This window comes from Franconibacter sp. IITDAS19 (assembly GCF_023079515.1).
In the GTDB taxonomy this organism is placed as follows: Bacteria; Pseudomonadota; Gammaproteobacteria; order Enterobacterales; family Enterobacteriaceae; genus Franconibacter; species Franconibacter pulveris.
In genome coordinates this window covers 168,217-283,559 of sequence record NZ_JALJCP010000002.1, presented here as the reverse complement: position 1 = coordinate 283,559, position 115,343 = coordinate 168,217, and the positions used below count along the sequence as shown (strand labels likewise).

The window sequence follows — 115,343 nt, the reverse complement described above, 5'->3', positions numbered from 1 at the left end:
CGGCAAAGGCGTGAGCCTGGACGCCAACAAAACGCCCGTCAACACCGCGAAAAACGCCGAAGCCGCGGCGCAAATCCCGCAAGGCTACCGTTTCGCCCAGCCGGGCAAGCTCACCGTGGCGGTGGCGGCGCTTAACTCGCCGCCGCTGACGGTCTTCGCCGACGACAACAAAACCCTGCTTGGCAGCGAGGTGGATATCGCCCGCCTGGTGGCCGACAGCCTGGGGCTTGAGCTGAACGTGGTGCCCACTTCCTGGGAGGACTGGCCGCTCGGCGTCGCTTCCGGCAAGTATGACGCCGCCATCAGCAACATTACCGTCACCAAAGCGCGCAAAGAGAAGTTCGACTTCGCGACCTACCGCAAGGACTCGCTGGGCTTTTACGTAAAGGACACAAGCGCCATTAAATCGCTTGAGAAAGCGGAGGATATCGCCGGGCTGCGCATTATCGTCGGCTCGGGCACTAATCAGGAGGCGATTCTGCTGGCCTGGGATAAAGCGAACCAGGCGAAGGGACTGAAGCCGTTTACGCCGGTTTACGCCAAAGATGACGCCGCGCAGACGCTGGCGTTGCAGTCGGGCCGCGCTGATGCGTACTTCGGGCCGAACGTTATCGGCGCATGGAAAGCGGCGCTGACCGGCAAAACGCGGCTGGTGGGCAGCGTGGATGGCGGCTGGCCGAAGGCCGCGCACATCGCCGTGACGCTGAAAAAAGGCAGCGGGCTGGCGCAACCGGTGCAAACCGCGCTGAACGGGGTCATTAAAAACGGCGACTACGACAAGGTGCTGAACCGCTGGGGCGAGGGCGTGGAGCGCATCCCGTCTTCTGAAATCAATCCGCCGGGCCTTGGCGACTAAGGAGGCGAGATGAGCACTGAATTCTTTCGCGACGTCTCACCGCAGGCGCCGGAGCTGGAGCCGATTATCACCGGGCTGTTTGGCGAGTATGCTGCCCGCTACGGTGATTACTTCTCTAAAGACGCCGAAGTGGAGCTGACGGAGTGGTATCTGCCGCCGCAGGGGCTGTTTATTGTGCTGGAGCGCGACGGCGAGATTATCGCAACCGGCGCCTATAAACCTTTTGACGACAACACCGCGGAGCTTAAGCGCATCTGGACGCGCAGCGACCTCAGGCGCCAGGGGCTGGCCTGGAAAGTGGTCAGCGAACTGGAGCGCCGCGCGCGGCTGGCGGGCTACAGCCAGGTCTATCTCACCACCGGCTTTCGCCAGCCGGAAGCGGTGCGCCTCTATTTAAGCCACGGGTATCAGCCGCACTTCGACCTGACCCGCGACCCGGAGGAGTACAGCCTGCCGCCTTATGACGGGCGGCTGCGCTTTACCAAATCCCTTGTCGAAAACCATGCAAAAACGGCCTGAGGAGGCTACATGACTCTTCCCGCAGAAACCCCCGCCGCTGCTGTCAACGTCGTGCCGGCACGCTATCCCTGGCGCATCGTCGGGGCGGCGGTCGCGCTCTTCTTACTCGCCGTGGTGGCGCAGTCGGTCGCCTTCAACCCGCGCTGGGAGTGGAGCGTTTTCGCCCGCTGGTTCTTCGACCCGGTGATTCTCGAAGGCGTTTTCCAGACGCTCCAGCTTACCGTGCTGGCCACCTTATTGAGCATTCTGTTCGGCGGCGTGCTGGCGATGGCGCGGCTCTCCGACTCGTGGCTGTTGAGCAGCCTTGCCTGGGGCTACATCTGGCTGTTTCGCTCGCTGCCCCTCATCGTGGTGCTGATTATTCTTTATAACTTCTCCTACCTCTACGACACGCTGTCGGTGGGCATCCCCTTTACCGACATGACCTTCGCCAGCTACCCGACCATCAACGTGCTGGGCCAGTTCGCCACGGCGGTGGTGGGGCTGACGCTGGTGCAGAGCGCTTACACGGCGGAGATTATTCGCGGCGGCTTTTTGGGCGTCGACCACGGCCAGTACGAAGCGGCGGCCGCGCTGGGGCTGCCCGCGTGGCGGCGTACGCTGCGCATTATCCTGCCGCAGGCGCTGCGCACCATCCTTCCGGCGGGCTTTAACGAAATCATCAGCCTCGCTAAAGGCACGGCGATGGTTTACGTGCTGGCGATGCCGGAGCTCTTCTACACCATTCAGATGATCTACAACCGCACCCAGGAGGTTATCCCGCTGCTGATGGTGGGCGCCGCCTGGTATCTGGTCCTGACCAGCCTGCTTTCCCTGCTGCAATACGGCGTGGAACGCTGGCTTGCGCGCAGCCAGCGCCGCTCGGCGGTGGACCGCCCGGCGCGTAAATGGGCTTTCGCCACGCCAAAAACCCAGGAGACTGTCAATGCTCAACTCCCCTAGCGCCGCAGGGCATATTGCCATCACCCGCGTCAGTAAATATTTCGGCAAACATAAAGCGCTGGATAATGTATCGCTGGAACTTAAGCCCGGCTCGGTGACGGTGATCATCGGGCCATCCGGCTCCGGCAAGTCGACGCTGCTGCGCACCATCAACCACCTCGAACGGGTAGACGAAGGTTTTATCCAGATAGACGGCGATTACATTGGCTACCGCCGGGAAGGCGACAAGCTCTATGAGCTGAAAGAGCGCGAGATCCTGCGCCAGCGCGTGAACGTGGGCTATGTCTTTCAAAACTTCAACCTGTTTCCCCACCTGACGGTGCTGGAAAACCTGATTGAAGCGCCCATCGCACACGGCGTGCCGCGGGAGCAGGCTGTCGCCCGGGCGTATGCGCTGCTGGAGGTGGTAGGGCTTCGCCATAAGGCGGAGGCCTGGTCGCGCCATCTTTCCGGCGGCCAGCAGCAGCGTATCGCTATCGCCCGCGCGCTGGCGCTGGAGCCAAAAGTCATCCTGTTCGACGAGCCCACCTCGGCGCTGGATCCGGAGCTGGTGGGCGAGGTGCTGGACGTAATTAAAAAGCTGGCGCGCTCTGGCACCACGCTCGTGGTCGTGACGCATGAAATCGGCTTTGCCCGTGAAGTGGCGGACAACGTGGTGTTTATGGTGGATGGCAGGATTGTAGAGCAGGGCAGCAGCGAGGCGGTGTTAAACCGTCCACAGCACCCGCGCACGCGCAATTTTCTTTCCCGCGTACTCTAAGGAGCAAGGATGAAAGCACTGCTGACGCTGTTGTTGTTAAGCGCAGGCCCGTTCGCCATGGCGGCGGGCATCGACCTGAAAGCGAATGAAACGCCGATTCACACGCCCGCCAACCCGGCGGCCATCGCGAAGATCCCGTCGGGCTACCGCTTTGTTGAACCGGGTACGCTGACGGTGGCTATCTCCGCGCTCAACTCGCCGCCGCTGGCGCTGCTGGCGAGCGATAATCGCACGCGCATCGGCAGCGACCCGGATATCGCGCAGCTGCTGGCCGACAGCCTCGGTCTGAAGGTGAAACTGGTGCCGACCGCCTGGGAGGACTGGCCGCTCGGCATTAGCGCCGGCAAATATGACGTGGCGCTGGTGAACATCGCCGTGACCGAACAGCGGAAAATGAAGTTTGATTTCGCCACCTACCGGGTGGATACGCTCGGCTTTTCGGTGAAATCGACCAGTGAGATCCAGTCAATCAACACGCCGCCGGACGTGGCGGGCAAAAGGGTCATTGTGGGGTCGGGCACCAATCAGGAGAAAATTCTGCTGAAGTGGGATAAAGAAAACCAGGCGAACGGGCTTAAGCCGGTGCAGCCGATTTACCTGACCGACGATGCTTCCGGCAACCTCTACCTGCAATCGGGGCGCGCGGACGCAATATTCGGCCCGCATTCGGTGGGGGCGTACAAAGCCGCGCTCACCGGGAAAACGCGGCTGGTGGGCAAAGGGCCGCTGAAGGCGTATGTCGCCACCACGACCAAAAAGGGCAACGGGTTAGTTTATGCACTGCAGGAGGGAATAAACGGCGCCATTCACAGCGGCGCTTATCAACAGGTGCTGGCCCGCTGGGGCGAGCAAGAGGAAGGGGTAGCGGCGTCGGTAGTGAACCCGCCGGGAATTGCGTATTAGGGGCGCGTGGTGCGGCGTTTTTCAACGCAAGCGCGGCGCCCGTTGCGCTCTGACCTTACCGCGCTCGCGGGTTTTCTCCCTCGCTCCTTTGGGAAAGGCCGGGGTGAGGGGAACCAGCGGATGAAAAGGCAGGTCAAACCACGCGCGCCCCGGCGGGGTGTGCCGGGAAAGCTTACGCCGCTTCCCAGGCTTCCAGGACGGGCAGCAACGAGCGGATCTGTTGTTGTTCTTGCGCGGGCAGCATTTTTAGCGGCGCAGGCAGCGGCGGTTCGTCGAGCAGGCCAGAGAATACCGCCAGCGCCGCCATCACGCGCAGGTTGCCGTGACCTCTGAAGAGCGTCCACAGCGGCTCGAGGTCTGATAAAAAGTCGGCGTCCTGCTGCCCGTCTTCTCGCGCGCCGCGAAGAAGACGCAGCGCTAAACGGGGATAAAGCCCGCCCACCACCGAATACCAGACATCGCAACCGGCGCGTAAGCCCGCCTGCGCAAACATATCGCCGCTGACGCCAAGTTTTATACGTGAAGGCAGCAGGGCGCGAAGCTTCTCCACGCGCTCGCGGCCCGCCGGTGCGGCAAGCGGTGAACCGGGAAGCTTAATGGAGCAAACCGCAGGCAGCTGCGCCAGCCGCTGGTACAGCGCATCGGTGAAGGTGAAATGGGTGGTCGCGGCGTTGTCATAAATACATAGCGGCACGTCGCAATGTTGCGCCACCGTTTGATAAAGACTGAAAACTTCATCCTCCGTCAGCGGCTGATAAGACACGGGGGCGAGCAGCAGGGCGCGAACCCCGGCGCGCTGCGCGCCTTCGGCAAGCGTCAGCACGTCACGGGTGCGAACAGCGCCCACGCTCACCATTACCGGTACGCCAGCGGCATGGTCAACCGCGATTCGAGTCATCCGCAGCCGCTCCTCCAGCGTCAGATAAGCGTAATTGCCCGTTGAGCCGAGCGCGCCGATACTCTGCACCCCGGCGTCAGCCAGCCGTTCAACCAGCCGGATAAACCTGTGTGAATCGGGGGCGTCGCCCCGCATCGGCGTTAAAGGAAAAGCGCTAAGACCTGAAAACATGCCGGCTCCCTGTCAAAAAAGGTAGTGGGTTCATCAAAAACTGTATTTTTCTGACAACCTCAATAACATAGCGGCTCGCGGAGCGTTTAAAAACAGCAAAAAGAAGGCGGAGGAGATGAAAATTAATGTGGTCGGCACCAGCGGCAGCGGCAAAAGCACCTTCGCTCGCCGTCTGGCGCAGCAGCTTAATTTGCCTTATATCCAGCTTGATGCGCTTTACTGGCGCGCCAACTGGCAAGGGACGCCGGATGAGGTGTTTATGGAAAAAATTCGGCAACAACTGGCTGCGCAGCCGCAGGGGTGGGTGCTGGACGGCAACTATAACCGAACCAGACCGGTGAAATGGCGCGAGGTGGAGTGCGTAGTCTGGCTTGATTACGGTTTTACCCGCACCTTCTGGCAGGCAGTGCGCCGCGCCGCGACCCGCGCCTGGCGTAAAACCGAACTCTGGCCCGGCACCGGCAACCGGGAGAGCTTTCGCCAGAGCTTTTTCAGCCGCGACTCCATTCTGCTCTGGACGCTGAAAACCTGGCGCAGCAACCGGGTGCGCTACCTTGCGGATATGCAGAACCCGGCCTGGTCGCATATCCGCTTTGTGCATCTGCGCTCGCCCGCTGAAAGCGAGGCGTTTTTAAAAAGCCTGACGGAACAGCGCGCCACCTCTTAATCCGGGTTAGCTGTTCGCCGGAAAGCGCGCCGTGGCGCGGCTTCCGCGCTCGGGCGCGCGGTTTTCAAGCAGGAATTCGCCCTTGTGTAGCTGAACGATGCGGCTAACGATATTCAGCCCCAGCCCGATGCCGCCGTAACGGCGGTCCATGCGCACAAAGGCTTTGCTCAGCTCGCCGACCTTGCTTTCATCCACCCCGGCGCCTTCATCTTCCACGATGAGCGAAGCCACGGGCGTCGCCGCCACGCTTACGGTAATCACGCTGCCTTGCGGACTGTAGCGATGCGCGTTTTCCACCAGGTTTCGCAGCAGCACCTGCAAGAGCGTCGTGTCGCCGCGCACGCGCGCCTGCGGCGAGAGCCGCAGACGAAGCGTCTGATCGCGCTGCGCGAGCATCGTGCGCAGCTCGCTTTCCGTCGCCAGCACCACATCTTCCGTCAGCGAGACATCCTGATAGTTGCCGGAGGTGAACGACTGCCCGGCGCGAGCCAGTTGCAGCAGCTGCACTACGCTTCGGGTCATCTGGTCGAGCCGCGCAATCAGCGGCTGCACCTGCACATGGTTGTTGCGCTCCAGCAGTTCGAGATGCAGGCGCAGCCCGGCCAGCGGCGTGCGCAGCTCATGGGCCACGTCGGCGGTGAACAGCCGCTCGCGCTCAAGGCTTGTGGTCAGACGGGAAAGCAGTTGGTTGATGGCGAGCGTGACGGCGTCTATCTCCTGCACCGAGCTGAGATACTGAATTGGCTCAAGGTTATCTTCGGTGCGGTTTTCAAGATGGTCCTGCAGTTTGCGCAGTGGCCGGGTTATCCATTTAACGGCCTGCAGGCAGAGCACCAGCGCCAGCCCGATAATCACTAAACTCGGCACCGCGAGGCTCGCTATCGCTTCGCGAATCTCGCGCTCAATATGCCGGTGGTTGTTGTCGCCGCGTACGGCGGCGTCCACCAGCAGGTGGATCTGTTCTTTGCTTTCATGCCACAGCCACAGCACGCTGATGGCCTGACAGACAAAGAGGATAAGGCCGATAGCTAACAGCAGGCGGAAGCTCAGGCTGTTGCTGTTGCGGCGAAGGCGTTCACGCAGCGTCATTCCGGAGCGCCGTCCGCTTTAACCAGGGTATAGCCAAAACCGCGAACGGTGCGAATGGCGGACTTGCCGATTTTGTCGCGCAGGTTATGAATATGCACTTCCAGCGTGTTGGTGGAGGGTTCCGATTCCCAGTTATAAATATCCTGATAAAGGATTTCCCGGTGCACCGGGTGGCCCGCCTTGAGCATCAGGCGCGAGAGAATAGCGTACTCTTTTGGCGTCAGCTCCAGCGGCTCGCCCGCCAGACGGATCTGGCGATGCGTCATATCCAGCGCCAGTTCGCCCACCTCCAGCAGGCTGTCTCCCTGGTTAACATGACGGCGGATAATGGCGCGAATGCGCGCCAGCAGCTCATCCAGCGCGAAAGGTTTAACCAGATAGTCGTCCGCGCCCGCATCAAGCCCGGCGATACGCTCGCTTACCGTATCGCGGGCGGTAAGGATGAGCACTGGCTGCATGCTTTTCTCGCGGCGCAGCCGTGTGAGTAATTGCAGCCCGTCTTCATCCGGCAGGCCAAGGTCCAGCACAATCAGGCTATAAATGCCGCAGGCCAGATGCGCCTGGGCCGCTTTCACCGACGTGACACCGTCACACACGTAACCTTCGCCCGCCAGCGCCAGCATCAGCCCTTCAAGCAGCAGGGCGTCATCTTCCACAACCAGTATCTTCATTACGCTTTGCTCCGACACGCTGCCAGAATATCATCGCCCGGCTTATATTCACGGGTCTGTGTGCCGGTCATGCCGAGCACGGTGGAAAAGAGATTATCCTGCGAAAAGGCGTTCGATGCTGCGAGATGGCTCAGACAGCTCGCCTTTACACCGAACCGCTGCTGATAATCTGGCGATAACCATAACAGCATCGGCACATGTTTTTGTTGCTCCGGGGCAATAGCATAAGGCAGTCCGTGCAGATATTCGCCGTTTTCCCCCAGCGATTCGCCATGATCGGAGAGATAAACCAGGCTGGTGGTGAAGTTATCCTGATGCGCCTTCAGCACGCCAATCGCCTTATCGACAATATAGTCCACATATAACAGTGTGTTGTCATAGGTGTTCACCAGTTGCGCCTGGCTACAGGTCTGGATCTCATTGGTATCGCAGGTCGGGGTGAAGACCTTAAAGCGCGGCGGATAACGATGGTAATAGGTCGGGCCGTGGCTGCCGATAGTGTGCAGCACGATGATCCCGTTGCCTTTGAGGTTGCGGATATAGTCATCAAGCCCGTGGAACAGCACCTCATCGTAGCATTCGCCTTCCTGGCACATGCCCGGCAGGTTCAGCGCCGTCATGTCCTGATGCGGCACCCGGTCGCAGGCGCCTTTGCAGCCGCCGTCATTTTCATTCCACAGCACCTGCAGGCCCGCCCGCTGCAGGATATCCAGCAGCCCCTCCTGATGGCTCGCCAGCCCCTCGTCATAATGCGAGCGCGGCATATTAGAGAACATGCAGGGCACGGAGACCGCCGTCGCGGTGCCGCAGGAGGTGGTATGCGGGAACCAGAAAACATCGTCCTTCGCAAGCTTCGGATTGGTCTGCCGCCCGTACCCCTCAAGCGAAAAATTGTCCGCGCGCGAGGTCTCGCCGACGATCAAAATCGTGAGGCTCGGCTTGCCGGTCTGCCGGTTAGCAAGCAGCTTCGCATCTTCGCCGATGCGCACCAGCGGCAGGTTCGCCTGGCGGTGATGCGAATAGTAAGACCAGCTCGCCGCAATGCTGCTGGAAGGGCTGAGGGTTTTCACCAGCTCGCGGTTATTGCGAAACAGCGAGGCGTAATCTTTATAGAAAAGCAGCGCCACGATGACTATCGCCGCACAGCAGCCCAGCACGCTCACGAGGCGCCACAACGCATCCTTCCAGCGCGAGGCAGCGGGACGGATGCGGATCCAGAACATCGCCGCAACCGCCGCCAGGCCGCTAAACAGCAGCGTAACGACCAGTTGCGGCGTGAGCAGAGCGAAGCTTTCTGATGCGGTGGTATCGAGGATATTCGCAATCATATTGCGATCCATGATGATCCCGTAGTTGAGCATGAAATACTGCACCGCCGCTGAAACGAGAATAAATACCGCGATAACCAGCCGGGTGAGCCAGAAGAACGAGGCGAGCGTCGCCACGATAAAAATGACGCTGAAGGCGACCACCGGCATGGAGAGGAAAACCAGCGCCTCGTGAAGCGAGGTCACGGGCATGGCTTTCAGCACCTGGCGGTAATAAGCGAGGTTCAGAAAGAGCGAAATGTAGAGCGAAAAAATCGCCAGAAACGCGAGCCGACCGAGCGTCGGTCTTTTTTCATTCAGCAGAGACATAAAGCGGGCCTGATAACCAATTAGGCGCACAGGGTGACAGAGCAAAATTAGGAAAACCTTAAGCGTATCGGGGACACGCGCATTACCCGTCCCGGCGCGCAGCTTCTACACTTATCTCAAACCCAGGAGGTGACGATGCTTACGCTCTACGGTGTGCCCGGCTGGGGGTCGGCTATCAGCGAAATCATGCTGGCAATGACCCGTGAACCTTATGATTTTATCAACGTCGAGGGCTTTGATAAGCCCGGCCCGCAACAGGAGCTGCTGATTGCGCTGAACCCGCTCTGCCAGGTGCCGACGCTGCTGCTGGACGAGGGCGGCGTGATGACTGAAAGCGCTGCCATCGCGCTGATGCTGCTCGACAAACACCCGCAGTTCGCCCCGCGCCCTGGTACGCCTGCGCGCGACAGGTTCTGGCGGCTACTGGTCTGGCTGGTGGCGAATGTCTATCCCACCTTTACCCTGGCCGACTACCCGGAACGCTGGGTCGATTCGCAGCCCGAAGTGCTCAAGGCAAGCGCGCAACGCCAGCGCAAAACGCTCTACCAGTGGCTTGAGCAGGAGATGGGCGAGGGGCCTTATGCTTTCGGCGAAGAGATAACCCTGCTTGACGCGTACTGGCCGGTGCTGCGCTGCTGGGGCCCGGGCCGCGAGTGGTTTGCCGCAAACGCGCCGAAGCTTAACGCCATGGCGGATGCCGTGTGCGGACACGTGGAGCTGACGGCGGTGCTGAAAGCCAATAAGCTCTTGTAAAGCAAGGCTGGATAACGCAGGCTGTAAGCCCATTTTGTCAGTTAAGGAGCAGACCATGCCGCATGTCGACGTCAAATTTTTCCCGCGCGGGTTATCGGAAGAGGCGCAGCAGGCGCTCGCCGCCGAACTGAGCGACGTTATCGTTAAGCATCTGCAAAGCAAAGAAAGCTCCGTTTCGGTGGCGCTGGAAGAGGTGCAGCCGGACGACTGGAAAGCGCAGGTTTGGGACAAAGAGATTGCGCCGAACCTCGATAAGCTCGCGAAAAAACCGGGCTACAGCATGTAATGCGAAAGAGGGTGTTTTAGTCATTCAGCAGGGTTATCGCTGTCCTTTTGACTATTCACCCGCCTGCCGCTGTGGCATCCTTTGTGGTCTGCCTGGCCACAAAGGAGCGCCTGAATGAGCCTGTCGGTCAACCTTCTCGCCACCATCGCCATTGCGCTGCAACGCGGCATCAGCCATCAGGATCGCTTTCAGCGGCTTATCACCACGCTTCGCCAGGTGCTGCGTTGCGACGCCTCGGCGCTGCTGCGCTACGAACAAGGGGCGTTTCGCCCGCTGGCGACGGACGGCCTTTCGCCGGATGTGCCCGGACGACGTTTCGCCATTAACGAACATCCGCGTCTCGAAGCGATAGCCCGTGCAGGCGACATCGTGCGTTTTCCGGCGGACAGCCAGCTTCCGGATCCCTATGACGGCCTGATCCCGGGCCACGAGCAGCTCAAAGTACACGCCTGCGTCGGTCTGCCCCTGTTCGCCGGGCAGACGCTTATCGGCGCGCTGACGCTTGACGGCATGGACCCTTGCCAGTTCGATAATTTCAGCGATGAAGAGCTGCGGCTGCTGGCGGTGCTGGCGGCGGGCGCGCTGAACAACGCGCTGCTGATTGAGCAGCTTGAACGCCAGAACCCGCTTGTCGCCCCGCTGCGGTCGGCCGCCGCCGACGGCCCGGCGGGCGAAATCATTGGCGAATCGCCGCCGATGCGGGAGCTTAAGCAGGCGATAGCCATTGTCGCGCCCTCCGATTTAAACGTGCTGATAAGCGGCGAAACCGGCACTGGTAAAGAGCTGGTGGCCCGCGCCATTCATGAAGGCTCGCCGCGCGCCGCGAATCCGCTGGTCTACCTCAACTGCGCTGCGCTGCCGGAGACGGTGGCCGAAAGCGAGCTGTTCGGCCATGTGAAAGGGGCGTTTACCGGCGCTATCAGCAACCGCAGCGGCAAGTTTGAAATGGCGGACAACGGCACGCTGTTTCTTGATGAGATTGGCGAGCTTTCGCTGCCGTTACAGGCAAAGCTGCTGCGCGTATTGCAGTATGGCGATATTCAGCGCGTGGGCGACGACCGCAGTCTGCGGGTCAATGTGCGGGTGCTCGCCGCCACTAACCGCGATCTCAAAGCCGAGGTGCTGGCGGGGCGTTTTCGCGCCGACTTATACCATCGTCTGAGCGTTTTTCCGCTGGTGGTGCCGCCGCTGCGCGAGCGGGGCGAAGACAGCGTGCTGCTGGCGGGCTTTTTCTGCGAACAATGTCGCGCGCGCCTGGGGCTCTCCCGCGTGGTGTTAAGCCCCGGCACGCTGGCGCCGCTGCGCGCCTACGGCTGGCCGGGCAACGTGCGCGAGCTGGAGCATGCGATTCACCGCGCCGTGATCCTCGCCCGCGCGACCCAGGCGGAGCCGGATGTGGTGCTGGAAGCGCGCCATTTCGCCCTTGCGTCCGCGCCTGACGCTGACGCGCCGCCGGTCGCCCGGCTGCCCGATGCGCCGGTAGACGCGGCAAACCTGCGCGCCGCCACCGAGGACTTCCAGCGCAAGCTGATTAGCGAAACGCTCCTGCGCCATCATCACAACTGGGCCGCCAGCGCCCGGGCGCTGGCGGTGGATGTGGCGAACCTGCACCGGCTGGCGAAGCGGCTCGGCCTCAAATAGCCCGGGCGCGGCCCTGCGTTAACCGCGCACCCCGGCGCGGCGTTGCAGCGTAAACACCGTCTCCTGCGCCTGGCGGCCCAGCGCCGCGAGGTCGAGACCCGGAATGCGGTCCTCTTCCACCGCCACGCGACCGCCCACCAGTAGCGCTTTTAAATACGCCCGGCCGCCGCAGGCCACCGGGCCGATGGCGATGTCGTGCAAGCCGAAGTAGCGCGGGTCGTCGAGCCGGTAGAGCGCGATATCCGCCGCCTGGCCGGGGGCGAGGGTGCCCGTGCCGGTTAAGCCGAGCACCTGCGCGCCGCCTGCGGTGCCCCAGCGCACCACATCCTCAATAGTCGCCGCATCGCCGCCGCCTTCAAATTCGCCGCCCTCGTAACGCGGCTTCGCCAGCATCCCTTTGCGCGCCCGCTGTAAAAGCCAGGCGGCGTGAGTTTCGCTCTGCATATCCGCCGCCTCGTTGGAGGCGGCGCCATCCACGCCAATCGACACCTTCACGCCCGCCGCCTCCAGCGCCACGAGATCGGCGATGCCGCTGCCAAGCCGCCCGTTGCTCTGCGGGCAGTGGGCGATGCCGCTGCCCGTCTCGCCAAGCAGGCGGATCTCTTCGGGCAACAGCTTCACCAGATGCGCGAACCAGACATCCTCGCCGGTCCACTCCTGCTCAGCGCAGAACTGCAGCGGAGTCATGCCGAATTTCGCCCGGGCGGCGTCCAGGTAATCCACCGTTTCGCTCAGATGGCTGTGCAGCCGAATGCCGAGGCTTCGCGCAAGCCGGGCGCTTTCGCGCAGCTCCTGCGGCGTGGTGGAGTGCAGGGTGGTGGTCGGCGCCATCACCACCTGGCGAAAGGCCTGCGTGCCCGGCTGATGGTATTTCGCCGTCAGCCGCTCGACGTCCGCCATCCAGGCGTCGAATTTTTCCGGACGCAGTGCGGTGGGCAAGTCGCTCTCCAGCCCGCGCGTCTGCGTGGCGCCGCCCCGGCACAGCACAAAGCGCATGCCGAGCGCGTCGGCCTCTTCAAAGAGCACGGCTGCGCCGTCGAACGGCATGTCCGGCCAGTAAAGGTAGTGGTGATCCGCCACCGTGCCGCAGCCGGAGCGCAGCAGCTCCACCAGCCCAATGCGCGCGGCGATGCGAAACGTCTGCTCGTCAAACGCGCCGCGAAAGCGGTAGGGCGTGGCGGCAAGCCACGCGGAAAGGCTCTGGTTCAGCCCCTGCGGCTCGCCTTTAAGCAGCGACTGGAACAGATGATGATGGGTATTCACCCATGCCGGGTAGGCCACGCAGTCGCGGGCGTCGATGACCCGCTCGTCAGCCTGCGGCGTCAGTTCGCCCATTTCCAGAATCACGCCGTCGCGGATGCGAATATCCCGCGCCGGGCTGCGGGGGGCATGGCGCGCGCCGGTCAGCATCGCCGCGCAGTTTTTGATAAGAATAGCGCTCATGGGATCTCCTTATGCCAGTGCGCTGTCGTGCCAGCGGCGTAAAAAAAGGTGGCTTAGCAACGACATCAGGCAAAAGAGCGCCAGCCCGCTGCAGGTGATGAGGAACAGGGCGGCGAACATCAGCGGCAGGTTGAGCTGAAAGCCCGCCTGCAAAATTTGCCACGCGAGGCCCGCGCCGCTGCCGCCGGTCCCGGCGACAAACTCCGCCACCACCGCGCCAATCAGCGCCAGACCGCTTGAAATACGCAGCCCGCTGAAAAAGTACGGCAGGGCGTTGGGCAGCCGCAGGCGCAGCAGGATCTGCCAGCCGGAAGCCTGGTTAATATGAAAGAGATTCAGCAGCCCCGGGTTTACGCTGCGCAGGCCGAGGGTGGTGTTAGTCAGCACCGGAAACACCGCCACCAGCATCGCGCACACCACCAGCGCAAGCGTGGTGTTGTGGATCCAGATGATCACCAGCGGGGCGATGGCCACCACCGGCGTAACCTGAAACAGAATGGCCCACGGCATCAGGCAGGACTCAATCAACCGGCTTTGCACAAAGAGAAACGCGATTAGCGTGCCAATGGCTATCGCCATTAAAAATGCGAGCACGGTGACTTTCAGCGTGGTGAGCAGGCTGCCAAACAGCGCGTCGCGCTGGCTGATAAGCGTGGAGAGAATATCGCTCGGCTTCGGCGCCAGGTAAACCGGCACCGCGAACTGGCGGAACAGCAGCTCCCAGAGCAGCAGCAGGGCAAGCGCGGATACCAGCGGCCAGACCGCACGCTGCGCCTGCGGGTAGGTCATCAGCGGTTTACGCATGGTCGCCTCCTGCGCTCGCTTTTTCGAGCAGGGTTGAAAGGGTGGCGCACTGGCGGATAAACGCATCCGAGGTGCGAAAGCCGTTATCCCGCGCCTGCGGGCCGTCGATGGCGACATCCGCCACCACACGCCCGGGACGCGCGCCCATTACAATCACCCGCGAGGAGAGATAGACCGCCTCATAGATGCTGTGGGTGACAAACACCACCGTCAGCCCGCGCTTCGCCCACAGCCTGCGGATATCGCTGTCGAGCTTGTGGCGGGTGAACTCATCCAGCGCGCCGAAGGGTTCGTCCATCAGCAGCAGGTCGGGCTCGGTCACCAGCGCCCGGGCCAGCGACACGCGCATCTGCATGCCGCCGGAGAGCTCGCGCGGCATGGCGTGAAGAAAATTCTCCAGCCCTACCGCCAGCAGCGCCTGCATCACCTGCGGCGCGCTCGCTTTTTTACTCACGCCGCGCAGGGTGAGCGGCAGGCGGACGTTTTCCTCCACGGTGGCCCAGGGCATCAGCGTCGCCTCCTGAAAGACCATCGCCATGCGGCACTCCGCCGCCATTTCCGCTTTGCCGTTCCAGCGCACCTGGCCCGCCGTCGGGCGCTCCAGCGTGGCGAACATTTTCAGCAGGGTGCTTTTGCCGCAGCCGGAGGGGCCGAGCAGCGAAACTATCTCGCCGCGCGCGATATCCAGGTTCAGCCGCTGCAGGGCCAGCGTGCCGTTGGGGTAGACTTTCTCCACGCCGCGCGCCATTAAAAAGCGCGGCTGCTGGCTTTCCTGCGCCGGGGGAACGGCGTCAAACGACAGTACAGTACTCATAGTGCGCTCCAGGATAACGGCGGCTCTTACATGGCCGCTTTAGGGTAGAACTGCGTGGTGAAGGCGGCTTTATAATCCGTGGCGGGGTTAAGCAACCCGGCGCTGACCATAAAATCACGCGTCGCTTTCCAGCGCGGGTCGGTCATCACGCCGAGCCCTTTTTGCGCCGCGTCGCCGCCGTCAATCAGGTGCAGCGCCTTAAGCTGCGCCACGCCGAAGGCGAGCACCGCGTCGCTCATCTGCGGGTTCTCCTGTTTGATGAGTTTGTTGCCCGCCGTTGGGTCAGCCAGATAGCGCTGCCAGCCCTCCATAGAGGCGTCGACAAACCGTTTCAGCACGTCCGGTTTTTCCGCCAGCAGATCGTTGCGCGTTACCAGAATGCCGCCGTAGGCGGGGTAGCCGTGCTCGGCAAAGAGGAAGAAACGGCTGTCGGGCTGCGCCTGTTTCGCTTGCTGCACTTCAGAGGTAGCGTAGGCCTGCTGCGCCGTGTTGTTGTCGGCGAGGAAAGGCTGCATGTTAAAGGTATAAGGGCGAACCTGGCTGTCGCTGAGCTGGTATTTCGCCTTCAGCCAGGGCCACCATGACGCCTGACCGCTGGCCGAGACCAGCACCGTTTTGCCTTTCAGCCCGGCGAGATCGGCGACGTTGCCGTGGGTCAATATCCCCTGCGGGTCGAACTGGAACGGTGCGGCGATGGCTTTCAGCGGAAAGTTCTGCTCAATGCCTTTCAGCACCTGCAGGTCGTAGCTCACTATTACATCCGCCCGCTTCGCCAGCAGCAGCGTCATGTTGTTAAGCTGCGGGCCGCCGGAGCGGACTTCCACATCGAGACCATATTTTTTATAGATGCCTTCTGCCACGGCCTGGTAGTAGCCGCCCTGTTCGGCCTGTGCCACCCAGGTGGTTTGCAGAATGAGTTTATCGGCGCCATGCGCGGCGCCGCAGAGCAGCAGGGTGGAGAAAAGCGCGGTAAAAGCGGTGCGAGATGCCATAAAACCCCCGGTTAAGCGTCAGTTTGGTCTGCCATCAGGGGGTGAGCGGTTCTCCCGACGCGGTGTACGGCGTCGTCCCCTGACGAGGAACAGCGTTGCGCTGTAGAGCAATGTCCCACGCGAGGCCGAAGCCAGCGCGCTAACCGCTTATACTCTGCCGTGGGTTTTGCAAAGGCTGTGCCAGCCCGCTGCTCTGTGCGTTGCTGGCCTGACGGCGTGGTCTGCCGCCCGGGCGCAGGCGTCACGACCAAATGAAACGGTGGCGCGTGATGCACAATTGTGAAGCAAATGTAAATTTTTTGCCCGAAAGCGGCACATCCCGGCGTGGCGCCGCCACTCTCTCTTCGCCGCCTGCGCTTTATTCTGCGCCATTTCTGATTCTGGTACGGTGATTGCTTAAGAGAAAGCGAGTAGAAGCGTTCAGCCATTCTTTACCGATGGCGGGTCATTGCTCATGGGACAGGCGCCTTGCGCGCCTGCGCCAGTGACGTGGCCCGCCGCTGTTGTCGGGCCACCCGTTTATCAGCAAACAAAAGGGTGAACCATGACCATCGCAAACGCAGCATTTTCCCTGCACGAACTCACGAAAGAATCCCGCATGGGCGCGACCGGCACCGAGACCAGCCGGGAGGTGCGCATCATTGATATTTCTGACTTCGCCAACCGTAAAGAGGAGATTGCCGGGGCGCTCTGGGACGCCGCGGTAGAGATCGGCTTCTTTCAGGTTTCCGGCCACGGCATCGCGCCTTCGGTGATTACGGATGCCTTCAGCCGTGCAGAACAGTTTTTCGCGCTGCCGGATGACGTTAAAGCGCAGTACCCGCTTAACCGCAACGCGGGATGGGAGAAACGTGCGCAAATCCGGCCCTCCACCGGTACGCCGGATGAAAAAGAGTCTTATCAGATAACCCGGCCGCGGATGGCGGGGCTATGGCCGCAGGAGTCGGAGCTGCCGGGCTTTCGCGATGCGATGCTGGGCTTTGAGCAGCAGTGCTGGCGGGTGGGCATGCAGATCCTCTCCTGCTTCGCCTGGAAGCTCGGCTTTGACGATGACTTTTTCACCAACGCGCACGACCCGGCGCAGCCGTCTTACCAAAGCACGCTTCGCATGCTGCACTACTTTGCGCTTAAAGGCGAAGCGCACGGGCCGTGGCGCGCAGGCGCGCATACCGATTTTGACTGTCTGACGCTGCTTTTCCAGCGCGAAGGTCAGGGCGGGTTGCAGGTTTGCCCGGGTAAAGAGATGGAGGAGCAAGAGTGGACGAGCATTGAGCCGCATGATGAACTCATCACCTGCAATATTGGCGATATGTTAATGCGCTGGAGCGACGACCAGCTTCCTTCCAACTTTCACCGCGTGCGCAGCCCACTGCCAGGGGAATGCGTGGGAGACCGTTACAGCCTCGCCTTTTTCTGTCAGGCCAATGAGGATGTGGTGATTGAGGGACCGGCCAGGAAGCACCCGCCCATCACTGCGAAGGACTACCTGCACCAGCGCATCAGCGCTAACTTTTCCGGTAAATATTAATGCAAAAAGCCCTGCCGGAAGGCAGGGCTTTTTTTCTCAGGCCGGGCTTATTTCTTGCCCGGTTTGCCCTTAGACGGGCGTTCAACCGGCGGCACTGACGCGCCCATTTCGGCGCCGGTCACCGGGTCGATATCCGGGTTAGACTGCGTGCGCTGCGCCATCGCCAGCACGGTCGCCTGCTGGTCGGACGGCAACTGAATATCCGCCAGACCGTCGCCGCCGTCCACTGCCGGTTGCGGGTCAGCCACGTACTCGAAGTTTTCGTCGCTGTTCCAGCTGCCGCGCAGGTCGTCGCCTTTCGACATGTTGTAGTAAACGTTCGCGTACTGTTCCACCGGCGGCAGTTTGCCCGGCGGGAAGTTATTACGAATGGAGTAAAGCGCTTTTTCAAAGGAGATCTGGTGCGCCACTTCGCGGGTCATCAGGAAGCCCAGCGCATCTTTTACACCCGGATCGTCAGTGACGTTAATCAGACGTTCATAAATGATTTTCGCCCGCGCTTCGGCGGCGATATTAGAACGCAGGTCAGCGGTGATTTCGCCGATGGTGTCGATATAGGCCGCGGTCCACGGCACGCCTGCGGAGTTAGTGAGCGCCGGGCCGCCGCCATAGAGCAGGGCGGTCGTGTGGCTGTCGTTGCCATGACCGGTGAGAGAACGATACAGTTCCGCTTCTTGTTCAACGCCTTCGGCGAGATCGCCTTTTGCGCCTTTATTCAGCATGCCGACCAGCGAACCGATTATTTCCAGGTGGCTTAATTCTTCGGTAGCAATATCCATCAGCATCTCTTTGCGCGCCGGATCTTCATCACCCAAACCCTGGGTGAAATAACGGCACGCGGCGGCTAATTCTCCCTGCGGACCGCCAAATTGCTCCAGCAGTAAATTCGCCAGACCCGGATTCGGTTCGGCTACGCGAACCGTATATTGCAGTTGCTTAACATGACGGAACATAAATTTCTCCTGCTCACAATTTATGAAAAGAACCTGCCATTGCTGGCAGGTTAATTGAGATTCACTTTATTTTTTAGCTTCTACGCCAGGCTCGGCGGAGCGCGTCAAATATTGCTGAGTTACGTCAGGCAGATGGTCGATACACCATTTCGCCATGGCGATCTCTTGCTCGCGGATCTGCTCGAATATTTTCGCGCCGTGCTCATCGCCAGCCGCTTTGGCTGCCGCAATCAGCGAGGTGTAGCAGGCGATTTCGAACTGCTCAAAAACGTAGCCGCTGATAGCGCCTTTCACCACTTCGTCAGAAGCGAACATGCCGCCCATTGCCTGACCCATGGCGGTGACTTTGCTCACGGTGTCTTTCAACACGGAACGAGAGATGTTGAGGTTATCGAAAACCGAGTCCAGAAGCTGTTGCTGCTGGCGGGTCTCTTCAATGTGCTGTTCGATACGCGCTTTCAGATCCGGATAGTGCTCAAGACGAGAAGCCTGGGCCTGCAGCATCTTTTCCGCCTGTTCTTCCATGGCGTGAGCGTCGCGTAGCCAGTCGTGATAATTCTCTTCGTAGGATGTCGCCATAATTTACCTCTTCCGGAATAAATAGTTATATGAGTCGGTAGTCACGTTACGATAATGTAAAAGCCATATTTGCAAATTGCTTTAGCTTTAGAAGCTTAGCAGAGAATTTCGCACAGGCCGGGTAAATATAAGATTATTCGATTTTAAGATTTGTCCTGGTTAAGCGAATCGTGAAACGTTTACCAGCAATATAAATAGGATTTCGCGGCGCAAAGATTAATTTTTCGCCATCATCATCGTGGGCGATTTTTAATTATTTGGTTGCCGTTTCGTTTGCTGGAAATAAACGCGAGTTAAACTCCGATAGTTTATTTTTTAAGTTTTAACAAGCGAGACGGGAATAAAGGCTTGTTATTTGATCATTAAAGAAAACTTCATGGCGGCTAATTCTTTTCTACAGTGACTATTGCTTTTGCAATGATTAGGGGCGTGCGGCACAATCCGACATCCGCCCTGGTGCGAAAAAGGCTATATAAAGAGGGGAAACCTCTGGAAGGAAAATGGCTATGGCTTTTACGCTTGAACACTACCTGGCTCGCATTGGTTTTAACCGCGAGGCGCGCGTTGATTTCTCGACGTTACAGTCGCTGCACCGCCGCCATATCGCGGCTATCGCTTTTGAAAATCTGGATGTGCTGCTGGGCCGTGAGATCCTGCTTGATGACGACAGCATTTTTGAAAAACTGGTGACCGCCGGGCGGGGCGGGTACTGTTTTGAGCACAATGCGCTTTTTACCCGCGCGCTGAATGAAATTGGCTTTGAAACGCAAAACCTCGCGGCGCGGGTGCTGGTGGCGAAACCCGATGAGATGCCGCCGCGCACCCACCGGCTGGTGATGGTGAAGCTTGAAGAGGCGACGTGGATAGCCGACGTCGGTTTCGGCGGCCTGACCTTAAGCGTGCCGCTTCCCCTTAAAGACGGCGCGGAGCAGGCCAGCGCGCAGGGGCTCTACCGGCTGGAAAAGAAGCAGAACGAATTTTTACTGCTGCTGCGCCAGCACGATCACTTTCAGCCGCTCTACCGGTTCGACCTGGAAAAGCAGTATCCGGCGGATTATCTGATGGCTAACCACTTCATCGCCCACTGGCCGGATTCCCATTTTCGCCATCACCTGCTGGCGGCGCTGCATCCCCTCGACACCTGTCGCCTGACGCTGGTGAACCGACGCGAAACGGCGCACGAGAAGCCACCGCGCCAGCAGGAACTGAAAGATAACGACACGCTTTACGATAGTCTGCAACAGCGGTTCAACATCCGACTCGATCACCCGCGCCACGGCGTTACGCGGGATTCGCTGAGCAAAGTGATGGAAAAGGTCATGGCGGAAGAAGGGGCAGAAAGTAAGTAGCGGCGCGTGGGCTTTATTTCTGTGGCTGGGGAAGAGGGTATGTTCGCCAGGGCGTTGTTTTTATTTTTATGGCAGGGCGGTGAAAGGTTACGTTCGCCGAAGTGTTGTTTTCATATGTCATTTCCTCTCACGCGAACGTGCCAGGGGGCTCAAAGCCAGCCCCCTGGCACGTTCGCGTGAAGGAAGGGTACAGATAAGATTCCCGCTCTGGCGAACGGAACATTTCACCGCCCGAACATATATCCCGGAACAGTAAAACTCAGCGCCTGGAACTCTCTCCCCAGCGGGGCGAGGAAGAAAACCCGCCTGCCAACATTACTTATCCTGCGCCGCGCTCACTAACGCATTAAGCAGCACATTCGCGCCGTGCTCTGACCACGTCGGCGAAATCGCTTCCTCTTCGTTGTGGCTGATGCCCTTCACGCAGGGAATAAAGATCATGCTGGTTGGCGCTACGCGGTTAACGTAACAGGCGTCATGACCCGCGCCGGAAACCATCCTGGTGTGAGAGTAGCCAAGGGCGTTTACCGCCTGCTCTACGCGGGCGATGCATCCGGCGTCGAAATGCACCGGCGCGTAATCAAAGATGCACCGCAGCTTCACCTCCAGTAGCCGCTCAGCCAGCTTTTCCACGGCGGCTTCGAGCGCCGCTTCCATCTTGACCAATGCCTCCTGCTGCGGATGGCGGAACTCCACGCTGCAAAAAACAGCGCCGGGAACGACATTGCGCGAGTTTGGCGTGACCTGCGCCATGCCGATTGTGGCGCGGCCGTCCGGCGCGAAATCGAAGCCGATTTGCTCCACCGCCAGCGCCAGCTCAGCAAAACCGCACAGCGCGTCGCGGCGGTGCGTCATCGGCGTGGTGCCGGCATGGGCGGCGAAACCCTGAATATCGACCTCATACCAGCGTTGCCCGGCGGCGGCATGCACCACGCCGATGTCGATGGCTTCGGCTTCAAGCAGCGGGCCTTGCTCGATATGCGCTTCAAAGCAGGCGTGCACCGCAAAGGCTTCAGCAGGCTTTTCGCCGCGGTAGCCAATGGACTGCAACGCCGAACCCAGCGTTACGCCGTCTTTATCTTCGCGGGAAAGGGCGAACGCCTCGCTAAAGACGCCTGTCCAGACTCCAGAGGCGAGCATCGCCGGGGCGAAACGCGCCCCTTCTTCGTTAGTCCAGTTCACCAGCAGCAGGTCGCGCTCGGTCTCGATATCAAGATCGTTCAGCGTGCGCAGCGCTTCCAGACCCGCCAGCACGCCGTAGATGCCATCATAGCGACCGCCGAGCGGTTGGGAGTCGCCATGAGAGCCGGTCATCACCGGCGCGAGCGCGCCGTTGCGCCCCGGGCGGCGAATAAACATATTGCCCAGACGGTCCACTTCGCAGTGAAAGCCCGCCTCCTGCGCCCAGCCACGCAGCCTGTCGCGGGCCAGTCGGTCCTCTTCGCTAAGCGTCAGGCGCGTGACGCCGCCGCGAGGCGTGGCGCCAAACTGCGCCATCTCTTCCAGCGTCCGCCACAGCCGTTCGCCGTTAACCTGTAACGGTTGGCTCATGGTTTATCCTGTTTTTTTACGTGGTAGCGAAAATCGCAACGCGGCGCGCCGGACATAATGGTGGTGGTGCGCTCCAGCTCCACCTCCGGCGCGTAGCCGACGATAAATTTGTCGTCGCGGGCGCAGGAGAGCAGGTGACCAATCTCGCCAAGGCCCATCTCGTGGTACATCTCGGCGTAGCGGCAACGGGTTACGTCGTAGTTATACTGCTGCTCGTCGCTGTCGATGACCTTTACATCCAGTGCGTTGTCTTTTTCCCACAGGTATTGCAGGGCGACGAAGCTTTGCAGGTTCGCCCCCTGCGGCTCCTGCGCGGCGAAGTCGCGTCCGGCCTGAATGGCGGCCTGTTCGATAGCTTCGCCGATGATAGCCTGGGCGCGCGCTTTGCCTATCTCGCGCACCATTACGTCGTAAATGGGTTTAATGATTTCCGCTTCGATGCGGCGGCGGGCCAGAATGCCCATATTGTTATTGTCACAGCTCATCACATTGCCTCACTCGGTTACTGCTTAGCGCCGCCCAGCACGGTCTGCGGCTGCCACTTGCCGTCCACCACTTTGTAGACGGTAAAGCTTGGGTTCTTCAGGTTGCCTTCTTTGTCGAAAGCGATAGTGCCGGTGACGCCGGAGTAGCTAATGGCGCGCAGTGCGGGCAGGTAGTCGCTGGCGTCGACGGAATCGGCTTTTTGCATCGCGGCGACCAGCACGCGGGTCGCGTCATAGGCGAACGGCGCATGCAGTTCAATGCCATGTCCCCAGCGCGCCTGGTAGGCCTGCTCGAAAGCCTTACCGCCCGGCATCTGCTCGACCGGCAGGCCTGGCTCCAGCGCCACCACGCCTTCGCCTTCTTTCTGCGCAAGCTTGAGGAAGGTCTGGCTGACAAAGCCGCCTGCGCCCATCAGCGTAGCGTTAATGCCAAGCTGCTTAATACGGCGGGCGAGTGGCGCCGCCTGGCTGTCCACGCCGCCAAAGAAGATAAGATCCGGATTTTTACTGCGAATGGCGGTCAGTACCGCGCTGAAATCCACCGTTTTCTCATCGACGTACTGGCGATCGATGACTTTTACGCCCTGGCTTTCCAGCGACGCGATAAATTCGTCCGCCAGCCCCTGGCCGAAGGCGGTGCGGTCATCGATAACCGCGATGCGTTTGGCTTTAAGCTGCTGCACCGCATACTGGCCCGCGTAGTTGCCGCCATCGTCATCGTGGCCCATCACACGGAAGCTGGTGTCGAAGCCCTGTTTCGTATAGGCGTGGCCGGTGGCGACGGGGGCGACCTGCGCAATGCCTGCATCGTGATAAATGCGCGCCGCCGGAATGCTGGTGCCGGTGTTCCAGTGGCCCACTACGCCCGCCACGCCGTTATCCACCAGGCGCTGCGCCACGGCGACCGCGGTGCGCGGGTCGGACTGATCGTCTTCCGATTCCAGTTTGAAGGTCACCGCTTTGCCGCCGATAGTCAGATGCTGCTTGTTCACATCATCAATAGCCAGCTGCGCGCCGTTTTCCAGATCCTTACCGATACGGGCGGACGGGCCGGTCAGCGGGCCGGCCAGGCCTATTACCACGGTTTCGCTTTCCGCGGCGAGGCTCTGCGCGCCAGCCATCAGGCCAGTGAGCAGAAGGGCGGCATGCAATGCGTTCTTTTTCATTATTTTCATCGTGTTTCCCTGGTGTTGGTTATACGGGCGCTTCGCCCAAATAGATGTGTTGTATGGCGTCGTCGGTCAGGAGTTCTGCCGACGGGCCGCTGTGAACCACATTGCCGCTGTCCATGACCCACGCGCGGTCGGTCACTTCCAGCGCCAGTCTGGCGTTTTGTTCTATCAGCAGCAGTGTTACCTGCGCTTCGCGAAGCTCCGCGATAACGCTGAAAACCTGCTCGACCATTACCGGCGCAAGGCCCATGGAAGGCTCGTCAAGAATGAGCAGGCGCGGCTTGCTGAGCAGCGCGCGGTTAAGCGCTAAAAGCTGCTGCTCGCCGCCGGAAAGCAGGCCCGCCAGCTGATTCTGGCGCTCGGCAAGACGTGGGAAACGCTGAAAAATGGCGTCGATTTCAGCGCGCACGGTGACACTGTCACGACGAAGCCAGGCGCCCATTTGCAGGTTTTCCAGCACCGTCAGGCGATGAAAAATGCCGCGACCTTCCGGCACCATAACGATGCCGTCGTGCAGCAGCGCTTCGGGGCTGCGCTTTTTGATTGAACGGCCCTGGTAGCGGATATCGCCGCCAAAAGGTTGCAGGCCGGTGATGGCCCGCACGGTGGAGCTTTTGCCCGCGCCGTTGGCGCCAATCAGCGTCGCCTGTTCGCCAGGCGCCAGCGAGAAATCAATCTGGCGTACCGCCTGGATGCCGCCGTAGTGCACGTCCAGTTTTTCAACGCAGAGTAAGGGTTCAGACATGGGCAGCGCCTCCCAGATAAGCCCGGATAACTTCGGGGTGGCGGCGCACCGTTTGCGGGTCGCCCTCAGCGAGCACGCGGCCATAGTCGAGCACCGTCAGGCGATCGCAGGCGCTCATGATGAGCTTGACGTCATGTTCGATAATCAGAATGGTTTTGCCGTCGTCGCGAATGCGCTCCAGCAGCCCCTGCAGCGCCACTTTTTCCGCCGCGTTCATGCCGGCCGCGGGCTCATCCAGCGCCAGCAGTTTCGGGTCGGTAGCCAGCGCGCGGGCGATTTCCAGCCGCCGCTGGTGGCCATAGGCCAGGTCGACGGCGCGGTAGTGGGCGAATTTAGCGATGCCGACATACTCAAGCCAGCGCCAGGCCTGGTCGCGGGTTTCCGCCTCTTCACGGCGGGCGCGGGCGTGGCGGGTAATGGCGGCCCAGACGCCGTTGCGGGTGCGCACGTGGCGGCCTACCATCACGTTTTCCAGCACGCTCATCTCGTTAAACAGACGCAGGTTCTGAAAGGTACGGGCGATGCCCGCCCGGGTGACGTTCTCTATCGCCTGCGGCGAATAGGGCAGCCCGTCGAGGCGGAACTCGCCGCTGTCGGCGCGGTAAAGCCCGGTAATCAGGTTAAAACAGGTGGTTTTACCTGCGCCATTCGGGCCAATCAGGCCGTAGATCTCCCCGGCGTTAACGGTAAGCGACACATCGTTTACCGCCAGCAGGCCGCCGAAGCGCTTGCTGAGGTGTTGCACGCTAAGCAGAGACATCACTATTTCTCCTTACGGGCAGGCCACAGGCCGCCGGGGCGATAGAGCATTACCAGCACCAGCGCGAGGCCGTAGAAAAGCTGGCGCAGCACTTCCGGGTCCACTACCACTGAACCAAACAGCGCCTGTTGAATCGGCGCAGCCTGGCTGCGTAAAAATTCGGGCAGGGCGCAGAGCAGCACCGCGCCCAGTATTACCCCCGGGATATGCCCCATGCCGCCCAGCACTACCATCGCCAGCACGACGACAGACTCCTGAAGAGTGAAGGATTCCGGCGAAACGAATCCCTGGAAAGAGGCGAACAGCGCGCCCGCCACCCCGCCAAAAGAGGCGCCGAGGGCGAAGGCCAGCAGCTTAAAGTTACGTACGTTAATGCCCATGGCCCGCGCCACGTCTTCATCTTCGCGAATGGCGTGCCAGGCGCGGCCGACGCGGGAGTCCTGCAGCCGCACGCAGAGAAAAATAATGGCGATAATGATGGCGGCGAACAGGTAGTACCAGAGATAAAGGGAGGAGAACTTCACGCCAAACCAGGTGTGCATGCCGCTGAACTTCAGGCCGAACAGCGAGAGTGTATCAACGCCGGAAATGCCTTTCGCGCCGTTGGTGATGTTCACCGGGCGGTCGAGGTTGCGCATCAGCACGCGAATGATTTCGCCAAAGCCGAGGGTGACGATAGCCAGATAGTCGCCGCGCAGCCGAAGCGTCGGCGCGCCGAGCAGAATGCCGCAAAGGGCCGCCGTCAGCGCGGCGAGGGGCAGCAGCAGGGGGATGGAAGCATGCAGCCCATCCGGGAAATAGCTAAGCAGCGCCGGAAACGCCTCCGTCAGGTGCGGCGAGGCGAGCAGCGCCGTCAGGTAGGCGCCCACCGCGTAAAAAGCGATAAAGCCCATATCCAGCAGGCCGGTAAAGCCCACCACAATGTTCAGCCCCAGCGCCAGCATGATATAGAGCAGCGCGAAGTCGAACACGCGCACCCAGTAGTTGCCGCCTACGGCGCCCGCAAGCCAGGGCGCTATCAGTAGACCGGCGATAAACAACGCCATGCCGGGCCAGACGCGCTTCACCGGCAAAGACGTTTGCAACGTTGTGTCAGTCATGATTGCTCCTTATGCCCGCTGCGCCACGCGTTCGCCCAGCAGACCCGCCGGACGGAACACCAGCACCAGAATCAGCACCATAAACGCGAAGACATCCTGATAGTTGCTGCCGAAAACGCCGCCAGTCAGCTCGCTCAGGTAACCTGCGCCGAGAGATTCGATAAGGCCGAGCAAAATGCCGCCGACCATCGCGCCGCGCAGGTTGCCGATGCCGCCCAGCACCGCGGCGGTAAACGCTTTGATGCCCGGCAAAAAGCCCATGGCGAACCCGGCGCTGCCGTAGTTGCTCGCCATCATCACCCCGGCAAGCGCGGCGAAAGCGCCGCCGATGGCGAAGGTGAGGGTGATTATCTGGTTCGGGTTAACGCCCATAAGGCGTGCTACCTGCGGGTTTTCCGCCACCGCGCGCATGCCGCGCCCGAGCCGGCTGTATTCCACCAGCAACCACAGGCCGCCCATCACCGCCAGCGCCAGCGCGACGGTGACAATGCCCGTGACGGTAATAATGGCTGGTGGGTGTTCCGCGCTGCCCGCCGTGACCGCGATAGGATCCATCGGCAGGATTTGAGGGAACATCAACGGGTTGCGCGACCAGATGAGCATGGCGACGGTTTGCAGCAGCACCGAGACGCCAATGCCGCTAATCAGCGGCGCAAGCCTTGGCGCATTACGCAACCGGCGATAGGCGAAACGCTCCACCGCCATCGCCAGCAAGGCGCAAACCGACATCGCCGCCAGCAGGGCCGCCAGCAGCTGTGCGAGAAGGGGAAGCCCGGGGAAATGGGCGCCGAGCGCGTTCAGCGCAGATAGGGTGGTCAGCGCGCCGACCATCAAAATATCGCCGTGCGCGAAGTTAATGATGCGCAGAATGCCATACACCATGGTGTAGCCGAGCGCGATCAGCGCGTAGATGCTGCCAAGCATTACGCCATTTATCAGTTGTTGCAGGAGTGTATCCACGGTGCTTTTCCAGCAGGTTACATTTCGGCACTACCATCCAACAGGCTGATATCTTTGTAAAATACTCAATATTTATTTCTTATTATCAATCCGCTGTTGACTAACTTATTGAATTGGTGTGATTTTAAAAATCATAACGTTCTAATTTTACGGCAAACAGATCAACATATGAGAAAAACAGAACAATCAGAGGCGCTGGCGGCGGGTGAAAGCAGCCTGCCGAACGATCCGCCGCTGCGGGCCGTCCGCGCTTTTGAAGCCATCGCCCGACACGGCAGCGTGACGGCGGCGGCGCAGGAGCTGGCGATTTCGCCCTCCGCCGTCAGCCATCAGTTGCGGGTGCTGGAAAGCTACCTGCAGGTGCCCCTGACCAGCCGACAGGGGCGCAGGCTGGTATTGAGTCCCGAAGGGCGCGACTACTACCGTTCTATTCGCTCGGCATTCTCCGTTTTACGGCGCGCAACCGAGCATTTGCTGGATCAGTCTCACTCCCGGCAGGTGACCATCAGCCTGATCCCGCTCTTTGGCATGGGCTGGTTTATTCCGCGGCTGCCGCGCTTTATGCGCGCCAATTCGCAAACGGAAATCAACGTGCTTTACGCGAACCACCGTAATTACCTGAGCGACGCTTCGGACATGTCGATTCGCTTCGGCAAGGGGCAGTGGACGGGTTATCAGACGGAGAAACTCATTTCCGGGCGTATGGCGCCGGTTTGCAGCCGCGCGTTTCTGCGTCTGCACGGGCACATCGACACCCCGCAGCAGCTGGCGCAGATGCCGTTGCTGCATGACGAGGAGCGCAGCACCTGGACGCAGTGGTTTGAACAGCAGGGCGTGCGCAAGCCGCTGCGTCACGGCGGGCCGATGTTTGAGGATGGGCTGCTGACGCTTGCCGCCGTGCAGGCGGGCATGGGCTGCGCGCTGATGCGCGAGCCGCTGATAGCGCCTTATCTGCAAAGCGGCGAACTGGTAAAAATCTTCAATGAAACGGTGGATGACGGCCGCGATTATTATCTCTGCGTGCGCTCGGACAGCGAAATGTCAGAAGCAGGCCGCCTGCTGCAACGCTGGCTGCGGGAAGAGGCGGCGCAAGAGGGGTAAATGCGTTACGCCGCCTCTTCCCGCAGGCGGAACTGGCCGGGCGTAACGGCGTAGCAGCTTTTAAACGCCCGCGTAAAGGCCGCCTGGGTCTGGTAGCCGCAGGCTTCCGCCACGCGGCCTACCGCCATGTCGCCGTTTGCGAGCAGACGGGCCGCCAGCGCCATGCGCACCTGCGTCAGCCAGACTTGCGGCGTGACAGCGTAACGGCTGGCGAAGTGGCGGGCAAAGGTGGCGCGGGAGAGAAAACAGCGCTCCGCCAGCCCTTCCAGCGTCCATGGCGCGGCGGGCTCGCTGAACACGGCCGCTACCGCCGGGGCGAGGCGTTTGTCCGCCAGCAGCGCCAGCATGCCGGGCGCGTTCTCGTGAAGCAGGGCGCGCAGCAGCAGCGTCAAAAAGGTGGCGGTGAGCTCGCGCACAATGGCGGCGGCGCCCGGCTTGCCGCTGAGACTCTCTTCACCCAGCATCGCCAGCAGGGCGCGCAGCGAATGGCAGTCGTCGCGCGCTGCGGTTTCCACCCGCACTACGCCGTCTGCGCCATCAAAAAGCAGCGCGCCGTTTACCCCAAAATGAAATTCGCCGCAGAGCAGTTCTAGCTCGCCGCCTTCGCCTTCGGTCATCACTTCGGTAAGCGTGCCGTTGTGCCGCCGGGTTTTTGTCGCAAGCGCGCCTTGCCGCGCCAGGCTGCTGAGTAAATGCGGCGAACCGTGGGGCAGCAGTAAGACATCGCCTGCTTTAACCCTGATGGTTTGACCCTTCGTCTCCAGTAGCGCTTCACCTGCAAGGATAGCGTGCCAGGGCATAACCCCTGCGGGCGTTTGCGGGTGGTCGGCTTCCCAGTGCCCGGCGAAGCGGCAGTGCTGGTCCACGGCGCCGTGCGGCGCAAGCAAAGCAATAAGCTGACTGAGCGTATCCATAATCCTTCCTGAGACGATAAGACAAAAAGCTAAGACGATGGGCGGCAGAAGCGCGCGGGCGGCAGCGGTACTCTACAGCCATCGCCAACAGGGCGGAAACCAACAACTTAACAGGAGCATATCATGAGCCGTTTACAATCCATCAACCCGGAACAGGCCACTGGCAAAACCGCGCAGCTTTTCGGCGCCATTAAATCCGCCATGGGCAAAGTGCCGAATGCCTATGTGACTATCGGCGCTAACTCGCCGGAAGTGCTTTCCCAGGCGTTGCAGCACAACGCCGCGCTGCGCAAAGGGGCGCTGAGCGCGAAAGAGCTGGAGGCGATTAACCTTTCGGTAAGCGAAGCTACCGGCTGTGATTATTGCCTGGCGGCGCATACCCTGATGGCGAAAAAAGCGGGCTTTACGCCTGAACAGATTAAAGCGCTGCGGGCGGCTGACTACGCTGAAGACAGCCATTTCGACGCGCTGACCCGCTTTGCCCGCACCGTCGTCACCACCCGCGGCACGCTGCCCGCCGCAGACGTGGACGCCCTGCGCGCCGAAGGGTTTACCGATCAACAGGTGGTGGAAATTATCAGCGCCATCAGCGCGATTTTGTTCACCAATATGATTAACCGCGTGAACGACACGGTGGTGGATTTCCCGAAAGCGGATTGAGTTGCCTGCAGGGTGCAGGTGAGGTGAGTGAAAGGGTACGCGGGTTTTCTCCCTCGTCCCTTTTGGGGTGAGGGGGGTAGGCGGCTCAGGCCCTGAGCCTTACTCTCTCAGGAGATATGCGCCGGCGGTAGGGTTACGTTCGCCAGAGCGTTGTCTTTATATGTCACCTCCTCTCACGCGAACGTGTTAAGGGGGCTCGCCGCCGCCCCCTTAACAATCCCGGCTCCCGGCTCGCAAAATCGCCCGCTGAAGCGGGAAACCTCATCTTTTCCCCGCTGGCTTTGGGTCGGGCATGACAGTGTTTACTCGGCCCATCAATGGGCCTCGCCCCTTCGGGGCCAACGCTTTGCGTTGTTCAAAAACGCTCCCGGCGTTTTTGTCCCTGCACCGACATGACCTCACGCCGGGTCCAGCCGGTGCGCCCCGGCTACCGTGAAAAAGCTGAGGCGATTTCGAGGCCGGACTTGTCCTCCCCTTCAGCGTTTTATTCTGTTGCAGGAATTGTTTCGCTTTAACGGCTGGGATACAGCCGTGCCGTCATTTATCCCTCACCCTAAAGGGGCGAGGGATAAAAAACAGCAAGTGGCGCTGCGCTTGCTCGCCCTCCGAACCACCAAAACGTGTCCTGCCCTACAGCAACACCACCATGATTATTTTCGTCAGCCTGTCAGCGGTGACGTTTATCCGGCCTCAAAATCGCCTTCCGGGCGGGCAGATGGCCGGGGCACGCCGAAGGGAACCGGCGTGAGGTCATGTCGGTGCAGGGATGCACCGTCAGGACCGACCCGAAGCCAGATGACAGACCGGAAGGTCTGCCCCGAAGGGGTCGATTTTGCGTGCCGGGAGCCGGGGTCGCCAGGGGGCTGGCGGCGAAGCCCCCTGGCACGTTCGCGTGAAGGAAGGGTACATATGAAAACAACATTCTGGCGAACGGAACAGTTCACCGCCCGTGCATATATCCTGAAAGAGTAAGGCCCAGCGCCTGAGCCGCCTGAGCCGCCTGCGCCCCTCAAGCCCCTCCCATTTATAAAACTGGTTCATAAGACCATGCGAAGTTATCGGCCTAATTCCGCAGGCCCGGCTTTGTTAGGGTAGAAGAGGATTTAAGCGCTTTTAAGGAGCAGAAAATGAAAATTACCCACAGCGGTTCACAACCTTCCATACGCGGACCTGAAGAATGGTTTACCGGCCAGGTGCGCATCGACTCGCCATTCCGGGTGCCCGGGCAGGCGACGCGACGCCCGAAACCGCCATGACGCATATCGCTATCGCAAAAAAGTAAACGGCAGCCCCGTAGAATGAATGGAAAAGGTCAGTGCTGAGCAGTATAAGAAATGAGCAGTACAAAAATTAATCATCGTCTCGTTTCCTGGAGGAGAAGGCCATGACTAAGAAAGTGCTCAGCTATGCTGTCCGGACTGCAAAAAGTCCGCTCGGACCGCTTGAAATCACCCGTCGCGATCCGCGCCCTGATGATGTGGTGCTGGAGATACTCTACTGCGGCGTTTGCCATTCGGATTTGCACCAGGCGCGCAACGACTGGGGATTCAGCCACTATCCCCTCGTGCCCGGACATGAAATTATCGGCCGCGTCAGAGCGGTGGGCAGCGAAGTGTCTAAGTTCAAAGTGGGTGAGTATGCCGCTATCGGCTGCATGGTCGACGCCTGCCGCGACTGCGACCCCTGCAAGAAGGGGCTTGAGCAATACTGCGTAAAGGGTTGCACTCAGACCTATAACGGTTTCGACAGGCATGATCATCAGCCGACCTATGGCGGCTACTCTCAGTGTATCGTCGCCTCTGAAGCGTTTGTGCTGAAGATCCCTCCCGGGATGAATCTGAAGTCGGCCGCGCCGCTATTATGCGCGGGCATTACCACCTGGTCGCCGCTGCGGCACTGGAACGTGGGCGAGGGCAGTAAAGTCGCGGTGATAGGGCTTGGCGGCCTGGGCCATATGGCGATAAAGCTTGCCCGCGCGCTGGGCGCGGAAGTGACGCTGTTTACCCGTTCGCCCGGGAAAGCAGATGACGCCCGCCGCCTCGGCGCGCACAACGTGGTGATTTCCACTGACCCGGGGCAGATGGAGTCGGTATGGGGAGCGTTTGAACTCATCATCGACACCGTGCCTTATGAGCATGACATCAACCCCTATATCATGACGCTGCAAGTAGACGGCACGCTGGTCTTTGTCGGTCAGTTAGGCAACATCAACCCCACCGCCAATACGGTGGCGATGATCATGGGGCGACGTGCGCTGGCGGGCTCCGCCATCGGCGGCATTGCGGAAACCCAGGAGCTGCTCGACTTCTGCGGCGAACACGGCATTACGGCGGAGGTAGAGATGATCCGCATCCAGGATATTAACGAAGCGTGGGTTCGTTTGGAGAACAGCGATGTGAAATATCGCTTCGTCATCGATATGGATACACTGAAAATCCCCTGATGAACGCCGCTTCCTTCAGGCCCTGCGTCGCGCGGGGCTTCTTGTTATTGCCTCGTCTGCGTTATATCCCTTCGCTATAAACGTCGGCTGCGCTGGCATATCTTCCTCCTGGCGTCCAGGCTTAAGGGCGTGTTCAATCACAACAGGAGAAATGTATGTCCTTACAATATGCGGAATGTATCGAAGCCTGTTACGACTGCGCCGCGGCCTGCGACTATTGCGCCGCATCCTGCCTGAAAGAAGAAGACCCGGGCATGATGCGCGACTGCATCCGTCTGGATATGCAGTGCGCCAACCTCTGCCGCCTGGCGGCGCAGTTTATGGCGATGGGAAGCACCTGGGCGAAATCAGTTTGCCAACTGTGTGCCGAGATTTGTGAAGAATGCGGCAAAACCTGCCGTCAGCACCCGATGGATCACTGCCAGAAGTGCGCCGACGCCTGCCTGCGTTGCGCCAAACTCTGTCGCGACATGGCCTGATGAGCATGCGCCCCCTGCGGGCGCGTTTTCATGCTTTCGTCGCTTTTCACGCCTTGCGCAAATCAGCCTGGGTTTAGCTTTTCTCTGTCAAATCAGCCAAATGTCTTAAAGCGCGCGCTTTGCGTTCAGTGCTTTACTTTCTCTTGCCCCTGAAAAACACAGTCGACGTGATTAACCCTCACCGAATGCGGCCGGCTGCGATTACAATGAATAAAAAAGGAAGCGAAGATGAGCCGAAGCCGAGCTGATGTCATTATTGATCGCATACATAACGCGCTGAGCGGCGACCCGCTCTACGCCACCAATTTGCTTTACCAGAGCCTGGAGTCCGCCTCTTTTGGCATGGTGAAGGTGGTGGTGTTTTTCTTTCAGGTGGCGGATAACGATCTGAGCGCGGATATGTCTGCTCGTGAAGTGCTGGCGCGGCTGCATGATGAAGGTATTTTTGTGGCGTTTCACAAGACCCGTCGCCGCGAAGGCGAGCGGCTGCTCACCGTCAGCCAGGCGCTGAATACGGAAAACTTCAACTATACCTATGGCAATTTGCAAGGGTTCACTCGCCTGTGGCTTATTAAAACCACCGAAGCGGAGAGAGCGCTGCGCGACATGAAAGCGCAACAGAAAAACGTGGTATTCAGGCACTAATTGTTATCGAACCGCGATCGGTTCACTAATCTTTTACTACGCTATTTCAGGCACCTTTGCGGTTGCGTGGCCCGGGAGGAAGCAGGCGGCGCAACGGCTCTCCTTCATTCCACTGGAGCCTGATATGGAAAGAGACGCACCGCCACGTCGTTCAGCGCTTGCGCTGACGCTCTATGAACTGCTCAACCCGCTGCCGCTCGGTTTTTTCGCCGCCGCCTGGCTATTCGACATCCTCTATATGAAAACCTTTCAGGTGTTCTGGAACCAGGGCGCCAGCTGGTTAATTCTCTTTGGGCTGCTTATCGCCATTCTTCCCCGGCTCATTAACCTGGTGCAAACCTGGTGGGGCCGCAACGGCGCTTATGTGCGCGCTTACCGCCTCGACTTCTGGCTGAATCTGCTGGCCATCCTGCTCGCTATTCTCAACGCCTTTATTCATAGCCGCGACGCGTATGCCGTGGTGCCGTTTGGCGTTATTCTCTCCACGCTGGTGGTGCTGCTAATCAGCATCGCTAATGTTCAACTGGCGCTGCGCACCCGCGCATAAGGAGCAACGATGAGAGCGTTAGCGATTGCTGTGTTGTCCGCGCTGCTTGTGGCGGGCTGTAATGATGATTCCGCCATCGACCCGGCAAAGCAAATCGGCCCGAACCCGGCGCTGCCCGAGGCGAAGAACTTTCTGATGCCGCCGATGCAGGTGCCTGAAGGGGTGCCGTGGAAGGCGGGCGAAATGCCGAAAGTCGCCGAGGGGTTGAAAATTGAAAAAATCGCCGAGGGGCTGAAACATCCGCGTCAGGTTTATGTGCTGCCAAATAATGATGTGCTGGTGGTGGAGGCCAACGCGCCGAAAGGCAAACCGGTGGGATTCCCGAAATCGCTTATCATGGGCATCGTGCAGAAGTCCTCCGGCAAAGGGGGCGAGGGCGGCGACAGCATTACGCTGCTGCGCCCGACGGCGGGCGGCTGGGAAAAACATCGCTTTCTTGAAAACCTGCATTCGCCTTTTGGCGTGCAGCTTATCGGCAACACGCTGTATGTGGCGAATGCCGACGGGCTAATGACGTTCCCTTATCAGATTGGCCAGACGCGCATTACCGCGCCCGGCGCGCTGCTGACGGAACTGCCCGGCGGGCCGATAAACCATCACTGGACGAAGTCGCTGCTGGCGAGCCCGGACGGCAGCAAGCTTTACGTGGGCGTCGGGTCGAACAGCAATATTACCGAAAACGGCATCGGCGCGGAGTACCGGCGCGCCGCGGTGCTGGAAGTGGACGCCGCCACCGGCGCAAGCCGGATTTACGCCAGCGGCCTGCGTAACCCAACCGGCCTGCAGTGGGAGCCGCAAAGCGGCAAGCTGTGGGCGATTGTCAACGAGCGTGATGAAATTGGCTCGGACCTGGTGCCCGATTACCTCACCTCCGTGCAGGAGCATGGCTTCTACGGCTGGCCGTGGAGCTATTTCGGCCAGCATGTCGACGAGCGCGTACAGCCGCCGCGTCCCGATATGGTGGCAAAAGCGATCAAGCCCGATTACGCCATCGGCTCTCACGTGGCGCCGCTGGGGCTCGCTTTTTCCGGCGCGAACGGCCTGCCGGGCTATGAAAACGGCGCTTTCATCAGCGAGCATGGCAGTTGGAACCGCAAGCCGCTTAACGGGTATCGGGTCATCTGGGTGGCGTTTCGCGACGGCATGCCGGTAGGGACGCCAAAGACGGTGGTCTCCGGTTTTCTTACCGATGACGAAAAAGAGGTGCGCGGTCTGCCGGTGGGGCTGGCGATGGACAGCCGCGGCGGGCTGCTGATTGCGGATGACGCCGGAAATATCGTCTGGCGCGTGAGCGCGGCGGGCGGCTAACCCAGGTTTCGCCGCCAACGCCTGCCATAGAATAAACTGACCGGGGGAGGGGAGGGGCGTACGGCAGTCCCACAGGAAAAAACACCTGAGCGCCCGTGGCGGGCAAGCATAACGCTGCCCGCCGATGCGCTGCTTGTTCGGCTTAACCAACCTTGGGCAGCAGGCCCGCCGCCATCAGCGCCTGGATCGCGATGATGCCCACGCCGCACGCCACGACCAGCGCCAGCAACGGCTTACCTCCCGCGACTCGCCATGGCTGGCGCGGCGTTTGCTCGCGGCTTTTCCAGACCAGCAGCGCCGGGATAATCAGCGCCAGTATGGCGAGCGCGACCCCGGCGTAGCCGAGCGCCATCACAAACCCCTGCGGATAAAAGAGCGCGAACGCGAGCGGCGGGAGAAACGTAATCAGCCCGCTTTGCAGGCGGCCGCCCACTTTACGGCTGCGCTGGAACATGTCGCTCAGGTAATCAAACAGCCCGAGCGATACGCCAAGGAAAGAGGTCGCCAGCGCGAGATCGGCAAACAGATGCACCGCCAGCTCCACGTGCGGGGAGGCCACTACCTGACGCACCGCCTGTAACAGGCCGTTAAGCCCGGCGTGGTTCGCCAGCAGGTGGTTGAAGGTCGCGGAGTCGATGGCGCCAAGCGTCGCCAGTTGCCAGAAGAGATAGGCGACGAGCGGAATGGCGCTGCCGGTAATAAAGACCAGGCGCAGCTTGCGAATATCGCCGTTCAGATAGCTGACGATGCTCGGCACGCTGCCGTGAAAGCCAAAAGAGGTAAAAATCACGGGAATAGCGGAAAAGGCGAGGCCTTGCTCAAGCGGCATCGACAGCAGATTCGCCCGGTGTACATGCGGCATCAACAGCGCCAGCATGACCAGCAGTAAAACGATCTTGGCGCTAAAAAGCAGACGGTTAAACAGGTCTACCATGGTGGTGCCGATACAGACTATTGCGCCAGCCACTACCGTGAAAAGCAGTACGCCTGTGGAAGGCGAGAGCGGAATAGCCAGCCAGTCGCTGAAGCTTGCCGCCAGCAGCTCGCCCGCGCCGCTGATATAGGCGGCGGTCAGGGCGTACATTAAAAACAGCATACTGAAGCCCGTCAGCCACTGTCCGGGCCGACCGAGATAGCGCCGCGCCAGCGAGCCAAGGCCCGTATCCGCCGGTACATGCTGATACACTTCCACCAGCAGCAGGGCGGTGTAACACATCAGCGCCCACATGCCTATCAACAACAGCAAAGTGATACCCATTCCTACCCCGGCGCTGGCAAGCGGCATTGCCAGCATACCGGCGCCAATAGTGGTGCCCGCCACGATAAAAACACTGCCAAGAGTGCGATTCTTCACGCTTCCCTCTGAAACTACGCTCACAAAAAATAATGGCGCGAAGGGTAAGGGATTCACGTCCGGGCGTCAAACCGCAGTGACAAGTATTGTCACCCCAGCTTTACACCTACAGAGGGCGAACCAGCTGGAACAGGGAAGGGGAATGCGATAATCTTTGCGGCGTTTACGCTTCGTTAAAATCACTACTTTCCCGATAAACCTACCGCTTCGTTAAATTAACCAACTTTCTCATTGGCGGGATGTCACATTTTTGCCCTCCGCATAATCCAGCGCGATCCAGCCTGTGCTTAAAGCCCGCCGACTGCGCAGGGCGGGGATCGAAAAAGATCTTATTTGCCGCTTAAGTGGTTAAAAAGTAGCCCACCGGATCTGTTAGATAACAGCCCTGACTGTGGATAAAGTGTTGGTAAAAGCGCCTGTGGATAAACTGTGTTGAAAATTTGCGCTGAGCACGCGAGAACGAGAAAGGTGCAACCCCGACGTCGCCGCCAGGGTTGTTCAGAAAACGGTACAAACCCGGGGTCGTCAGTAACGGCCTGGTGGCGTGAAAAGACGCAACGGCGAGCGTAACAATCGCCCGGGGGTTTGCGCCCGGTCATCGTTTAGCGCGCTGAGAAAGGCGTTAGCCCACCAGTGATGGTTGTAGTGGCAAACCTGCTGACGCAGCTGTTGATGGCGTCTTTTGCGTTCCGCCAGCGGCATGGAGAGCGCGGAATGCAACGCGTCGCAAAGTTCGCTGGGGTCATAGGGATTAACGAGTAACGCTCCGCTAAGCTGTTCGGCGGCCCCGGTAAAGTGCGAAAGGATAAGCACGCCGGGGTCCGCCGGGTTTTGCGCCAGAATGTACTTTTTCGCCTCAAGCGACATCCCTTCGCAAAAGGGCGTAAACAACGCGACGCAGGATTGCGCGTAGAGCGTTTCCCGCCACGCCGGCGCCAGCGGCTCGTTATGCAAATAGTTGACCGGCGACCAGTTGAAATCGCCGTAGCCGCCGTTGAGTTCGCCGCAGAGCCGTTCAAGCTGCTGGCGCAAACCTGGTGTGAAGCAGGGCGATTCCCTCGCCAGGTCGCAGACCTGAACCAGCGTAACGTCATGCAAATATTGCGGGTGCTGCTCCAGCAGCTGACGTAGCGCGGCAAGCCGCCAGGCGATGCCGCTGGCGTCGCTTATCACATCGGTGCTGACTATCCAGCGGGGTTTATGCTGGGGCGTCGGGACGGGCGGCGCTGACGAAGGCGCTACGCCGCAGGGGAAAACGCCTACCCGCAGCAGGTGGCCGTTTACGCGAAACAGCGTCTCCGTCACCTTTTCCGTGCGGTAACGGCGTGAAAGCCAGGTAATGAAATGGCTGGCGTCGTTACGGGACTGAAAACCCAACAGGTCGTAATAAAAGAGCGACTGCATCAGCCAGTCATGCTCCGGCAGGGCGCGAAAAATTTCGCCAGGGGGGAACGCATGGTGCAAAAAGAAGCCGCAGCGGTTTAAGTACCCTGCTTCCTTCAGATTTCTCGCTACCGCCATCAGATGATAGTCGTGCGCCCATACCCTATCGTCCGGGCAGAGGTGCTCCGCTATTCGTTCCGCCACCTTTTCGTTGTAGCTGCGGTAAGCCTGAAAGGCGCCGGGCTGATAAACCGCGAGATCGGGGCGGTTGTGAAATACTGGCCACAGCTGCTTATGCACATAGCCGTGATAGTAATCGCCATATTCCTGGTCTGAAAGGCGCCAGTTAACCAACTCACAGTCCGCCAGCTCGCGCTGGCTGACGGCGTTTTGCTCATCTTTGCCTGTCTCGCCATTCCAGCCCAGCCACAGCGCTTTGTGCTGTTTCGCCACGCCATAGAGCGTTTCGGTTAACGGGCGGACGGGCGCCTTGTGCAACACGTCGCAATGGTTGCTCGCCATAATAAGTCGGGACATCATTTCTCCTGATGAGGATCTCGCGCCGCGCAGGCGACGGTTCAGAGCCGCCAGGCTTTTTCCGCCTCGGTGACTTCATGTTCAAAACGCGCCAGCGCTTCCCGCTTGCTGGTCAGCCACAGGCGGGCGAAATCGTCGCCCAGCTGTTCACGCAGCCAGGGCGAGAGCGCAAAAAGCATTAACGCGTGCGGCTGGTTGGTTGGCAGCGGCGGCGGGGCGGCGTCCGCAGGTGGCAGCCCGGGCGCCTTATCAAGCCCGTAGAGCATGGCCGCAAGCAGCGTGGCGACAACCAGATACGGGTTAGCGTCCGCGCCCGCGAGGCGGTATTCAAAACGCCGGGCTTTAGGAGATGAGCAGGGGACGCGTATCGCCGTGGCGCGATTGTTATGCCCCCAGCCGGAAAAACGCGGCGTGGCGAGCATCGGGCGCAGGCGCCGCCAGGCGTTAACGTTGGGCGCGATAAGCGCCAGCGAAGCGGGCATCAGCGCCAGCACCCCGGCCATGGCGTGCAGCATGATTTCAGGTAACGCCTCCGGCGGCCCGGCGAAGAGGTTCTCACCCCGGGCGTTATTCAGGCTGATATGAAAATGCATGCCGCTGCCTGCTTTGTCGCTGTGGGGTTTGGCCATAAAAGTGGCGCTATGGTGGTGCGCTTGCGCAAGCTGGCGAATCAACCGTTTCATCGCCAGCACGTTATCGCAGGCGGCGAGGGGGTCATCGGTATGGCGAAAGTTAAGCTCATATTGCCCGCTTCCCGCCTCGGCCACGATGCCGGTCAACCCGCGGGTCTGTAACCCGGCATGACGTTCAATGTCGGCAAGCAGGGCGGCAACCGACGGCGCGCCGTCAATCTGGAAGAAAGGCCAGGCGTCTGCCGCCGTCTCTTCCGGCGTTTCGCTGAGATAAAACTCCATTTCAGGGGCGATGACCGGATAAAGCCCGCGCTGGTGAAACGTATTCAGCACCCGCTGGAGGATAACCCGCGGCTCCAGCGGGCAGGGCGCGCCATCCTGCTCGCGCATGCTCAGCTGTAACTGCGCGTAGCGTTTCGGGTCTTTCGCGCAGGGTTTTAAGGTGCCCGGCACCGGCAGACACAGGCGATCCGGCTCGATGGCGGAAAGGGCATCATCGCCGGCTTGAACAATCTGGCCGTCAATCTCCGTGGCGTAGAGCGAAAGCGGGAAGTAGCACCCCTCCTCAAGAGATAACAGCGCCTCGACGCCGATTTTTTTGCCGCGCGGTCGGCCATGACAGTCATACAGATAAATATCGATAAACTCCGTCTCAGGATGTTCGCGCAAATAGGTCATTGCCTCCTGTGCGAAAGTGACAGTGGGCGGCGCGTAGTTTTCCGCCAGCAGCCTTGAGTGAAACATCATGGAGAACATGGCGGGCTCCGGTGAAGAGAGGGTTTCGGCCGCGGCGGCAGCCGGTTTTCGAAAGCGGCCTCGCACGATTTTTGTCGTCATAGCAGGGTCTTTGAGTGATGCCTTTCGGCGGTAAAACTAGTCTGGCGTTTTCTCAGGCAGGTTGTTGTAAAAAAAGCATAAAAAGCGCGTCCTGGAATATAAACACGATATAAACGCGGCGGGGAACGGGCGAAAAAAAAGCGGGCTCGTGTCGCATGCCCGCGTTAATAAAGGGAGGTCTAACGTTGCGGCGCCTTGTCTCTTTCATCACGCATGGCGAAAGAGAGCGTCTGGGACGGCTCAAAAAGCGACAGGCTTTCAATCTGGTCGAGCAGGATAACCTTACGGAAATCCAGCGCGGTGCGCGGTTTCGAGGTCAGCGTAATATTATGACGCTCATACCAGGCGCTGTAATTATGCTCCACTCTTAAGTCCAGCGTCTGGTGGTCGCGGTAGCCGCTCAGCATCGGGATTAACACGATGTTGTTGGCGTCTTCGCGGTCAAACGTCGCGGTGTGGATCATTCCAATGTAAATGCGCTGCGATTTCATCGTCACCCACGCCAGTTCGCCTTGCTCCATACACTGATAGAGCAACCCTTCCACGCCGTTCGCCCGGGACAGGTGCTTGTAAAGCTCCCGACGCCCGGCGCTATCGAGCCTTGCGCTGCGCGCCCAGTTTGAGCGGTAAAGGCAAAACAGTATGGCGAAAGCGAGCATGATTACCACGGGCGCCTGGATGCCAAGAAAGCTCCAGTTCATAAACGTCATGTGGTAACGATGATCTTCTGGGCCGAACCATTGCGGAAACTCGTTCATCGTCATTGACGTCAGCAGCAGCAGCAGCCAGAGAATGGCGGTGGCCAGAATACCCTGAAGCACGAAAATACAGCCGTTCAGCGCCACCAGAAAGTAAACGTCCCAGCCGGACGTGCGTTTAAACTGAAACCGGGTAGAAAGATCCCGGCTGGTGTACCAGTAGCCGCACACCATCAGTACCATAAAAATTGCTGTTCCCATCTCAGGCTCGCTTTAGCGCTTCAACATGGCGGGCAAAATCATCCTGCACCGCCTGACAATGAATATTCACCGACGCGTTGCCGTCTTCATCGATAAGAATACGATCGCCGTCATCGATAGAGTCTTGTATCTCCTCATGGCTGATGACCTGCAGCAGTTTTTCCGGGCTATTAAAAAGCGATAAAAAAAGTCGTTTCATCTTTTCCTCCGACCAAAAAGTATAGAGAGCCTGCATTAAGCAAGGGAATGGCCAGTCTGCTTTTTAAGAGATATCTCCGTCCGCCGGGCTTTTTCCCGCCTGTTTTTACGCTTTAAATAGTTAATGATTATGAGTATGATTCTCATTTGATGTGAAAAGCGGTTTCACTTCCGTTTTGTAGGGCGCTAACAACAACGAACGCCGCGCTGGCGGCGAATAAGGCACGCTGTGCCGCTATTTAAAAAGGAAAAAGCTGTTATGACCATGAAACCCTGCGCGCTCGCGCTGCTGGCGGCGTTTGCCCTTGGCGGCTGCGCGGCGCAAAAAACGGCTCAACCGCAGGCTGCCGCCGTTCCCGCCGCGCAGACTGCCCAAAAAACAGATTTACTCCAGCGTGAGCTGGCCTATGGCGTTTATGAGCTGGTGGAAAACCCGCAAAACCACGCGATTTACGTGGCGACGGCGCAATCTTTCAAAGAGGTGCAGGGCGGGGTTATCTACAAGCTGGACCCGAAAACGCTTCACACCCTTGGCGAATCGCATACCGATCTGAAAAACTTTGGCGCGGCGCAGGATGCTGAAGGCAAAACCCTGTTTGTTACTAACTCGCTTGATGGCGGCATTAGCGCTATCGATACCGCTAACGGCAAGGTCAAAGGCCGGCTGCTGTTCAGCGAGCGCAACGAGAAAGGCTTCCCCTACGGCGCGCGGGAAATCCTCTGGCGCGATGGGCTGCTTTATGTGGGCGGCGTGGGTGATCCGGCCGTTATCTGGGTAGTGGATGCCGAAACGCTGAAGCTGAAAGCGCGCATTAAAAACGCCGGCAAGTGGGTGACTGGCCTGCACTTCTCGCCCACCACAAACCGCCTTTATGCGGCAAACGGCGGCGGTGAAATACTCGTGATTAACCCGCGCACCAACCGCATCGAAAAACGCTGGAAGCCGCTTGGCGAAAAAGAAGCGCTGCTGCTGAATATGGCGGAAGACCCGGCAACCGGTCGCCTCTTCGTCACCGATAATTCCAAAGCGAAAACCACGCTGGTGCTGGATATCCGCACGGGCCATCTCATTAAACAACTCGATACCGGCGACTCGCTGGCGGTGAAATTCAACGCTAAGCGTAACGAGCTTTACCTTACCCAGCGCGAATCGGGCAAGCTATTGAGCCTCGACGCCACCACTTATGCGCTGAAGCAGAGCTGGGATTTGAAGCCGAACCCCAACAGCCTGCTGGTTTCCGCCGACGGCCAGACGCTTTACGTCACCGTCAAACAGCCGTTTAACAAAGACCACTCCACCAAAGGTCTGGACCGCATCGTTCGCATTTCGCTTTAAACCGTCATTTTTTCGGCCCGGCGACGGGCCTTTTTGCGCACTTTTACAGCAAGGTAAACACCAGAAATGAAACGCACACCGTTACGTAAAACGCTGCTGGCGCTGGCTATCGGCGCGGCAACCCAGGCGGCTTACGCCGCTGCCGTTACAAATGAAGCAAATAACCAGGAAGATACGGTCGTGGTGCAGGCCGCCCCAAAAAACGATTTTAAACCGGGCGGCGATACCCCGGTGCCGGCTTATCTGGATGGGCAAGTCGCCCATGGCGGGCGTGTCGGGATGCTCGGCGAGCAGAACGCAATGGATGTGCCTTTCAACGTCATCAGCTATACCTTGAAACTGATTGAAGATCAGCAGGCGAAAACGATAGCCGACGTGGTGCGCAACGACGCCAGCGTGCAGAACGTGCAGGGCTTTGGCAACTTCCAGGAAACCTACCGCATTCGCGGTTTCCAGCTCAACGGCGATGACATCACAATTGGCGGCCTGGCGGGTGTGATTCCGCGCCAGGTGGTGGGGCTGTCGATGATCGACCGGGTGGAGGTCTTTAAAGGGGCGAACGCGCTGGTCAACGGCGCCGCGACATCCGGCGTGGGCGGCATGATCAACCTTGAGCCGAAGCATGCCGATGAGTTACCCCTGACCCGCGTTGGCGTGGATTACACCTCGTCATCGCAGGTGGGCGGCTCGCTCGACGTGGGGCGCCGCTTTGGCGATAACAACCAGTTCGGCGCGCGGGTTAATCTGGTTCACCGCGAAGGCGACACGGCCGTTCATGGCGAACATCGTCGCACCACCCAGGCGTCGCTGGGCCTGGATTACCGCGGCGACCGGTTGCGCACCTCGTTTGACGCAGGCTATCAGAAGCAGACGTTTCATGGCGGCCGGCTGGGCGTCAATGTGAGCGGCGTGAATTTTATCCCTGAGGTACCGGACGCCACCCATAATTACAGCCAGCAGTGGGCCTACAGCGATATCGAAAGCGAATTCGGCCTGGCGCGCGCGGAATATGATCTCGTCGACGGCTTGACGGCTTACGCAGGCGTTGGCGGTCAACACTCCCATGAAATCGGCCTCTACGGCGTGCCGAAAATCACTAACGCTGATGGCGACGCCACCTTCAGTCGTCTGGATACTAACCGGATCATTGATAACTTCAGCGGTATGGTGGGCGTGCGCGGCAACTTTGATACGGGGTTTGTCAGCCATAAGACGAATGTCGGTTACTCGGCGATGACGCACCGGGATAAAATCGCCTGGCGCTCTTCGAAAGTGAACCCGGCCACCAACATTTATGATACCAACCCGGTAAACGTGCCTGTTAACGCCTCTTTCGCCGGTGACTATGACGACCCGCTGACAACGGGCCGCACCCGCAGCCAGGGCTGGTTGTTGAGCGATACGCTCGGCGTGCTGGACGATACCGTTCAGCTCACCTTAGGCGCGCGTTATCAAAAAGTGGTGGTGCGCAGTTACGACAACAACACGGGCGCTGAAAAACAAGATTCGCGCTTTAACGAAGATCGCTGGATGCCGACCTACGGCATCGTGTATAAGCCCTGGCAGGAGGTTTCGCTCTACGCTAACCACACCGAGGCGCTGCAGCCTGGCAGCAGCGCTCCGCAGGGCGCCGCGAACTATGGGCAGAGCACGGGCATCATCCATTCGAAACAAAACGAAGTCGGCGTGAAGGTCGATTTCGGCCGCGTTGGCGGGTCGCTGGCGTTGTTTGAAATCAAGCAGCCTTCCGCTTTTCAGGACAGCGTCACCAAAATCTATGCGCTGGATGGCGAACAGCGTAACCGGGGCGTTGAGTTCAACCTGTTCGGCGAGCCAGTGGCGGGCCTGCGCCTTAACGGCAGCGCCACCTGGCTTGATCCAACGCTGACCAAAACCAAAGACGGCCTGAACGACGGCAACGACGCAGTGGGCGTGCCGAACTTCATCGCAGCGCTGGGTGCGGAATATGACATCCAGCCAGTAGAAGGGTTAACGGCCACCGCCAACCTCAACCATAGCGGTTCGCAATATGTGAATGCCGCCAATACCAAAAAACTCGACAGCTTCACCACGCTCGACCTCGGCATGCGCTACACCATGCGCCTGAACCAGGATCAGAACAACATGGTCTGGCGCGTGGGGCTGGATAACGTGACTAACGAGAAGTACTGGTCGAATGTCGAGACCAACGGTTTTTACATCTATCAGGGCGAGCCGCGAACGCTGAAGGTGTCGATGAGCTACGACTTCTGATAAAAAAGCTCCCGTCTGCGGACGGGAGCAAAACGGCCTTACTGGTGGAGTCAAACGTCATGACGGCGGGCCGCGCTTGCGTGTTACCTGAAAAGCGTAGCCGGCTGGTGATAGTAGGTTGTGATGCCAAGATAGCGGGTGAAGGCTTCATGCAGCACTTGCGCCGTGGAGGAGTGGTTCATGGCCACGTGATGTTCAAAACCGTTATTACAGATCCACGCCAGTAAATTCTCCAGCTGCGGCACCTGAACCACCGCGCGGCAGCCCACTGTATCAAGCTCGTCGTCCACCGATTTCCCTTCGCCCACGTAGGCGCGTATCTCACCCGTTAAGTCGTCCGTGCTCAGGCGGAAGTAGGTCATAGGTCCGCTCTTTAGGCGACCATGCACCGCGCCGCAGGTGTTTTCTTTACCCACCGTGGTGCCAATGATATCCGCTGTGCCCATCGCCGGGCTTTCCAGGCTGGCGCTCGGGAAGTTTCCGCAGTGGAACAGCACGCATTTGTCGCGCTCCTCGCCGAAGTTATTGTTCCAGTCGGCAATAGAGGCGGGGTTGAGCGAGCAGCTCGCCAGCGCGTACATGGAGAGCGCGCCCATAACATCCACTTCGCAGGCGCTCGGCATCAGCTGGCCCGACATCACGCTCATAATCGAACAGACGTTAATGCCGAGGTTCTCCTGCAGTGAGGTCCAGCACTGGATTGCGGTGGTGTCGATATCATTGGCGATAACCCATTCGCTTATCACCACGAAAAGCTTCGCCATTGTGACCACTTTTTCCGCCGGGATGGCGCTGGCGTCGGCGTTATCCAGCAGCACGCGGCGCTTTTCTTCCACGCGGATATCGTCATCGCGCAATAGCTTCACGCGGGTGAACACTTCTGACAGATCCAGGGTTTCCACCGCCACGCCCATTCTCTCCAGCAGTTTTTCGCTGTAGCGCACGGTATTAAAACCGGCAGGGCGCGCGCCGATAGCGCCGACGCGAACGCCGCGCATGGCTGTCACCACCCGGCAGAGCTGCTCAAAACGCCGTAAATCGTTTTCAAACACGTCGCTGGTCAGAGCGCAGACGTGCTGGGTGGTGAGGGTAAAAGGAATGCCGTACTGACGAAGGTTATTGCACAGCGATATTTTGCCGCAGAAGCTATCGCGGCGGGTGGCAAGGCCCATTTTATCGAGGTTGTCTTCTTGCGCTTGCACCAGCACCGGGACATTTAACCCGGAAAGGCGAATGGCTTCCGCCACCGCTTTTTCATCGCCAAAGTTAGGCAGCAGCACCACAATGCCGTGAATACTGTCGCGATGCTGGCGAAAAAGCGCGGCGCACGTTTTCGCTTCCTGCCGGGTTTCCACGCCGCCAAGCTCGGTCTGGTTTTCATCCACCATCACCGTATTGATGCCCAGACGGTCGAAAAGCGTGATGGCCTGCTGGCGGGCTTCGGCCACCAGATAGCTCGGGAAAAAGCCCCGGTTGCCGATAATAATGCCCATGGTCAGTTGTTGTGGGATACGGGTCATAACAATGCTCCAGTAAGAGGGTTAGCTTTCTACTGCCTGTTATTCTTGTTCTGCTTTGGCGCACAGCTGTTCGGCATGACGCGCAACGCTTGCGGCGTCGATTTCATGGCGCTTGCGCGTCGCCGCGCGGTCAGCGGCGATAGCATATTCGCCGTCGGGGATGCCGAGCCGGCGCAGCGGAATCGCGCAGCCGGCTTCAGCTAACACTTCCGCCACCAGGCTGCCTACACCGCCGTTGACGTTGTGCTCTTCCACGCTTATCACCGCTTTGCTGCGCTTAAGCGCAGCCAGTAGCGTTTGCGTATCGCAGGGGCGTATTGACGGTACACTGATTACCGCAGCGCTAATACCTCTGTCCGCCAGGTGTGCGGCGGCATCGACAATTTCATGCACCGTAGAGCCCATCGCCACCAGCGCAATATCTTCGCCCTCACGCAGCACATCGATATTGCCCGGGACGAAGCGATAACTTTCGTCATGCAAAAACGGCAGCGCTTTACCATCAAGCCGGATGTAGACCGGTCCCTGGTGTTCCAGGGCGTAATCAATTATCTGGCGGCATTCCACCGGGCAGGAGGGGGCGTAAATTTCAATATTGCCGAAGCCGCGCATGATGGCGATGTCATCAATACTGTGATGGGTGCTGGCGAGCGGGCCGTAGCTGGCGCCCGCGTTCAGGCCGAACAGCTTCACGTTGGTGTTGTTGTAACAAACGTCAACTTTGATCTGCTCATTGGCGCGCGAAATTAAAAAAGGCGCGGCGTTGCAAGTGACGGCGATTTTGCCGCCGATGGCGAGCCCGGCCGCGGCGCCCACCAGCGTTTGCTCAGCGATGCCGACGTTGACCAGCCTGTCGGGGAACCGCTGAATAAAGGGCGAGATTTTGGCGGTGGAGGTGGAGTCCGCCACCACCGGCACCAGATCGACGCCGCGTTCGACAGCGTCGATAAAGGCATTAACCATGACCGTTGCGAGATGTTCGCTGTTACTCATCTTTCAGTTCCTCCAGCGCCAGTTCCACTTCATCCTCTTTCGGCACGCGGTGATGCCACTCCGCGCGTCCCTGTATAAAGGAGACGCCCGCGCCCTTGGTGGTATGCGCAATAACCACGTTAGGCTTGCCGTTCGGCTTCAGGTTTTCCAGGGTATCGACAACGTCCTGCATGCTGTTGCCGTTGCATTCAGTCACCGCCAGGCCGAAGGCGCGCCATTTGGCGTCCAGCGGGTCGGTGTTCATAATCTCTTTCGTCGGGCCGGCCAGCTGCAGGCTGTTTTTGTCGTTGATGATAATCAGGTTGTCGAGCTGATAATGGGCCGCGACCAGCGCCGCTTCCCAGTTGCTGCCTTCCGCCAGTTCGCCATCGCCAGTCACCACAAAGACGCGACGCGTGCTGTTGCTGCGTTTGGCGGCAAGCGCGATGCCGACCGCGACCGGCAGGCCATGGCCGAGTGCGCCGGTGTTAAGCTCAATGCCCGGGGTTTTGTGACGCACCGGGTGGCCCGGGAGGTGAGAATCCGCGTGCTGATACGTTGAAAGCCACTCGACAGGAATAAACCCGGCCTCTGCCAGCACGCAGTAGTAGCCGCCAACCGCGTGGCCTTTGGACTGGATATAAATATCCCGCTCGTCGCTCGCCATGTTCTGCGGCGCGCAGTTCAGGATGCGAAAGTAAAGGGCGGTGAGCAGCTCGACCTGCGAGAGGTCCGCGCCGGTATGTCCGCCAGCCGGGCTTTGCGCGTTCAGCACGATGATACGGCGACGAACCGCGCGGGCTTTCTTTTCAAGCTCAGCGACCGTGAGCATAAAAGGATTCATAACGGTACCTCGGGTGAATTCCTCGTGAATTTAAAATCCACCTTGAATATATATTCAGGTGGGGTGTAAAAGCGCGACGTCGTTCAGAGCTACCTTTAGACGCTTTTACTGGGTTCTCTAAAAAGGCAGGAGCTCTGCTTGCCTGTCACTGAATATATATTCATACATGATTTTATATTCATGAGATAAAAATATGCCCCTCCGCCGTGTTTGTCCACCATCGTTAAGGCAATTTTGGGAAAAAGCGACCAGGCTCACATTCGGCTGGCGCAGCGGTAAAAGCGTGCCTTGTTATCTATTCAGTCATGAATAAAAATAACCAAAGACAAATCAAGGGGCACATTATGTCAAAGCAGGATGAGCAGCGTTTACTGGTCAAGATAGCCACGCTTTATTATATGGAGGGCAAGAAGCAGTCCGATATCGCGTCGCTGCTTCATCTCTCGCAATCTTTCGTCTCGCGCGCGCTCACTCGCTGTCAGAAAGAGGGGCTGGTCAAGATAACGGTCGTGCAGCCAGGCAATATTTTCGTTTCGCTGGAAAAGGCGCTTGAGCAGCAGTATGGCATTCGTCAGGCGATTGTGGTTGACGTGGGCGATAGCCCCAACAGCGCGCAAATCAAGCATGCTATCGGCAGTGCGGCCGCGCATTATGTGGAAACGCGCCTGCGGCCTGAAGATATTGTCGGCATCTCCTCCTGGAGCAGCACCATCCGCTGCATGGTGGATGAGATGCATCCGCAGAACATCCGCGCCCGCGGGGTCATTCAGCTGCTGGGCGGCGTAGGGCCGAACGGTAACGTTCAGGCAACTATTCTTACGCAACAGCTGGCGGCGCATCTTGATTGCCCGGCCTGGCTGCTGCCTTCCCAGAGTATCGAGCGCTCCGTGGAAGAGAAAAAACGCCTCCTTGATAGCCCGGAAGTGGCTGACGCGGTGTCGCGTTTCGCGCAGGTGGACGTGGCGATTGTAGGGATAGGGGACCTGGAGCCTTCACAACTGCTGAAAAATTCCGGTAACTATTATGACGAAGAGATGCTGAAACTGCTGGCGAAGCGCGGTGCGGTAGGGGATATCTGCCTGCATTATTACGATGCGCAGGGCAAACCGGTGCTGAGCCGGGAAGAAGATCCGGTTATCGGCATGGAGTTGCAGCAGATCCGCGATTGTAAACATGTTATCGCGCTGGCTGGCGGCGAAGAGAAGCGCAACGCCATACACGGCGCGCTGGAGGGCAACTATATCGACGTGCTGATAACGGATTACCCGACGGCAAGAAGCCTGGTAAAAAGCGAAGCGTAAAACAGGGCGGATCGCGGTCCGCCTTGTTTTATATTTACTTTAGTTACAACATACTTGTTGTTTTTAATTTAACGCATAGTTAAACCTCAGCGCTAAACATCGCCAGACAGAGAAAAAAAGCGCGGTGAAGCTACTAGTGGCGCTTCGCCTGGCATGTCGTCTGGCTTGTTAAGCGCGGCAGCAATCCGTTACGCATAGGGCGTCAAGAAAAGCGCGGTGAAAGCCGCCGTCTAACGAGCATGACCTTTTGTCTTTACCCTGGAAAGCCGTTCGCCATTCAGGCCAGGGCGGCGTCAGGTTTGACCGTTACGCACCTTCGCGACGGCCGCTTGCCATTCTTGCCAGCGTTTCTGCAATCTACCGTGGCGCTCCATATTCGGTATAAAAGCCGTATGGTGAGCGCTAAAGCGCGACAGGTCGTCATCGCCAGCAGAGTTAAGCGCTTTGCGGGCAAAAATCGCCGCGCCCATGGCGGAAAGCTCCGCTATATCGCTGCGCATAACGGTACAGCCGAGCAAATCCGCCTGATACTGCATGAGCCAGTCGTTGCGCGTAGGGCCGCCGTCCACCATCAGGGCGGAAAGTTCAAAATCAGCGTGCTGGCGCATAGCGAGCACCACATCGGCAATCTGATAAGCAATCGCTTCCAGCGCGGCGCGCACCAGGTGCGCCCGCTTGACCCCACGGCTCAGGCCGCTGATGCTGCCTCTGGCCCGGTCATCCCACCAGGGGGCGCCAAGCCCGGTTAGCGCAGGCACAAAATAAACGCCAAGCGTAGAATCAACGCTTGCGGGCAGGGTCGAAAGCGCCGCTGCAAGCGCCTCTGGCGCAAGTTCGCCAAGCCCGGTGCATTCCGTAAGCCACGCCACGGCATCGCCCGTATGCGGAATATTTCCCTCAAGGCCGTAAACCAGCTTCTCGCCGTCATGCCACGCGATGGTGGTGGCAAGCGTGGTGATCTCCGCCTGCGCCGTAGAAACCGGCGCCATTACCGAAGAGCCGGTGCCATACGTCGCCTTCACGCAGCCGGGTTTGCCGAGCGCGTGTCCAAACAACGCGGCGTGAGAATCGCCTGCCATCGCCAGAATCGGAATGCCGTCAGGGACTTGCGCAAGCCCTCGCGTATAGCCGAACAGATGGCTGGTCGGGCGCACCTGGGGAAGCGCGGCGAGGGGAATGCCGAAGAGACTGAGCAGCGCGTCATCCCAGCGCCCTTCATGAATATTAAAAAGCTGGGTGCGCGAAGCGTTTGAGTAATCACAGCAAAACGCTTCGCCCGCCGTCAGGTTCCACAGCAGCCAGCTGTCGATTGTCCCAAGACAGATTTCGCCGCGCTCCGCCAGCGCCCGTCCCTCCGGCACGCTGTCGAGCAGCCAGCGCATTTTGCTGCCGGAAAAGAGCGGGGCGACAGGCAAGCCGGTCAGTTTCTGAATATGCTCACGCTCGCCACGCTGGCGAAGCGCTTCGCAAAAGGGGGCGGTGCGGGAGCATTGCCAACTGATTGCCGGGCCTAACGTTTTCCCGCTTTGTCGGTACCAGCCAATAGCGGTTTCACGCTGGTTGCTGATGGCGAGGCCCGCGACCCGGTGCGCGCCCACCGCGCTCACGGCCTGTCTGAGCGCCTGCAGCGAGGCGTGCAGCAGCATTTCCCCCGGCTGCTCTACCCAACCTTCGCGCGGCGTTTGCACCGTAAGCGGCTGTGAGAAGCGGGCGATGATGCCCCCCTGGCTATCAAGAGCGATAGCCTTGGCGTTCGTGGTGCCTTCGTCGAGGGCGATGATGACGTCTCTGTCTGCGGCCATGATTTCTCCGGCTGAAAAGTGATTCGTTATTCCCGGCAGTCGCGGTGAGGCCGCTTATTTATGGCCTTCTATCGCCGCTTTCTGGGCCATCACGGCGGCTTTTTGCTGCATCCGGTTCTGCAATTGGTCAATGATGACAGCGACAATAATGACGATGCCTTTGATAACCATCTGCCAGAACTCGCTTACGCCCATCATCACCAGCCCGTCGGCCAGAAAACCGATGACGAAAGCGCCGATAAGCGTGCCGAGGATCGTGCCGCGTCCGCCGGCAAGCGACGTGCCGCCCAGCACCACGGCGGCGATGGCGTTCATTTCAAACGCGGTGCCGTTCGCCGGGTGGCTCGCCACCAGTTGCGCCGAAACCACAATGCCCGCAATCGCCGCGCAGAATCCGGAAAGGGTATAGACCCACACCTTCACCTGCTTTACCTTCACGCCGGAGAGCTCCGCCGCGCGTTCGTTATCGCCGATGGCGTAAACGTGACGGCCGAACGGCAGCCGGCGGGCCACATAAGCGATAGCCAGCGCCAGCACGATCATCATCCAGATAGCCCAGGGAATGCCGAACAGGGTGCCGGAGCCAATTTCATCGAAACCGGTGTTGCCAAGCTGCGGATTGCCGGAAAGGCCCGGAAAGGTTTCCCCGCCGGAGGTGAGCATGGCCGCGCCGCGCAGCACATACATGGTGCCGAGGGTGCAGATAAACGGCGCGACGTTATAGCGCGTGATGATCCAGCCATTCACCGCGCCAATAAGGCCGCCAGTCAGCAGCACCAGCGGCACAATGACCCAGACGCTCGGGAAAATGGCGATGCCGAACATCGGCAAGACAATGCCTTTGGTAATCAGCCAGCCGGCTATCATGCCGCACAGGCCGAGCGTGGCGCCAATAGAGAGATCGATGCCCGCCGTGATTATCACAAAAGTGATGCCCAGCGCCAGAAAGGCGTTGATGGCGATGTGCTTAATCATGATGACCATGCTGCCCGCCGACAAAAAGCCCGGCACCATCACCGTGAAAAAGCCGACAATCAGAAACAGCGCGATAAAGGTGCGAAGCTTCAGCAGCAGCAACAGAACGCTTTCTTTCGACCCCAGCCAGGCGGAGGGACGCGGCATGAAAGCCATGGAATCGGTCGTTTTCATATCAGAACCCCTGTGCGCTTGCCGTTACCAGCGCCGACTCTTCGGCCTGTTCACGCGCAATATCAGCCGTCAGTTTGCCGCCGGACATCACGAGGATCCGGTCTGAAACCGCCATAATTTCTTTTAAATCCGAGGTGGAGAAGACCACCGCGATACCCTGTTCGGAGAGCGTAACCATCATGCGGAAGACGTCCGCTTTCGCGCCCACATCAATGCCGCGGGTCGGCTCGTCCAGAAACAGCACTTTAGGATTGGTCAGCAACGAGCGGCCAATCACCACTTTTTGCTGATTGCCGCCGCTCAGCGCCTGAATCTCGACGTCCGGCGACGAGACTTTTATCGACAGGTTGCCGATAGTCGTCGCCACCACCGCGTCCTCTTCTTTACGGGCTATGGCGAAACCGCGTTGCAGGCGTCGCCAGAGACTGGCGATAGTCAGATTGCTGGCGACGGACGAGACGGGGAAAATGCCGGTGCGTTTGCGATCTTCCGGAACCAGGCTCATCCCCATACGGATGCGCTCGGCAGGGATCAGACGTTGCGGCACCGGTTTGCTGTCGAGCCAGATTTTGCCGAGATAGTTACGTTCAGTGCCGAGCAGGCATTCAAACAGTTCGGTGCGTCCGGCGCCCATGAGCCCATAGATACCGACAATTTCTCCGGCGTGGATGTTAAAGCTGACATCATTCACCACATTCACGCCTGCGGCGTTAACGCAGGTGATGTGTTCCGCCTCCAGCACCGGCGCGCCGAAGGTGCGGCCAGGGGCAAGGAAAGTCGAGACCGGGTCGCTGCCGAGCATCTCCCGGACGATCCAGGGCACGTCGATATCGGCAACCTTCGCCTCGGCCTGAAATTTGCCGTCGCGCAGAATGGTTATCACATCGCCAATCGCCATCAGCTCTTCGAGCCGGTGCGAGATATAGATAATGGACACGCCCTGGCGCGTGAGTTCGCGGATCACGCGAAAGAGAATATCGACCTCCGTTTTGCTGAGCGCGGAGGTCGGCTCGTCAAGGATGAGAATGTCGGCGTTCTCCGCCAGCGCTTTGGCAATCTCCACCAGCTGTTGCTGGCCCACTTTAAGGTTGCCGACCGGCTCGCGAGGCGAGATGGGCTGATCGAGCCGTTTCAGAAGCGCTACGGTGCGTTTTTCCTGTTCCGCTTCGTTGATGGGCGCCACGCCATGCTGGAGCTCGCGGCCAAGAAAAATATTCTCAGCTACGCTCAGGTTCTCAAACAGATTCAGTTCCTGGTGCACCATGCCGATGCCGTGCCGGGCGGCGTCACGCGTACTGCTGAAATGCACCGGTTCGCCGTTGAGGTGAATTTCGCCAAGGCTCGGCTGCTGGACGCCCGCCAGGATTTTCATCAGCGTGGACTTGCCTGCGCCATTCTCGCCGATAATGACATTGACCTTGCCGCGCCAGACATTGTAGTCGACGTTGTCGAGCGCAACGGTGCCCGGGAACAGCATCGAGATCCCGCGGGCGCGCAAGATAATCTCATCCTGCTGTGGGTCGCTCATTACTGCGCCTCCTGTTTGAGATCGAGCGCCGCCGCGTCCACCATCTGGCCATCTTTCAGCGTGAGGGCGGCGAGCAACGTCACCGGTTTGCCCGCCCAGCTTGCGTCGACCGGCGGCAAGTGTTTCACCGCTTCGCGGTTACAGGCGCGGGAAAGCTGGGCGAACTGCACCTGATTGGTAAAATCTTCAAACTTAAAGCCGGCGGCATCGCGAATGGCGTTGCCGCGCATCACCGGCCCGGTCTGCACGGTGAGCGGCTGGCCGTTGACGTTAAGCACCAGTTTTTTCTCGCGGGCGCTGCTGTCATCCACTTGTTCCACCTTGCCGCTCAGGCGCACAAACACGCTTTCGCTTTTGCCTGGCGGCTGGCTTTTCAGCTGCGAGGCGAGGGTCGCTGCATCCAGCGCGTGGCTCTGCGCCGCTTTTTGAACTTTCTCGTTCCAGGTTTGTTGCGCGATCTGCTGTGGCGTCTGATTCTCATAGCTCACTTTGGCGTTTGGATCGGCGGGAATGATCGGTTTGTCATTCTCATCCAAATCCACCACCCGGCAGGCCGTAAGCAACAGGGTGGCGCAACACGCTATGGCGACACCCCATTGTTTTAAGCGCATAACGCCTCCGCTTATTTGCTCAGGTTGAAGACTTTCAGCTTGCTTGCATTGGAATCGTCAATCAGTACGCAGTCCATAAGCTGTTTTTCTTCTTTTTGCGCTTTGCCGTTTTTCAGGTAGTAATCCGCCTGCTCAACCGCCATCTGCGCCTGCTGCCAGCCAGGCTGAAGCACGGTGGCCTTGATGTTGCCTTTATTGATGATGGAGTCGCGCACATAATCGCTGCCGTCGAACCCCACCACGATGACGTTGGTTTTACCCGCCGCCTTGAGCGCCGCTTCGGCGCCAAGCGCCATGGTGTCGTTTCCGGAAATCACGCCCGCGATATCGGGATTAGTCTGCAAAATCGCCTCCATCCGGTTGAACGCTTCGGTCTGGCTCCAGTTGGCGGTTTGTTGCGCCACCATCTGCATATCCGAATAGTCGTCCAGCACGTCGTGGTAGCCCTGCGAGCGCACGTGGGCGTTGGTGTCAGACTGGCGACCAAGCAGTTCCACATATTTGCCTTTGCCGTTAAGCAATTTTGCGAACTTCTCCGCGCCAAGTTGCGCGCCCTGATAGTTGTTGGAGACGATTTGCGCCACGGCCACGCCAGTTTTGTTAATTTCGCGGTCAATAAGGAAGGCCGGAACGCCAGCCGCTTTCGCTTTCTCCAGTGGGCCAACGGTCGCGTCAGCCCCGGCGTTGTCGAGGATTATCGCCTTCGCTTTGCGGGCAATAGCCGTCTCTATCAGCTGGTTTTGTTTGTTTACGTCATCATCATGAGAGGCCACCAGCGTGGTATAACCCAGCGCTTTAGCTTTCGCGGCGGCGCCATCCGCCTCCGCTTTAAAGAAAGGGTTATCGTGAGATGGGGTAATAATGGCTATCAGCCCGTTATCCGCCGCAGAAAGGGGCGCAGAGAGGGCGATAAATGAAGCAAGCAGGGCGGTTTTGCAGAGGGTCGGTCTCATTTTTAGTTCCTCATTGAATATATATTCAACATCGATTTATTATTCAATATAACCATAAGTCGCCCTTTTTTGCCTGTCTACGCCCTGGTCGGGGAAATTCTGAAAAAGAGAAAATGATCACGATCTGCGCGATAACGCCCTTTTGTGCAGCAAAATGCGCATCAACGCAGAACGTAGCTCGCCCTTGCTCGCCTGGATGGAATAGTCAAAACCCCCAAATCCTGGCAGTAGAAGGGATAAAAAGGCGACATAAGGGAAACGGGATGGCATTGTGCTTATTTATTCGCTCTGTAACGAAAAAGCGTTACATTTAGATGCTTAACATTAAGCAGTGAGAAAAAATGAACAGCGCGGTATGATCAAATTAACGCTGCGTGACAGATAAAATAGTGATGCTTAAAATGATTGCAGCCTGAGTTAAATTATTATGCGGAAGAATCCCACTCAGGGTTCAATAACCGGACGCTCTGACGTTCCGGCGCAGCGGATGTTTCGTTCGGCTCGCTGACTCATCTGGCACAGCCTGTTCCCGAACATCGCCGCACACCGTAGGCTAAAATATTAAAACAAGAACAAAATGCTTCCTTTTTTAGATTTATTTTCATTAACTTACCTTAATTATCAGCGCCATGTGAAAGCGGGTGATCTATAGATGACGCATTATGATGATTTGCAGCGTTTTAAGGATAAAACGCAAACGCAGTCTGTCGCTTTTAAAGATATGTCTGCCCAGCGCCATGCGCATGAGCAGGGAAGCTGGGCAATTTTAAACCAGCTTGCGCCCGAGGAAGAGAACGCGGCGCTTTCCGGGGCGGGCCACGTTTCCCGTAGCGTCGAGGCGGTTTCGCCGGGCGCGTTTAATGCCGCTCAGCCAGCCGCTTCGTTTTCACAAGCGTCGCCCGCTGCAGCGACCGCGCCCGCTTTGCTGCGCGACGTCGCGCAGCAATTGCCTGCAACGGCCCCGACCGTTTCTGCGCAACCTGAACCCGAACCGGTCGCGGCTATCGCCAGCGAACCCGCCTTTGCGCCAGACGCGAATGCCCTCAGCACGCCTGCGCCTGTCGTGGTGGAGAAACCCGCCGCGCTTGCCGTCGCGCAGGCCGCGCCAAAAAATGCCGACCCCGTCAATTACGCTCAGCTGTTCGCGCCAAAAGCACCGGAAGCGCCGCGCAGTGAGGATAAAAACCAGCCCCTGCAGGGTTTGTTTGAAAGGATTGCTTCATGCCGTTAATTTGTGTCTGTTCACCGAAAGGCGGGGTGGGCAAAACCACGCTGACCGCCAATCTTGCCTATGCGCTTTCCCGCGCCGGAAGCAAAGTGCTGGCCATCGATTTCGACGTACAGAATGCGCTGCGTCTGCATTTCGGCGTACCGCTGTCCGATACGCGCGGCTTTGTCGCGAAAGCCACAGAAAATGCCGACTGGAGCCCGTTTGTGCTAACGACAGGCGGCAATCTTTTCGTCTTGCCCTATGGCGAGGCGACGGAGTCGCAGCGAGTGGCTTTTGATGAACGTCTGACACAGGACGAACATTTTCTTACCCGTGGATTAAGCACGCTGCTTAATTACCCCGGCCTGGTCGTTATCGCCGATTTTCCGCCAGGCCCGTCGCCTGCGCTGAAAGCCATCTCCCGACTGGCCGACCTGCACCTGATTCCGCTGATGGCGGATACCGCTTCGCTGTCGCTGCTGCCTTATATTGAAAATCACCGACTGACGGGCGAGGAGCTTAATCAGAAAGCGGGGCACTACTTCGTGGTTAACCAGAGCGATAACCGTCGCCAGATTAGCCGCGACGTCACCGGCTTTATGGAGCAACGCCTCGGCGACCGCCTGCTTGGCGTTATTCATCGCGACGAAAGCGTGGTGGAAGCCAACGCTTCCCAGCAATCGATCTTCGACTTTAGTCCGGTTTCCGCCGCCGCCTTCGACATTGAGCTTATCAGTAAAAAAATCGCAGGCATTCTGGGTGTGAACGTGGGCGACGGGGTGGTGCATAACGACCTCCGTCCAGGTTTCTGATTCCGTCGGGGGCAATTATGAAAAAGTTTTTATTAAGCGTGCTGGCGCTGGCGCTGCTGCCGGTTGCGGCTTTAGTCATCATCACGCCGATGGACAGTCAGAAGCAGTATATTTTCGGCCTGTTGAGCATCGGCATCCTGTTCCTGATGGGGCTGAGTAAAAATCGCACCGTTTCTGTGATTATGGTCGTGATGTCGGTGCTGATGTCTACGCGTTACATGTATTTTCGCACCACGCAAACGCTGCATTTTAACTCTGAAATCGAGGCTATTCTTGGCATCGGGTTATTCATGGCGGAAGTGTACGTCTGGATAATGCTGTTGCTGAGCTATCTGCAAACCACGTTCCCGCTCAAGCGCACCATCGTTCCGCTGCCGGATGACACCTCGCTCTGGCCCACGGTGGATGTTTATATTCCGACCTATAACGAATCGCTGGATGTGGTGAGGGATACGGTGCTCGCGGCGCAGTGCATTGATTATCCGCGTGACAAGGTAAAAATTTATATTCTGGATGACGGCAAGCGCCGCGAGTTCGCTGCTTTTGCCGCCGATGTCGGCGTAGGGTATATCACCCGTAATGATAATTCGCACGCCAAGGCGGGGAACCTCAACCACGCCATGAAGATAACCCAGGGCGAGCTCATTTGTGTGTTTGACTGCGACCACGTCGCCACCCGCATTTTCCTGCAGGCCACCGTCGGCGCGTTTTTGCAGGATCCGAAGCTCGCGCTTATCCAGACGCCGCACTATTTCTATTCTCCGGACCCGTTTGAGCGCAACCTGTCGGTAGGCCGCGATATTCCCAACGAGGGGATGCTGTTTTACGGTCCGATTCAGCAGGGCAACGATAACTGGAACGCCACCTTTTTCTGCGGCTCCTGCGCCGTGATTCGCCGAAGCGCGCTGGAAGAAATTGGCGGTTTCGCAGTGGAAACTGTGACAGAAGATGCCCATACGGCGCTGAAAATGCAGCGCCGCGGCTGGAACTCGGCGTTTCTGGATATTCCTTTGGCCGCAGGGCTTGCCACCGAGCGTCTGGTTCTGCATGTCATCCAGCGTACCCGCTGGGCGCGCGGCATGACGCAGATTTTTCGTATGGATAACCCCCTGTTCGGGCGCGGCCTGACGCTGCAGCAACGCCTGTGTTACCTGAGCGCCATGCTCTATTACCAGTTTGCGTTGCCGCGCATCGCTTTTGTCACGGCGCCACTGGCGTATCTGCTGTTTAACCTCAATATCATTCACTCGTCGGCGAGCCTGATTTTCGCCTACGCGCTGCCGCATCTGTTCCTGGCGATTTACGTGAATTCCCGCCTCAACGGTCGCTACCGTTACAGCTTCTGGGGCGAAATTTACGACCTGGTGCTGGCGTTCCATATCGCGCTGCCGACTGCCGTGACGATGCTCTTTCCGAAGCGCGGCAAGTTCAACGTCACCGATAAAGGCGCGTTGCTCGATGTCGGCTATTTCGATTTTCGCGTGGTGCGCCCGCACCTGATTATCGCCATTCTGCTGGCCGCAGGGGTGGTCGCGGGGATTGTGCGTGCCTGCGCGCATGACTATTTCGGCGTCGACCCGTGGGTTATCGCCCTGAACGTGGGCTGGGGCATTTACTGCCTCATCTTCCTGCTGGGGGCGATTGCCGTTGCCAGAGAGACGCGTCAGGTGCGTAAAACCATCCGTATCGACGTGGAAATTCCGGTGTTGCTCCATTACGCCAGCGGCATCGTTTCGCGCACTACGACGCAGGATCTCTCCATGGGCGGTTGCCGCATCGCCGCGCCGGACGACCGTCACCTGAAGGATGAAATAGAAGAAGTGGAACTCTTGTTGCAATCCGAAGCCATCACTATTCCGGTGCAAACCGTAACGGCGGATGAAAACACCATCCGCCTGATGTTTGAAGAGATGCCGCTGGCGCGTCGTCGCGAACTGGTTCGCGTGGTGCTGGCGCGCGCCGACGCGTGGATTAACCCGCCGAAACCGCAGGATAACCCGTTCCGTTCACTGCTGACCATTCTGCGCAGCGTGTTCGAACTCTTCTGGCTGAGCTGGACACAGCGCCGTAAAAACCGTCGCCTGGCGGAGCAGGAGAATCGCGCAGCATGAAACGATTAACGCTTGCGATCCTCATCGGCTCCCTGTTTGTCGCGCCGCTGCGCGGCGAGGAGCCTGCAACCTCAGGAGCAGCACTGCCTTTTGACCTACCGGCGCCGACGCCCGAAGCGGCGGCGGCAGAAGCGACACCGCCTGCGCCGGATGGCGGGCAGACGACCGAACCGATGCCCGCCGCGCCGGAAGCGGTAACCGACACAGCGCCGCAAACGATGCCGGAGGCGAGCAGCTCGCCAGACGCCGCCGCCGTGTCCGCTACTTCCGCGGCGGGGGCGTTTGTGCCGTCTACCGTTTCCAGCATTACCGTAGCGCAGATGGGCCAGCCGCAGGGCGTGTCGCTGAGCGGCGGGCAATTACAGGGTGGCGTAACCTTCACGCTGCCCACCGATCAGGTCATCACTAACGCGCAGCTGGCGCTAAACCTTCGCGTGTCGCCCGCCATGGCGGCCCGTAACGCCACAATGCAGCTGATGCTGAACGGCCAGCCGCTTGGCACCGTGCCGCTGGGCGCAGCGCAGACGGATGTCTCGCACTTCCAGCTCGACGTGCCGGCGGCGCTGATGGTGTCGAACAACAACATCAGCTTTAAAATCATCGATGGCGACGCGCAGCTCTGCCAGCGGGATCTCACCGACAAATACCGCGTGACCATCCTGCCAGATTCGCGTTTCGACCTGGAAGGCCAGCAGCTTAATATCGGCGCCGATTTAAGCCATCTGCCGCGGCCTTTCTTCGACGATATGCAAATGACGCCCGCCTCGATTGAGTTCGCCTTTCCAGCGAAGCTTTCCACCGACAGCCTCAGCGCCGGCGCGCTGGCCGCCTCCTGGTTTGGCATTCAGGCGGACTACCGCGGCATTAACTTTAATGCGCTGCATGACCGTCTGCCTGAGAAAAACGGCATTCTGATAGGCCATCCCGGCGAGCAGATTGGCGGACTGAGCTTGCCGCAGGCGGACAAGCCGACGTTGCAGATTATCGATAACCCGGCGAACCCGGTTTATAAGCTGCTGTTGATTGTCGGCAAAGATGAAACCGCGCTGCGCAGCGCCGCGTGGCGGGTGACGCGCGGCGGTTTCAACCCGCAAAGCGCAAGTGACGTTGTCACACCAGGCGCCATTCCGGCGAGCCAGCCTTATGATGCGCCGCGCTGGATAACCACCGACCGCCCGGTAAAGCTTTCCGAGCTTATCCGTAAAGATCAGAGCCTGACCACCACTGGCATCTGGCATGAGCCGCTGCGCGTGGCATTTCGCGCCGCGCCCGATCTCTTCCTGTGGGATGGCGAAACCATTCCGCTGCGCATCAACTACCGTTTCCCTTCAGAGTCCTGGATTGATGAAGAGAACTCGTTTTTGAGCATGACGCTCAACAACACCTTTTTGCATAACCTGCCGGTTAACAAACAGGGGATTCTCGAACAGCTGTGGCACCGCCTGGGCGGCGACGCGCGCCAGGAGCATTACAATATGCCGCTTGAGCCGTACATGATTTACGGCGACAACCAGCTCCAGCTCTATTTCAACATCAAGCCGAAAGAGAGCGCGCCGTGCAGCGTACTGCTTAACAACAACATCAAGAGCATGATTGACGACAGCTCGACGATAGATTTAAGCCATACGCGCCACTTTGCGCTGTTGCCGAATCTTTCCTATTTCGTCGGCGCCTCGTTCCCGTTCTCCCGTCTGGCGGACTATTCCCAGACCGTACTGCTGTTGCCGGAAAACCCGTCGGAAACGCAGATAGCAACCCTGCTTGATCTCGCAGCGCGTTCCGGCAACGCCACCGGCACGTCGCTGAACCACAACCGCGTCGTGCTGGGCGTGCCGGCAGGCGGGGCGGACCTGGAGGCGCTGCGCCATCGCGATGTGTTAGTGGTCAGCGGCCTGGAGCAGACGGCCTTCAACCGCACCGTGCTGAACGGTTCGCCGTTTGAGACGCAGGCGCAAAGCTTCGGCGTGCGTACGCCGACGACCTGGCAGAAGGCGCAGCGCTGGCTGCTGGGCGACTGGAACGCCGACGGCCTTGAGGCCGACCGCTATTTCTCTTCCAACGAAGCCTGGCGCGGCTTCGTCAGCTTCCGTTCCCCATGGAATGAAGATCGCCTGGTGGTGATGGCCATCGGCAGCAATGACGACCAGCTCTCACGGCTGCATGGCGACCTGGCATCGGCGCGCATTAACGCCGCCATTCGCGGCGACGCCGCGATTATCACCAATGAAAACGGGGTACGAAGTTTTCGCGTCGGCCCGCAGTTCCCGAGCGGCCAAATGCCGCCTCATATGATGATAGTCTGGTACGCCAACCAGCACTCCGGGCTGCTGGCCGCGCTGGGACTGGGCTTTGCGATTGTGGCAGGGCTTCTGTTGACCGCCATGATGAAACGGCGCGCAAGAAAACGCCTGTATCTGGATAATAAAAAATGAAAGCGCAGACAAAATTGACACTCAAGCAAGGCCGCCGCATATCGACCCTGTGCCTGACCGGGGCTATCGCACTTGGTGCGTCTTTCGCCGCGCAGGCCGCGCCCGCCAACGACGCCGCGCTGAAGGCGCTCTTTGACCAGGCGAATTACTGGCATGACAAATCCAACGATCAGCTGGCGATGAGCTCGCTGCAAAAAGTGCTGATGGTGGATCCGGACAACACGCAAGCGCTCTACCTGATGGCGCTCTGGTCGCAGCAGAGCGGCGATTTGAAAGCCTCCGCCAGCTGGCGCGCCCGCCTGGCGCAGGTTTCACCGGGCGATGCGAAACTTCAGTCGCTGGACAACGCCAAACAGCTAACGCAGGTGCCGCAGGGGCAACTTAACCTTGCCCGTCAGCAGGCGCGCAGCGGCAATGTGCCCGGCGCGCTCGCTACCTGGCGCAGCCTGTTTAACGGCGCTACGCCGCCTGCAAGTCTCGCCCCGGAATATTATCTGACGATGGCGGGCGACAAAACGCTCTACCCGCAGGCGATAAGCGAGCTTCGCAGCTTCGTGGCGCAAAATCCGCAGGATAACGGCGCCCGTGTGGCGCTGGGCAAGGCGCTGACCTGGCGTGAGGAGACGCGTCGCGAAGGCATTGAAATGCTGGAGCCGATGGCCGCCAGCAATAAAGAGGCGGACAGCGGCCTGCGTCAGGCGCTGCTCTGGCTCGGCCCGGCGGCCGGAGATGAGCATTACTATGAAACCTGGCTGCAGCGTCATCCGCAGGATAGCGAGGTTCAGGCTTATTACCGCAAAAATATCGGCGGCGCAGCGAAAGGCGAAGGCTACACCTCACTTAACAGCGGCAATCTGGAAAATGCGCGCCGTCAGTTTGAGCAGGTGTTACAGACCAACCCGGAAGATGCCGACGCGCTCGCGGGCATGGGGTATATCGCCCAGCGCAGCGGCGATTATCAGGCGGCGGCGCAGTACCTTAACCGCGCCGCCGCGCTGGGCGGCGACGCCTCTGCCGAACGCAAAGCGCAGGCGGAAGACGCCACTTTTTACAGCCAGCTGGCCCAGGCGCAGCAGGCGCTGAAAGCGGGCAACGTCAGCCAGGCGCTGGCGCTCTCCGCGCCGCTTGCGCAGGCGAGCGGCGAACGCGGTACGGCGGCGAAGCTCTTTCGCGCCGACGTGCTGCGCCATAACAAAGATTACGCGCAGGCCGAGCAGACGCTGCGTTCGGTACTGAACGACCAGCCGGATAACGCCGCGGCGCGGGAAAATCTCTATTACGTACTGCGCGAGCAGAATAAAACCGCTGACGCGCAGGCTGTGCTGAGCACATTGCCGGCGAGCCTGCAGGCGCGTTTGCAGCCGCGAACCGTCACCGGCCTGCCGGGCGACCCGATCCGCCGTCAGGCGCAGCAGGCGGCGGCAAACGGCAATACGGCGCAGGCGATCTCTCTTCTGCGTGACGGTGTCACGCGCTTGCCGAACGACCCATGGCTGCGTCTCGATCTGGCTCGTCTGTTGCAGAAAAACGGCAATGAGAGCGAAGCGTCCGCGGTGATGGCTCCGGCGTTTCGGACCGGGGCGAGCAACAGCGAGCTTTATTCCGCCGCGCTCTTCTCTAGCGAGAACGGCGGCTGGCAGCAGGCGCAGCAGTTGCTTTCCCGTATTCCGGCCGGCAGCCAGAACCGTGAGATGCGCGAACTGGCGCAGCGGGTGAATTACAACCTGCAAATGACCACCGCCGAGCGCTATCTGGCGCAGGGCAACAGCATCGCCGCCGCCAATACCTTAAAAGCGCTGGCCGCCACGCCGCCGCAAAGCCCGGCGGACGCCGGCAAGCTTGCGCGTTTGCTGGCGCAGAGCGGCGATTTAACAGGCGCGGTCGCGGTGGTGCGTAACAACCAGCGGCTGGGAATTAAAGGCAATGCAGGCGATTACGCCGACCAGGTGGCGGTGCTCAACCAGGCGGGACTGACCAGCGAGGCGCAGACGCTGCTGGCGAACCCGGAAGTACAGGCGAGCAGCACGCCGACGCAGCTCGCGGGCTTGCGCAACGGCTATGTGATCAACGAAGCTGACCGTTTACGTGAGCAGGGCAACTACGCCGCCGCCTATGACAAGCTTATTCATGCGCTGCAAAACGATCCGCAAAACACCGACCTGATGTTCGCCATGGGCCGCCTCTATCAGAGCGGTAAAATGAACAAAGAAGCGGGCGTCGTTTATGACTACCTGATGACCCGCGACACGCCGGACCAGGCGGCGCGGGCAGGCGCTATCGACGTGGCGCTGGCGCAGGACGACGTAAACAAAGCGCGCTCGCTCGCCGCAGGCCTGCGAAACGACAATTCGCCGGAGAGATTGCTGTTGCTGGCGCGTCTTGAAGAGGCGCAGGGCAACCATCAGCAGGCGATGACCTATCTGCGCAGCGCGCGCGGCAGACTGCTTGGCTTACAGGAAGGCAGCGGCGGCACTCCGGTTGTGGGCGGCCTGCTGGCCTCCGACAACCCGTTTTTGAAAAACAGCCGCGGCGCGGAACGCACGGCCTCGCCGTCGCTCTATGGCCGCGCCATGCCGTGGCAGGTCGCGCCGACCACCGTCGATCCGGCCGGCTCGCTGCCGGGCACCTACCGTACTGATATGCCGGTGGATACGGCGCAAAACCGCACGCTGCGCCAGATTGACGAGATGATGCAAACGCTTGACGACCAGACCGGCGCCTGGCTGCAGGGCGGCGTGCAGGTGCGCGGGCGCGACGGCGAGTCGGGCCTCAGCAAACTTACCGAGGCGAAAGCGCCGCTCACCTGGTCCAGCTCGCCCTTTGGCGAGTCGCGTTTTGAGTTTACCGCCACGCCCATTACCCTTAGCGCAGGCAGCGCGGGGGGCGACGCCTGGCGTCGTTATGGCTCAAACCCGCTCTCGAACGGCGTAACAAGCCTTGCGACGACAATTGCTGGCCAGCAGAACGCCATCAAAACCGCAACGGCTACCATGACCGACGAACAGCGCGCTGCGTATTTCGCGGCGAACCCGGGAGCCTCGGAAATCGCCGCGCTTGATCTGACGAATGTCAATCTGAACGACTATAACCCCACCGGCGCCGCGGGTCTGGAAAACCTGGCCGCTTTTGCTGAAGGGTTGAGCCAGGATGCCAGAAACTACCTGATTGCCTCCGGCGTGAAGCCGAACGTCAACGATCCGGGCGATGTTTCCACCGATTCGCAGCGCGCCGACGGCGTGGAGCTCAACATGGCGCTGAGCGGCAAGGATTATAAGCTCGATATCGGCACCACGCCGCTGGGGCAGGATCTCAGCACGCTGGTCGGCGGGGTGAAATGGTCGCCGAAACTCACTGACTATTTGACGCTTATCCTTACCGGCGAGCGCCGCGCGCTCACCGACAGCCTGCTTTCTTATGTCGGGCTGAAAGACAGCTATTCCGGCAAAACCTGGGGACGCGTGACCAAAAACGGCGGCAGCGTCATGCTGAGCTATGACGACGGCGACGCGGGCTTCTATGTGAGCGGCGGCGGCTACAGTTATCTGGGCGAAAACGTCGCCAGCAACACCAGCATGAACGCCAGCGCGGGCGTATATCTGCGTCCTTATCATGACGATTACCGCGAGCTGAAAACCGGCCTGAACACCTCATGGATGGACTACTCAAAGAACCTGAGCCATTTCACTTTCGGTCAGGGCGGCTATTTCAGCCCGCAGAATTACGTCAGCGTCTCCTTGCCGGTGGATTACACGCAGAAATTTGACAACTGGAAGCTGAGCCTTGGCGGTTCGGTGGGCTATCAGTCCTACACCCAGGACGGCAGCGACTACTTCCCGACGAAGTCTGACTGGCAGTCGACGCTGGAAGATTTCGCGCAGGCAGGCTTTACCAAAGAGGCGCACTATAAGAGCAGCTCGGAAAACGGCATTGGCTATACCTTCCGTGCGGCGGCGGATTATAACGTCAATAAACAGATGACCATTGGCGGCCAGGTAGGCTATGACACCTTTGGCGATTACAACGAAAGCACGGCAGGGCTTTACTTCCGTTATATGTTAGGGAACCACTGATTATGGCACTCGATACGAGCAATTCCGTCCTGATGGCGTATTTTCAGCAGCAGCAAACGCCGCCAGGCTGGTTTGATTTGCTGACCATCATGGTAGACGGCATGGTCACCAACGTGGGGGAAACGGAAAGCCAGCCTTTTCTGAAGCAGATGGGCGAAACCATGGCGGAGCGTTTTCCGCTGCCCGTTTCGCAAACGGTGGGCGAACTGGAGGCGGCGATGAACGCGAAGCTCGCCGCTTTCGGCTGGGGCGTGGTGGATATCGCCGCGAACGACGACGGCATGCTGCTGCGCCACCAGGCGCTGCCGGTTTACCGCGACGCCGCCGGGCAAACCCGCTGGTGCAACGCCCTGTGCGCCATACTGGAAGGGCTTTACGGCCGCTGGCTCTATGCCCAGGGCGGCGAGGCGAAACTGGTGGTTAAACGCCATCGTCTCTTTTCCGTTTCGGATGTGCAGTTCCGTTATTTCAATCCACAGTGAGAACGCTCATGGTTAAACAGCTTTTCGCAGGGGCGGTGGTTATCGCCAGCCTGCTTTCCGCTCCGTTCGTCCACGCCTCCGTCGCCTGGGAGAGCTATAAAAGCCGCTTTCTGATGGCGGATGGCCGGGTGGTGGATACCGGCAATAAAAACGTCTCCCATACCGAGGGGCAGGGATACGCCATGCTGATGGCGGTGGCGAATGACGATCGCGCAAGTTTTGACAGCATGTGGCGGTGGACAGAAAAAACGTTAAAAGACAAAAAAACCGGTCTGTTTTACTGGCGCTACAACCCGGTCGCGCCCGACCCGGTGGCGGATAAGAACAACGCCTCCGACGGCGATGTGCTGATCGCCTGGGCCTTACTGAAGGCGGACCAGCGCTGGCATGACCCGCGCTACAGCGCCGCTTCCGACGCCATCGCTAACGCCATCATTGAACATAACGTTGATAACTTCGCCGGTTATGTCGTAATGATGCCAGGCGCCAGCGGCTTTAATCACAACAGCTCCATGGTGCTTAACCCCTCCTATTTTATCTTTCCGGCATGGCAGGCCTTTTCCGACCGCAGCCATCTGGTTGTCTGGCGCAACCTGATGCGGGACGGGGAGAAACTGCTGGCGAAAATGGGCTGGGGCGAGTCCCGGCTGCCGACCGACTGGGTCGCGCTTGCCGCCGATGGCTCGGTGACGCCAGCGAAAGAGTGGGCGCCGCGCTCAAGCTACGATGCGATTCGCATTCCGCTGTATGTCAGCTGGTATAACCCGCAAAGCCCGCTGCTCACGCCGTGGCGCGCCTGGTGGCAGAAGTTTGACCGCAATCAAACGCCCGCCTGGGTGAACGTGACGACCAACGAACGCGCGCCTTACAACATGCAGGGCGGCCTGCTGGCGGTGCGGGATTTAGCCACCGGCCAGCCGCAGAGCGAGCCGCAAATCACCGACCAGGATGATTACTACTCCGCCAGCCTGAAAATGCTGGTCTGGCTGGCGCAGCAGCGCTGATTCGCCTGACTAAAAGGGGCCATCCGGCCCCTTTGTTATTTCAGCGCGCGTAATCCTTCAAGCAACGCGTTATGGAACCGCACCGGGTCCTGAATTTGCGGCGCGTGGCCCATATCGTCAAACTCCACCAGCGTGGCGTGCGGAATGTGCTTCGCCGTCTCTTTGCCTAACACCGCGTAATTGCCCAGCGTTTTCTGCACGTCGGGCGGCGCAGCGTCTTTGCCGATGGCGGTATTGTCTTTTGTGCCGATGAGCAACAGCGTCGGCATCGTCAGGTTGCCAAACTCATACACCACCGGCTGGGTGTAGATCATGTCGTAGAGCAGTGCGGAGTTCCACGCCACCTGCTTTTTCCCGTCGCCGTTGTTCAGCCCGGCGAGCATGGTGACCCAGCGCTCATATTCCGGTTTCCACTGCCCGGCGTAATAGGTTTTTTGCTCATAGTTGCGGATGCTCCGGGCGCTGGTTTTCAGCTCTCGCTGATACCACTGGTCAACGCTCAGATAAGGCACGCCTTTGCTTTTCCAGTCCTCAAGACCAATTGGGTTGACCATCACCAGCTGTTCAACCTGGTCCGGATAAAGCAGGGCGTAGCGGGTGGCGAGCATGCCGCCGGTGGAGTGACCAATCAGCGTGATCTTATCAACGCCGAGCTTTTCGATTAGCGCATGCGTATTGGCGGCAAGCTGCTGAAAGCTGTACTGATAATGTTGCGGCTTGGTAGATTTGCAAAAACCTATCTGATCCGGCGCAATCACGCGGTAACCCGCGCTGCTCAGCGCCCGGATGGTCTCTTCCCAGGTGCCGGCGCAGAAGTTTTTGCCATGCATCAGCACCACCGTGCGGCCGTTGGCTTTTGCTGGCCGGACATCAATATAGGCCATCTCCAACGGCTGGTTCTGCGAGGTAAAGGTAAAACGCGCCGCGGGCCATGCATAATCAAAACCTTCAAGCTGCGGGCCATAGTTGGGTTCGGCGGCGAGCGAAGAAAACGAGAGCGCCAGCAGCGAGGCGGCGCAGGTCAGACGGCGTACAGACATAACGGTCTCCTGAGGTGAAAGCAGTCAACGTCAAACTGTAGAGCAGCGCGCCGGGCATGGAGGTAAAAGCGTGTAAAGCGGGCAGGTTTGCCCGCAGAAAGGTTCAGGAATCGATATTCAGATTCAGCGACTCGCCGGTGGCGTAAAACTGTCCGCCTGCAACGTAATGCAGGCTGCGCAACGACGCGGGCGCCTGCTCAAACCGCCAGTGGCCGTCCTGAAAGACACGGCTGTCAGCCCAGGCGGCGGTCACTTCGCCGATAAACAGATCGTACTGCTGCTGGTTGTGCGGTTCAGGGATGAGCCGACACGCCAGCCACGCGGCGCAGCCCGTCACCAGCGGCGCGTCGACGTCGGGCAGAGAGAAAAGCTCAACGCCCGCACGCTGAAGCTTATCCGGCTCTTGCGCCAGCGTATGCGTGCCAAGATAGTGGGTGAGCGCAATCTGGGCCGCTGTCGGCACCTGAATCACAAACACGCCGCTCTGTTCGATGAGCGACCGCGTTTTCGCGATTTTATCGATTACGACCGTCAGCTTCGGCGGCTGAAAATCGAGCCCGCAGACCCAGGCGGCGGACATCACGTTCTCAACGCCGTTCGCGCGGGCGGAAACCAGCGCCGTCGGCCCATGGTTAATTAAGCGGTACGCCTTTTCTAAAGGCACGCGGGTGACATACTCGTTCATCCTTATCCTCATCGTCTGACCTGAACCCGCTTATCATGGCGTGAAAGGCGCCGCCGGGGAATGGCAAGAAGAGCTTTCGCGCTCCTGAGCCACGCGCCAGCGGCGTCTCCGACAGGGTAGAAATGCATCCTCAAGCGCTTCGTTACGTTGTCACTAAACAGGGGCGCTGTTGCGCACGCTTATGCATCGAAAACGGCGAGCTGCTCATGGCTCGCCGGAAAAAGGCGCGGGCAGAGAGAGAGTAAAGACGTTCCAGCCCTGCCGGTGATGAAACGCGATTTCCCCGCCGTGGAGTGTGACAATAGCCTGCGAGATGGCGAGACCCAGCCCGGCGCCTGGCGTCTGGCGCGCGTTATCGGCCCGCCAGAAGCGGCGGAACAGCTGTTCCGGTTCGGTTATCGGCTCGCCGGGGTTCGCCACGCTGAGCGTCGCCGTTGCATCCGTACTGCGGGCCGTAATGCTGATTTGCCCATCTTCCGCCGTGTGGCGCAGCGCATTGGTCAGCAAATTGGTTAAGGTTCGCTGGAGCAGCAGCCGGTCGGCGCAGAGTTCACCCTGCGCATCAATCTCAACGCGGATGTTCTTCTCCTCGGCCAGCGGCTCCAGGAAATCAACCGTCGACTGTATAAAGGTCTGCGCGTCGAGCCGCTGTTTATCCAGCACCACGTTGCGGTGGTCGGCCCGGGAGAGAAACAGGATGTTTTCAATAAGCCGGGTCAGGCGCTCCAGCTCTTCGATATTGCCCGCCAGCAGCGCCTCATACTCCTGAGCGCTGCGCGGACGCTGAAGCATCACCTGGTTTTGTCCCAGCAGAATATTGACCGGCGTGCGCAGTTCGTGGGCGAGGTCGTCGGCAAACTGCGTAAGCCGGGTGAAATCCTCCGCCAGCCGCTGGCGCATAATGTTCAGCGAGCGCCCGAGGGGCAGTAATTCCAAGGGCAGGGTATCCAGCGGCAGCGGTTCCAGCGCCTGGCTATGGGTTTGCGCGGTCTGCCGGCTGAGTTTTTTTATCGCCCCGAGGCTTTTACGAATCAGCAGCGGGCTGATTATCACCGCCAGTACGATCGCCGTCAGGCTGATAAAGAGGCTTTTACGCCGGTACGCTTCCAGAACCTGCTCGCGTTCGGCGGCGACGCGCGCCACCATAATGATGACCGGACCCTGCGCGTCGCGCCCGGTCAGCGCCATGCCTGTCGCCGTCACGCCTTGTGGCGTTTGCCATGCGTGAAGCAGCGCATCCGACAGCGCGGCGCTGGTTGCCGAGGGGGCTATTGGCGGCACGCGAACATTCGCCTGGTTGACATCCACGATGACGCTGCCGTCCGGGCGGCTGATGCGCAGAATATCCTGACGCGTGTCCATCATCCGGTTGAAATAGAGCGGCAACGAGCGCGGCTCCGCGCCATCAAGCAGCAGCTGGCGCAGCTGGGCGCCGCGGTTGAGCAGCGTCTGGTTATCGCGCCAGATCAGTTCCCCGGAAAGGGCGCGGTAGAGCGAAACGCTGACCAGCGCGCTGCAAAGCGCAACCAGCAGCGTGAAGGCGAGGGTGAGACGCAGCGTGAGCGAAGGGCGGCGCATATCAGGCGTCTCCCGTGTTCAGGCGATAGCCCATGCCGCGCACCGTTTCCACAAGCTTAAGGGGAAACGGATCGTCAATTTTTCTGCGCAGGCGGCGGATAGCGACATCCACCACGTTGGTCTCGCTGTCGAAGTTGATGCCCCAGACTTCGCTGGCAATCAGCGTGCGCGGGAGGATCTCCCCGGCGCGGCTGGCCAGAAACCAGAGCAGCGAAAACTCCTGCGGGGTCAGGGCTATCTCCTCGCCGCCGCGCTTGACCTGATGGCGCACCGCGTCCAGCTGGAGATCCGCGACCTGCAGCAGGTTCGATGCGCTGTTATGGCGGCGCAGCTGCGCGCGAACGCGCGCCAGCAGCTCGGCAAAAGAGAAGGGTTTTATCAGGTAGTCATCCGCGCCAAGCTCCAGGCCTTTGACCCTGTCGCTCACCGCGTCGCGGGCGGTAAGGCAGAGCACCGGCGTCGCTTTGGCGGTGCGCAGCGTTCTCAACACCTGCCAGCCGTCCAGGCCCGGCAACATAATATCAAGCACGATCAGCGCATACTCTTGCTCCAGCGCCAGGTGCAGGCCATCCCGGCCATCCGCGACGGCGTCCACCACCAGACCCGCCTCCCGCAGGCCTTTCACCAGCCAGGCCTGCGTCTTTTCATTATCTTCAATCAGTAAAATTTTCATTCGGCGATTTTGACAGAATTACAGGCCAGGGTGACAGCGCAAACTGGCAACATGACAACATTGTAATCTGCCGGTCAGCTTTTTTACGCCTGCGTTGGGCGAGGATAGCGTTCATTAACCCAGAAGGAGAATACGATGAACATGAAAACTCTGACGGCGATGAGCGCCGCCCTGATCCTGACCGGCGCTTCGCAGGTTTATGCCGCCGAACCCGCCAACCTGCTGAGCGTCCACGTGCTGAATGAACAGACGGGGAAACCTGCCGCAGGCGTGGGCGTTACCCTTGAGCAAAAAACCGAGGGGAAATGGGTGCAGCTCAACCACGCCACGACGGATAACCAGGGACGAATCAAGGCGCTGTGGCCCAACAAGCCGGCGGCGAGCGGCGATTTCCGCGTCGTGTTTGAAACCGGCGCCTGGTTTGCTTCTCATCAGCAGCAAAGCTTCTTCCCGGAGATCCCGGTGATGTTCCACATCGATAACCCACAGGAGCACTACCATATTCCGCTGCTGCTGAGCCAGTACGGCTATTCTACCTATCGCGGCAGTTAAGCTATTCCCGGCAACCGGCCCTGAAGGGCGGGGCCGGTTGCCGGAGTTCGCCTCGCTTAACCTTCCCGCGTCTCGCTGCTTTCTTTGCGCGCCCCGCCAATCCTGCATCCATGGTCTATGATTGATGTTCGTATGCTGCCTGGATCCGGACAGTCGGGCACCGCTTCAACACCACTTCTCCAGGGAACCGCTTCCTTACAGGCAACCCAGGGGGCGACGCCCCGTTACGGCATCCGGATCGCACTACACGTTTACGCTACTGGAGCTCGGCATCCGCACCCGCAGATGTCGTGCATTGCTCACTTTTGGGTTAAACGAGGCACTGAATGGAGTCCAGATCATTCCTTAAGAGTTGGGGGGCCGACTACGAGGCCGACGGTGTTGTGCGCTTTCGTCTGTGGGCGCCAGGCCAGGAGCGCGTGACGCTCAGGCTCGCCGGTACCGACCACATCATGCGCAAAAGCGAAGAGGGCTGGTTCGAGGCGCGGGTGACCGACGTTGAACCGGGCACGGAATACCATTATGTGCTGGCCGACGGCATGGCGGTGCCAGACCCCGCTTCCCGGGCGCAGAAGGCGGATGTCAACGGGCCTTCGCTGGTCATCGACCCGGCCCGTTACGAATGGCAACACCGCCAGTGGAAAGGACGCCCGTGGGAAGAGACGGTCGTCTATGAAATGCATATCGGCACCTTTACCCCAGAGGGAACGTTTAAGGCCGCGATGGCGAAATTGCCTTATCTGGCGGAGCTTGGGATAACCATGATTGAAGTGCTGCCGGTTTCCCAGTTCGGCGGCGAACGCGGATGGGGATATGACGGCGTCTTGCTCTACGCGCCGCATTCCGCCTACGGCACGCCTGATGATTTTAAAGCGTTTGTCGATGCCGCCCACGGCTACGGGCTTTCCGTGGTGCTGGATATTGTGCTTAACCACTTCGGCCCGGAAGGAAACTATCTGCCGCTGCTGGCGCCGCAGTTTTTCCATGAGGAGCGGATGACCCCCTGGGGTCCCGGCATCGCCTATGACGTGGACGCCGCGCGTCGCTATATCGCCGAGGCGCCGCTCTACTGGCTGAAAGAGTACTACCTGGACGGCCTGCGCTTCGACGCCATCGACCAGATTGAAGACACGTCGGAAAAGCATGTGCTGATTGAGATTGCCGAACGCATCCGCGCGGCCGCCCCCAATCGTTACATTCACCTGACCACCGAAGATAGCCGCAACGTCACCTTCCTGCATCCGCGTGAAGAAAATGGCGCGGTGCCGCTCTTTACCGGCGAATGGAACGACGATTTCCACAATGCTATTCACGTGCTCGCCACCGGCGAGACGCAGGCCTACTACCAGGACTTCGCCGAAGCGCCGGAAAAGCTGGTGGCCCGCATTCTCACTGAAGGGTTTGCCTATCAGGGCGAAGTCTCTCCACAGACAGGTAAAAAGCGCGGCGTGAAGAGCGCCGGACAGCCGCCGGTCGCCTTTGTCGACTTTATTCAGAACCACGACCAGACGGGCAACCGCGCGCAGGGGGAGCGTCTGATTTCGCTCGCCGGTCCTGACCGCACCCGCGTACTGCTGGCCACGCTGCTGTTCACGCCGCATATCCCGCTGCTCTTTATGGGCGAGGAGTATGGCGAGACGAACCCGTTCCTCTTCTTTACCGATTTTCACGGCGAGCTCGCCAAAGCGGTGCGGGAAGGCCGCGCGAAAGAGTTTGAAGGCCATGGCGATTTTGAAGACGAAAGCGTGCCGGACCCGAACGCGCAGAGCACCTTTATGGCGTCGAAGCTCGACTGGAAAAAGCCGAACGGGGAAGGGAAAGCCTGGCTCGATTTCACCCGCCAGCTGCTGGTGTTGCGTCATCAGCATATTGTACCGCTGCTGGTCAGGGCGGGCGGTCATTCCGGCACGGTGCTGAAAACGGCGAAAGGCTTTGTGGCGGTTAGCTGGACCTTCCCGTCAGGCACACTCTCGCTGGCCATGAATATCGGCGAACAGTCGCAGCCGCTGCCCGAGATGCCTGGAGAGACGATTTTCGCCTGGCAGGCCGCGGGCAGCGAACTGCCGCCAAACGCGATTATTGTCCGCCTTGCTTCGGGAGACGCCGCATGATCCCAACTTCTACCTATCGTATTCAGTTTCGCAACGGCATGACGTTCGACCGCGCCGCAGCGCTTGTTCCGTATATTAAACGGCTCGGCATCAGCCATCTTTATGCTTCGCCGATTTTTACCGCCACCGCCGGCTCCACGCACGGCTATGACGTAACCGACGCCAATGAAATCGACCCCGCCATCGGCGGCCGCGAAGGGTTTGATCGGATGGTCAACGCGCTGAAGGCGGCGGGGCTGGGGCTGATTCTCGACATCGTGCCGAACCATATGGCCGCCTCGCTTGAAAACCCGTGGTGGCGCGACGTTATTGAAAACGGGCAGCAAAGCCGCTACGCCCGTTATTTTGACATTGACTGGACGCGGCGTCTGACGCTGCCGTTCCTTGGCGACACGTTTGAGGCGGTGCTGGAAAACGGCGAAATCAGCATTAAGCCCGACCCGCAAACCGGCAAACCCGCCTTCGCCTACTATGAAAGCTACTATCCGCTCACGCCCACCAGCTGGCAGGGGCGCGAAGAGACCGTGCTTAAGATGACGGATAAAGCGCAGCTTGCGGCGCTGCATAACCAACAGCCTTACCGGCTGATGTCCTGGCGCGACGCGCCGCGCGAGCTTTCCTACCGTCGCTTTTTTGAAATCACCGGGCTTGCCGGGGTGCGCGTTGAAGATAAAGCGGTGTTTGACGATTCGCATCGGCTGATTCTTGAGCTGGTGCGCTCCGGCGCGGTGGACGGGCTGCGGGTGGATCATGTGGATGGTCTGGCCGATCCGAAAGGTTATCTGGAGCTGCTGCGCCAGGAGGCGGGACCCGACTGCTACATCACGGTTGAGAAGATCTTAGGGGAGGGTGAACAGATCCCATCCGACTGGCCTGTCTCCGGCACCACCGGCTATGAGTTTATCGCCGCGCTCTCCGACGTGCTGGTGGATGGCGATAAGCTTGGCGACCTGCGCAAGGCTTATGAAGAGGTGGTGGGCAAGCCGGTGAATATGAAAGCGGAGCTGCGCGATGCGAAGCTGCTGATGGCGGACCGCAATTTCGAAGGGGAATTCACCACGCTGCTGAAGCTTGCGCTCGCTATCGGACAAACCGAGAGCGTCCCGCTGGAGGAGCAAGCGGTACGCGCGGCGCTGCGCGAATTGCTGGTGGCCTTCCCGGTCTACCGCACTTACGGCACGGTGAATGGCCTGCCGGCTGAAGGACATGCGCTGTTGCAGAAAGTGGTCAACAAGGTGAAGGCGAGCGAGAACGCGCCGCAGCCCGCCGCACTTGATTTCATTACCCGTATTTTCAAAGGCGAGGTGGCTGAAGCGGCGGTGAACAGCGCCGCCACGTTCCGCACCCGCTTCCAGCAGTTGACCGGCCCGCTGATGGCCAAATCGGTGGAAGATACGCTCTTCTTTCGCCAGAACATGGAGCTGGCGCTGAATGAAGTGGGCGCCGAGCCGCTGCCGCGCACCTTCTCCGTTGAGCGTTTCCATCGGGAGATGACAGCGCGGCTGACGCATCAGCCCGATGCGCTTTCCGGCACCTCGACCCACGACACTAAACGCGGCGAGGACGCGCGAGCGCGGCTCTATACGTTAACCGAAGCGCCGGAGCGCTGGGCAGACTGCGTCGCCCGCTGGCGGCAGATGAATCAAACCAAAGTGGTCTTCCTGAATGACGGCACGGCGCCGAAAGGGGTGGATACCTGGATGCTCTACCAGGCGCTGGCGGGCGTCTGGCCCGCGACGCTTGCGCCTGGCGACGAGGCGGGGCTGAAAGCGCTTGAAGAGCGGTTCCTGCAGTTTGTCGAAAAGGCGCTGCGGGAGGCAAAGCTGCGCACCGACTGGGTGGACAGCAATGACGCCTATGAAAACGTGGTGCTGGATTACGCCCGCCATCTGTTGTCGCCAGCGAATCAGGACTTTTTGCAGGATTTCGCCCGCTCGCTGCAACCATTCATTAATGCCGGGCTGGTTAACAGCCTGACCCAGACGATGATCAAGCTGACCGCGCCCGGCGTGCCGGATATCTACCAGGGAAGCGAAGGGCTCAATTTCAGCCTGGTCGACCCCGATAACCGGCGCGAGCCCGATTTCGCCGCGCTGACGCACTGGCTCGATGAAGAAGCCAGCGCCTCCTGGCTTAGCGAAGAGGCCTGGCTTAGCGGCGAGCTGAAACAACATGTCATCGCCAGAGCGCTGCGCTTACGGCAACAGAAACCCGCGCTGTTTCGTCGCGGCGACTATCTGCCGCTTTCAGCGACGGGCAATCGCGCGGAAAACGTTATCGCTTTTGCGCGCGCCAGGGAGAGTGACGCGCTGATTGTCATCGCGCCGCGCCTGGTGCTGGGCGTGCTGGAAGGCCGCCTTGCCGCGCCGCATGCGGAGCTGTGGGCGGATACCGAAATCGCCTTGCCCGCTACGCTCGCGAACCGCCGTTATCACGACATCCTCAGTGGAAAAGAGGTGGTTGTAACTGACCGGATAGATGTGCAAACCCTCAACGGTTACGCTTCTGCCATACTTATAACTGTCTAACTTTGTTGCTTTTAAAGATGTCATGTATCGCTGCTGTATATGAAAGCTCTGCACATCCATGGAGAAGAATGCATGTCACACGGTAAGCCTTTTGAAATAACGTCAGGGTATAGCCATCGTCTCGGCGCCAATTACGACGGCGAAGGGGTTAACTTCGCGCTTTTTTCAGCGCACGCGGAGCGCGTTGAGCTCTGCCTGTACGCGCCGGACGGTAAAACTGAAATTGCCCGTCTTGAGCTTCCGGAATATACCCACGAGGTGTGGCACGGCTATGTGCCGGGGCTGAAGCCCGGCGCGCTTTACGGCTATCGCGTTCACGGTCCTTTCGAACCGGAGAATGGTCATCGCTTTAACCCTAATAAACTGCTTATCGACCCATACGCACGCGAGCTGGTTGGCGATATCGAATGGAATGAAGCCCATTTCGCCTATGATTTGCTGCATGAAGATAAGGACTTAACCTTTGATACCCGCGACAGCGCGCCCTATACGCCGAAGTGCCGGGTTATCGACCCGGAGGCATTTGACTGGCAGGACGACAACCGCCCCTCCATTCACTGGCCGAACTCAGTCGTGTACGAGACCCATGTGAAAGGCTTCACGCAGCTTAACCCGGCAATTCCACCAGAGCTGCGCGGCACGTTTGAAGGAATGGGGCACAAGGCGTCCGTTGATTACATTAAAAGCCTTGGCATTACCTCCGTAGAACTGCTGCCGGTACACTGGTTCCCGGACGATCAGCATCTGCTTGATAAGGGACTGAAAAACTTCTGGGGTTATAACTCGCTCGGCTTTTTCGCGCCGGCTTCACGCTATTACGGCCCGCGAGGCATTCAGGGATTTCGCGACATGGTGCGCGCTTTCCATGATGCCGGTATCGAGGTGATCCTGGATGTGGTTTATAACCACACGGCGGAAGGCAACGAGCTTGGCCCGACGCTGTCGTTCAAGGGGATCGATAACTTCTCTTATTATCGCACCATGCCCGACATGCACCGTTATTACATTAATGACACCGGCACCGGCAACACCGTCAACACCTCGCATCCGCGAGTGCTGCAAATGGTGATGGATTCGCTGCGCTACTGGACCGAGTCGATGCATATCGACGGCTTCCGCTTTGACCTTGGCACCATCCTGGGCCGCGAGCCGGAAGGCTTTGACCAGCGCGGCGGCTTTTTCGACGCCATCACGCAGGACCCGGTGCTTTCACGCGTGAAGCTGATAGGCGAGCCCTGGGATATCGGTCCGGGCGGCTATCAGGTGGGTGGCTTCCCGCCAGGCTGGGCGGAGTGGAACGATAAATACCGCGACACGGTGCGCGAATACTGGAAGGGGGACAATGTCTCTTCCGAATTTGCCGCACGTCTGCTGGGTTCCGGCGACCTCTACGACCAGCGCGGTCGCCGCCCGTGGGCAAGCGTCAACTTTATTACCGCGCATGACGGCTTCACGCTTAACGATCTGGTCTCTTATAACGAGAAACACAACGACGATAACGGCGAGGACAATAACGACGGTCATAACAATAACCGCTCCTACAATTATGGCGCCGAAGGTCCAACGGAGGATGAAGGCATCAATGCGGTGCGCGAACGGCAAAAACGTAATTTCCTCGCCACGCTGTTCTTCTCACATGGCACGCCGATGCTGCTGGCGGGCGATGAATTCGGCCGCAGCCAGATGGGTAACAATAACGGTTATTGCCAGGACAGCGAGATTTCCTGGGTTCACTGGGAAAACCTGCCGGAGAGCGCCGAAACGCTGCGCGAATTTACCCGCCAGGTTATCAAGCTGCGTGCCGAGCAGCCGCTATTGCGGCGTGAAAACTGGCGCGATGGCATGGTCATCGAATGGTTCAACGCAGGCGGCGGCTATCAGCAGGCGGAGCAGTGGGATGAAGGCTCGACGCTCGGCGTTTATATCGGTCGGCCCGATCTGCAAAAAGAGGAGGGCATCTGGCACGATGTGCTGATGCTGATAAACCCGTATGAAGGCACCGTGCCGTTTCGCATTCCTCAGTTGGGCGAGGGCGGCTGGGTGCTGGAGCTCAGCACCTCAGATAATGCGAAACGCGGCATCGTCATTAATAAAGAGAAAGATTTTGAACTTGAAGGCCGCAGTCTGGCGCTATTCAGAAGGCCATAAGTAAACGATAAAGACAGGATGCCAGATAATGCTGAGACAGGTTATCTGGCTTTTTTTCGCCTGCTTTATCCGTAGCAAGGAAATAATAAAGCGCGTCAGGATAATATTTGCAGGCCACAACCACAAATTTATCATTATTTTTAAACGCAGAAACAGAAACGCATTCATGAAACTGGATTTCAGTCTTTTTATCTTAAAAAAACAGCTTTAAATACAATAAGTAAAATTGCAGAAAAACATCCCTTAAAAAAACAAAGCCAGCAGGTCATTTTCCCCGAATAATACGAAGCGCGGGCCATGTCTCGCTTATCATTTTATTCCTACTACTATTGAATAGGGTTGCTCTTCTTTAATAAACGAATCGCGAACGTTTTTTAACCGTACGTGAAGAAGTGGAGAGTCATTATGTTCGATAAACACACACATTCAGCCAGAGAACCAGACGGCGAATATCGGGTGGATAATTACGGCGTTCCGTTAAAGCGAATTTCCTGGAGCGCGGTTTTTGCCGGCGTGATCGTTTCCATCGTTATTTACCTGTTACTCGCTATCCTGGGTACGGCAGTGGGCACTACCACCATCGATCCGATGGAGGAACAGAATCCCGTAGAGGGCATCGGCATGGGTGCGGCGATATGGGGCGGGGTAAGCATGCTTATTTCTATCGCCGTCGGGGGCTATGTGAGCGGCAGACTGGCGCAGCGTGAAGGCGCGTTGCATGGGCTTTTAATGTTTGGCGTAAATACGCTGATTTTTACCTGGCTGTTAGTGACCATCGCCAGCAGCGCCGTGACCGGCACCATGAACGTGCTTGGCACCGGGTTACAGGCAGTCAGCAGCGGGGCGAAAGCGCTCGCGCCGCAGGCGGTTGAAATGGCGAGAGATAAGCTCGCTGAAAACAATATCAACCTGGACAACCTGCAAAACGAACTTGAAACCACGCTAAGGCAAACCGGTAAGCCGGAGCTGCAGCCGGAAGCCTTACAAAACCAGGCGCAGGGGGAAGTAAACAACGCGCAGAACCAGGCGGCGGGCGCGGCTCAACCGCAACAACAAGCGCCAGGCGCTGGCAACACCGATCTGGCGAATTTCTTTAAAGGCCTCGTGGAAAGGAATCAGGCGACATTCCAGGCTGCCGATCGCGAAGCGCTGAAAAATATCATTCAGGCGCGCACGGGTAAAACGGATGCCGAAGCGGAACAAATCGTGAATCAGACCGAGCAAAATTATCAGGCTGCTCGCGCGAAATATGAAGAGCTGAAACAGCAAGCCGAACAGAAAAGCCGTGAAATGGGTGAGAAAGCCGCCGCCGCCACAGCCAAAGCGGCGTGGTTTGCTTTCTTTATGATGATTGTCGAAGCGGTGCTGGCAGGCGTGATGGGCATGGTTGGCCGTCGCACGCAACCGCGGCCGGTCACCAGTGAGCAACGTCCGGGCAGATAAGGCGCAGTGAATGGCTACGCCGGGCTGCACGCCCGGCGTAACGATCAGCAGCGGGTGGTGTCAATCCACAGAGAGGTATAGTCAGGCATACATTGCGGGCCGCATTTGACTCCCTGAACGGAATCAGGGTAGCGCAGGGTAAAATTTTTCAGATACAGCGGCGTGATTATCTCATGACGAATAGCATGCCTTAATAACATGATAAGCAGGGCGCGATGATGGGAGACATCGCCCATCGCCGAACGTTGCAGCATCGCCCCGATGAGGCGCTGCGTTTTTACAGGCCAGAACGCTTTCACCATTCTGCTGTGCCGCCAGCGCTCTTCAACCGTGAAGACGGCCGCACGGCGGCTGCTAAGATAGCCCAGCGCTATATCCATATGTTCCCAGTTCTTTCCGGGAGCGTGCCAGTGCCCATTGTAGATGGGCGTCAGCGCCAGGCGGCAACCCCTACGGCTCAGGTTTCTGGCTAGCGCATCGGCAAACTTGTCCGTATCCGGCGTGCTTAAATAAGCCATCGAAAGAGAAGGCGGCAGAGGGGCCGGGCTAAAGCTGCTGGCGGAGGGCAGGGTAAGCCAATCTGGAACAGGCAGGATATCCGCTTCTGCTTCGATTGTGGATTGCGCGATGCTTCTGGCGATATGCAACACCAGCGCCCGCTGCGGCGGCGTCAGCGCAGCGCGCTTAAGCTGGTTGAATGTCATAAAGGAAAAGATATCGGCGGATGAGAGTGTATTAACTGGCTCAGCCCGCAGCTTAGAACGCGGCGTTTCCATATTAATGAGCCCCCAGTCGTCGGCTCTGCGCAGCTGTGTTTCTACCGTAACGGTGGCGGCCAGCGGTTTCTCACCGTACCAGAAAGCGAAACGCGCCAGCTTTACGCACTCGTCAGTATGCTCAATGACTCTGAATGGCCCCAGACCTACGGTTGGCTCTTCAGGATGCGCCAGCGAACAGGCCGGGTGAGCAAGGCGATGCAATAGCATTTCATCCGGTTGGGTTAAGTGAAAGACAATGAGTTGATCGTTGGCCGTTATACGTTCGACATAGGGGAGCAGCGGCGTTCCCGCCAGACGTTGTAACTGGCTTAGCAGTTGTGCAGCGCTTACGCTTTGCTCGTTGTGCCAGACCAGCCCCTGACGAATATAGAATCGCCAGCTCAGGCCATCGTCGGATTTTATATTGTGGTGAGCTAAAGCAGGGACAGGATCGGTACAGCCATGCGGAAAACGCATTACGCCGACATGCACCATACGCATCAGATGACGCCTGTAGTGCACGGCAAAAAACGCCGGAACAATTGCCGGGATCGGGCGAGGGGAGGAAAGCGTAAAATGATAACCTTCGGGCGCAGCGGAAAAAACCACGCTTTCACTGGCGCTGGTATGAGGAGAAGAAAACCACGGATGGAGTTTTTCTTTGAGCCCATTGTCATCCAGCATGCACTGGATCTGGCTCATTTTGCCCCTGCCTGGCAATGAGGACCAGTTGATCCAGCCTCGTTGCTTCATCTCTTTTAACAGTGTGCGCGTGTACCGTGGCGTACAGGCAAGCACCTCTGCGACGTCCTGGAGTAAAACATCGCATCGCCTGTTCTGATACTGCTTCAGTAACCTTTCATATTGCCTGGCTAAACGCGACATTTTTGCGTTAAGCGAAACGGAAGGGCATTGCCCGGTCACATAAACACCCCGTTAGGTTTTCGTTAAGATTTTACTTAGCGCGGTTAATTAATTGACTTCAAAAGAGTATAGCCTCCAGACAAATTAACACAATCGCAGATTAATAAGGTGGGCTTTTTTGGGTATATATTTTCGAAATATTTACACCTTCGATAATCAAATAGCAGTACTGTTAACACGCATTAAACATAATTATAAAAACCATACATCATCACAACATTTAAGGCTGAATTTATCTGTAAAAAAAGAGTTTAACTCTATTTAAATTAAATAAACTAGATGATAAAACCGGATATCTCTGTTCAGTTAGCACTAATGCAAGATATCTGCTTTAATAAATTCATATTTCCCTAAACAATTCAATGAGTTACCAATTAAAAATATATTATGGGTTTTATTGGCAAAACAGGATCCAGCCTTTACAATTGGCCTTCTTCAAAAATGGTTCAAAAAATACACAGGCGAAACAGTTAAAAGGAGGCAATAAGTCGCACGACTAAAAAGCCGTTTAAATGTTTCATTCATTGATTCGCTCCTGTGACAGTGTCAGGGCAGCTTTTGTCTGCTTATAATTGTGCATGACTGATGTAAATTATATGAGACCACAAAAAGAGATTTTTATTCCTTATATTTTGCTAATTATTTCATCGCTTTCTTTACTGTGCGTTTTTTATTTGAACGCCACCGAGTATGCAAGAATCAAAGATCTCCTGAGAACCTCTATCTTGCAACATCGGGAGCTCGAAAGAGAAATATCCAGCAGCATGCTTCTGCTCTGTGCGGAAGAGGCGAGTAAGCGCACTGAAGATCGGCAAATGGGCCCAACGCAGCCGCACGTTCGTCGCCAGATCTCCTGCCGTCATATGCAGGATGAATATGCACGAATATTTAAAGCCAAACACGTCAATGAAGTTAAAGTGCATGAGATAGAGGAAAGCCTACAAGCGTTGCATGGCATCAACCTGGTGTTTTTGCTGCTTTTACCGGTGACCTTCGCAGTCTGGCGCACCGTGGTCTATATCCGGCTGGTGCGCGAACGCAAAAAGCTCTATATCGATTCGCTCACCGGAGTTTATAACCGTCGGTACCTGGAGCGGACGGTCATGGAATATGAGCCTGACTATCTGGTCATGCTGGATTTGGACGATTTTAAGCAGATAAATGATACCCATGGTCACCTGGTAGGCGACGCGATTCTTATCTCGTTTACCGAGCAGTTGCGCAAGTCTTTACGGGAGACGGATATCATTATTCGATTTGGTGGCGATGAGTTTATCGTCCTGCTTTATTGCATTGAGTTTAACGATGCCAGAACGCTGGTGGAGCGGCTCCGTTATATTTCACGGCACTCGATTGTCGCTAAAAATGATCAGCGGATCGCGTTGCCGACTTTCTCGGTGGGGCTGGCGAAGTATGAAGTTTCTGTTGAGAATACCATCCAACGCGCCGATGCAAGTTTATATAAGGTAAAACAAGCGGGCAAAAATGGTTTTAGCGCCGCAAACTGACCTCATTGAAAATACGTACCAGACCTGTGCTGCCAGCAACGGCAGCACAGGCGCGTCAGAGGGAAAGTCATCAATTTGCAGGAAAGTAGAAATCAATCGTTGAAGATTACCGATTAGCGTACCCATCCTTTATGAGTGGTTTAAGAATGAACTTACATAATAAGTTTAAACTAAATACGCCTACGCTATTTAGAATGTTAGTTGCTACAACCATTCTGGTTTTGATTGCTAACTATACCATAATAAAATTCCAGGCCAGAGAGCAGATTGCTTACACAAAACAGATCCTCAGACATTCAGAATCTGTATCTACTCAGATTCATGAATCGCTCAACAGGGTGGTAGAAGCTAACATCAATAACTGTAATGATAGCAACATCAACAGGTTAAGAGAGATCCTCCTCGATTATCAGGACGTCATTGATGTTGGCATTACGCATAAAGGTAAGGTTATTTGCACGGCGGGATGGGGGCTTTTTGACAAAAGCAGAGGCTATGTGAAAGAGGAGTATTCGACTTCTGACGGCTATATCTTTGACGGTTCAGACAACAATTTTCATAATAAAAAAATCCATGTAGATGCCACAATCTATAAAACCGCCATTGCTTTTACCTCTCCGTTTGCCTTTAAGAAAATAAAAGAGATGTATCCACAATTTGATGTGGTTATCTCAACTCATAAAGGACGGCATGATTTTTTAATCTTGCCCGGAACGCATCATGGCGGCGCAGGTTTCGCTGTTAATAATGCGGTGCATGCAAAAATTTGCAGCAAAACCTTCGATCTCTGCGTATTAACCCGTAATGGGATGGTAGGGTTCTTATCACTGGATCCGCTTCATCAGGCGCTTGTCGTTTTGATTTGTCTCTTACTTGGCGTATTTTTATCGTGGTTTGCTTATTTCTACCTCAACTCCAGAAAAAGCTTCGAATATCGTTTAAAGAAAGCTGTCCAGGACGAACAACTCTATCTGGAGTATCAACCTGTCGTCAGGATGAACGATGAGAAAATCGTCGGCGTTGAAACGCTCATCCGCTGGCAGGATAAGCTGTACGGCAAAGTCTCACCGGAGCTTTTTATCGATGTGGCGGAAAAAATAGGGGTATACGGACAAATTTCTGAGTTTGTTATTAAGCGGCTCACTGAAGAATTGTCGCATTATCTCACACGTAACAGTAGCTTTACCGTCTCTATCAATATCGGTGGCTACGAGATAGAGCATTGTAATTACATAAATTATCTGTATGAGCAGTGTATTCAATACCGGATCAAGCCGTCGCAGATCAAAATTGAAATTACGGAACGAAGCACATTACCGCATGACGTTATTGCGGATTTTTCGCGGCGCGCCAGAGCGAAAGGGTTTTGCGTATCGATAGATGATTTCGGAACAGGGACAGCCAACCTTATCTGGTTAACCGAGATTGATTTTGACGAGATTAAAATTGATAAGTTTTATGTGAAAGGCTTGCAGGAGGAGTACAAGCGCAACATCCTGACATGCATTTCGGGCCTGGTCATCGGCATTGGCGCGCAAATTGTCTTTGAAGGCGTGGAAGATATTGTTGAACTCAATTATCTGAAAGGCCATAACGAGAACGCTTATGCTCAGGGATGGTTTTTTTACAAGTCCATGAACATTGATGAGCTTTGTCAGAAATTGAATGCGGCATCGCACGATTGACCGACGTCGGTGCTGGAGAGAGCCAGGGCGTTAACGGCGGCACTTACAGAAGCGGCACGATGGTTCTTTCGAACCGCGGGTAAAAGCTGCCGTTTACTCATCACTGATACAGCAGGGCAGGAGCACGCATGGCCGGGTCGGTTGATAAACTCAGAGTCCAGTCCTTAAACGCCAGGCCATGTCAGCTCGAAAAAGTAAAGGCGGCATACAGGGATAGACGGGGCGCAGCAGCATACGACGATAGAAGCATGAGACTCTGAATCCAATTTAACATAATATACATTATGCGCACAAAGGTTGCCTTCGCGTAAACTGGCGCCATTCCCGGATAACTGATACGCCTTACTTTATTCATGCTTCTGACTCTAAAACCCGTCTGAGGATTTCTTCTTCGCTGCTGTAACCAGTTATGACCTTTTGCATGACCCCGGACTTCTCCACCAGGATGCTCGGGAACGCATTTACGCCGTACGCCCTGGCCTGCCTGAACTCGTTGTAGGTTTCCAGCAACGCAGCCCTGGATTCAAAGACCTTTTTGAAATCGGCAAAGTCGATGCCGCTCTCTTCACAAATGCTCTGATAAAAGCCTGGTAATTTCGGGTCTGCGGACTCGGTGTAAAACTTCTTTTGCGTTTCGTGGAAAAAATGAAGCTTTGATTCCGGGCGGATTAACGATGCGCTAACCACCGCCCGGCAAGCAGGCTCGGTGTCATAATTAAAAAACTCAAGCTCCAGCAGCGAATAGCTGAACGGTTGTCCGGTCACAAGATTAATCTGCTGCCATTCGTGGCGAAGGAAATTGCGGAAAGCCGCATTCCATTTATCTCCGCCCCCCGCCCGAAGCCCGCCGTTCGTTAATACAAACTGAAAGCCGCGTTGCTGACATAGCTGCGCCAGCGATCTTACCGAATTGGCTATTCCCCAGCACCATGAGCACATCGGGTCTCCTACATAATGCACGGTGACCAGGCTATTTTTCTCGCGCTCAGGCAGCGCACCTTTGGTATCAGCACCAGGCGTTATCAGGCATTGGCCAGTTTCGTTATCGCAGATCATTACAGACCCTCATCCATACAATGGCTATGTTATTCATGACGTGATTTCATTCGCATCCGCTGCGTGCGAGGCTGCATTTAATCATGCTGAATTTACGATGGCCAACCCGCTAATGTCTGATTAATTATCGCTTCGAGCTTATCGCGTCCGAATCCCGCTTTTGCCTGAATGGCCATGCCGTGCAGCACGGCGCAGATAAACGCGGCCAGGGCGGCGCAGTCGACCGTCTGCGGCAAATCGCCTTCCGCTTTCGCGCGTTCGAATCGCTCACGCAGCTGCGTTTCGCCATCCTCACGCGCGGCAATCAACGCTTTTTGTATCGGCTGCGCGTCATCCGAACAGGCCAGCGCCCCGTTGATCCCAAGACAGCCGGTATGCTCCGGATAGCGGGTATGCAAATCTGCCGCGGCGCGCAGAACCGAGGCCGCGACCGCTTTCGCGGTTGGCTGCGCCAGCGCGGCGGGAAAGAAATCCAGATAATGCGTGTAATAATGATCAAGCGCGCGCAGGAACAGCGCCTCTTTGTTGCCGAAAGCGGAATACAGCGCAGGCCGCTCCACACCGGTCGCTTTGGTTAAATCAGAGTATGACGTCCCTTCATAACCCTTACTCCAGAACACGCCCAGCGCGGCGTTCAGCGCCTTTTCTACATCAAACTCGCGATTACGTCCCATCACCTGACCTCATTATTTCATAACGATCGATATTAAATCGCTTGACGACGTAAGTCTAATTCCATAACGTTCATTACGATAATGGTCATTATGAAATTCTCACTCTCCCCGGATGGGGTAACTTATTAACAGAGAGACTGTGGTTATGCAGAAATCGTTAGCAGGTAAAGTGGCGCTCGTTACAGGCGGTTCTCGCGGGCTTGGCGCTGTTATTGCTGAGCAGTTCGCAGACCAGGGCGCGGATGTGGCGATTACGTATGTGGCTTCTGGCGCAAAAGCCCAGGCCGTGGTGGAAAAACTGCAGGCTAAAGGCGTACGGGCCATCGCGATTCAAAGCGACCAGGCGGATATGACCGCCGCTAAGCCGCTCATTAATGACGTTATTTCTCACTTCGGCAAGCTCGATATTCTGGTGAATAACGCCGCCATTGCGGTTCAGGGCAAAACGGTGGACGACCCTGAACTTGATACGGTCAACCTTGACCGTCAGTGGCAGACCAACGTCATGGGGCCCGTCGCCGTGACCCGCGCCGCGGCGCAAGTTTTATCCCGGGAAGGCCGGATTATTTTCATCGGCTCGCTACTGGGCGGCCATGTGCCGTTTGCGGGCGCCGCTGATTATGCTGGCACTAAAGCGGCGATCGTCGGCTATGCAAAAGGCGTGGCGCGCGATCTTGGCGGGAAAAATATTACGGTAAACGTTATCCAGCCAGGCGTGATGCCGACGGATATGTCTCGTGAAGCATTAGGCGAATCAGTTCCAGATGCGCTGATGGACCTTCACACTATCCGCCGCATCGCCACGCTTGAGGAAGTCGCGGCGATGGCGTCGTTCCTGGCAGGCCCACAGGGCGGCTATATTACTGGCGGCGTGATTGATATCGCCGGCGGCCTGAGCATTTAACTCCCCTCCTTGGCCGGACAGCGTTCCGGCTGAGGTTATAAATCCGTGAAATGCTCGATTGTCGCCCTCACCGTTTTCAGCCCCGTTTCCAGGTTCGCCATGCTGACGGAGCCAAGCGCCAGACGAATGGCATGAGGAACAAAAGGCGAAGTACAAAACGGTTCAGCAGTGGAAACGGAAATACGCTTTTTCAGCAGCTCGCTCACTACACGCTCCGCGCGAATCTCTTCTTGCAAGGTTATCCAGCCAAAATACGCATTCGGATGCGCCTGCCAGGCCATTTTGCCGAACACCTCCCTTGCCAGCCGCTGGCGCTTATGCGCATCCTCTCTTTTTAACGCTTCGAGGCGCAAAACCGTGCCGTCGCGCAGCCAGCCGCAAACCAGCGAGGTCAGCACGGCAGGCGTGTTCCATGTCGTCGCCCGAATGGCTCTTTCTATCCTTGCGCGTTGCTTTTCCGGCGCCACGACCATGCCGACGCGTAACCCCGTAGCCACGTTTTTCGAAAAGCCGGAAACATAAACCGTATGCTCGGGGGCATAGTATCTGAGCGGTTTCGGCGGTGCAGCCTCAAGCCATGCATAGGCCGCGTCTTCAATCAGCGCTAACCCGTAGCGTTCCGCTAAAGCGGCAAGCCGGACACGCCGCGTCTTGTCCATTACCCAGCCCATCGGATTATGCAGCGTCGGCATGGTATAGACCGCTTTAACCCGGCGGGACTGACAATATTTTTCCAGCGCATCCAGATCCATCGCGCCAGAAGCCGCAGGGATAGCCAACAGCTCCAGGTGAAGCTGCTGCGCGAGGATCTTAAAGCCAGGATAAGTCAGCGCATCCACCGCCACCACATCGCCAGGCTGCAACAGGGCCATCAACGTCACGGCAAGGCCATGCTGCGCGCCGCTGACAATAATCACCTCCTCGCCGCCGCACTCGACGCCTTTGCCGGCAAGATAATGGGCGAAGGCCTCGCGCTCATGCGCTCTGCCCGCGTGTGGCTGATAGCGCAGCAGCGCGTCTATCTCCCCTGAAATCGCGAGCTGTTTCAGCCCCTCTCTCAGCAGATCGGCCTGTTCGGGCAGCGCAGGATAGTTAAAGTTGAGATCAAGCACATCGGAGGCGACGGCGAGTTGATCAACGCCGAGTCCCGGCGGCAGCGTCTGCTCCCGCACAAAGGTGCCCCGCCCTGTTTCGCCGCTGACCAGCCCCATCGCCTCCAGTTCAGCATAAACCCGCGTTGCCGTGGCAAGAGAAATACCGCGCTGCGCAGATAACTGTCGGTGCGTGGGCAAACGGCTGCCCGCAGCCTGCTTGCCGGTCCGGATCGCCTGGGCGAACTCATCCACCAGGGTTTTATAACGCGCTTTCATACTATGTATCTATGACAATAATTTGATTGTCATAAATGTGCGCCGTAAGGTTTTGCCCGTCAACGCTCATTTATAAGAGGTACGGTTCATGCAGGGATCAAACAATGCGGTTAACGGCTGGGTAAATGGTTTTCTTGGCGTTCTGATTTTTAGCGGCTCGCTGCCGGCCACCCGTGTGGCAGTGATGGATTTCGATCCGCTTTTTCTTACCGTCGCGCGCGCTTCAATAGCGGGTATGCTGGCGCTGATGCTCATTGGCTTGATGAAGAGCGCCAGACCGCATAAATCCCACCTGCTCGCGCTGGGGTTGGTCTCGTCTGGCGTGGTGATTGGCTTTCCGCTGCTGACCGCCCTCGCCCTTCGTCATATGACCTCGGCGCAGTCGATTATTTTCCTCGGCCTCTTGCCCTTAGCCACCGCGCTGTTCGGCGTGCTTCGCGCGAACGAAAAACCGCGTCCGCTGTTCTGGATCTTCTCTCTCGCTGGCAGCCTGCTGGTTGCAGGATACGCGCTTTCACAGGGAATCGATGTTTCATCCGTCGGGGGGCTTTATATGCTGGCGGCGGTGCTTGTCTGCGGACTGGGGTATGCCGAAGGCGCCCGTCTTACGCGCACGCTTGGCGGCTGGCAAACCATCAGCTGGGCGCTGATCCTCGCGTTACCGCTCATGCTAACGCTGACTTTTGTTACGCGCCCGGTGAGTTTTAGCCATATCAGTACGTCCGCATGGTGCGCCCTGGGCTACGTTGCGTTGTTCAGCATGCTGATTGGCTTTATCTTCTGGTACAGAGGTCTGGCGCAGGGCGGCATTGCAAGCGTAGGCCAGTTGCAGCTGTTACAACCCTTTTTGGGCCTGGCCATTTCCGCCACGCTGCTCGGAGAACCCGTAAGCTTTACGATGCTCGCCGTTACGCTCGCTATCCTTCTTTGCGTGGCGGGTTCCCGGCGGTTCGCTCGTTGATTAAAATCGTCCTTTGCCGTCGCGTAAGAAAGCCAGTTCCGCTTCGGTACTCTCCCGGCCAAGCGCCTCGTTGCGATGCGGGTAACGGCCAAACCGGTCGATGATGGCTTTATGCTTGCGTTCCGAATTGCTAAAAGCGGGCTCATTGAGCGTTTCAAACAGTTTTAACGCCTGCTCGTGAATACGCGACGATTCTGAATGCGTCCACGGTATCAGGCTGAAGGCTTTTTCCGTGACGTTCAGGGCGCGCCAGTCTGGCTGGCGGAGGATCTCCTGTGACAGAACCAGCGCCATGCTGTCCTGCGCATAAGCCGCGGCGCTTTCACGGTGCAGGTTGCGGGAAAACTGATCGAGCACGATTATCTCAGCAAGCCGTCCTCTGCTGCTCTCCCGCCAGGGGTAAAGCTCGCCGCGACAGGCCGCCTGCCAGGTGTCGTAAAAGGTTTCGCGGATCTGCTTATCAAGCGCGGCGTCTTGTTTAAACCACTGCGATGAGGGCGTATTTTCAAACCAGAACGCAAGCACCGTGTCGTATTCCATTCTTTCCTCACCTGTTTTCAATGGATTAAAGAGAACTCATTACTTATATGTATCGATTTTATGTCGATTGCCGTGGCGTTGTGCAATACCATAGGCAGACGTGGTGTTTCGCGTGCGGTCACAGCCCGGACAGTTGCGTGCAGGCGGTGTCAGCGCAGTAAAAAAATATAACTGAGTAAGCCAAATGGACATGAAGCAGAAAAAAAATCGCTCCCTTTATATTCCCTATGCCGGTCCGGTACTGCTGGAGTTTCCCCGCCTGAACAAGGGCAGCGCCTTTAGTATGGAAGAGCGCGCTAACTTTAACCTGATCGGTTTGCTGCCTGAAGTGGTGGAAACCATCGATGAACAGGCTGAGCGCGCCTGGCGACAATATCAGGAATTTAAAACCGATATTGATAAGCACATTTACCTGCGCAACATTCAGGACACCAACGAAACCCTCTTCTACCGGCTGGTGGAAAACCATCTCGACGAGATGATGCCGGTTATTTATACCCCCACCGTCGGCCTCGCCTGCGAACGCTTCTCTGAAATCTACCGCCGCGCGCGCGGCGTCTTTATCTCCTGGCCTAATCGCCAGTATATGGACGACATCCTGCAAAACGTGCCGAACCACAATATCAAAGTGATTGTGGTTACTGACGGCGAGCGCATTCTGGGCCTTGGCGATCAGGGCATCGGCGGCATGGGCATTCCTATCGGCAAGCTTTCGCTTTACACCGCCTGCGGCGGCATCAGCCCGGCTTACACGCTGCCGGTGGTGCTGGATGTCGGCACCAATAACCAGCAACTGCTGAACGACCCGCTCTATATGGGCTGGCGTCATCCGCGCATTACCGATGAAGAGTATTACGCTTTTGTGGATGAGTTTATTCAGGCGGTGAAACATCGCTGGCCGAACGTGCTGCTGCAGTTTGAGGACTTCGCGCAGAAGAACGCGACCCCGCTGCTCCAGCGCTACCGCAATGAAATTTGCTCCTTTAATGACGATATCCAGGGCACGGCGGCGGTAACCGTTGGCACGCTGATTGCCGCGAGCCGTGCGGCGGGCAGCCAGCTCAGCGAACAGAAAATCGTCTTTTTGGGCGCTGGCTCCGCCGGCTGCGGCATTGCCGAGCAGATAGTCGCGCAGACTCAGCGTGAAGGGCTCACCGAGGAGCAGGCGCGCCAGAAAGTCTTTATGGTCGACCGTTTCGGCCTGTTGACCGACAACATGCCGAACCTGCTGCCGTTCCAGACTAAGCTTGTGCAAAAGCGCGAAAACCTGCAGGGCTGGCAGACGGACAGCGACGCGATCTCCCTGCTGGATGTAGTGCGTAACGTCAAGCCTGACATTCTTATCGGCGTATCCGGCCAGACGGGACTCTTTACTGAAGAGATCATCCGCGAGATGCATAAACACTGCCCTCGCCCAATCGTTATGCCGCTCTCCAACCCGACATCCCGCGTGGAAGCGACGCCGCACGATATTATTCACTGGACCGATGGCAATGCGCTGGTGGCAACCGGCAGCCCGTTCCCGCCAGTGGTCTGGAAAGACAAAACCTTCCCTATAGCGCAGTGCAACAACGCTTACATCTTCCCGGGCATTGGTCTTGGGGTGATTGCGTCCGGCGCGTCGCGCATTACGGACGAAATGCTGATGGCGGCGAGCGAGACCCTGGCGCAGCATTCACCGCTGGTGAATACCGGTTACGGGCTGGTGCTGCCGCCGCTGTCGGAAATTCAGAATGTCTCTCGTGCTATCGCTTTTGCCGTCGGCAAAATGGCGCAGGCGCAGGGCGTGGCGGTAGAGGTTTCCGCCGAGGCGCTCGAGCAGGCCATTGAAGATAACTTCTGGCTGCCGGAGTACCGCAACTACCGCCGCACCTCAATCTGACAGCGGCAAACAAAAAGCCTCGCGGTTAACCCCGAGGCTTTTTTCGTTATTGGTCGCCCTTCTTGCTTCGCCAGTTGCTCCAGGGGCTTTCAGCGGGCGGCGCGTCGTCCTGCTCGTTTAACGAATCAAGGTAGAGCGCTTCCACCTCTTTTCGCGCCCAGGGCGTGCGTCGTAAAAACTTCAGGCTCGATTTCACGCTCGGGTCGGTTTTAAAACAGTTGATGTTGATGCGCCGGGCCAGCTCCTCCCAGCCATAGCGGTTAACTAACGCGGTAACCAACGCTTCCAGCGTTACGCCATGTAGCGGGTCTTTAGATGCATGCATGTGAAGGTCATCCCTCAGCCTGAAAATTTTGCCCACACCATAAGCGTTTTTTGGCTTTACGTCGCCTGTTTGCGCAGGAAAAAGAAAAGGCCCGTCTTGCGACGAGCCTTTTGCGCTGCGGAAATACTCAGTTGAGCTGGTAATCGAGCGTGATTTCCGCTTTCAGCACCTGGGAAACCGGGCAGCCCGCTTTCGCTTTCTGGATAATTTTGTCGAAAGCCGCCTCTTCGATGCCCGGCAGTTTTACCGTGCTGTTCAGGGCGATTTTCGTAATGGCGAACCCGCCTTCGACTTTATCCAGCGAAACATCGGCAGTGGTATCGATGCTTTCAGGGGTATAACCCTCTTCACCCAGCATCAGCGACAGCGCCATGGAGAAGCAGGCGGCGTGCGCCGCGCCGATAAGCTCTTCCGGGTTGGTGCCCGGCGCGCCTTCAAAGCGGGTATTAAAGCCATAAGGCTGCTGCTTAAGCGCGCCGCTCTCGGTAGAAACGGTGCCTTTGCCGCGTTTGATATCGCCTTCCCAGTGCGCCTGGCCTTTCTTATGAATGGTCATCGTTTTCTCCTCTCTGTTAACTGCAAAGTGTTCAGTATAGAAAAGAATTCAGCCCCTTACTGACGAACGGCTCAGACTGAGAATAGTCCGCGAAGGTGATGCGGCTCGCTGCGCTGGTATTGCGGCGCCACTGCAATCTTGCTGCCAAGCTTCGCCGCTGCGTGCCACGGCCAGCGAGGGTTAAAGAGAATGCCGCGCGCCAGCGCGATAAACTCCGCCTGGCCGGTAGCGATAATCGCCTCCGCCTGTTCCGGCTCGGTAATAAGCCCCACGGCGATCGTCGGAATAGACACCTGATGCTGGATCTGCTGCGCGAAAGGCACCTGGTAGTTCGGGCTGACCGGGATCTTCTGCGCAGGCGTCAGGCCGCCAGTGGAGACGTGGATATAGGCGCAGCCGCGCGATTCCAGCGCTTTTGCCAGCTGAATTGAGCCTTCAATATCCCAGCCCCCTTCCGCCCAGTCGGTAGCGGAGATGCGCACGCCCACCGGCAACGAGACCGCATTTTTTACGTCATCGAAAATCTCAAGCACCAGGCGCAGGCGGTTTTCGAGGCTGCCGCCATATTCATCGGTGCGCTGGTTGGCGAGTGGCGAAAGGAACTGGTGCAGCAAATAGCCGTGCGCGGCGTGCAGTTCGATAAGATCAAACCCCGCTTTTTGCGCGCGCCGCGCGCCGTCGACAAACGCCTGCCTGATGTGGACGATATCTTGCGCGGTCATCGCTTTCGGCGTTCTGTCCTGACCGAAGGCCAGCGCAGAGGGCGCGATAGTTTCCCAGCCGCCTTCGCTGTCGGAAAGCGATTTGCCGCCCTGCCAGGGGGCGCTGACTGACGCCTTGCGGCCAGCATGGCCTAACTGAATGCCGAGCTTGATGGGCGACCAGTGGCGAATTTTTTCCACTTCTTTTTGCAGGGCATCGCCGAGTTCGTCGTTCCAGATCCCCAAATCCCCGGGGGAGATACGCCCTTCCGGTGTGACGGAGGTCGCTTCAACAATCAGCAGCCCCGCGCCAGACTGCGCCAGTGTGCCCAGGTGAACGCTATGCCAGTCTGATGGCGCGCCGTTTGTTGCGGAATACTGGCACATCGGCGCGATAATAATGCGGTTAGTTAATGTCAGCTCACCGAGGCGGCCTTCGGAAAACAGGTGACTCATTTTTACCTCCTAAGCGTGATATCCCCAATGCGGTGAAATCTGTTGCCAAGTATAGAAAGGAACTGCCTGTTTCTGTTTGCGATTTCTGCTGCTAACGCCCCTGACGCTTGTTTTCCCGTAACTTTATGTTTCCGGTCATCGAACTACTTTTACGAATTTATAAGTGTTTGTAGAAAAAGTTGCTTGATTTTCCACCAGGCAACGGCGTTACAATTATCACCTTACTTGAAACGCCCGAGCGAGCGGCCGGGTGAGCCAGGGTCGATTATCAGATTATTTCCCCACGCAGAGCAAAAGTGGCGGAATGCACTGAATTACGGCCCTTTTTTGTTTATGACGCACCAGTACTTTCGGCTTTAGCGCCCTGAATTCTTGCCGCTTCCCGGCCCGACGAACCCATTTTGCTAGACTTAAGAGTAACGCTTTAACCAAAAGCTACTCTGGAGGTTTTTATTAGTATGCTTAATCAGACATCTCGACTCACAGTACCGGAATCAGAAGCTTACGACGAAGAAGTTCGGTATGAGCTCGATCCATGTGAGCTCAAGCTGGATGAGATGGTCGAAGCGGAACCGCTGCCCGAAACAATCGAGGGCATGCCTGCTTCCGATGCGCTGACCCCGGCCGATCGCTACCTGGAGCTTTTCGAACATGTCCAGTCGGCGCGAATTTTTCCGGACAGCAAAACCTTTCCTGACTGCGCGCCGAAAATGACGCCGCTGGCGATCCTGCTTAACTATCGCCGGGCTAAACGCTACCCGGGATTCGATTTAAAAGCCTTCGTGCACGATCACTTCTATTTGCCGAAGGATTACAGCAAAGAATATGTCGCTGACCCGAACCGTAGCCTCAAAGAGCATATCGACAGCCTCTGGCCCGTGCTGACCCGCGAGCCGCAGGAACATATTGAGTTCTCTTCACTGCTGCCGTTGCCGCAGGCGTATATTGTTCCGGGGGGACGATTTCGCGAGACCTATTATTGGGACTCTTATTACACCATGCTGGGGCTGGCCGAAAGCGGCCGCAACGATCTGCTGCGCTGCATGGCGGATAACTTCGCGTGGATGATAGAAAACTACGGTCATATCCCTAACGGCAACCGCACCTATTATCTGAGCCGCTCGCAGCCACCTGTCTTTGCGTTGATGGTGGAGCTGTTTGAAGAAGACGGCGTTCGCGGCGCACGCCGTTACCTTGATCACCTGCTGATGGAATACGCCTTCTGGATGGATGGCGCCGAGAGTCTGGATATGAACCAGGCTTACCGTCATGCGGTGAGAATGCCCGATGGCGCGCTGCTTAACCGCTACTGGGATGACCGCGACACGCCGCGTGATGAATCCTGGTATGAGGATGTGGAGACTGCCAAGCTTTCGGGCCGACCGGCAAGCGAGGTTTATCGCGACCTGCGCGCCGGCGCGGCTTCCGGCTGGGACTACTCTACCCGCTGGTTGCGTGACGCGGACCGCCTGGCGAGCATCCGCACGACGCAGTTTATCCCGGTGGATCTTAACGCGTTTCTCTATAAGCTCGAGACGGCGATTTCAAACATCGCCGGGCTGAAAAAAGATGCGGCGCTCGCGGCGCAGTTCCGGGAAAAAGCCTTCGCCCGTCGCGCAGCGATGAACCGCTACCTGTGGGACGAAACCTCCGGCACGTTCCGCGATTACGACTGGCGTCGGGAATGCCTGGCCTCTTTCTCCGCCGCTTGCGTGGTGCCACTGTATGTCGGCATGGCGACGCATGAACAGGCGCAGAAAATCGCCGTGAACGTTCGTGAACGGCTGCTCACCCCGGGCGGCATTCTGGCGACCGATGTTGAGAGCGAACAGCAGTGGGATAAACCCAACGGCTGGGCGCCCTTGCAGTGGATGGCCATTCAGGGGCTGAAAACCTATGGCGAAGATGCACTGGCCGATATCATCGCCCATAACTGGATGCGCACTGTGAAGCGCGTTTACATGGAAGAGAACAAGCTTATCGAGAAATACCACATCGCAGACTATGCGCCCAAGCCGGGCGGCGGCGGCGAGTATCCGCTGCAGGACGGTTTCGGCTGGACCAACGGCGTCACGCGCCGGTTAATCAGTCTTTATGGCGAGCCATAATTAAGCGATAACATATAAAGGGCTGGTGGCCGATGCCGCCAGCCCTTTTTTATTAAAACGAGGCGCTAATACCGAGGTTATAACGCGTCTGCTCGCCGCTGCTTAAGCCGCCCGTTTGCGAAACCGCAGCAAATGCGGAGACCTGCTCGCTCAGCGGCAGGCTGGCGCCAATTGTGGTATCCACCCAGTTGGTATCCTCTTTCGCGCCGTCGCGGCTGAAGGTTAGCGCCGTATTTTTCAGTCCGCCCTGACCCACCCAGACATTATCGCCAAACTGGTGGCGATAATTCACCTCGGCCCAGGGCTTCACTACGCCAAAGCGGCCATCGATGCGCCAGCCTGCGCTGCCTACCTGCGAATGATAATTTTGATCGCGATAGCGCATTGCCGTGCTGTCGTCGCCCTGCTCGCGATAGCCATCGACATGGCTGTAGTCCCAGGCGTATTGCAGCGTCGGCCCGGTGGTTATTTCGGGCGTCACGGGAATGTCGAATCCGGCCGTCAGCCGCGCCCCCCAGAGCGTCGCGCTGGTATCGCCTTTTTCAGTGCGCGTCAGCGGGCCAAGCTCAACCTGGCGCTGGATGTCATTATAATCTGCCGTTAAGTAATGCACGTCGGCGCTAAGCCAGGCGGGACCGTACTCCAGCGCGCTGAACAGCCCCACCTGGAAGGCGTCGGCGTCGTACTGGAAATTATCGGTCGGATAGTGCTTGTCGAGCGAGCCGGCAATCAGGCCGCCGACCAGCCAGTTCTCTGTCAGCTGATAATCAACGCCAACGGTGAGATTATTGGTATTGGCGCGCCCATCTCCGCCCGCCGCGTTATCTGAATATTTCCGGTACTGGCCGCTGTAACCGCCAAACACCCCAACGCTGCCCGCTTCTTTTGGCCCGTTGCGCAGCTGATTGTAACGGCTGTCGAGCGTGGCCCGGCTGTCCTGAACGGCGGCAAGCGTCCCTTTGTTTAAGGTGGAAACCTGCGCGGGCGCGGCAATAATCGACTGAATATAGTCGGCGATTAACGCATGGACCGCTGGCGAGGGGTGAAGGTGATCGGCAAACAGCCACGCCTGGCTTGCATTGAAACCGGGACTTTGCGACGTGCAGTCCGCGGCGGAAAGCCCGGGCGGACACGCCATTCCGGCCGTATTGGTAATGCCGAACGGCGCCGGGTTGGCGAGGATCTCATTAAAAATACCGTTAATATCCGCCCGGACGATATTGCCGCCCTGTTGCGCCAGCGACTGCTCCTCTGCCATGTTGTACAGCGTCGTTAGCTGCGAAACCTGGCCGGCCAGCGTGTCATAGGCGGTAACCAGCTGAGCACCAATCGCCTGCTGAACCGCCGGAATGGGGCTGGCGGCGGAAGCGGCGGCGTACAGCGCCTGGTGAATGGCCTGCTGGCGCGCCGCGAGACCAGGCGTTTGCACGCTGTTGAGCGACGCATACGCCGCCTGCAATGCGCTGGCAGCTACGGGCGCAAGCCCTAACACAATAACCGACTCCATCATGGTAGGCGTCGCGCTGACATCCGGCACCGTCGGGACAATAACCGTCCCGGCGCCAGCGTTAAGCAGCGTTCGCACCTGTGTAGCGGCAGCCTGGGCGCTGGTCCGCGCTACAGTGGCCGCCTGCAGCGGATTAAGCGCCGCAGCGGCTAAATCATTTCCCCCTACCCAGTGAATATAAAGCCCCTCGCCATCGGCAAGCCCATTTACCCGCGCCAGATAGCGTTGCACCTGCTCCTGCGTATTGTCCTGAGGGTTGATAGCGGGAATGGCCACAGCGCTACCCGCCGCATAGTTATTGCCGCCTGCGTCTGAAGGCGCAAGCGTTAAACCATAACGGCCAGCGAGGATTTCATCGTAAAGCGGGTTCTGGCTGCTGTTAAACGTATAGCGGCCATTGTTGCCGGTATCGCTCAGGCTGTCCCCGAAAACATAAAGATTACTGAAATCTGCGGCCTGCGCGCTCCAGGCACAGGCAATGCCCAGTGCAAAGCCAACCTGACGTGAAAGACGTGAAAGCGTAAAAGACATGCGAAGCTCCTGATGGCGAGTTTTTATTGTCGCGCTTTCAGTGTAGAGAATTTCGGCTGCCTGAAAGGGTTTTCGTTCTGTTTCTGCGACGTTGACCATGAGCCTTACACCACGGGCGCGTAGCGCTTCACTGCCTTCCAGGAGAGCGCCCCACCTGCGCCAGCCTCCGCCATTTTTGTCCTGTATGGCAATGACAACACTGACGCCGTGCTATCGTAATTATTATGCATAAAATGTATGTTGTAACTAAAGGAGTAAAGTAACAATAAAAAACCCGGCGCAAGGCCGGGCTTGGTGATACCACACACCGCCATCAGCAAAGCGGTTTGACCGCCTCGCGCATCCCTTTTTCGAGAATAGCGGTTAAATCAACGGTGACCTGCTCGACCAGACCATTCACCTGGGTTAGATCCTGCTCCCAGTGTTCAGCGTCAGCCAGTACGGTCTCAACCAGTTCACGTACGGTAATTTGCTGGTCACGCTGCTTGGCCCATAACTGCTGATAACGCTCAAGCCAGTGCGCATCATCCTGCAGCGGGTAGTTTTCACCGTTGCGCTCGCCACGATAGAAAGCAATCAGCGCTGCCAGCGCAAAGGTCAGGCGCGCTGGCAGCTTGCCGCTGGTCTCCTGCCCTGCCAGCAACTGCGGCAGAATGCGGGTGCGGAATTTGGTCATGCCATTAAGGGCGATAGAGAGCAGTTGATGTTTGATGTAAGGGTTGCGAAAGCGGCTTACCACTGCGCTGGCGAAGGACTCCAGCTCGTCACGCGGCAAATCCAGCACCGGAATTATCTCTTCATGGATCGCTTTTTCCACGAAAGCGCAAACCTGCGGGTCATCCATCGCCTCGCCCACGGTATCCAGGCCCGCCTGGAAGGCGACCGGCACCAGAGCCGTATGCGCGCCGTTCAGAATGGCCACTTTGCGCGCTTTATAAGGCTTGATGTCATCGACGATAAGCACATTCAGCGCCAGTTTATCAAGACGCAACGCCTGCGCCAGCCACTGCGGCCCCTGAATCACAAACAGATAGAAATGCTCGGCGGTATCCAGGAAAGCGTCATGATAGCCAAGCTTTGCTTCCAGCTCCGCCACTTCATCACGCGGATAGCCGGTGACGATACGGTCAACCAGCGTTGAGCAGAAGGTATTGGCGCTGTTGAGCCATGCAACGAATGCCTGCGGCAGCGCCCATTCCTGCGCATAACGCAGAACCAGCTCGCGCAGCGCGTCGCCGTTGTAGTCAATCAGCTCGCAGGGGATCAGCACCCAGCCTTTATCCTGCGCGCCGTTAAAATGGGTATAGCGTTCAAACAGCAGGCGAGTCAGCTTCGCCGGGTAGCTTACCGCCGGCGCGTCCTCAAATTTATCCCCGGCGTGGAAGCTGATGCCCGCTTCAGTGGTATTGGAAAAAACAAAGCGGATATCCGGGTTATGCGCCAGCTTCAGGAACTCATCGTATTGTGAGTAAACGCTGATTTCACGGTTGACTGAACGGATCAGCCGCGCGTCGCTCACCGCTTCCCCTTTTTCATTCAGGCCGCGAATGATAGTGGTGTACAACCCGTCCTGGGTGCTGAGCGATGGCGGGAACGTACTGTCGATGGGGCGAACCACAACCACGCCGGCGTTAAGGTCCGTATGTTCATTGAGAAGATCGATCTGCCAGTCGACAAAAGCACGCAGGAAGTTTCCTTCACCAAACTGGATGATGCGATCGGGAAAGCTGGCCCCGGGAAAATCACGACGATTCAATGTGTTCACAATAAGTTCCTTGGTGGATTTTTATCAGACAACCTGTTTTCGCACTGCCTGCTCACCGTAGCAGAAACTTTTTTTATGAAACCCCGTTTTGATCAATTTGGGCCGACTTATTAAAAAATTTTATAGTTGCTTAAAAAAGTATGTAGTAGCGCAATAATTGCCGTCCGGATTCAGCGCGTAGCGGGGGATTTCCCCTACTCTCTGCCATTCATGGCGTAGATAAAAACGCTCGGCGTCGCTGCCCGTAGCGGTATCCAGAACCAGCACGTTTTTGCCGCGTTTGCGCGCCTCGGTTTCCAGTAACGCCATCAGTTCGCGGGCTGCGCCGCCGCGACGCGCTTGTCGGTGCACCAGTAACTTCGCCACGTCAGCCCGGTGCGGCTGGTTGTCCGGCTGCGCGGTAATAAGCTGAACGGTGCCAACAATGCGCCCCGCGTCGTTTTCAGCAACGAAAACGACACGCTCTTCTCGCGCCGCGCTTTGCGCCACGCCGTGCCAAAAATCCCGCGCCTTGTCATGCGAAAACGGCAGCATAAAGCTGACCGACGCGCCGCCCTGCACGCAATCCACCAGCACCTCCGCCAGTTCATCAATGCGGTTTGCCAGCGCGGCTGCGCTCAGGAGAGAAACCCGGAAGGGAAACGTCATCTGATCTTTCCTTAAGTCGTTATTTTACGGAAAGAAATATCATGAATGTAACAAAGAAATAACACAACGCGGCGGGTCAGAGGAAAAACTGATGACCCGCCGCTGAATAATCAATGCCCTTTGGGAGGCTTGATGGCGTATGTTCGCTTATCTGCGTGCGCAATAAGCTGCGCGAGCGACCCGCGTTCCTCGTCATACTGGGCGACGCCCCAGGAGACAAAGAGTATCCAGCCCTTCTGGCGACGGCTGTTGAACTGCTCCACCAGCTCCGCCAGATACTGCATCGCTATCCATGCGCCCTTCTCATCGGTGTCGGCAAACAGGATAGCAAACTGGTTATTCTCGAGGCGCGCCAGCAGATCGCTGCCGCGAAATGCCCCCTTCAGCACGCTGGTGAGATCGCGCAGCGCACGCTCTGCCTCTTCAATGCCGAGGCTCTCGGTGATTTGCGGGTAATTATCCAGCGTAATAAAACCAAGCGTCATCGATTCGCCGCGGCGGCGATGGGCCGAAAGTGCGTAATCCGCCAGCGCATGGAAGCCGCGGGTATTCAGCAGTCCCGTCAGTTCATCGTGAGTCGCCGTATTAAGCAGCGCAAACTCATCTTCCACAATGGCGGCGAAATCGCCCAGCAGCGTCAGCTGTTCGTTGGTAAAGTCGCGCGGCTCGGTATCCATCAGGCAAAACGCCCCCGCCTGAGACCCATCGGGCAGCTTCACCGGGTAACCGACGTAAAAGCGGATGTGCGGCGCATTCACCACCAGCGGAAGCGTCTGAAACCGCATATCATCATGCGCATCGCGAATAATCAGCGGCGCGTCCTGCAATAAGGTATGGGTGCAAAAGGAGGCCGCGCGGGGCATCTCCCTTTGCGAGGCGTCCAGCCCGTCGCAGGATTTGAGCCAGAGCCGGTTTTCATCCACCAGGCTCAGTTGCGCGACCGGAACGTCAAAAAGATGTTTAGCAAGCCGCGTCAGACGATCAAAACGCTCGGCGGGGCCGGTATCCAGCAAGCCGGACGCTTTCAACGAAGCGAGGCGCTCGGTTTCATTAGGCGGGGTTTCGACTATTTTCATCACACTACCTGTATGGCAAGTCACAATTAGAGCATAGCGTAACGGAGTCCAGTTGGTAGCCCCGCCGCGCCGTCAACACGCAAAGATCCGGTTTTTCCCCTCTCGTTTTGCGTTATAGAGCGCGTCATCAGCCGCTTTCAGCCAGTCCGTTACCGAGGCCATCTGGGCGGTGGCGCAGGCGATGCCGATGCTAAGCGTACAGTTCAGCGCATTATCCGGAAAAACGCGCACCTGGGCCGCGCGATCCATAATCGTCCGGGCGATGGCGCTGGCCTCCTCTGCGGAGGTATTGGGCAGCAACACCACAAACTCGTCGCCGCCAAGCCGCGCGGGCGTGCCGTTATCGCGCGTAACGTAACGCAGGATATCGGAAACCGCCACCAGCAGCGTATCGCCCGCCTTATGCCCGAAGCGATCGTTTGCCTCTTTAAAATTATCAATATCAATAAACATCAGCGCGGAGCTATGACAGCTGCCGGTAAGCTTACTCAGCTCATTATGAATACGCAGCTCCAGCAGCCTGCGGTTAGCGATATCCAGAAAAGGATCGGTCATGGCGATGCGTTCGAGCTCGCGGGTTTTGCGGCTAAGCTGACCAGATATGGCGTTTGTCAACAAGCTCAACGCCAGAATATAGATAGCGATAAGCGGCAGCGTGGCGTAAAGGGTCGTGACGCTCACTTGCGGGCGAAACGGCATCCCCTGGGCAAGCCATGTCACCAGAAACGCCGCCATCATGGCCAGCAGCGCTTTGCGCATCAGTTTTATGCCGCCAGCGGAAAGGCGGTCGCATACCAGGATGGTGGCGATAACCACGCTTGGCAATGAACAGAGCGCAATGGTGGCTATCCAGAATCCGCCTGCGGCGGCATCCAGCACCAGATGCTGATACTCTTGCGTCTTCGGGGTAACGGCGCGGCGTGCGCGAAGAAAAGCGACCGTCGGCCAGACAAAGGCGTTGGCGCTAAGCAACAACAGCCAGACCGGCGAGCGCTGCTGTTCAAGCAAGACAGAGAGGATAGGCGAAAAGCAAAGCAAGGTGCCCAACATGCGCATTAAATACATGCGCCTGGCAAACCTGAGGCCAGTCAGAGGTTGGCTACTTTTCAGCTGCTCAGGTAAGCGTCTCATGCAGAGTTTCCGGTGATAAAACCCCGCCATCTTATAAACCACTAAAATGAGTAGCAAGGGATTTAATCAGCCTTTTTAATGAATAGCTTGCTTTATGAAAACAACGCGCTAAAACCCCCTGGAATTGGTAGTGAAACCACCTGTGACAACGTCACCTGTCGGTCTGAATAGCTTCTCCTGATTGCTCCGCTTCGCCATGCGCCCGACAGGAGGTGCGGTTGCGTCCGGCGCGTTTGGACTGGTAGAGAAAGCTATCCGCTTCACGCATCAGCATATCGAAGGTCTCCCTCATCGCCGTTACCGGTGCCTCATCAAACCCCATTCCGATACTGACCGTGAGATGTAGCTGCTGGCCCTGCCAGTGAAACGGCTCGGCGGCGAGCGTGGTGCGCAGCATTTCGGCAAAGCGCAGCCCCTCGCTAAACGCGATGCCGGAGCGGATCACCACAAACTCTTCGCCCCCCATTCTCGCCACCATGCCATTCATCCCCACCAGCGCCAGCAACCTTTCGCCAAAATTGGCCAGCGCCGCGTCGCCGCACTCATGGCCGTAGTTGTCATTAATGCTTTTGAAATAGTCGATATCAATGAGCAGAACGCAGAGCGAGGAAGGCGCGCGAGGTCTCTGGCTTAGCGCTTCATACAGCCCGGAGCGGGAATAGACGCCGGTGAGATGATCGTAATCCGCTCTACGCGAGACCTGTTGCATCACCGCGTTCAGCGCCGCGACGCTGGCGCCCACGATGAGCGGACATATCGCAAGCGTAGCGATGCCAAGGCGCGTGGAAAACATCTGGTTTGTGCCGAGCGGCGAGACAGCATTCATATCGATAACGCCATAGGCCACCAGCACAATTTCCGTCGCCCCGGTGCAAAAGGTAATAAAAGCGCTGGTTGAGAAGGAATAGCGCAGCGCGCACCAGATAAGCCCGATCAGCGGAAAGACGAGGCTCCCCGCCCCGCCTACCAGTACCGACACGCCCAACGAGACAATCACCGCCAGCAGCGGCCAGAGATCGTCTTTAGCAGGCAAATGTCGAACGCGCGGCCAGCTGAGCGTTAAAACCCAGGGCACCAGCAGTACGCCGGTAGAGAATTGTTCGCTGAACCAGTCGGCGTAGAGCGGCATAAGCTGCCGTTTATCGATGCCGACCGAACCGACCGCGCCGCACAGCGCGCAAAGCAGCGCGGCTATCAGGCAGTAGCCAAAAAGCCGCAACGCGAACATCGCCTGGGGCAGCTGCGGCTGACGCGATTTATCGCGCAGCACCAGCATCGCCACGGTGACGATAAAAATCAGGTTCGACAGGTTAATGGCCAGCGACGCCACTCCCCAGCTCGTCGTCACCGCGTCCCAGGCCAGCATCGCCACATAGCAGATAGCGTAATAGAGCGGTTTGTTGAGAAAAGCATGACGGGCAAAGACGCCCGCCATTATCCCATTCAACGGCCAGAACAGCGACAGCTCGTCCACCAGCCGCAAGGAGGCGCCGAACGTATAAAAAATCGTGGTGAGAATAAAAACGCCCAGCGCATTGGAGAGCGTCTTATCTTCGCGGAAACAGAACAGCGTTACCGGGTTAGCCATAACGATTCGCTTAAAACTGACATTACCTGCGGCAATGTTCGGCGTGACAAAAAGTGTCCCCAGCTTAACACGAATTTACCCAGTGTTCATAAATGGACATTTCACTTAACGCGGCGGATTCATCTCCGCCACCAGCCAGCGATGGATGACCGCAACGACATAAGCCTGCTGCTGCGCATTAAGCGCAACGCCTGCGGGGATCGCGTGCCATTTAGCAAGGCATCCCCGACAGCAGGTGGCCGTGGCGTGCTGGGCGATAAAGACCGGATGGCCGCGCATTGGCGTCTGTTTGCCGTCATTCTTCGGCTCGGCAGGCGCCAGCCTTTTGGCGATAAAATCCGCCGCATGGCTGTCAATCGTCTCCGGCCCCTTATCCAGGCAATACTGCCGCTCTTTAGGCCCCAGATGAAAGCGGCTGCGGAACGTGGAGCGTTTAAGCCGGGCGAAAAGGTCATCGGTAGGTTGCATAGGTCTTACCTGCGTTGATGGTTTTAGCGTTGCGGACTGTCTCTGGTTTCTGGCGGGCGGCGCGGGCCCGCCCTGTTCGACGCCGCCAGGCGTAAAACGACTAATACACCGAGCGGCCAATCTTCTGCGCCAGAATCTCCAGCGCCGCCACGCCCGCAAGTGAATTGCCGGCGTTATCCAGCGCCGGGCTCCAGACCGCTATCGACATCTCGTGCGGCACCACCGCCACAATGCCGCCGCCCACGCCCGACTTTCCGGGCATCCCTACCCGCCAGGCAAACTCGCCGGCGTTTTCATACATGCCGCTGGTCGCCATCAGGGCATTGACCTGCCGCGTTTGCAAGGGAGAAATTACCGGCTCCGCCAGATGCGGCGCGCGCCCTTGCCGCGCCAGAAACAGAAACGTCTTCGCCAGCTCCGCGCAGCTCATTTTCAGCGCGCAGTAATGAAAGTAGTTTTGCAGAACGGTGGTGACATCGTTATGGAAGTTGCCAAAAGATTTCATCAGCCAGGCAATAGCGGCATTGCGGGCGGCGTGTTCGAATTCCGAGCGCGCCACACGAGTATCGTAGCTGATATCCTCCACCCCGGAGAGCTGGCGTACCCACTCCAGCATGCGCTGCCTCGGCGCGCTCAGGCGGGTTTGCAGCATATCGCAAATCACCAGGGCGCCAGCGTTGATAAAGGGATTGCGCGGCTTCCCCTGCTCAAGCTCCAGCTGCACCAGCGAGTTAAAGGGTTGCCCGGAGGGATCTTTGCCCACGCGCTGCCAGATCTCCGCCTCGTCATAGCGGCCCATCGCCAGCACCAGGCTTAAGACTTTAGAGACAGACTGGATGGAGAAGCGTTCATGGGCGTCCCCAGCGGCGAAGCAATCGCCCTCTACCGTACAAATCGCAATGCCAAGCTTATCGCCTGCGACTTCAGCCAGCGCGGGAATATAGTCCGCCACCTTTCCCAGGCGCGCCAGCGGCCGCACCTCGTCGAGGATGGAACTCAGCAAAGCATCATCAAGCATTAACGCCACAACAGACTCCCGGAGCGTAAGGAAAACCGGTCCGGGAGTATACGCCGTCAGGCTGGCAGGCGAAAGCGCGCCACCGCGTCGGCGAGCCGCTGCGATTCACTGCTAAGCCGCAATGAAGCGCGGGCGGTTTGCTGGACCAGCGCGCCGGTCTTTTCCGCCGCCTGGTTGAGCGCGCCGATGCGGCGCGTCACCAGATGAATGCTCTCCCCCTGGCTGACCGTAGCGTGAGAGATTTCGCTGAGCAACCCCGTGAGATGGCTCACCAGCGCCATCACCTGCCGCAGGTTCTCTTCCAGCCGCGCCACCGCCTGCGACCCCTCCTCAATGCCGGAAAGCGAATGGTGAATCAGCTGTTGAATAGTATGCGTCGACTGACTGCTCTTGCGCGCCAGCAGCCCCACCTCTTTCGCCACCACCGCAAAGCCGCGCCCGTGGTTGCCCGCATGCGCCGCTTCGATGGCGGCGTTCAGCGCGAGAATGTTGGTTTGGAAGGCGACGTTATCAATAAGCGCCACGATGCCGCGCATTTCCGCTGATCGGGAGACAATATCCTGCATCGAGTGGTTTACGGTTTGCATCATCTGGTCGCCGCCGGCGGCTATCTCCCGCGCTTCGTCGGCTCGCTGGTTGGCCGCTTTGGCGTATTCGCTGTTTTCACCTACGTGCGCTTCCAGAGTTTCAATATGCGAGGTAACTTTACGCAGCTCATCCGCCTGCAAATCAGACTGGCTTGAGAGCTGTTCGTTGCCCTGCGCCAGTCGGTTGATATTGGCGACCATCGCGCCGGTGGCGTCGCGCACCTCATTGACTAACTGCTGCAACCCACTCTGCATCGCCCCGATGCTGCGGGTCAGTTCATCCACCTCCCGGTTCACCTGCCTTTGCGCCTCCGGCATAACCGAAAGATCCCCGGCGGCGAGCACGTTGATATGGTTGATAAGCCGGCGCAGCGGCGTAATGACCCAGCGCGCTACGCCGCGCCAGACCGCGACGGCGATAATCAGCAGCACCGCCAGCGCGCTGATAAACAGCGTTTGCGCACGGGAAAGCCCCGCCATCAGCGCCCGGCTGTCGGCATCGGCGCGCTGCTGGTTGGCCTTCTGCCAGCTGGCGAAATTATCATTGAAGTCCGCCTGAAAGGCCTGCACCGGCACCGCGAAGAAGGCATCGATGCTGTTGGTTTTCACAAGCCCTTCCGCCTGCTCTTTCAGCGCGCCGTAAAAGTTCTGGTAGCTGCCTGTCAGCGGGTCGTTTTTATCCGTAGCAAGCGAGCTGTAGCGCTCAAACGCCTGGTGCGAGCGCTTCAGCGCCGCCTGGGCTTCATCCATTAAGCTGTTCCAGCTTCCCACCGAGCCGGTTTCCTTATCCTGCATAAAATAGATGCCTGCGCGGTTAAGCAGGTCGCTCGCCATCAGCAGCGTTACGCGCGCTTCGTCCATATTGAGCTGCCGCTGTTGCTGTTGCTCGCGGCTTTGCACGCTGTGCTGGGTTTCGCGCAGCAGAGAGGAGAGCATCACGGTGGAGAGAATTTGCAGTGCGGAGAAAAGCGCGATAACGCAAAGGATGCCCGCCAGCAGGCCAAACTGCTTTTGCGGCAGGCGCCGACGCAAAGCGGAATAAATTTTACTTAGGTTCATGTTTTTCTTCAGTAAACAGCCTCAACCGGGGCGAGTCTACAAAGCACGGATGACAGAAATATGGCGGGTATATGACAAAGGGAAATGAACGGCGCGGCCGTAATGCGGGTCTGCGGCAACAGGACGCTATTTGCGTTTTCTGAGGTGGAGAGGTGATGGAGAGGCGCAGGCGGCCCAGGTGTTGAGTTTTCTGTTTCGGGATATATGCACGTGCGGTGAAGGGTTCCGTTCGCCAGAGCGTTGTCTTTATATGTCATCGCCACTCATGCGAACGTGCCAGGGGGCTTCGCCGCCCGCCCCCTGGCGACCCCGGCTCCCGGCTCGCAAAATCGGCCCCTTCAGGGCAAACCTTCCGGCCTGTCATCTGGCTTCGGGTCGGTCCTGACGGTGCATCCCTGCACCGACATGACCTCACGCCGGTTCCCTCCGGCGTGCCCCGGCCATCTGCCCGCCCGGAAGGCGATTTTGAGGCCGGATAAACGTCATCGCTAACAGGTTAATGAAAATAGTCCTGGTAGCGTCGCTGTAAAGACGGAACAGTCTTCGTGGTTTGCAGGGTAAGCAAGCGCCGCGCCACTCGCTGATTTTCTGGGGTAAGGAGAAATGACGGCGCTGCAGTACCCCGGCCGCTAAAGCGAGGCATTTCTTGCAACCAGAATAAAACGCTGAAGCGGAGGCAAGTCCGGCCTCAAAATCGCCTCAGCTTTTTCACGGTGGCCGGGGCGCACCGGTCGGACCCGGTGCGAGGGCATGTCGGCACAGGGACGTGCCGTCATGCCCGACCCGAAGCCAGCGGGGAAAAGATGAGGTCTCCCGCTCTAGCGGGCGATTTTGCGTGCCGGGAGCCGGGATTGTTAAGGGGGCGGCGGCAAGCCCCCTTAACACGTTCGCGTGAAGGAAGGGTGCATATGAAAACAACGCGCTGGCGAACGGAACCTTTCACTGCCCGTGCATACATCCTGAACCGCCCATGCATATACCCCAAGAGAGTAAGGCTCAGCGCCCGCGCATAACTCCCCCCGGGAACAAAGAAAACCGCCTCTCTAGCGACGATCCTTCCACACCGTCTGCACATTACAAAACTCGTGCAAACCGAAGTGCGAAAGCTCACGGCCAAAACCACTCTTCTTCACGCCGCCGAAGGCCACACGGGCGTCGCTGGCGCTGTAGCCATTAATAAACACCCCGCCGCACTCAAGCCTTGCCGCCAGCGCCTGTGCGTTGGCTTCATCCGCGGTGTAAATCGTGGCGGAAAGCCCGAAGTCGCTGTCGTTAGCCAGCGCCAGCGCATGCTCTGCATCGCGTGCGACGGTGATAGCCGCCACCGGGCCAAACATTTCCTGACGGAAGGCCGTCATCTCCGGCGTAACGTTCGCGAGCACGGTCGGCGCGTAGTAGTTGCCTGCACCAGCCACCTTTTCGCCGCCCAGCAGCAGCGTGGCGCCCTCTTTCAGCGTCGCCTGCACCTGGCTATCCAGCTCGTCACGCAAATCGAAGCGCGCCATCGGGCCAAGATAGGTTTTCTCATCCGTTGGGTTACCCATCGCCAGCGCCTGCGTAGCCGCGACAAATTTTTCCGTGAAGGCGTCGGCAATGCCTGCTTCAACAATAAACCGCTTGGCCGCCGCGCACACCTGCCCGGTGTTCTGGTAACGCCCCGCCACGGCGGCTTTCACCGCCTCATCCAGATCGGCATCGTTGAGCACGATGAACGGGTCGGAGCCGCCCAGTTCCAGCACGCATTTTTTCAGCGCCGCGCCCGCCTGCGCGCCAATCGCCGCACCGGCGCGTACGCTGCCCGTTACCGTTACCGCCGCAATGCGGTTGTCCTTAATCGCCGTGCTGACGCCTTCGTTAGTTGCGTTCACATAGTCGAACACGCCATCCGGCAAACCGGCGTCTTCGAAAATCTCGCCGATCAGCGCCGCGCAGCCCATCACGTTCGGCGCGTGCTTCAGCAGATAGGTGTTGCCAGCGAGAATAATCGGCACCGCGCCGCGCATAACCTGCCACAGCGGGAAGTTCCAGGGCATCACCGCCAGCACCGGGCCGAGCGGGCGGTATTCAATTACCGCGTTGTTGTTCTCAACCTGGGTCGGCTCGGTGGCCAGCATCGCCGGGCCGTGGTCGGCGTACCAGTCGCAAAGGCCTGCGGATTTCGCCACTTCGCCGCGCGCCTGGGCGATGGGTTTGCCCATCTCGGCGGTGATCATCTGCGCCATCTCTTCAGCGCGGGCCCGCAGCGCGGCGCCAAGGTCCCGCAGCTTTTGCGCGCGGTGTTCGACGCTCACGGTGCGCCAGTAGCGCCCGGCGTCCGCGACGCGGGCGATAGCGTGCTCAACATGTTCGGCAGTGGCGAAAGGATAAGCCGCCAGGGTTTCGCCGGTCGCCGGGTTAACAGAAATCGCGTGGGTTGCAGGTGAAATGGTCATAGGAACCTCGTTTTTATCATCAGTGTGGTTATATCCTGACCGCTTCCGTTATTTCTGAAAAGTGAATAATATTGACGACTCCTTTCACCAAACGAGAACACCATGGACCTGACGCAACTTGAGATGTTCAATGCGGTCGCCGAAACGGGCAGCATTACCGCCGCCGCGCAGCGGGTGCATCGCGTACCCTCTAACCTCACCACCCGCATTCGCCAGCTGGAAGAAGATTTGGGTGTCGAGCTGTTTATCCGCGAGAACCAGCGCCTGCGCCTTGCGCCTGCCGGGCACAGTTTTCTCGCCTACAGCAAACGCATTCTCGAGCTGGTGGCGGAGGCGCGCGAAGTGGTGTCGGGCGATGAGCCGCAGGGCATTTTCTCGCTGGGTTCGCTTGAGAGCACCGCCGCAGTGCGTATTCCCGACGTGCTGGCGACGTTTAACCAGCGCTACCCGAAGATCCAGTTCGACCTTGCCACTGGCCCCTCCGGCACCATGATTGACGGCGTGCTGGAAGGCACCCTGAGCGCCGCGTTTGTCGATGGCCCGGTGGCGCACCCGAGCCTTGAAGGGATGCCGGTCTATCGTGAGGAGATGATGATTGTCGCCCACGCCGGGCATGAGGAGATCCGACGCGCGCAGCAGGTAAACGGCGCGAGCATTTACGCGTTTCGCGCTAACTGCTCCTATCGCCGCCATTTCGAAAGCTGGTTCCAGGCGGACCACGCCATGCCGGGCAAAATTCATGAGATGGAGTCTTACCACGGCATGCTCGCCTGCGTGATTGCCGGCGCAGGGCTGGCGATGATGCCTAAACGGATGCTTGAGAGCATGCCCGGCAGCCACCAGGTGCAGGCGTGGCCGCTTGGCGAAAAGTGGCGCTGGATCAACACCTGGCTTATCTGGCGGCGCGGCGCGAAAACCCGCCAGCTGGAGGCGTTTACCGAGCTGCTGCCGCGCTGCGAGTGAGCGCTTTGCGCATAAACAGGCTCAGCGGGTCGGGCTGATAAGGCGCGAACGCGTCGGTCAGCTCATAACCGCAGCGGCGATAAAGCGTAATGGCGGCGGGCTGCTTGATGCCCGTTTCCAGACGCAGCGTATGGCAGCCCTGAGCGGCGGCCGCCTGCTCAAGCGACGCCAGCAGCCTTTCGCCCAGCCGCTGCCCGCGATGGCGAGGATCGATATAAACCCGCTTAATCTCGCCGAATCCGTCGCCAGAGACTAACACCGCGCCGCAGCCCACCGCGTCGTCCTGCGGCCCGCGGATGAGCCTGAAGATCAGCCCCTGCGCGTCGCTAAGGTCGGTCAGATGGTTGCTTTCCGCCGGATAAAGCTCGGTCTGCCAGGCATCCAGGGCAGCGATAAGCGCCTGGCTTTCAGACTGGGTCACTTTTGCAGGAATAATGCGGTACATACGCTCACCTTTCTATTTTTTTTCAGCAGATTACGAACCCTTCCCCCCTGCAGCAAGCCCCGGACCATAGCGTTTTCTTATCTTTGCCTTAAAGGCGCAATCAGCGTTTTTCCCGCGCCGACGTTAAGGGTAATCTTGCCGGTAGTCCCCATTAAAATCAGGAAGCATCATGAACACAAAACCCCGTAAGGTGATGATTATCGGCGCGGGCAATGTCGGCACCGCCGCCGCCTGGGCCTTGCTCAACCAGACGATTTGCGAGGAGCTTATCCTGGTGGACCTGGATAAAGCGCGTGTTGAAGGTCATTGCCAGGACCTAAGCGATGCCGCAGCCTACATGCCGGGCATGATAACCGTCTCCACCCGCGAAGCGAGCGACTGCGAGGATGTGGATATTGCGGTGATCACCGTCTCCGGCGGCCCGCTGAAGCCGGGCCAGACGCGCCTGGACGAGCTGACCAATACGGCGCGGATTATCAAAAACATCGTGCCGACGATGATGGCGAACGGCTTTAACGGCATCTTTCTCATCGCCACCAACCCCTGCGACATTATTACCTGGCAGGTCTGGAAGCTCTCCGGGCTGCCGCGCGGCCAGGTGCTGGGCACCGGCGTCTGGCTCGACACCACCCGCCTGCGCCGCACTCTTGCCGAGGCGCTGGATATCGGCCCGCAGTCCATCGACGCCTTTATCCTGGGCGAACATGGCGACACGCAGTTCCCGGTCTGGAGCCACTCTTCTGTTTATGGTTCGCCGATAGCGGATGTCTACCAGCGCAAAACCGGCAAGGCGCTGGATAAAGCGGCGCTAGCGGATTATGTGCGCCGCAAGGGCTTTGAGATTTACGCCCGCAAAGGCTGCACCGAGTTCGGCATCGCCGGCACTATTGCGGAAATCTGCCGCAATATCTTTACCGGCAGCCACCGGGCGCTGGCGGTCTCCTGCGTGTTGCAGGGGGAGTATGGCGTGGATGAGGTGGCGACGGGCGTGCCCGCCGTGCTGGCGCAAAGCGGCGTGCAGCAGATCATTGAGCTGAAGCTCGCGCCGGACGAAGAAGAGAAGTTTCGCCATTCGGTGGAGGTCATTAAGGCGAATATCGCCCGCCTGCCGTAAGAAACGCCCCGCCGGGTTGCGGGGCTATTTTATTAGCGCAGCATCACCTTGCCGATAAGATAGGTCGCCGCCTGGCCGCCAATCAGCACGCGGTCGCCATTCCACTGACAGCGCAGCTCGCCGCCACGCGCAGAGACTTGCTTTGCAAGCATCGTGGTTTTGCCAAGCTTGTCACCCCAGTAAGGAATAAGCATGCTGTGAGCGGAGCCGGTCACCGGGTCTTCCGCCACCGCTTCTCCCGGGCAGAAGAAACGGCTGACGAAATCGTACTGTTCGCCGGGCGCGGTGACGCAGACCATTTTTTCAAGCGGCAGCATGGCGTGAATATCCGGGCGCAGATTGCGCACCTGCATCTCATCTTTCAGCACCACCAGATAGTCGCGCCCCAGACGCACTTCTTCACAGCCGTTGATGCCGAGTGACTCAAGCAGCAACGGCGGCGCGTCGACGGGTTTTGTCTCCCAGGCGGGAAAATCGAGCGTCAGCCAATCGCCGTTGCGCGTCACTCTCAGCTCGCCGACAAAGCGCGTGGAGAAACGAATGTCGGTGTGCGGGTAGTCAAGGTGTTCAAAAATAACGTGCGCGGCGGCAAGCGTGGCGTGGCCGCACAGGTTGATTTCATACTGCGTGGTGAACCAGCGCAGCTCAAAGCCGCTGTCGGTTCGCACAAAAAACGCGGTTTCCGACTGGTTATGCTGTTTCGCCATCGCCAGCAACGTGGCGTCCGGCAGCCATTCCACGAGCGGGCAGACCGCCGCCGCGTTGCCGCCGAAGGTTTTCTGGCTGAACGCATCCACCATATAAAAGTCGATTGCCTGCATCGTCGTCTCCTCTTGTTATTCTGTTTGCCCTCTGAACATGACACGCCGCAACAGACGAGGCAAAAGATTCTTTATTTGCCGGGCATCCTGCTGCGAAGCCCCGTCCCGCGCCGCTTCGTCTGCGGTAAAAAATTGCGATCTGCGTCACAAAAACATTGTATTGCCCGCCGTGAAGGTTTTAAGATCGCCCTCTCTTCTTTGTTAACTTCAACCAGCGCGATATTTCCTATGACGATGAACAACACCGTTTCACGCAAAACCGCGTGGCTGCGCGTGGTTACGCTCGCTGTCGCGGCTTTTATTTTCAATACCACCGAATTTGTGCCGGTCGGTCTGCTCTCGGACATCGCGCACAGCTTCGGCATGGAATCCGCCCAGGCGGGCATCATGCTGACCATCTATGCGTGGGTGGTGGCGCTGATGTCGCTGCCGTTTATGCTGCTGACAAGCCAGGTTGAGCGTCGCAAGCTGCTGATTGCGCTCTTTGCGGTCTTTGTGGCAAGCCACCTGCTGTCGTTTCTCGCCTGGAACTTCACGGTGCTGGTGATAAGCCGCGTCGGCATCGCCTTCGCGCACGCTATTTTCTGGTCGATTACCGCCTCGCTCGCTATTCGCCTGGCGCCGCCGGGCAAACGCGCCCAGGCGCTGAGCCTGATAGCCACCGGCACCGCGCTCGCCTCGGTGCTTGGTCTGCCTATCGGGCGCATCATCGGGCAGTACTTTGGCTGGCGCACCACCTTCTTCGCCATCGGCCTTGGCGCGCTCGTCACTATGGTCTGCCTGATGAAGCTGTTGCCGAAGATGCCAAGCGAACATTCCGGCTCGCTGAAAAGCCTGCCGGTGCTGTTCCGCCGCGCGGCGCTGCTGTGCATCTACGTGCTGACGGCCGTGGTGGTGACGGCGCATTTCACCGCCTACAGCTATATTGAGCCGTTCGTGCAGAACATTGCCGGCCTGAGCGAAAACTTCGCCACCTTCCTGCTGCTGGTGCTTGGCAGCGCGGGGATTATCGGCAGCCTGATCTTCGGCAAGCTCGGCAACCTGCACGCCTCCACGCTTATCAGCAGCGCCATCGGCGTGCTGGTTATCTGCCTGCTGTTGCTGCTGCCTGCGGCCACCAGCGCGGTGAACCTGACGGTGCTGAGCATCTTCTGGGGCATCGCCATCATGCTGATAGGCCTTGGCATGCAGGTGAAAGTGCTGGCGCTGGCGCCGGACGCCACCGATGTGGCGATGTCGCTCTTCTCCGGCATCTTTAACATCGGCATCGGCGCAGGCGCGCTGGTGGGCAACCAGGTGAGCCTGCATCTCTCGATGTCTTCGGTGGGCTATATTGGCGCCATCCCGGCGCTGGCCGCGCTGGCGTGGGCCGTGGTGATTTTCCGCCGCTGGCCGGTGGTGCTTGAAGAACAGCCTCAGCACAACCACAGCGCGAGCGAATCAGCCCGCGTTTAAGAGCGCGTTTATCACGCCCTCCTGCCAGCGGAACCACGGGTTCCCTGTCAGGCGGGCGTAAATTTTCCTTCCCTCTCGATATCCCCGCAGGCGTGAAACGCCCGCGCCGTATCCGATAACGCGGCTGGCGGGATGCGTAACGCGCTTATTCAGG

97 protein-coding genes and 1 pseudogene (1 of these 98 running past the window's edge) are annotated in these 115,343 nt (G+C 58.4%); 43 read left to right on the top strand and 55 right to left on the bottom strand.

Annotated elements, in window-relative coordinates:
* From MT962_RS07225 to MT962_RS07205, 5 genes and pseudogenes are all read left to right on the top strand, one after another.
* A pseudogene (locus MT962_RS07225) lies at positions 1-856 on the top strand (NtaA/DmoA family FMN-dependent monooxygenase); it begins 1,416 nt to the left of the window's first position.
* A gap of 9 nt (positions 857-865) precedes the next feature.
* Positions 866-1,375, top strand: coding sequence for a GNAT family N-acetyltransferase (locus MT962_RS07220; RefSeq protein ID WP_024557596.1), 510 nt, complete (start codon positions 866-868; stop codon positions 1,373-1,375).
* Positions 1,376-1,384: 9 nt separating this feature from the next.
* Positions 1,385-2,317: an amino acid ABC transporter permease gene (locus tag MT962_RS07215; protein WP_048887552.1), complete on the top strand. Its 933-nt coding sequence runs from the start codon at positions 1,385-1,387 to the stop codon at positions 2,315-2,317.
* A complete protein-coding gene (locus tag MT962_RS07210; protein ID WP_024557598.1) occupies positions 2,301-3,077 on the top strand; it encodes an amino acid ABC transporter ATP-binding protein in 777 nt (258 codons plus the stop codon). The genes MT962_RS07215 and MT962_RS07210 overlap by 17 nt, the downstream gene beginning before the upstream one ends.
* A 9-nt stretch (positions 3,078-3,086) precedes the next feature.
* A complete protein-coding gene (locus MT962_RS07205; RefSeq protein ID WP_247365278.1) occupies positions 3,087-3,980 on the top strand; it encodes a transporter substrate-binding domain-containing protein in 894 nt (297 codons plus the stop codon).
* A 172-nt stretch (positions 3,981-4,152) separates the two neighbouring features.
* Here the strand turns inward: MT962_RS07205 and MT962_RS07200 are convergent, their stop codons facing one another.
* Positions 4,153-5,049 carry a dihydrodipicolinate synthase family protein gene (locus MT962_RS07200; protein WP_247365277.1) on the bottom strand — a complete coding sequence of 299 codons (897 nt, stop codon included), beginning with the start codon at positions 5,047-5,049 and terminating at the stop codon, positions 4,153-4,155.
* Between the two features lie 115 nt (positions 5,050-5,164).
* Between MT962_RS07200 and MT962_RS07195 the strand changes: the two genes are divergently transcribed.
* Positions 5,165-5,716 (top strand): shikimate kinase, encoded by a 552-nt coding sequence (locus MT962_RS07195; RefSeq protein ID WP_024557601.1) that lies wholly within the window; start codon positions 5,165-5,167, stop codon positions 5,714-5,716.
* Positions 5,717-5,722: 6 nt separating this feature from the next.
* Here the strand turns inward: MT962_RS07195 and pmrB are convergent, their stop codons facing one another.
* Genes pmrB through eptA form a run of 3 tightly spaced genes read right to left on the bottom strand, consistent with a single transcriptional unit; the run spans position 5,723 to position 9,113 of the window.
* The gene (pmrB, locus tag MT962_RS07190) at positions 5,723-6,805 is read right to left on the bottom strand and encodes a two-component system sensor histidine kinase PmrB (RefSeq protein ID WP_029697071.1); all 1,083 of its coding nucleotides are present in this window, start codon (positions 6,803-6,805) and stop codon (positions 5,723-5,725) included.
* On the bottom strand, positions 6,802-7,476 hold the full coding sequence (gene pmrA, locus MT962_RS07185; protein WP_024557603.1) for a two-component system response regulator PmrA: 675 nt from the start codon (positions 7,474-7,476) through the stop codon (positions 6,802-6,804). The genes pmrB and pmrA overlap by 4 nt, the downstream gene beginning before the upstream one ends.
* Positions 7,476-9,113 carry a phosphoethanolamine transferase EptA gene (gene eptA, locus MT962_RS07180; RefSeq protein ID WP_247365276.1) on the bottom strand — a complete coding sequence of 546 codons (1,638 nt, stop codon included), beginning with the start codon at positions 9,111-9,113 and terminating at the stop codon, positions 7,476-7,478. The genes pmrA and eptA overlap by 1 nt, the downstream gene beginning before the upstream one ends.
* 135 nt (positions 9,114-9,248) lie before the next feature.
* Between eptA and MT962_RS07175 the strand changes: the two genes are divergently transcribed.
* From MT962_RS07175 to norR, 3 genes are all read left to right on the top strand, one after another.
* Entirely contained in the window at positions 9,249-9,866 is a 618-nt protein-coding gene (locus MT962_RS07175; protein WP_024557605.1) for a glutathione S-transferase family protein, read from the top strand.
* Between the two features lie 55 nt (positions 9,867-9,921).
* Positions 9,922-10,152 carry a tautomerase PptA gene (gene pptA / locus MT962_RS07170; RefSeq protein WP_024557606.1) on the top strand — a complete coding sequence of 77 codons (231 nt, stop codon included), beginning with the start codon at positions 9,922-9,924 and terminating at the stop codon, positions 10,150-10,152.
* 114 nt (positions 10,153-10,266) lie between these two features.
* The gene (gene norR, locus MT962_RS07165) at positions 10,267-11,793 is read left to right on the top strand and encodes a nitric oxide reductase transcriptional regulator NorR (protein ID WP_247365275.1); all 1,527 of its coding nucleotides are present in this window, start codon (positions 10,267-10,269) and stop codon (positions 11,791-11,793) included.
* 18 nt (positions 11,794-11,811) lie between these two features.
* On the opposite strand, the gene MT962_RS07160 is transcribed toward norR, so the two are convergent.
* The 4 genes from MT962_RS07160 to MT962_RS07145 are packed head-to-tail and all read right to left on the bottom strand — an operon-like array spanning position 11,812 to position 15,846.
* A complete protein-coding gene (locus MT962_RS07160; protein ID WP_247365274.1) occupies positions 11,812-13,236 on the bottom strand; it encodes an amidohydrolase family protein in 1,425 nt (474 codons plus the stop codon).
* A gap of 9 nt (positions 13,237-13,245) precedes the next feature.
* Positions 13,246-14,040, bottom strand: a complete 795-nt coding sequence (locus MT962_RS07155; RefSeq protein ID WP_024557609.1) for an ABC transporter permease — start codon at positions 14,038-14,040, stop codon at positions 13,246-13,248.
* Entirely contained in the window at positions 14,033-14,854 is an 822-nt protein-coding gene (locus MT962_RS07150; protein WP_024557610.1) for an ABC transporter ATP-binding protein, read from the bottom strand. The genes MT962_RS07155 and MT962_RS07150 overlap by 8 nt, the downstream gene beginning before the upstream one ends.
* 26 nt (positions 14,855-14,880) lie before the next feature.
* Positions 14,881-15,846, bottom strand: a complete 966-nt coding sequence (locus tag MT962_RS07145; RefSeq protein WP_024557611.1) for an ABC transporter substrate-binding protein — start codon at positions 15,844-15,846, stop codon at positions 14,881-14,883.
* Positions 15,847-16,390: 544 nt separating this feature from the next.
* Here MT962_RS07145 and MT962_RS07140 point away from each other — a divergent pair.
* Positions 16,391-17,374: a 2OG-Fe(II) oxygenase family protein gene (locus MT962_RS07140; protein ID WP_048887561.1), complete on the top strand. Its 984-nt coding sequence runs from the start codon at positions 16,391-16,393 to the stop codon at positions 17,372-17,374.
* A 47-nt stretch (positions 17,375-17,421) separates the two neighbouring features.
* Here the strand turns inward: MT962_RS07140 and MT962_RS07135 are convergent, their stop codons facing one another.
* Together MT962_RS07135 and MT962_RS07130 are read right to left on the bottom strand one after the other, a co-directional pair.
* Positions 17,422-18,327 (bottom strand): manganese catalase family protein, encoded by a 906-nt coding sequence (locus tag MT962_RS07135; protein ID WP_024557613.1) that lies wholly within the window; start codon positions 18,325-18,327, stop codon positions 17,422-17,424.
* A gap of 66 nt (positions 18,328-18,393) precedes the next feature.
* Positions 18,394-18,906: a DUF892 family protein gene (locus MT962_RS07130; RefSeq protein WP_024557614.1), complete on the bottom strand. Its 513-nt coding sequence runs from the start codon at positions 18,904-18,906 to the stop codon at positions 18,394-18,396.
* A 506-nt stretch (positions 18,907-19,412) separates the two neighbouring features.
* Here MT962_RS07130 and MT962_RS07125 point away from each other — a divergent pair.
* The gene (locus tag MT962_RS07125; protein ID WP_188723514.1) at positions 19,413-20,255 is read left to right on the top strand and encodes an arylamine N-acetyltransferase; all 843 of its coding nucleotides are present in this window, start codon (positions 19,413-19,415) and stop codon (positions 20,253-20,255) included.
* Positions 20,256-20,570: 315 nt separating this feature from the next.
* Here the strand turns inward: MT962_RS07125 and MT962_RS07120 are convergent, their stop codons facing one another.
* The 7 genes from MT962_RS07120 to MT962_RS07090 are packed head-to-tail and all read right to left on the bottom strand — an operon-like array spanning position 20,571 to position 27,028.
* A complete protein-coding gene (locus tag MT962_RS07120) occupies positions 20,571-21,806 on the bottom strand; it encodes a Zn-dependent hydrolase (RefSeq protein WP_247365273.1) in 1,236 nt (411 codons plus the stop codon).
* Entirely contained in the window at positions 21,803-22,291 is a 489-nt protein-coding gene (locus MT962_RS07115) for an L-2-amino-thiazoline-4-carboxylic acid hydrolase (RefSeq protein ID WP_024561822.1), read from the bottom strand. The genes MT962_RS07120 and MT962_RS07115 overlap by 4 nt, the downstream gene beginning before the upstream one ends.
* Before the next feature lie 17 nt (positions 22,292-22,308).
* Positions 22,309-23,466 carry a branched-chain amino acid ABC transporter substrate-binding protein gene (locus MT962_RS07110; RefSeq protein WP_247365272.1) on the bottom strand — a complete coding sequence of 386 codons (1,158 nt, stop codon included), beginning with the start codon at positions 23,464-23,466 and terminating at the stop codon, positions 22,309-22,311.
* A gap of 19 nt (positions 23,467-23,485) precedes the next feature.
* Positions 23,486-24,208 carry an ABC transporter ATP-binding protein gene (locus MT962_RS07105; RefSeq protein WP_247365271.1) on the bottom strand — a complete coding sequence of 241 codons (723 nt, stop codon included), beginning with the start codon at positions 24,206-24,208 and terminating at the stop codon, positions 23,486-23,488.
* The gene (locus MT962_RS07100) at positions 24,201-24,968 is read right to left on the bottom strand and encodes an ABC transporter ATP-binding protein (RefSeq protein WP_024561819.1); all 768 of its coding nucleotides are present in this window, start codon (positions 24,966-24,968) and stop codon (positions 24,201-24,203) included. The genes MT962_RS07105 and MT962_RS07100 overlap by 8 nt, the downstream gene beginning before the upstream one ends.
* A 2-nt stretch (positions 24,969-24,970) precedes the next feature.
* Complete coding sequence (locus MT962_RS07095) at positions 24,971-26,068, bottom strand: ABC transporter ATP-binding protein (protein WP_048888844.1); 1,098 nt, start codon at positions 26,066-26,068, stop codon at positions 24,971-24,973.
* Between the two features lie 9 nt (positions 26,069-26,077).
* On the bottom strand, positions 26,078-27,028 hold the full coding sequence (locus MT962_RS07090) for a branched-chain amino acid ABC transporter permease (protein WP_024561869.1): 951 nt from the start codon (positions 27,026-27,028) through the stop codon (positions 26,078-26,080).
* Between the two features lie 168 nt (positions 27,029-27,196).
* Between MT962_RS07090 and MT962_RS07085 the strand changes: the two genes are divergently transcribed.
* Positions 27,197-28,129, top strand: a complete 933-nt coding sequence (locus MT962_RS07085; protein WP_024561870.1) for a LysR substrate-binding domain-containing protein — start codon at positions 27,197-27,199, stop codon at positions 28,127-28,129.
* A 5-nt stretch (positions 28,130-28,134) separates the two neighbouring features.
* On the opposite strand, the gene MT962_RS07080 is transcribed toward MT962_RS07085, so the two are convergent.
* The gene (locus tag MT962_RS07080; protein WP_247365270.1) at positions 28,135-29,043 is read right to left on the bottom strand and encodes an AraC family transcriptional regulator; all 909 of its coding nucleotides are present in this window, start codon (positions 29,041-29,043) and stop codon (positions 28,135-28,137) included.
* A gap of 123 nt (positions 29,044-29,166) precedes the next feature.
* Between MT962_RS07080 and MT962_RS07075 the strand changes: the two genes are divergently transcribed.
* The 7 genes from MT962_RS07075 (at position 29,167) to MT962_RS07050 (ending at position 35,125) form a co-directional block, all read left to right on the top strand.
* Positions 29,167-29,703, top strand: a complete 537-nt coding sequence (locus tag MT962_RS07075; protein ID WP_048888847.1) for a carboxymuconolactone decarboxylase family protein — start codon at positions 29,167-29,169, stop codon at positions 29,701-29,703.
* A 1,127-nt stretch (positions 29,704-30,830) separates the two neighbouring features.
* Positions 30,831-30,959: a hypothetical protein gene (locus tag MT962_RS22220; protein WP_268743696.1), complete on the top strand. Its 129-nt coding sequence runs from the start codon at positions 30,831-30,833 to the stop codon at positions 30,957-30,959.
* A 128-nt stretch (positions 30,960-31,087) separates the two neighbouring features.
* Positions 31,088-32,146 (top strand): NAD(P)-dependent alcohol dehydrogenase, encoded by a 1,059-nt coding sequence (locus MT962_RS07070; protein WP_024561345.1) that lies wholly within the window; start codon positions 31,088-31,090, stop codon positions 32,144-32,146.
* Positions 32,147-32,301: 155 nt separating this feature from the next.
* The gene (locus tag MT962_RS07065) at positions 32,302-32,625 is read left to right on the top strand and encodes a four-helix bundle copper-binding protein (RefSeq protein WP_024555652.1); all 324 of its coding nucleotides are present in this window, start codon (positions 32,302-32,304) and stop codon (positions 32,623-32,625) included.
* Positions 32,626-32,853: 228 nt separating this feature from the next.
* Complete coding sequence (locus MT962_RS07060) at positions 32,854-33,270, top strand: hypothetical protein (protein WP_024555651.1); 417 nt, start codon at positions 32,854-32,856, stop codon at positions 33,268-33,270.
* 124 nt (positions 33,271-33,394) lie between these two features.
* Entirely contained in the window at positions 33,395-33,817 is a 423-nt protein-coding gene (locus MT962_RS07055) for a DUF2231 domain-containing protein (protein WP_247365269.1), read from the top strand.
* A gap of 9 nt (positions 33,818-33,826) precedes the next feature.
* Positions 33,827-35,125 carry a sorbosone dehydrogenase family protein gene (locus MT962_RS07050; RefSeq protein WP_247365268.1) on the top strand — a complete coding sequence of 433 codons (1,299 nt, stop codon included), beginning with the start codon at positions 33,827-33,829 and terminating at the stop codon, positions 35,123-35,125.
* Positions 35,126-35,267: 142 nt separating this feature from the next.
* Here the strand turns inward: MT962_RS07050 and tyrP are convergent, their stop codons facing one another.
* The 5 genes from tyrP to MT962_RS07025 all read right to left on the bottom strand — a co-directional run bounded on the left by tyrP (position 35,268) and on the right by MT962_RS07025 (position 41,026).
* Positions 35,268-36,479, bottom strand: coding sequence for a tyrosine transporter TyrP (gene tyrP, locus MT962_RS07045; RefSeq protein WP_247365267.1), 1,212 nt, complete (start codon positions 36,477-36,479; stop codon positions 35,268-35,270).
* 525 nt (positions 36,480-37,004) lie between these two features.
* Positions 37,005-38,399: a trehalose-6-phosphate synthase gene (locus MT962_RS07040; protein ID WP_247365266.1), complete on the bottom strand. Its 1,395-nt coding sequence runs from the start codon at positions 38,397-38,399 to the stop codon at positions 37,005-37,007.
* A gap of 41 nt (positions 38,400-38,440) precedes the next feature.
* A complete protein-coding gene (locus MT962_RS07035) occupies positions 38,441-39,868 on the bottom strand; it encodes a glutamine synthetase family protein (protein WP_348773169.1) in 1,428 nt (475 codons plus the stop codon).
* A gap of 179 nt (positions 39,869-40,047) precedes the next feature.
* Positions 40,048-40,827, bottom strand: a complete 780-nt coding sequence (locus MT962_RS07030) for a hypothetical protein (protein ID WP_024555645.1) — start codon at positions 40,825-40,827, stop codon at positions 40,048-40,050.
* A 1-nt stretch (position 40,828) separates the two neighbouring features.
* Entirely contained in the window at positions 40,829-41,026 is a 198-nt protein-coding gene (locus MT962_RS07025) for a hypothetical protein (RefSeq protein ID WP_024555644.1), read from the bottom strand.
* 258 nt (positions 41,027-41,284) lie between these two features.
* Between MT962_RS07025 and MT962_RS07020 the strand changes: the two genes are divergently transcribed.
* Both MT962_RS07020 and MT962_RS07015 read left to right on the top strand, forming a co-directional pair.
* Positions 41,285-42,361 (top strand): YncE family protein, encoded by a 1,077-nt coding sequence (locus MT962_RS07020; RefSeq protein ID WP_247365264.1) that lies wholly within the window; start codon positions 41,285-41,287, stop codon positions 42,359-42,361.
* 66 nt (positions 42,362-42,427) lie between these two features.
* Complete coding sequence (locus tag MT962_RS07015) at positions 42,428-44,614, top strand: TonB-dependent siderophore receptor (RefSeq protein WP_247365262.1); 2,187 nt, start codon at positions 42,428-42,430, stop codon at positions 44,612-44,614.
* Between the two features lie 83 nt (positions 44,615-44,697).
* Here the strand turns inward: MT962_RS07015 and MT962_RS07010 are convergent, their stop codons facing one another.
* The 3 genes from MT962_RS07010 to MT962_RS07000 are packed head-to-tail and all read right to left on the bottom strand — an operon-like array spanning position 44,698 to position 47,950.
* Positions 44,698-46,134, bottom strand: coding sequence for an L-fucose/L-arabinose isomerase family protein (locus MT962_RS07010; RefSeq protein ID WP_024561336.1), 1,437 nt, complete (start codon positions 46,132-46,134; stop codon positions 44,698-44,700).
* Positions 46,135-46,173: 39 nt separating this feature from the next.
* Complete coding sequence (locus MT962_RS07005) at positions 46,174-47,127, bottom strand: transketolase C-terminal domain-containing protein (protein WP_024555640.1); 954 nt, start codon at positions 47,125-47,127, stop codon at positions 46,174-46,176.
* Positions 47,120-47,950: a transketolase gene (locus tag MT962_RS07000; protein WP_024561334.1), complete on the bottom strand. Its 831-nt coding sequence runs from the start codon at positions 47,948-47,950 to the stop codon at positions 47,120-47,122. The genes MT962_RS07005 and MT962_RS07000 overlap by 8 nt, the downstream gene beginning before the upstream one ends.
* 344 nt (positions 47,951-48,294) lie before the next feature.
* Between MT962_RS07000 and MT962_RS06995 the strand changes: the two genes are divergently transcribed.
* On the top strand, positions 48,295-49,251 hold the full coding sequence (locus MT962_RS06995; protein ID WP_247365260.1) for a sugar-binding transcriptional regulator: 957 nt from the start codon (positions 48,295-48,297) through the stop codon (positions 49,249-49,251).
* 293 nt (positions 49,252-49,544) lie between these two features.
* Here the strand turns inward: MT962_RS06995 and MT962_RS06990 are convergent, their stop codons facing one another.
* From MT962_RS06990 to MT962_RS06970, 5 genes are read right to left on the bottom strand one after another with little or no spacing between them, the layout of a single operon-like run.
* Positions 49,545-51,056 (bottom strand): FGGY-family carbohydrate kinase, encoded by a 1,512-nt coding sequence (locus MT962_RS06990; protein ID WP_247365485.1) that lies wholly within the window; start codon positions 51,054-51,056, stop codon positions 49,545-49,547.
* Between the two features lie 51 nt (positions 51,057-51,107).
* Positions 51,108-52,202: an ABC transporter permease gene (locus MT962_RS06985; RefSeq protein WP_024561331.1), complete on the bottom strand. Its 1,095-nt coding sequence runs from the start codon at positions 52,200-52,202 to the stop codon at positions 51,108-51,110.
* A gap of 1 nt (position 52,203) precedes the next feature.
* Positions 52,204-53,730, bottom strand: a complete 1,527-nt coding sequence (locus MT962_RS06980) for a sugar ABC transporter ATP-binding protein (RefSeq protein ID WP_247365259.1) — start codon at positions 53,728-53,730, stop codon at positions 52,204-52,206.
* Complete coding sequence (locus MT962_RS06975; protein WP_247365258.1) at positions 53,730-54,341, bottom strand: DUF2291 family protein; 612 nt, start codon at positions 54,339-54,341, stop codon at positions 53,730-53,732. Before MT962_RS06975 ends, MT962_RS06980 begins: the two co-directional genes overlap by 1 nt.
* An 11-nt stretch (positions 54,342-54,352) precedes the next feature.
* Positions 54,353-55,294 carry a D-ribose ABC transporter substrate-binding protein gene (locus tag MT962_RS06970; protein ID WP_024555633.1) on the bottom strand — a complete coding sequence of 314 codons (942 nt, stop codon included), beginning with the start codon at positions 55,292-55,294 and terminating at the stop codon, positions 54,353-54,355.
* A gap of 652 nt (positions 55,295-55,946) precedes the next feature.
* Between MT962_RS06970 and bcsO the strand changes: the two genes are divergently transcribed.
* Genes bcsO through MT962_RS06935 form a run of 7 tightly spaced genes read left to right on the top strand, consistent with a single transcriptional unit; the run spans position 55,947 to position 67,415 of the window.
* The gene (gene bcsO / locus MT962_RS06965; RefSeq protein WP_247365257.1) at positions 55,947-56,525 is read left to right on the top strand and encodes a cellulose biosynthesis protein BcsO; all 579 of its coding nucleotides are present in this window, start codon (positions 55,947-55,949) and stop codon (positions 56,523-56,525) included.
* Entirely contained in the window at positions 56,516-57,316 is an 801-nt protein-coding gene (gene bcsQ, locus MT962_RS06960; RefSeq protein ID WP_024555631.1) for a cellulose biosynthesis protein BcsQ, read from the top strand. Before bcsO ends, bcsQ begins: the two co-directional genes overlap by 10 nt.
* Before the next feature lie 17 nt (positions 57,317-57,333).
* The gene (gene bcsA / locus MT962_RS06955) at positions 57,334-59,427 is read left to right on the top strand and encodes a UDP-forming cellulose synthase catalytic subunit (protein ID WP_024561326.1); all 2,094 of its coding nucleotides are present in this window, start codon (positions 57,334-57,336) and stop codon (positions 59,425-59,427) included.
* On the top strand, positions 59,424-61,859 hold the full coding sequence (gene bcsB, locus MT962_RS06950) for a cellulose biosynthesis cyclic di-GMP-binding regulatory protein BcsB (protein WP_028019924.1): 2,436 nt from the start codon (positions 59,424-59,426) through the stop codon (positions 61,857-61,859). Before bcsA ends, bcsB begins: the two co-directional genes overlap by 4 nt.
* Positions 61,856-65,929, top strand: a complete 4,074-nt coding sequence (locus MT962_RS06945) for a cellulose biosynthesis protein BcsC (protein ID WP_024560206.1) — start codon at positions 61,856-61,858, stop codon at positions 65,927-65,929. The genes bcsB and MT962_RS06945 overlap by 4 nt, the downstream gene beginning before the upstream one ends.
* A 2-nt stretch (positions 65,930-65,931) precedes the next feature.
* Complete coding sequence (gene bcsD / locus MT962_RS06940) at positions 65,932-66,411, top strand: cellulose biosynthesis protein BcsD (protein ID WP_247365256.1); 480 nt, start codon at positions 65,932-65,934, stop codon at positions 66,409-66,411.
* An 8-nt stretch (positions 66,412-66,419) separates the two neighbouring features.
* The gene (locus tag MT962_RS06935; RefSeq protein WP_247365255.1) at positions 66,420-67,415 is read left to right on the top strand and encodes a glycosyl hydrolase family 8; all 996 of its coding nucleotides are present in this window, start codon (positions 66,420-66,422) and stop codon (positions 67,413-67,415) included.
* A gap of 35 nt (positions 67,416-67,450) precedes the next feature.
* On the opposite strand, the gene MT962_RS06930 is transcribed toward MT962_RS06935, so the two are convergent.
* The 4 genes from MT962_RS06930 to hprR all read right to left on the bottom strand — a co-directional run bounded on the left by MT962_RS06930 (position 67,451) and on the right by hprR (position 71,391).
* Positions 67,451-68,455 (bottom strand): alpha/beta hydrolase, encoded by a 1,005-nt coding sequence (locus MT962_RS06930; protein WP_247365254.1) that lies wholly within the window; start codon positions 68,453-68,455, stop codon positions 67,451-67,453.
* Positions 68,456-68,558: 103 nt separating this feature from the next.
* On the bottom strand, positions 68,559-69,140 hold the full coding sequence (locus MT962_RS06925; protein ID WP_024555624.1) for a flavin reductase family protein: 582 nt from the start codon (positions 69,138-69,140) through the stop codon (positions 68,559-68,561).
* Positions 69,141-69,344: 204 nt separating this feature from the next.
* A complete protein-coding gene (locus MT962_RS06920; RefSeq protein ID WP_247365253.1) occupies positions 69,345-70,718 on the bottom strand; it encodes a heavy metal sensor histidine kinase in 1,374 nt (457 codons plus the stop codon).
* 1 nt (position 70,719) lies between these two features.
* Positions 70,720-71,391, bottom strand: a complete 672-nt coding sequence (gene hprR / locus MT962_RS06915; protein ID WP_024560211.1) for a response regulator transcription factor HprR — start codon at positions 71,389-71,391, stop codon at positions 70,720-70,722.
* A gap of 159 nt (positions 71,392-71,550) precedes the next feature.
* On the opposite strand from hprR, the gene uraH reads away from it, so the two are divergent.
* The 5 genes from uraH (at position 71,551) to MT962_RS06890 (ending at position 80,173) form a co-directional block, all read left to right on the top strand.
* Positions 71,551-71,943 carry a hydroxyisourate hydrolase gene (gene uraH, locus MT962_RS06910; RefSeq protein ID WP_028019925.1) on the top strand — a complete coding sequence of 131 codons (393 nt, stop codon included), beginning with the start codon at positions 71,551-71,553 and terminating at the stop codon, positions 71,941-71,943.
* 326 nt (positions 71,944-72,269) lie between these two features.
* Positions 72,270-74,054 carry a malto-oligosyltrehalose trehalohydrolase gene (gene treZ / locus MT962_RS06905; RefSeq protein ID WP_048888468.1) on the top strand — a complete coding sequence of 595 codons (1,785 nt, stop codon included), beginning with the start codon at positions 72,270-72,272 and terminating at the stop codon, positions 74,052-74,054.
* Positions 74,051-76,582, top strand: a complete 2,532-nt coding sequence (gene treY / locus MT962_RS06900; protein ID WP_247365251.1) for a malto-oligosyltrehalose synthase — start codon at positions 74,051-74,053, stop codon at positions 76,580-76,582. The genes treZ and treY overlap by 4 nt, the downstream gene beginning before the upstream one ends.
* A 72-nt stretch (positions 76,583-76,654) precedes the next feature.
* On the top strand, positions 76,655-78,730 hold the full coding sequence (gene glgX / locus MT962_RS06895) for a glycogen debranching protein GlgX (RefSeq protein ID WP_247365249.1): 2,076 nt from the start codon (positions 76,655-76,657) through the stop codon (positions 78,728-78,730).
* A 405-nt stretch (positions 78,731-79,135) separates the two neighbouring features.
* On the top strand, positions 79,136-80,173 hold the full coding sequence (locus MT962_RS06890; protein WP_024560215.1) for a TIGR04086 family membrane protein: 1,038 nt from the start codon (positions 79,136-79,138) through the stop codon (positions 80,171-80,173).
* 44 nt (positions 80,174-80,217) lie between these two features.
* Here the strand turns inward: MT962_RS06890 and MT962_RS06885 are convergent, their stop codons facing one another.
* Positions 80,218-81,816: an SgrR family transcriptional regulator gene (locus MT962_RS06885; RefSeq protein WP_281732665.1), complete on the bottom strand. Its 1,599-nt coding sequence runs from the start codon at positions 81,814-81,816 to the stop codon at positions 80,218-80,220.
* A gap of 635 nt (positions 81,817-82,451) precedes the next feature.
* On the opposite strand from MT962_RS06885, the gene MT962_RS06880 reads away from it, so the two are divergent.
* Together MT962_RS06880 and MT962_RS06875 are read left to right on the top strand one after the other, a co-directional pair.
* Positions 82,452-83,363: a GGDEF domain-containing protein gene (locus MT962_RS06880; protein WP_160170547.1), complete on the top strand. Its 912-nt coding sequence runs from the start codon at positions 82,452-82,454 to the stop codon at positions 83,361-83,363.
* Positions 83,364-83,509: 146 nt separating this feature from the next.
* Positions 83,510-85,048, top strand: coding sequence for an EAL domain-containing protein (locus tag MT962_RS06875; protein ID WP_247365245.1), 1,539 nt, complete (start codon positions 83,510-83,512; stop codon positions 85,046-85,048).
* Between the two features lie 351 nt (positions 85,049-85,399).
* Here MT962_RS06875 and MT962_RS06870 read toward each other — a convergent pair whose 3' ends face one another.
* Both MT962_RS06870 and MT962_RS06865 read right to left on the bottom strand, forming a co-directional pair.
* On the bottom strand, positions 85,400-86,104 hold the full coding sequence (locus MT962_RS06870; RefSeq protein WP_247365242.1) for a DsbA family protein: 705 nt from the start codon (positions 86,102-86,104) through the stop codon (positions 85,400-85,402).
* Positions 86,105-86,196: 92 nt separating this feature from the next.
* Complete coding sequence (locus MT962_RS06865) at positions 86,197-86,778, bottom strand: TetR/AcrR family transcriptional regulator (RefSeq protein WP_024555610.1); 582 nt, start codon at positions 86,776-86,778, stop codon at positions 86,197-86,199.
* A gap of 145 nt (positions 86,779-86,923) precedes the next feature.
* Between MT962_RS06865 and MT962_RS06860 the strand changes: the two genes are divergently transcribed.
* Positions 86,924-87,682, top strand: a complete 759-nt coding sequence (locus MT962_RS06860; RefSeq protein ID WP_024555609.1) for an SDR family oxidoreductase — start codon at positions 86,924-86,926, stop codon at positions 87,680-87,682.
* A 35-nt stretch (positions 87,683-87,717) separates the two neighbouring features.
* On the opposite strand, the gene MT962_RS06855 is transcribed toward MT962_RS06860, so the two are convergent.
* Positions 87,718-89,052, bottom strand: a complete 1,335-nt coding sequence (locus MT962_RS06855; protein WP_247365241.1) for a PLP-dependent aminotransferase family protein — start codon at positions 89,050-89,052, stop codon at positions 87,718-87,720.
* A gap of 88 nt (positions 89,053-89,140) precedes the next feature.
* Between MT962_RS06855 and MT962_RS06850 the strand changes: the two genes are divergently transcribed.
* The gene (locus MT962_RS06850; RefSeq protein ID WP_024560221.1) at positions 89,141-90,013 is read left to right on the top strand and encodes a DMT family transporter; all 873 of its coding nucleotides are present in this window, start codon (positions 89,141-89,143) and stop codon (positions 90,011-90,013) included.
* Here the strand turns inward: MT962_RS06850 and MT962_RS06845 are convergent, their stop codons facing one another.
* Positions 90,014-90,553 (bottom strand): DUF924 family protein, encoded by a 540-nt coding sequence (locus MT962_RS06845; RefSeq protein WP_247365238.1) that lies wholly within the window; start codon positions 90,551-90,553, stop codon positions 90,014-90,016.
* 184 nt (positions 90,554-90,737) lie between these two features.
* Between MT962_RS06845 and MT962_RS06840 the strand changes: the two genes are divergently transcribed.
* On the top strand, positions 90,738-92,435 hold the full coding sequence (locus MT962_RS06840) for an NAD-dependent malic enzyme (protein WP_024555605.1): 1,698 nt from the start codon (positions 90,738-90,740) through the stop codon (positions 92,433-92,435).
* Between the two features lie 46 nt (positions 92,436-92,481).
* Here the strand turns inward: MT962_RS06840 and MT962_RS06835 are convergent, their stop codons facing one another.
* The 3 genes from MT962_RS06835 to MT962_RS06825 all read right to left on the bottom strand — a co-directional run bounded on the left by MT962_RS06835 (position 92,482) and on the right by MT962_RS06825 (position 94,473).
* Positions 92,482-92,760 (bottom strand): VF530 family protein, encoded by a 279-nt coding sequence (locus MT962_RS06835; RefSeq protein ID WP_024560227.1) that lies wholly within the window; start codon positions 92,758-92,760, stop codon positions 92,482-92,484.
* Positions 92,761-92,887: 127 nt separating this feature from the next.
* The gene (locus tag MT962_RS06830; RefSeq protein WP_024555603.1) at positions 92,888-93,316 is read right to left on the bottom strand and encodes an OsmC family protein; all 429 of its coding nucleotides are present in this window, start codon (positions 93,314-93,316) and stop codon (positions 92,888-92,890) included.
* A gap of 71 nt (positions 93,317-93,387) precedes the next feature.
* A complete protein-coding gene (locus MT962_RS06825) occupies positions 93,388-94,473 on the bottom strand; it encodes an NADH:flavin oxidoreductase/NADH oxidase (RefSeq protein WP_024555602.1) in 1,086 nt (361 codons plus the stop codon).
* 458 nt (positions 94,474-94,931) lie between these two features.
* Here MT962_RS06825 and MT962_RS06820 point away from each other — a divergent pair, with 458 nt between their 5' ends.
* Positions 94,932-96,581 (top strand): alpha,alpha-trehalase, encoded by a 1,650-nt coding sequence (locus MT962_RS06820; protein ID WP_024555601.1) that lies wholly within the window; start codon positions 94,932-94,934, stop codon positions 96,579-96,581.
* A 52-nt stretch (positions 96,582-96,633) separates the two neighbouring features.
* On the opposite strand, the gene MT962_RS06815 is transcribed toward MT962_RS06820, so the two are convergent.
* The 10 genes from MT962_RS06815 to sad form a co-directional block, all read right to left on the bottom strand.
* Complete coding sequence (locus MT962_RS06815) at positions 96,634-98,619, bottom strand: autotransporter domain-containing protein (RefSeq protein ID WP_247365237.1); 1,986 nt, start codon at positions 98,617-98,619, stop codon at positions 96,634-96,636.
* 313 nt (positions 98,620-98,932) lie between these two features.
* Positions 98,933-100,384, bottom strand: coding sequence for a tagaturonate reductase (locus tag MT962_RS06810; RefSeq protein ID WP_024555599.1), 1,452 nt, complete (start codon positions 100,382-100,384; stop codon positions 98,933-98,935).
* A 120-nt stretch (positions 100,385-100,504) separates the two neighbouring features.
* Complete coding sequence (locus tag MT962_RS06805) at positions 100,505-101,032, bottom strand: GNAT family N-acetyltransferase (protein ID WP_247365236.1); 528 nt, start codon at positions 101,030-101,032, stop codon at positions 100,505-100,507.
* A gap of 110 nt (positions 101,033-101,142) precedes the next feature.
* On the bottom strand, positions 101,143-102,108 hold the full coding sequence (locus tag MT962_RS06800; protein ID WP_247365235.1) for a sensor domain-containing diguanylate cyclase: 966 nt from the start codon (positions 102,106-102,108) through the stop codon (positions 101,143-101,145).
* A gap of 72 nt (positions 102,109-102,180) precedes the next feature.
* The gene (locus tag MT962_RS06795; RefSeq protein ID WP_247365234.1) at positions 102,181-103,173 is read right to left on the bottom strand and encodes a sensor domain-containing diguanylate cyclase; all 993 of its coding nucleotides are present in this window, start codon (positions 103,171-103,173) and stop codon (positions 102,181-102,183) included.
* Between the two features lie 217 nt (positions 103,174-103,390).
* Positions 103,391-104,827: a GGDEF domain-containing protein gene (locus MT962_RS06790; protein ID WP_024555595.1), complete on the bottom strand. Its 1,437-nt coding sequence runs from the start codon at positions 104,825-104,827 to the stop codon at positions 103,391-103,393.
* Positions 104,828-104,932: 105 nt separating this feature from the next.
* Positions 104,933-105,295 carry a DUF4186 domain-containing protein gene (locus MT962_RS06785; protein WP_024560235.1) on the bottom strand — a complete coding sequence of 121 codons (363 nt, stop codon included), beginning with the start codon at positions 105,293-105,295 and terminating at the stop codon, positions 104,933-104,935.
* Positions 105,296-105,395: 100 nt separating this feature from the next.
* Positions 105,396-106,322, bottom strand: a complete 927-nt coding sequence (glsB, locus tag MT962_RS06780) for a glutaminase B (protein ID WP_247365233.1) — start codon at positions 106,320-106,322, stop codon at positions 105,396-105,398.
* 47 nt (positions 106,323-106,369) lie between these two features.
* Positions 106,370-107,959 carry a methyl-accepting chemotaxis protein gene (locus tag MT962_RS06775; RefSeq protein ID WP_024560237.1) on the bottom strand — a complete coding sequence of 530 codons (1,590 nt, stop codon included), beginning with the start codon at positions 107,957-107,959 and terminating at the stop codon, positions 106,370-106,372.
* 1,043 nt (positions 107,960-109,002) lie between these two features.
* A complete protein-coding gene (sad, locus tag MT962_RS06770) occupies positions 109,003-110,391 on the bottom strand; it encodes a succinate-semialdehyde dehydrogenase (protein WP_247365232.1) in 1,389 nt (462 codons plus the stop codon).
* Between the two features lie 102 nt (positions 110,392-110,493).
* On the opposite strand from sad, the gene MT962_RS06765 reads away from it, so the two are divergent.
* Entirely contained in the window at positions 110,494-111,354 is an 861-nt protein-coding gene (locus MT962_RS06765) for a LysR family transcriptional regulator (RefSeq protein WP_024558382.1), read from the top strand.
* Here MT962_RS06765 and MT962_RS06760 read toward each other — a convergent pair.
* Entirely contained in the window at positions 111,326-111,799 is a 474-nt protein-coding gene (locus tag MT962_RS06760; protein ID WP_247365230.1) for a GNAT family N-acetyltransferase, read from the bottom strand. The genes MT962_RS06765 and MT962_RS06760 overlap by 29 nt on opposite strands.
* Before the next feature lie 169 nt (positions 111,800-111,968).
* Between MT962_RS06760 and MT962_RS06755 the strand changes: the two genes are divergently transcribed.
* Positions 111,969-112,913: an L-lactate dehydrogenase gene (locus MT962_RS06755; protein WP_024558380.1), complete on the top strand. Its 945-nt coding sequence runs from the start codon at positions 111,969-111,971 to the stop codon at positions 112,911-112,913.
* A 32-nt stretch (positions 112,914-112,945) separates the two neighbouring features.
* Here MT962_RS06755 and MT962_RS06750 read toward each other — a convergent pair whose 3' ends face one another.
* Positions 112,946-113,734: a PhzF family phenazine biosynthesis protein gene (locus MT962_RS06750; protein WP_028019927.1), complete on the bottom strand. Its 789-nt coding sequence runs from the start codon at positions 113,732-113,734 to the stop codon at positions 112,946-112,948.
* Between the two features lie 228 nt (positions 113,735-113,962).
* On the opposite strand from MT962_RS06750, the gene MT962_RS06745 reads away from it, so the two are divergent.
* Positions 113,963-115,189: a sugar transporter gene (locus MT962_RS06745; RefSeq protein WP_247365227.1), complete on the top strand. Its 1,227-nt coding sequence runs from the start codon at positions 113,963-113,965 to the stop codon at positions 115,187-115,189.
* Positions 115,190-115,343: the final 154 nt, after the last annotated feature.

Coding starts and splice junctions, on each gene's coding strand:
- MT962_RS06775 (WP_024560237.1), bottom strand. CDS start 107,959: ATGAACCTAAGTAAAATTTATTCCGCTTTGCGTCGGCGCCTGCCGCAA.
- MT962_RS06945 (WP_024560206.1), top strand. CDS start 61,856: ATGAAAGCGCAGACAAAATTGACACTCAAGCAAGGCCGCCGCATATCG.
- MT962_RS07130 (WP_024557614.1), bottom strand. CDS start 18,906: ATGGCGACATCCTACGAAGAGAATTATCACGACTGGCTACGCGACGCT.
- MT962_RS06750 (WP_028019927.1), bottom strand. CDS start 113,734: ATGCAGGCAATCGACTTTTATATGGTGGATGCGTTCAGCCAGAAAACC.
- MT962_RS06930 (WP_247365254.1), bottom strand. CDS start 68,455: ATGTCTGTACGCCGTCTGACCTGCGCCGCCTCGCTGCTGGCGCTCTCG.
- MT962_RS06885 (WP_281732665.1), bottom strand. CDS start 81,816: ATGTCGCGTTTAGCCAGGCAATATGAAAGGTTACTGAAGCAGTATCAG.
- MT962_RS07010 (WP_024561336.1), bottom strand. CDS start 46,134: ATGACCCGTATCCCACAACAACTGACCATGGGCATTATTATCGGCAAC.
- MT962_RS07000 (WP_024561334.1), bottom strand. CDS start 47,950: ATGAATCCTTTTATGCTCACGGTCGCTGAGCTTGAAAAGAAAGCCCGC.
- MT962_RS07085 (WP_024561870.1), top strand. CDS start 27,197: ATGAGAAAAACAGAACAATCAGAGGCGCTGGCGGCGGGTGAAAGCAGC.
- MT962_RS06845 (WP_247365238.1), bottom strand. CDS start 90,553: ATGGAATACGACACGGTGCTTGCGTTCTGGTTTGAAAATACGCCCTCA.
- pptA (WP_024557606.1), top strand. CDS start 9,922: ATGCCGCATGTCGACGTCAAATTTTTCCCGCGCGGGTTATCGGAAGAG.
- MT962_RS07015 (WP_247365262.1), top strand. CDS start 42,428: ATGAAACGCACACCGTTACGTAAAACGCTGCTGGCGCTGGCTATCGGC.
- bcsD (WP_247365256.1), top strand. CDS start 65,932: ATGGCACTCGATACGAGCAATTCCGTCCTGATGGCGTATTTTCAGCAG.
- MT962_RS07135 (WP_024557613.1), bottom strand. CDS start 18,327: ATGTTCCGTCATGTTAAGCAACTGCAATATACGGTTCGCGTAGCCGAA.
- eptA (WP_247365276.1), bottom strand. CDS start 9,113: ATGTCTCTGCTGAATGAAAAAAGACCGACGCTCGGTCGGCTCGCGTTT.
- MT962_RS06890 (WP_024560215.1), top strand. CDS start 79,136: ATGTTCGATAAACACACACATTCAGCCAGAGAACCAGACGGCGAATAT.
- norR (WP_247365275.1), top strand. CDS start 10,267: ATGAGCCTGTCGGTCAACCTTCTCGCCACCATCGCCATTGCGCTGCAA.
- MT962_RS07075 (WP_048888847.1), top strand. CDS start 29,167: ATGAGCCGTTTACAATCCATCAACCCGGAACAGGCCACTGGCAAAACC.
- MT962_RS06935 (WP_247365255.1), top strand. CDS start 66,420: ATGGTTAAACAGCTTTTCGCAGGGGCGGTGGTTATCGCCAGCCTGCTT.
- MT962_RS06805 (WP_247365236.1), bottom strand. CDS start 101,032: ATGACGTTTCCCTTCCGGGTTTCTCTCCTGAGCGCAGCCGCGCTGGCA.
- MT962_RS07105 (WP_247365271.1), bottom strand. CDS start 24,208: ATGTCTGAACCCTTACTCTGCGTTGAAAAACTGGACGTGCACTACGGC.
- MT962_RS06875 (WP_247365245.1), top strand. CDS start 83,510: ATGAACTTACATAATAAGTTTAAACTAAATACGCCTACGCTATTTAGA.
- MT962_RS06850 (WP_024560221.1), top strand. CDS start 89,141: ATGCAGGGATCAAACAATGCGGTTAACGGCTGGGTAAATGGTTTTCTT.
- MT962_RS06755 (WP_024558380.1), top strand. CDS start 111,969: ATGAACACAAAACCCCGTAAGGTGATGATTATCGGCGCGGGCAATGTC.
- MT962_RS06980 (WP_247365259.1), bottom strand. CDS start 53,730: ATGAGCGACCCACAGCAGGATGAGATTATCTTGCGCGCCCGCGGGATC.
- MT962_RS07035 (WP_348773169.1), bottom strand. CDS start 39,868: ATGACGACAAAAATCGTGCGAGGCCGCTTTCGAAAACCGGCTGCCGCC.
- MT962_RS07195 (WP_024557601.1), top strand. CDS start 5,165: ATGAAAATTAATGTGGTCGGCACCAGCGGCAGCGGCAAAAGCACCTTC.
- MT962_RS06840 (WP_024555605.1), top strand. CDS start 90,738: ATGGACATGAAGCAGAAAAAAAATCGCTCCCTTTATATTCCCTATGCC.
- MT962_RS06920 (WP_247365253.1), bottom strand. CDS start 70,718: ATGCGCCGCCCTTCGCTCACGCTGCGTCTCACCCTCGCCTTCACGCTG.
- MT962_RS07050 (WP_247365268.1), top strand. CDS start 33,827: ATGAGAGCGTTAGCGATTGCTGTGTTGTCCGCGCTGCTTGTGGCGGGC.
- MT962_RS07145 (WP_024557611.1), bottom strand. CDS start 15,846: ATGGCATCTCGCACCGCTTTTACCGCGCTTTTCTCCACCCTGCTGCTC.
- glgX (WP_247365249.1), top strand. CDS start 76,655: ATGTCACACGGTAAGCCTTTTGAAATAACGTCAGGGTATAGCCATCGT.
- bcsA (WP_024561326.1), top strand. CDS start 57,334: ATGAAAAAGTTTTTATTAAGCGTGCTGGCGCTGGCGCTGCTGCCGGTT.
- MT962_RS06925 (WP_024555624.1), bottom strand. CDS start 69,140: ATGAACGAGTATGTCACCCGCGTGCCTTTAGAAAAGGCGTACCGCTTA.
- MT962_RS07115 (WP_024561822.1), bottom strand. CDS start 22,291: ATGAGCTGTGACAATAACAATATGGGCATTCTGGCCCGCCGCCGCATC.
- MT962_RS06870 (WP_247365242.1), bottom strand. CDS start 86,104: ATGATCTGCGATAACGAAACTGGCCAATGCCTGATAACGCCTGGTGCT.
- MT962_RS06825 (WP_024555602.1), bottom strand. CDS start 94,473: ATGAGTCACCTGTTTTCCGAAGGCCGCCTCGGTGAGCTGACATTAACT.
- MT962_RS07005 (WP_024555640.1), bottom strand. CDS start 47,127: ATGAGTAACAGCGAACATCTCGCAACGGTCATGGTTAATGCCTTTATC.
- MT962_RS07125 (WP_188723514.1), top strand. CDS start 19,413: ATGGCTTTTACGCTTGAACACTACCTGGCTCGCATTGGTTTTAACCGC.
- MT962_RS06880 (WP_160170547.1), top strand. CDS start 82,452: ATGAGACCACAAAAAGAGATTTTTATTCCTTATATTTTGCTAATTATT.
- treY (WP_247365251.1), top strand. CDS start 74,051: ATGATCCCAACTTCTACCTATCGTATTCAGTTTCGCAACGGCATGACG.
- MT962_RS06835 (WP_024560227.1), bottom strand. CDS start 92,760: ATGCATGCATCTAAAGACCCGCTACATGGCGTAACGCTGGAAGCGTTG.
- MT962_RS07220 (WP_024557596.1), top strand. CDS start 866: ATGAGCACTGAATTCTTTCGCGACGTCTCACCGCAGGCGCCGGAGCTG.
- MT962_RS06765 (WP_024558382.1), top strand. CDS start 110,494: ATGGACCTGACGCAACTTGAGATGTTCAATGCGGTCGCCGAAACGGGC.
- pmrA (WP_024557603.1), bottom strand. CDS start 7,476: ATGAAGATACTGGTTGTGGAAGATGACGCCCTGCTGCTTGAAGGGCTG.
- uraH (WP_028019925.1), top strand. CDS start 71,551: ATGAGCGCCGCCCTGATCCTGACCGGCGCTTCGCAGGTTTATGCCGCC.
- bcsQ (WP_024555631.1), top strand. CDS start 56,516: ATGCCGTTAATTTGTGTCTGTTCACCGAAAGGCGGGGTGGGCAAAACC.
- MT962_RS07020 (WP_247365264.1), top strand. CDS start 41,285: ATGACCATGAAACCCTGCGCGCTCGCGCTGCTGGCGGCGTTTGCCCTT.
- MT962_RS06760 (WP_247365230.1), bottom strand. CDS start 111,799: ATGTACCGCATTATTCCTGCAAAAGTGACCCAGTCTGAAAGCCAGGCG.
- MT962_RS06790 (WP_024555595.1), bottom strand. CDS start 104,827: ATGGCTAACCCGGTAACGCTGTTCTGTTTCCGCGAAGATAAGACGCTC.
- MT962_RS06995 (WP_247365260.1), top strand. CDS start 48,295: ATGTCAAAGCAGGATGAGCAGCGTTTACTGGTCAAGATAGCCACGCTT.
- bcsO (WP_247365257.1), top strand. CDS start 55,947: ATGACGCATTATGATGATTTGCAGCGTTTTAAGGATAAAACGCAAACG.
- MT962_RS07150 (WP_024557610.1), bottom strand. CDS start 14,854: ATGAGTACTGTACTGTCGTTTGACGCCGTTCCCCCGGCGCAGGAAAGC.
- MT962_RS07205 (WP_247365278.1), top strand. CDS start 3,087: ATGAAAGCACTGCTGACGCTGTTGTTGTTAAGCGCAGGCCCGTTCGCC.
- MT962_RS06830 (WP_024555603.1), bottom strand. CDS start 93,316: ATGACCATTCATAAGAAAGGCCAGGCGCACTGGGAAGGCGATATCAAA.
- MT962_RS06800 (WP_247365235.1), bottom strand. CDS start 102,108: ATGAAAATAGTCGAAACCCCGCCTAATGAAACCGAGCGCCTCGCTTCG.
- MT962_RS06975 (WP_247365258.1), bottom strand. CDS start 54,341: ATGCGCTTAAAACAATGGGGTGTCGCCATAGCGTGTTGCGCCACCCTG.
- MT962_RS06855 (WP_247365241.1), bottom strand. CDS start 89,052: ATGAAAGCGCGTTATAAAACCCTGGTGGATGAGTTCGCCCAGGCGATC.
- MT962_RS07060 (WP_024555651.1), top strand. CDS start 32,854: ATGAGCCGAAGCCGAGCTGATGTCATTATTGATCGCATACATAACGCG.
- MT962_RS07055 (WP_247365269.1), top strand. CDS start 33,395: ATGGAAAGAGACGCACCGCCACGTCGTTCAGCGCTTGCGCTGACGCTC.
- pmrB (WP_029697071.1), bottom strand. CDS start 6,805: ATGACGCTGCGTGAACGCCTTCGCCGCAACAGCAACAGCCTGAGCTTC.
- MT962_RS06815 (WP_247365237.1), bottom strand. CDS start 98,619: ATGTCTTTTACGCTTTCACGTCTTTCACGTCAGGTTGGCTTTGCACTG.
- MT962_RS07120 (WP_247365273.1), bottom strand. CDS start 21,806: ATGAGCCAACCGTTACAGGTTAACGGCGAACGGCTGTGGCGGACGCTG.
- treZ (WP_048888468.1), top strand. CDS start 72,270: ATGGAGTCCAGATCATTCCTTAAGAGTTGGGGGGCCGACTACGAGGCC.
- MT962_RS07210 (WP_024557598.1), top strand. CDS start 2,301: ATGCTCAACTCCCCTAGCGCCGCAGGGCATATTGCCATCACCCGCGTC.
- MT962_RS07065 (WP_024555652.1), top strand. CDS start 32,302: ATGTCCTTACAATATGCGGAATGTATCGAAGCCTGTTACGACTGCGCC.
- MT962_RS07070 (WP_024561345.1), top strand. CDS start 31,088: ATGACTAAGAAAGTGCTCAGCTATGCTGTCCGGACTGCAAAAAGTCCG.
- hprR (WP_024560211.1), bottom strand. CDS start 71,391: ATGAAAATTTTACTGATTGAAGATAATGAAAAGACGCAGGCCTGGCTG.
- MT962_RS06865 (WP_024555610.1), bottom strand. CDS start 86,778: ATGGGACGTAATCGCGAGTTTGATGTAGAAAAGGCGCTGAACGCCGCG.
- sad (WP_247365232.1), bottom strand. CDS start 110,391: ATGACCATTTCACCTGCAACCCACGCGATTTCTGTTAACCCGGCGACC.
- MT962_RS07140 (WP_048887561.1), top strand. CDS start 16,391: ATGACCATCGCAAACGCAGCATTTTCCCTGCACGAACTCACGAAAGAA.
- MT962_RS07160 (WP_247365274.1), bottom strand. CDS start 13,236: ATGAGCGCTATTCTTATCAAAAACTGCGCGGCGATGCTGACCGGCGCG.
- MT962_RS07025 (WP_024555644.1), bottom strand. CDS start 41,026: ATGAAACGACTTTTTTTATCGCTTTTTAATAGCCCGGAAAAACTGCTG.
- MT962_RS06985 (WP_024561331.1), bottom strand. CDS start 52,202: ATGAAAACGACCGATTCCATGGCTTTCATGCCGCGTCCCTCCGCCTGG.
- MT962_RS07030 (WP_024555645.1), bottom strand. CDS start 40,827: ATGGGAACAGCAATTTTTATGGTACTGATGGTGTGCGGCTACTGGTAC.
- MT962_RS07200 (WP_247365277.1), bottom strand. CDS start 5,049: ATGTTTTCAGGTCTTAGCGCTTTTCCTTTAACGCCGATGCGGGGCGAC.
- MT962_RS22220 (WP_268743696.1), top strand. CDS start 30,831: ATGAAAATTACCCACAGCGGTTCACAACCTTCCATACGCGGACCTGAA.
- MT962_RS06820 (WP_024555601.1), top strand. CDS start 94,932: ATGCTTAATCAGACATCTCGACTCACAGTACCGGAATCAGAAGCTTAC.
- MT962_RS06970 (WP_024555633.1), bottom strand. CDS start 55,294: ATGAGACCGACCCTCTGCAAAACCGCCCTGCTTGCTTCATTTATCGCC.
- MT962_RS07110 (WP_247365272.1), bottom strand. CDS start 23,466: ATGAAAATAATGAAAAAGAACGCATTGCATGCCGCCCTTCTGCTCACT.
- MT962_RS07095 (WP_048888844.1), bottom strand. CDS start 26,068: ATGACTGACACAACGTTGCAAACGTCTTTGCCGGTGAAGCGCGTCTGG.
- MT962_RS07155 (WP_024557609.1), bottom strand. CDS start 14,040: ATGCGTAAACCGCTGATGACCTACCCGCAGGCGCAGCGTGCGGTCTGG.
- MT962_RS06860 (WP_024555609.1), top strand. CDS start 86,924: ATGCAGAAATCGTTAGCAGGTAAAGTGGCGCTCGTTACAGGCGGTTCT.
- MT962_RS07080 (WP_247365270.1), bottom strand. CDS start 29,043: ATGGATACGCTCAGTCAGCTTATTGCTTTGCTTGCGCCGCACGGCGCC.
- MT962_RS07100 (WP_024561819.1), bottom strand. CDS start 24,968: ATGTCTCTGCTTAGCGTGCAACACCTCAGCAAGCGCTTCGGCGGCCTG.
- bcsB (WP_028019924.1), top strand. CDS start 59,424: ATGAAACGATTAACGCTTGCGATCCTCATCGGCTCCCTGTTTGTCGCG.
- MT962_RS07215 (WP_048887552.1), top strand. CDS start 1,385: ATGACTCTTCCCGCAGAAACCCCCGCCGCTGCTGTCAACGTCGTGCCG.
- MT962_RS06745 (WP_247365227.1), top strand. CDS start 113,963: ATGACGATGAACAACACCGTTTCACGCAAAACCGCGTGGCTGCGCGTG.
- MT962_RS07175 (WP_024557605.1), top strand. CDS start 9,249: ATGCTTACGCTCTACGGTGTGCCCGGCTGGGGGTCGGCTATCAGCGAA.
- MT962_RS07040 (WP_247365266.1), bottom strand. CDS start 38,399: ATGTCCCGACTTATTATGGCGAGCAACCATTGCGACGTGTTGCACAAG.
- MT962_RS06795 (WP_247365234.1), bottom strand. CDS start 103,173: ATGTATTTAATGCGCATGTTGGGCACCTTGCTTTGCTTTTCGCCTATC.
- MT962_RS06785 (WP_024560235.1), bottom strand. CDS start 105,295: ATGCAACCTACCGATGACCTTTTCGCCCGGCTTAAACGCTCCACGTTC.